The sequence below is a fragment of the Rhodanobacter koreensis genome, assembly GCF_054782855.1.
Genome location: NZ_BAAGRR010000002.1, coordinates 1023726 through 1138078 on the forward strand (window position 1 = coordinate 1023726; position 114353 = coordinate 1138078).

A 114353-nucleotide genomic window follows, 5' to 3' on the forward strand; every position below is an offset into this window, starting at 1 on the left:
GGCCGCGAAGTCGGCTGCACCACGGTGGCGTCGTCCTCGCCCGCTGCGCCTGCGGTTGCGCCGGCCGGCGGCGGCCGCGAGGCAGGCTTCATCACGGTCGCATCCTCGGCGTCGGCATCGAGCGGCACCGTCGGTGCCTGCAGGATCGTGAGCTTGGTGATCAGCGCACGGGCCAGCATGGGATCGAGGTCGCCTTCGTCGCGTCGGCGTTCGAGCAGCGCCAGCTCGGCGCGATGTTCGGCCTCGGGCAGTGCGCCACGCGCGGTCAGCGCGTCGAACAACGCCGGCAGCTTCAGCCGGCCGGCCTGGAACGCGTCAATCAGTTCAACGATGGGTGTCATGTCGAGGCGGTCTTCTTCAATCCTGGAGCCGCACGATGACGGCGGAAACGTTGTCGCGCGCGGCGCGGCCGAGCGAGGTGTCGAACAAATCCGCCAGCAGTTCCTGCGGCGGCAGGTTGCGGCGGCAGGCGAGGTCAAGCTCCTCGTCCGACATCTCCTTGTTGATGCCGTCCGAGCACAGCACGAACTGCATGTCCGGGCGGTTGCCGGCCACCACCCAGTCGACGAACAGCGATGCCTCGGCGCCGATCGCGCGGGTCAGCGCACCGGCGCCGGGCTGCGGTGGCCCGGGTTGCCCGCCGAACTGGGTGACGTCGTCCTTGACGCCGTGCACGTGGTCGCTGGTGATCTGGCGCAGGCGACCGTCCTCGAAGCAGTAGGCGCGGCTGTCGCCGACCCAGCCGCACAGCATGAAGTCCTTGTCGTGCACGAGCACCACCACGGTCGAGCCGATGATGTCGACACCGCGCTCGGCGGCGGTGTGCAGCAGGTCGGCGTTGACCTGCACCAGCGCGTCCTCGATCGACTCGATGAAGTCGAACACGCTGCCGGATCGCGGCAGGGCCGCCAGCCGCTCGACGATCATGTTGCTGGCGTAGTCGCCCGCCGCATGGCCGCCCAGACCATCGGCCACCACCCACAGGCCGGCATCCTCGCGCACCAGGATGGCGTCCTCGTTGTGGCGGCGAACCTTGCCCGTGTCCGTGCGGCCGGCAGAGAGAAAGCGTGTCGTCATGACCTGATCTCGATGACGGCCAGCGGCCACCGGGCCGGATCGGACCCGAGGCTGGCGGCGGTGGCGATTCGCGCGCGCGCGTCGTCGCAGGACGGCATCGCGAGCGCACGGGAAAACACGTCGGGACTCAGCTGCACCAGCACGCGGGTTGCGACCAGCAGCAGCCGGTCGCCCTCCTCCACCGCGCAGACGACCTCGTCGCACAGCGGCTGCGTCGCCGCGCCGAGGCCGGGCGCGAGTGGCGAGCTGCGGCTGAACAGCAGATCGTCGAAGTCGCCGGGGCGTGCCGTGTCGTCGTCCGCGCGCACCGCTCCGCCGGTGGCGAACAGCGGTTGCAGCTGGCCGCGTCGCCAGTGCCACGCGGCGGCAGTGCCGATGCGCAACAGGTCGGCCCAGCGCTCGGTGATGCGCACGGCGATCAACGCGCCGTCCTCGGGCACCGGATCGATCAGATCCTCGCCACGCAGACGCAAGCGTGGATGCAACGCCAGCAATCGCGTGCGCAATGGCTGCATGCCGGCGGCGAGTTCGCCTGCGTCCAGTGCCGCGACCGTCGCGCCGCTCAGCGCCGCCGCCTGCCGGCGCGGATCGGGTGCACCCTCGTCGGCGGCCACCACGGTCAAGGCGACGTCATCGCGCTGCAGCACCACCACGCCACTGGAAGGCGCGCCGGCATGTATTTCGCCGACGGCTTCGTCGCCTGCCGGTGTAACCGATGCCGACGGCATCAGATCGGCGAACACATCGGACAGGTCGTCGGGCAGCCGCGCCGGCGGCGCGGCGATCGTTGTCACCGATGGCGCGACCGTCTCGTGCGACGCCGGCGCGTTCGCCGTCAAGCGCCCGAACACACCCAGCGACTGCCACGACGCACCCGTCTGCGCGGCATCCAGAAAGCCCGCATATGCCGACGGCTGCGGCAGGCCGCGCGTGGCCACCACGCTCGCCGGTACCTGCCCGGCTCCGCGCGTCCACCACAGACACCACGCCTCGCGGGTGGCGGCGAGACGCGCCCACAACTCGGTCAGCTGCGCACCGACGGAAGCCGGCGCGAGCGGCAGTCGCCACTGCGCCGCCACAGACCAGTCCACCGGCGGCAGCTCCGTTGGCGTCGCCACCATCGCATCGAGTGGCCCGGGCAAGCGCGTCACCTGCGCGTCGAACGCGTCTGCATGCATCGAGACGTCCGCCTGCGCGACGGTGTGCACGCGTTCCAGCGCATCGAACCAGTCGTCGCCGCGCAGCGCCTGCGTCACCGATGCCGGGTCGGCCAGCGGCGCGGCCAGCACCATCGGGAAGCAACGGCCCACGCGATCGGCCGCCGGGCCCGTCACACCGGCCCACGCCGATTCGCCGCATACGCCCTGCGCCAGCACGAAACGCCACACCGGACTGCTGCGATACGCCGCATGCCAGCCCTCGCCGAGCGCGCCGCGGCTGGCGTCCACTGCCTGTTCGAAGCTGCGGTCCCAGATTTCCACGAAACGTGCCGGCAGCCGGCGCTGCACGAAATCCCCTGCACCGGGAAGCTTGCCGAAGAATCCCACCCCTGTCGGATTCGGCATGCGTTTATCCCCCGCACCTGAAGCGTTGCACCGTGGTGTCGAGGAATGGATTCTTGAGGTTGCCGGCCTGGAGCGTCACCTTCGCGACGTGGCCGCCGAAGTCGAAACTGGCGACATAGCGCAGATCCGACTGCTTCTGCAGGTGCGCCGCCTGCAGCGCGTGGAAGAACGCCCAGTCGCCCTGGTAATCGAACGTGCTCAGCAGCGTGCCGGTGGTGTCGTACGCCGAGATCGCGACGTGGCCCGGCTGCGGCCCCGGCCACTTCATCGCCATGCTGGTGGTGCCGCCGGGCTGGTACTCGTACTTCTGCCCGCCCACGTCGATCGCCAGCTTGCCGATGCCCGCGTCGAGCTGCGGCGCCACGAGGGTGAAATCCACCTCGGGCGTGCTGCCGTTGTTGCGGAAGTACATCTGCTTGATGGTGTCGGCCAGCTGCATCTGCGCCAGCATGCCGGGCGAACCGCTGACCGCGCCCGGCCCGCTCTTCCACACCCAGCTGCGGCCACTGGCGTCGACCAGTTTCTCCAGCGTCTGCTTGTAGAACGTGTCGAAGCGGCCACCGTAGCCGAACAGCTCGGCGAAGTTCTGCAGCGGAATGTCATTGCGGCTGGCGGGCGCGAACGGATAGCGGTCGCGGGTGAAGTCGGCGCAGTCCTTGCCCACCGTCTGCTGGAACTGGTCGCCCAGCGCGCCCTTGGTGCCGCTGGCCACCAGCGCCTGGCTCTTGCCGGTAAGCGCGGCGACCCAGCCTGACACCGGCGGCGGCAGTTGCGCGGCCTCCTGCTGCGCCAGCAGCAATTGCGGATTGGGCTGGCCGGCGGCGCCGCTGAAGTCGGTCATCGTCAGCAACGTCTTGCTGAGCTGGTCGAGCACGCTCACGGTGTGATCGATCGGCGTGGCACCCGGCGCGCCCTCGCTGAGCTTGTCGAGTGTGTCGAAGTGCGCGCTGATCGCCGCACCCGGCTTCGCGTCGCTGTCGGCGGCAGGCGCGCCGCCGGCATTGGCCAGCGCACGGCTCAGCGCATTCTGCGTGGCCTTCTGTGCGGCTTTCTTTTCCGCCGCTTTCTCCGCTTCGGCCAACGCCTTGTCACCACCCGATTCCGGCGGCGCGCGCAGCAGGTCGCTGGTGTTGTCGTGTACCAGCTTCAGCAGCGCCTTCAGCGGTGAGCTGGGACCGGACAGCTTGGCCGCGATCGCACTGGCGTCCTGGATGTTGCCGATCGGCTGCAGTTGCAGATCAGCGAGCAGGTCGTCCCACGCCTTGATGTAGTCCGTCTGGTACAGCGCCAGCACTTGCTGGCTCAGGCGCGCCTGCGCAATGGCATCGATCTTGTTCGCGCCGAACACCCAGTCGTCCTGGGCGAACTGCTTCACCGCCTGCGCGATGCCCTTGTCCGCCTCGTGCGCGAACATCGGCTGGGTGTACAGCGCGGGCAGCGGCTGCGACAGCGACGCACCGCTCTGGCGGCGGAACACGTTGCCGAGCAGGCCCAGTTCCTTGTCCAACTGCAGCGGCGGATAGTCCGTGCTGCTGTCGGCGCCGAGCTTGAGGCTGCCGTAGATCAACGTGGACAGGTCGGCCGTGCGCAGCGTGCTGCGCGCCTGCTCCACCAGTGCGTCGTCCAGCGTCAGCGCGCGCAGCTGGCCGGGCTGATCCACCAGCGCGTGGAAGTGCTTCGCCAGCGCCTGCTGCAGCACCGGGTCATTCGGGAACACCTTGCGCCACTCGATGTTGGTCAGCGCCACCAGCTCGTCGGCGTTCTGGTGCTTCGGCTCGCCCAGCATCAGATAACCCTTGAGGTAGTAGTACAGCGCCTGAGGATCGCCCGCGCTGCTGGTGAGCCCGCTGCGGAACTGCGAAGCCACGCCCGGCAGCAGCAGGCCGTTGAGCTCGCGGACATACGCATCGTGCACCTCGTCACCCACTGCGTGGCCCTGGTACAGGCCGAAGCGCATCAGCAGGGGCACGTGCCCCTGGTACTGCTGCGCCACGTCCTGCACCGCCGACATCGATTCGAGCCGCTGCAGCACCTGCGCGAAGTATTCCTTCTGCGTGGTGGCGCCGCTGAGATCGGCCTTCACCGGCACGTTCTGCAATGCACCCTGCACCTGGGCCAGGTAATCGCGGTTGTGGCCGTAGCTGCTGGCGAAGCCGGCCAGCAGCAGCACCGTCACCAGCAGCACGCCGGCATACGACGACGCCTGCAGCAGGATCTTCTGCCGCTCCAGCGCGGGATTGGTGCCGGCGAAACCGGACTCGCGGAACAGCACATCCTTCAGCAGCCGCTCGACGAAGAATGTGCGCCGCTGCGCACCCGGCGCCTGCACGCGCGAGGGATCGAGGCCGAATGTACGCGCCACCGCGCTCATCATGCGGTCGATCGGCGTGCCTTCCTGCGTGCCGGAGGTGAGATAGACACCGCGCAACAGCGGTGGCGTGCCGTACTGGTGGCCGCTGAACACGCCCTCCACGAACTGCCGCGCGATCTCGCGCAGCGCGCCCAGCTGCTGCGGGAACGACAGGATCGCCGCGCGCCGGTTGCGGTCACGCTCGGTGTGCAGGCGATCGAGGATGCGCGTGTTGAGCCGATCGAGCAGCAGGCTGAACTCTTCGTCGAAACGCCTTGCCGCGCTGCCGTCCATGGTCTGCCCGACCGGGAACGACACGCCCCAGACCTGGCTGCGCAGCTCCGGGTTGAGATCGTCGAAGAACTCGCCGAAACCGGCGATCAGGTCGCACTTGGTCAGCACCAGGTACACGGGCACGCCGATGCGCAACTGCTCGACCAGCTCGTCGAGCCGGCGCCGGATCGCCGCGACATGTTCCTGCCGGCCGGTCTCGTCCAGCACCAGCAGGTCGGACATGCTCATGGCGATGATCACGCCGTTGATCGGCCGACGCTTGCGGTACTTGCGCAGCAGCGTGAGGAACTCCGTCCACGCCGAGGCATCCGCGGCACGGTCGGAATCCTGCGTGGTGTAGCGGCCGGCGGTGTCGAGGAACACCGCCTCGTCGGTGAACCACCAGTCGCAGTTGCGGGTACCGCCGACGCCGCGCAGCGCTTCCTTGCCGAAGCGCTCGGACAACGGAAAGTTGAGTCCGGAATTCTGCAGCAGCGTGCTCTTGCCCGACCCCGGCGGCCCGATCACCATGTACCACGGCAGCGTGTACAGATTGGCGCCGCCGCGGCGGCTCTTGCGCAGCGTGTCGACCGCTTCCTGGAAGCGACCCTGCAACTGCGCGCGCTCGCTGGCGCTACGCTCGTCGCGGTCGCCGCCCTGCGCATCCTGCCCGGCCAGGTCTCCGGACATCTGCTTCGCCTTGCCGCGCGCGCGAAGTTGGCGGATCTGCAGCCACACCAGCCACACCACCACGATCAGCACGATCAGCAGCAGCCGCGCCAGCGCGCTGGCCAGCGGCTGCGACTCACCGATGCCCAGATAAGGGCCGCCCAGCCAGATCAGCACCGCCAGCAGCACGATGCCGACGAGGGTGATGAACCAGCCGGACTTGAACAGCGTCAGAAGCTTTTTCACGATGCTCAGCCCTCCGGGATGTACATGAGTTCCACGCGCCGGTTGCGCGCGCGGCTGGCCGGAAGGCTGGGTGGCAGCGCGATCGGCTGCGAAGCGCCCGCACCGCTGGATTCGAGCCGCCCGGGATTGTCCAGGCCCTCGCCGAGGATCTGCAGCACGGCGTGCGCACGCGCCGCCGACAGCGCGAAGTTGTCCTTGAACTTCAGCGAATGGATCGGCTGGTCGTCGGTGTGGCCCACCACGATCACCCGCCCCGGCACCTGGTTCAGCGCCGCGGTGATCGCGTGCAGCAGTGGTACTTCGGTGGCGCTGACGTCGACGCCGCCGGAGGCGAACATGTCCGCTGCGCTCAGTCGCACCAGTTCCTTGCCGTCACCCTGCTCGACGATCGCGAGCCGGCCACCCTGCTCCTGCGGCGCCAGCAGCTCCTTCAGGGTCTTGTGCACCGGCTTGGGCAATCGCGCGGCGTCCGGCGGCGTGGCGCTCTCCAGCCCGATCTGCGCCACCTGCGCGCTGGCCGGCGCGGACAGCGTGTTGAGCCGCGTGTAGAGGTACAGGAAGGTGCCCAGCAGCACGCAGGCCGCGGCCGCGGCAATCACCCACAGCGGCACGTAGCGGATCAGAGGATTGCGTCGGTCCTCGATGCCGCGCCAGTGCGGTGCCAGTTCCTGCGCCGCCGGCGCACGCTGCGACTTGATGCGCCGGTACAGGTCCTCCTGGATGTCGGCCAGCTTGGCGCGGCCGCCCGCCTCGATCTGGTAGCGCCCGGCGAAACCCAGCGCCAGGCAGATGTACATCAGCTCGATCAGGTCGATATGACGCGAGAAATCCGCGCACAGGCGCTCGAGGATCTGGAAGAACTTCGCGCCGCCGTACGACTCGCCGTGGAACGTCACCAGCAGCGTCTTCTGCGCCCAGCCGCTGTGCTCGCCCCACGGCGCATTGAGCACCGCCTCGTCGAGCATCGCGCACAGTACGTAGCGCGCGGCGGTGGTCGTCTGGGTGGAAATGTTCGCCGCCTGCGCATGGCTCTCGAACTTGCGCACCTGCTCGATCACCTGCTCGCGCAGATGCACGGCATTCGGCGGCGACACGCTGTGGCGCAGCTGCACGCCCAGCAGCAGAAGCGGGCTGGCTGCCTGCACCAGCGGATTGATGCCGCTGCCGAGGAATTCGCTGATCTCCGCCGGCGCGGCGGATGGCCGGTACGGCGCGGGGCCGCGCGCAGCGGCGGGCGGCGGGTTCGGAGCCGCCGGTGCGGGAGCGGATGTCGCGCCACGCGGACGCACCACGGTGGCGTCGCGCAGCGGATCGTCGTCAAAGGGACCTTTCGGAGTGTTCATACGCTCAGCCCCTGATCGCCCACAGTTGCAGGTCGAGTCCGGCGAACTCGTTGCCGAAGTGGAACGCGATGCCGCCGGACGTCTTCAGCTCGCGCCACATCGCCGAGTGCTTGTCGAACTCGAAATACAGATAGCCGGCGTTGTAGGGAATCTGCCGCGGCGCCACCGGCATCGGCGTCACCGAAATGCCCGGCAACTGCAGGTTCACCAGATCGCGGATCTTCTCCACCGAACCGATCTTCGACTGCGCGGGCAGCTGCCGGCGCAGATCCTCGGACTTCATGTCGGCCTTCGCCGCCAGCACGAACGCCGCGGTGTCAAACAAGGTCAGGTCGGGCACCACCGCCACCCACACACCGAATTTGCGTTGTTGCAGCGGGATCGGTGTGGCGGTCTGCTCCATCACCGCGCTGAGGCTGTTGCGCAGCGCCACGATCACCGGCTCGAAGCTCTCGCGCAGCGCTTCGTGACGATAAGGCGGAAACATCGGCGGCCGTTTGCCCGGTGCGGTGAACGTGGCCAGCTCGCCGGCCATCGACACCAGGGTGCGGTAGAACTCCTCCGGATGCAGCACCGGTGCCGCCGACAGGTGCGCGATCAGCGGCTGGCAGCGGTTGACTACTTGCAGCAGCAGGAAGTCGGCGATCTCGGCCGCGCCGCCGCGATCGGTCACCGCGACGCGACTGGCCAGCGCCTCGCCGCGCTGATGCAGCAGGCCCAGCAGTTCGGTGAGGAAGGTGACCAGCCGCGGCACCGCCTGGCAGCTCGACGCGCTGGGCATGAACGCCTCGTCGAGCAGCACGCGACGGTCGGCGCGGCACTCCACGATGCGCGCCAGCGGCATCTGGGTGAGCCCTTCCATCGGTTGCGACTGCGGCAGCAGGCGGCTGCTGAGGCCACCCACCTCCAGCGGGGTCAAACCTTCCACGCTGCCGGAGGCGTCGCGCACCTCGGTCTCGCGCACGCGGAAGCGGAACAGCTTCTCCGCCGGCGCTTCGGGGCGGCCGCTGTCCGGCTGGGTGGGCGAGCGCAGTGGCAGGGTGAGGTACACGGTCTGGTCGCGCCAGTTCGCGTCCACCTCCAGCGCGGGCGGCAGCGGATCGTCGCCCGGCATCGAGAACGGCGTGCCATCGGGGAACACGCCCCGCGCGCGCTTGATGCCGAGCTTGCCGATCGCCAGCAGGTCGGATTCAAGCTCCAGTTCGTGGAAGCCCCAGGTGTACGGACGCAGGCCGCCGGCACGCAGCTCCACGAAGCGCTCCAGGTAGCGTTCCTGCTGCTGCATGTGCTGGGGCCGCAGGAACAGCCCTTCACTCCACACCACCTTGTTGTTCTGCGTCATGCGTCGCGCCTGGTCATCTCGAAAGTTTCCGTGGCCGGCGGGGTCGCCGGTGCTTCATCGTGTCGTATCAGCGCCGCCGCGCCTGCTCCGCGCGGCGCGCCGACTTCAGCCGCGCCAGCTGCTCCTCGTAGGCACGCGCGAACTCGTCGCCGAACAGGCGGCGGAAACACTCGTCGGGGTTCTTCATCAAACCCTCGTAGTGCTCGCGATAGCGCTCCCAGTAGCGCCCCTTGCCGCCGAACGCGGCACGCTTGGCGCCGTCCGCCTCATGCTCGAAGCGATCGGGATTGAAGTGCGTCAGCAGCGCCTCGAAGCCCGCGCGCACACCGGCCAGCATCGCCATCTGGTGACAGCGGATGTCGTCGAACGCGTCCTGGAAGGCGGCCGGGCCGGACAGGAAGGCCGCGTTCGGCGGCGCCATGATCTTCTGCATCGCCTCGTCCACGCCCAGCGCGAACTTCAGCGGATTGTTCTCCGAGCGCTGGATGATCGTCACCGGCAGGCGGAACGTGTTCTTGATCTCGGCGCGCGCGCGCAGCACGTCCATCACGCCGTCCACCACGATGCGGAAGATCGGATCGAGTTCGGACGGCAGCGACGGAGCGCTCGCCGCAGCCGCCATCGGCGCCGCGGGTGGCGCAGGTGCTGGCGCTGCCGCGGGTACCGGCGCAGCGGGCGCCACCGGTTTCGGCGCGAAGTCGCCCGTGGTGAGGTCCCAGTTCTCCGGCAACGTGCTGGCATGGCGCTGCACGTCGGTGGTCGGCGGGCGGAAGTGGTCCTCGGTGCCCGGCGTGTGATTCCAGCTCGACGCAGGCGCTGCAGCGGGCGGCATCGACTCGGTGGATGCGAACGGCGCGTCGAAGAAACTCAACGGATCGAGCTCGGCGCCGGGGCCGGCAGCCTGCGCGTCGGGAATCAGGCTGCCGCCCGCCGGCACGGCGTGGCTCGGCGCACCGCGCGACGGCGCGAGATCAGGCAAGCCGAAGTCGAACGGATCGGCCAGCGGTTCGACAGGCGTCGCACGCGGCTCCGCCCGTGGCGTGACCTGCACGATGGTCTCGCTGTCCTGCTCCAGGCGCACCGATACTTCGAAGGTGTCGATCTGCAGACGGTCGCCGTCCTTCAATGCCGACGGATCGCCCTTTATCAGCGGTGCGCCGTTGAGCAGCATGCCGTTGGTGCTGCGGTCCTCGATGAAGTAGAGACCGTTGAGGTAACGGATCATCGCGTGTACGCGCGACACGCCGGCCGCGCTCAGCACCCAGTCGCAATCCTCGGCGCGGCCGATGCTGCCGTCCTTGCCCGCAAACGCCTTCTGGCTGCGGCTGCCGAACTGCGCGGCCTGGTGGCCGATGACGGCGAGCATCAATGTCTGTGGCGTGGACACGCTCATGCTTTCCTCGTGTGATTGCCAGCACCCGTGCTGGTGTTGAGCAGCTCCATCGCGCGGGCGATGAAGTCGGCGCGGCGCGGTGCGAATCGGTCGGCCACCAACCCCGCCATCAGGTTGATCGACGCCACCGCGGCGCAGGCGGTGAGATGCTCGGCCGGCGGCACCGGCTTCTGCTGCGCAGCCGGGGCCAGGCTGCCGCCGGACCAGCCGGCCGCCGCCGCCAGCCACGCACCGAGCGACTTGTAGCCGCCCGCGTTGGCGAACTCGAGCGCGGCGCGGCGATTGTCCTCGCTCGGTTCGCGCACCCACTTCTCGGCCAGCGATGCGCCGGCCTTGTCCTCCAGCGACAATGGCTGGTCGCGCGCACACTGGCACAACCACGCCACCGCGTAGCGCTTGGGCAGCAGGCGCGCGAGCAGTTTCAGCGCATCCGGCGCCTCGCCCGCGTCGAGCAGCGCCTGCACCGCCGCCTGCGGCGTCATGCCGGGCTGCAGCCGTGCACTGGCCGGTGCGGACAGTTCCATCTGGGTGGACGCTTGCATTACTGCGGACATGGATGCGTCTCCTCAGCCGATCATGATGATGCCGCCGGACAACTGCGCCATGCCGTCGCCCTTGAGCGTCAGCATCGGCCCTTTCACCGTGGTCATCGCGCCGCCCTCCACGCTCATCATCGCGTCGGAGTGCACCTTCACGCTGGCGCCCGCACCGATGTCCATGGTGGCGCCGGCCTTGACGCCAACCTCGGTCTGGCCTTCCACCTTCACCGACATGTCGCCGATGATCTTGACGTTGACGCCGTGGATCTCGATCTCGCCGGAACTCTTCATCACGATGCTGGACGCACCGGTGACCAGTTCGATCTGGTTGCCCGCGCTGAGCTTGAAGTTCTGCCCGATCGTGGTGGTGCCGTTCTGGGTGACGTCGAGCTTGTCGTCGTTGCCCACCGTGTGCTTGCGGTCGTGCTTGATGTCGGCGGTCTGGTCGTTCTTGATGGTGATCGTCTCGTCGTGGTCGATCGCCACCACGTGATCGTTCTCCACTTCCTCGTGCATGTCCTTCTGCGCGTGGATGAAGAAATCCTCGCTGCCGGCCTTGTCCTCGAAGCGCAGCTCGTTGGCATCCGCCGTGCCGCCCAGCAGGCTGCGGCTGACGATGCCGCTCTGCGTCTTGTTGTCGGGCAGCGCGTACGGCACGGTGTTCACCGCGTTGTAGACGCTGCCGATGATCAGCGGCCGATCCGGATCGCCCTCGAGGAAACTCACCACCACTTCCTGGCCCACGCGCGGAATGCTCACCGCGCCCCAGTTCTTGCCCGCCCATGGCGACGCCACCCGCACCGGGCAGGAACTCTGCGCGTTCGGCTTGTCCGGCGTGTTCCAGTGAAACGTCACCTGCACGCGGCCGTACTGGTCGACCGCGATGTCCTCATCGGTATCGCTGCCGGTGACCACCGCCGTCTGCAGGCCCACAATGCTCGGCTTCACCGCCGTGGGCAGGCTGCGGTAGGGCTGCTGGCTCGTGATCGCCTCGAAGCTGCAGCTGAACGGCTCGGCACCCGCGCTGCCGGAAACGTAATCGGACTCCTCCAGCCTGATCAGCGTGCCGACCACCAGGTATTCCTGGTCCAGCGCCTTCTGCGGGAAATCCTTCAGCGTGAACAACGCGCCGGTGGCCACGCCACAGGCATCGGTGCTGCCGGCGTACTTTGCGTGCTGCGCATTCAATGCCTCCACACGCACCCGCGCATAGCGCTGGCCATCGGTGGTCAGGTCGTGCGAACCGGGATAGTCGAACACGTCCAGCCCGGTGACGCCGTGATAGTCGGTACCGTTGTCGATCGACTCGGTGGCCAGCAGCGACGTCTTCGGCTTCAAAGGGTCGTAATCGGTAAGCTGGTACTTCAGCGAATGCACCGAGCGCGCCGCGCTCCATGCGCCGATCGTCGCCGCATTGCGTTTGCCGCCCTGCGTCGGCGGGCAATACGGAATGGTCTCGAACGACTTGACCGCCGCGTGTGCACCCAGGCTATCGGCCAGCACCATCGTGTGTGTGCTGTCCGTGTGGGTGAAGTAGTAGTAGATGCCTTCCTGTTCCATCAGCCGGCTGATGAAGTTGAAGCAGTCCTCGCGGTACTGCACGCAGTAGTCGCGCGTGGGGTAGTTGCCGCTGAGATCGACCTTGACGTCAGCGTAGCCGATGTCGCCAAGCACCTGCTTGACGATGTCAGGCACGCTCATCTTGGTGTAGATGCGACAGTCCATCTTGCGCGTGAGCAGCCAGGGCTTGGGCACCAGGGTCGCGTGATAGGCCGCGTACTGCACGTCCTTGATGCTCTCGAAACCGGTCTGCGCCGCCTCGCTGACGATGCCGTTGAAATAGCGCGTGTAGCCATCCGGTGCCACCAGTTTCACCGTCATCGGCTTGCCGAGCAGCTTGCGCAAGTCCACGCTCGGGTTCGCGCTGAGGAACTGCACCTTGCAGTCGAACAACTTGCCCAGGTGTTCCGACGCAACCATGCTCGCAAAGAGCAGCGCGTCGTCATGCCGGGAACAAATGGTTATCGCGTGAGTCATCCGAACCGCCTCCGCGGACGGGCGATCCGCTTCAATGTCCACATCCCGTCCATCGTCATACCCCTGTCGTCACCGATCCGCCTGCTGCTTACCGCCCGCTCACGCCCTGCACGTCCCGACCCTATCCATCCGTTCGCCGTGCCAGCACCACCCAGCCGTCCACCCACTGGCCGAACTCCTTGCGCAAGGTATCGGCGGTGATGCGCACGTCCTCGAAACCCGCCGACTGCAGCATGCGCTCCACATAACCGCGCGAATGGCGATAGCGGCCACTGGACGTCAGCTCGATCTCGCCCGCATCGCCGGCCATCGCCTCCACCGTAAAAGCCAGCCAGCCAGCGGGCCGCAGTGCCGCCCGCGCCGCAACCAGCACCGGCAGCAACTCGCCGAAATATTCCAGCGTATCGGCGGACAGCACCACGTCGTAGGCCGCCGGATGCGCCCGCAGCCAGGCGGTGAGCTCGGCTACCTCCAGCTCGTCGTAACCACCACGCTGGCGTGCTTTCCCGATCATGCCGCCGGACAGATCCACACCGACCAGGCGGCGTGCGAACGGGCGGATCAACGGCGCGCACAGACCCGTGCCGCAGCCGGCGTCCAGCACGTCCAGCGCAGAGGCCGGCGCGGGCAACACCTCGCCCAACGCATCGATGAGCACCTGCGGCGCACGATAGTTGAGGTTGTGCAGCAGCTGCTCGTCGAAGCTGTCGGCGAAACCGTCGAACAAGTTGCGCACGTAGGCGTCATCCGCGCGTGGCGGAGCATCGGCGCCGCCGCAGGCCGCCAGCATGTGCCGCGGCACCGGATTGTCCGCATCCCGCGCCAGCCAGTCGCGGTACACCTGCACCGCCTCGTCGCGGCGCTGCAATGCGTACAACGACACGCCCAGTTGCTCCAGCGCGCGCAGCAAGCGATCGTCCAGCGCGAAAGCGGTGCGAAAGCACTCGACCGACTGTTCCATATGTTCGATGTTCTGCGCGTAGTTGCGCAGGAACAGGCCCAGCAGGTAATGCCCCGGCGCAAACTGCGGCGCCTGCTGCACCAGCTTCGTGTAGGCATCGAGCGCCTCTTCCCCGCGCTCCTGCGCCTCCAGCACCACCGCGAGATTGCTCAGCGCCTGGTAATGCTGCGGCCCGCACGCCAGCGCGCGTCGGTAGCATGCCTCCGCCTCGGCCAGACGCCCGCGCTCCTTGTGGATATTGCCCAGGTTGTTGTGCGCATCCGGATGCCTAGGCGTGATCTGCAGCGCCGTCTGGATCAACTCCACGCCCTCCTCGCTGCGCCCGCGCTGGTGGCTGAGCACACCCAGGTAATGCAGCGCATCCGGCTGCGCCACGCGCAGTTCCAGCACCTCGCGATACAGCCGCTCGGCCGTGTCCAGGTCGTCTGCCTGATGCGCCTGCATCGCCTGCTTCAGCACGACAGCATGGTTCGGGGCAGCCATGCGCATGGCTGGCTCGCGAACGACGACGTTGGACGAATTGCGGTTCACACCTGCCCCCATCACCCGATCAACACCGTGAAACATCCCAGCACGATCGTGCCGCCGTGCGCGCAGGAATCGCCCATGCGCGCCGCCGGCTGTCCGCCAATCAATACCTTCGGCGAACCCACGATGATGCTGTCCGGTGGCCCCACGCACACCGCCATGTCGCCCACTCGCGCTGCCGGCAGGCCGCCGATCAGTACCGTGGGCGCACCGGGCGCGGAAATCGGGCCGCCGACGTGCGGCACGATGCCGGTCACCATCGGGCAGACATGCATGTCGGTAAGGCGGGCAGCGGGTTGCATGGCTATTTACCTCGGAAAGCAAACAAAAAGTGAACCTGATCCGCTTCGCTCCATCGCCTACGGATTGAAACATTCGATAGCGCGACCACCAGCCGCAGCAGCAGCCCAGTGACCCGCCGCGTTATTAAGAATGGTCTCCTGAGCCTGAGACAGAAAATAATTGACGCTGCCAATCTGATTCGCATTATATAAATAACCACTTGGCGGGTGCCTTCTGGTCACTGCCGTTGCAAGAATTCTACACAATGGATTACCGGGAATCGTATCGTAGATATAACCGAGATACTCCATCCACATATGCGTCGGGGTTACATCGCCTGGATATTCAAACTCCCCATAGATGATGCAATTGTGTGTCGTGGAAGAAGATATCCTGGCAGGCAAGAACTGGGTTACCTTTTGATCATGGGTTCCCGCATAGTTTTCGGTAAACAGCATCGTGCCCAAAGCGACGATGTTGTTGTTGACGTTGGTCGCCTGCCCATCATTCACCCAACCATCGATGGCCCATACCCTGCAGCTGCACCCTAAATTAAAAGCCATTCTCTCTCTCCCATGATATTAACTTTCGACCATCAAACGAAGAAAAGCGCCGGTTTCACTTGTTTGACCAGGCATGCGGATCGGAAAGTTAACCCAGTCATTTTTCCTGCCAACGGCGTTGCCCAGGAAGCGCAACGAGTCGATTTCTCATCCACCCAGCACTGCATGCACGCACATAGCGCAGCGCCCTTGGATTTGACATAGACCACCTCGAACGTCAGCGCGTCGAACCTCATTTATCGGATCTACATCCACCGCGCGGGTGGTTGTCCTTGACCAACCTGCCCGCTCGCCGTGGGCGCCACGACAATGTCTCCGAGATGCCCGAATGTGATATCGACGCTGCTCCAGCTCGTCGTATCGAATTCCTCCAGCTTGTCAAATGCGTCGTTCAACTCGCCGACAAAATCGTAGAGCGGTGCCATTTCTGTCGAACCCCAGACATTCCTCGCCCCGATCAGATAAATCGCGGAAACCGTCCCGATCAGCGCCTGCTTCGAGCGCATGTTCTGGACGACCTGCAGTGGCGCGACACTCGCCATCCCGGTAACTGGCCGCGAAAAATGCCCACCGACGACATATGCGGGATCCTTGTAGACGACCGTCAATGTCATGCAGGTGTTTATTCCCGGGTAGACGACATCCTCGCCACCTGCATGGCAAGCCCCTGTCTGCCCCTCCGTAAGTCTCATGCCTTCTCCTGACTATGTTTGGATAAAACAGAAAACGGGATCGGGTTCACTTCTGGCCCGACGGCTCAGGCAAACGCATACGAAAACCCTGCATCGCCGGTTCCGACCTTCACCCCCGTCACCGGCACGCCTTCGATCATGCGATTGAGGAACTCCCGCGAAACATCCGGCAACATGCTGTTAGTCAGAATCGCATCGATCATCCGGCCACCCGATTCGCTCTCGGTGCAGCGGCTCACCACCAGCCTTACCACTTCGTCGTCGTAATCGAACGGAATGCGGTAGCGCGCTTCGATGCGCTTCTTGATGCGGTTGAGCTGCAGCTTCACGATCTCGCCGAGCATCTTTTCGCTGAGCGGGTAATACGGAATCGGCACCAACCGACCCAGCAAAGCGGGCGGGAAGACCTTCAGCAACGGCTCGCGCAATGCCTTGGCCATGCCGTCGGGATCGGGCATCAGCTCCGGGTCCTTGCACAGGCTGGCGATGAGCTCCGTACCAGCGTTGGTGGTGAGCAGGATCAGGGTGTTCTTGAAGTCGATGGAGCGGCCCTCACCGTCTTCCATCACGCCCTTGTCGAACACCTGGAAAAAGATCTCGTGCACGTCGGGATGGGCCTTCTCCACCTCGTCCAGCAGCACCACGGAGTACGGCTTGCGGCGTACGGCTTCGGTGAGCACGCCGCCTTCGCCGTAGCCGACGTAGCCGGGCGGTGCGCCCTTGAGCGTGGAGACGGTGTGCGCTTCCTGGAACTCGCTCATGTTGATGGTGATGAGGTTCTGCTCTCCGCCGTACAGCGCCTCGGCCAGCGCCAGCGCGGTTTCGGTCTTGCCGACGCCGGAGGTGCCGGCGAGCATGAACACGCCGATCGGCTTGCTGGGGTTGTCCAGGCCCGCGCGCGAAGTCTGGATACGCTTGGCGATCATCTCCATCGCGTGGTCCTGGCCGATGACGCGCTGGCCCATCAGCCTGGCCAGGTTCATCACCGTCTCGAGCTCGCTCTTGACCATGCGGCCGACCGGGATGCCGGTCCAGTCGGCGACCACGGAACCGACGGCAACATAATCCACGGTGGGCAGGATCAATGGATGCTCGCCCTGCAATTCGGCCAGTTGCGCCTGCAGGCCTTTCAGTTGCTCCAGCGCGGCGGCACGCTCGGCATCGCTTAGCGCAGGCTCCGGAACGATGGTCTCGGCTTCGGCGTTCGCGGCCTGTTCCAGCTTGCTGCCGGTGCCTTCCACCGGTGCCGCGTCCCCGCGCAACTTGGCGCGGCTGGCGAGGATCTGTTCGACCAGCACCTTCTCGGCCTGCCAGTCGGCTTCGAGCTTTTCCAGTCGCGTCTTCTGCGTGGCGAGCTTCTCGTTGGCATTGGCCTCGCGCTCGGCCACGTCCACGCCCACGGTCTTCTCGCGGCCGATAATGCCCAACTCGGTTTCCAGCGCCTGGATGCGCTTGCGCGTGTCGTCCACTTCCGGCGGCACCGCGTGCTGGCTGATGGCGACGCGGGCGCAGGCGGTGTCGAGCAGGCTCACCGCCTTGTCCGGCAGCTGCCGCGCGGGGATGTAGCGATGCGACAGCCTGACCGCGGCTTCCAGCGCCTCGTCGAGAATCTGCACGCGATGATGTTTCTCCATCACGCTGGCGACCCCACGCATCATCAGGATGCCCTTCTCCTCGCTGGGCTCGTCGATCTGCACGGTCTGGAAGCGCCGGGTGAGCGCCGGGTCTTTCTCGATGTGCTTCTTGTACTCGGCCCAGGTGGTGGCACCGACCGTGCGCAGGTTCCCGCGTGCCAGCGCGGGCTTGAGCAGGTTGGCGGCGTCGCCGGTGCCGGCCGCACCGCCGGCGCCGACCAGGGTGTGCGCCTCGTCGATGAACAGGATGATCGGCTTCGGCGACGACTGCACTTCCTCGATCACCTGGCGCAGGCGGTTCTCGAACTCGCCCTTCATGCTGGCGCCGGCCTGCAGCAGACCGACATCGAGGGTGCGCAGCTCCACGTCCTTCAGCGGCGGCGGCACGTCGCCGTTGGCGATGCGCAGCGCGAAGCCTTCGACCACGGCGGTCTTGCCCACACCGGCCTCGCCCACCAGCATCGGATTGTTCTGGCGGCGACGCATGAGGATGTCCACCACCTGCCTGATCTCCTCGTCGCGACCGACGATCGGATCGATCTTGCCGTTGCGCGCCTGCTCGGTGAGATCCACGGTGAACTGGCGAAGCGCTTCCTGCTTGCCCATCTGTGCAGGGCCCATCGCGCCGCTGGCCTCGCCCGGCGCGGCGCCACCCATGTGGAAACCGTCGCTGGCGCTCTGGCCATCCTCGGGCGAGCCTGCCACCACTTCGGCGAACTTCTCGGCCAACGCCTCGGGTTTGATCTTGTCGAACTCGGCCGAGATGCCCACCAGCACGTTGCGCAGGTGGCGCGTGCGCACCACACCGACCATGAGGTAGCCGGTGCGCACCTGCGCCTCGCCGAACATCAAGGTGGCGAACACCCAGCCACGCTCGACCGCTTCCTCGACGTTGCTGGACAGGTCGGAGATGGTGGTGGAACCACGCGGCAGGCGGTCCAGCGCGTCGGTGACGTCGCGCACCAGGTTCGACGGATTCAGGTTGAACTGCTTGACGATGCGGTGCAGGTCCGAATCCTGCAACTGCAGGATCTGGTGGATCCAGTGCACCAGTTCCACGTACGGGTTGCCCCGCAACTTGCAGAACACCGTGGCGCTCTCGATGCCGCGATAGGCCAGCTTGTTGAGCTTGCCGAACAGGGCGCTGCGACTAATCTCGGCCATGAATCTATCCTTGCGGTTGCGATGGCGGCACGACAGCGGTCGCCGCGACGATGAAATGGACGAACGGTGGAAAAGCCATGCGCTACCCCACCGGCTTGAGTACGACGTGATCGGCGTCCGCGCTCTGCTGCAAACGACCCAGCCAGGTGGACAGGCCCATGCGGCCGGCCTGCCCCAGCCGCGTGACGGGCACCTCGGCCTGCTTCAGCACGAGCTGCACGTCCCAGGCTTTTTCCTCGCCCACGTAGGTCTTCGCCGCGGCCACCAGCTGGCGCAGCGCCTCGCCACCGGGCAGGAAGTTGTTGAACTGCGCGCGCGTCAGCGGCCCCAGGCGCAGGCGGAAGCGCTGCTGCGAGCCCCACACGTATTCACCCATCACCGCGGTGCGGCCCATGCCGGCCACTTCCGGCGAGGCGCCCAGCCGCAGATGCGCGGCGTTCGGCAGGCGCATCCATTCGGCGACGAACTCCACGATGCGCACCGGGATATGGAAGAAGTGTTCGAGCAGGCTGCGCAGCCCCTCGGCATTGCGTGCCTGGGTCAGCAGGCGACCGGCGAAGAAGCGCTTGTACTGGTCCGGCAGCGCGTCGCGACCGTCGAGGTTCGGTGTCGACAGGCCCACCAGCGCGCCCATGTACAGGCGGAAACGGTCCTCGTCCGGACGATCGAGCTGTACCGTCGGCTGCGAGTCCGCCCAGGCGCGGTAGAGCAGGCTCAGCATGCGGTGATGGAAGATGTTGGCGAACGCGGTGAAGGTGGCGTCCTTCGCGTTGCGCTCTCGATCGAGCGCGTACTCGGTGAGGTGCAGCGGCAGCGGCGCATTCGGCCCGAACAGGCCGAGGAACAGACCATGCAGGCGCGCCGGCTTGCCGTCCGCGGCGGGCTCGTAGCGATCCACGGAACGCGGCGCGAACGCCAGCGTCGGCGTCTGGCACAGGCGCACGGCATCCTCGGCCGGCTTGGTCGATTCGCCCAGCCGCGGCCGCTCGGGATGCGCGCACTCGATCAGGCGGAGCGCCTCGAAGAAATCGAAGGCTTCCGGCTGTTCGCGCAGCGCGCGCTCCAGCGCTACAGGATCTGTCGTTTGCCGAGTCGGGCGGGCCATCGGGCCACCTCGTTGCGTTCCAGGGTGCGCAGCACGGTCTCGGTGAACGAGTTCACCGAGACGTACCGCGCGAAGAAGTGCTGCATCACCGAGCCGAGCAGGAAGGCGCCGGTGCCCTCGAAGGCACCGTCGTCGCAGGTCAGCGTGATCTCCAGCCCGCGGCCGAAGCTGATCGGCCCCGGCACCGGAATGCGCCGCACCACCGGCTCGGCACGCACTGCCTTGATGCCCTCGATCTGGCGCCGCGCACCGGCGTCGAACTCGTCGCAATACAGCGTGAGCATCTCGCGCAGCGCCGCGGCGCCCTCCTCGTTGCTGTCGCCCAGCAAGGACACGTAGTTGAGCTGCAGGTGGCTGACCAGTCGCCATGCCGTCTCGCCGTTCGCCGCCGGCGCGCGCGGCTTGGTGGGGCCAGCCACGCAGCGGATCGAGGTGACCGGCGCGCCGGTGTCGAGCGTGAAATCGGTACGCGACTTGCCCACCGGCATCTGCAGCGGCAGGTCGCGGTTGGTGCACAGCAGGCGCATGCCGATCTGGCGCAGCTGGGTCGCATACGGCGCGTCGCTGGCGTCCACCAGCGCGATGAACACCTCGTTGCCGACGTAGCTGGAGCGCGCGCCCTGCAGCTTCTGCCGCGACGACAGCAGGCGCGGTTCGCGGCGGATCGTGTAGAACGCGGCGCTGCCGCTGTGCCAGGTGCGCTCGTCGCTGCCGTAGAACGGCTGGAAGCGCTGCTCGGGTTCCTGGCGATCGCCGAAGCCCTCCACTTCGGTGACGCTGTGGATCTCGAAATCCATCGGCCGCGTGCGGTCCGGCAGGATGTGGTACTCGGTGCGCCCCTGCTGCAGGTGGATGCGGTCGGCGCGGCGCGGAAACAGGTTGATCGCCGGCGTGCAGAACAGCCGGAAGTTGCCCGCGTCCACCGCGTTGTGCAACCGGCTCACGCTGCGGTCGAACAGCACGACGATCTCGAACTCGCTGCCCTGCGAACGCGCCAGCACCGATTTCAGCCCGGTGAACACCGCGAACAGGAAACGTTCCGGACAGGCGAAATATTCCTGCAGCAACCGGTAGCCGCTGAACGAGCGGTCGGTGTATGGCAGCAGCGCCTCGTCGTCGGCGAAACCCTTGTCGTGGATGGCGCCGGCGTCGAAGCTCTCGCTGATCGTGCCACCCGCGCCCGGCGTGCGCACCACGTAGCCGACCGCATTGCCGAGCAGCTGTTCGTACAGGCGCTTGGGCAGTTCGTCGGCGCCGGCTAGGAACACCGGCAGCTCGTCCAGCGCCAGCATGTTCGCCTGCGCACCGGCGGTGACGGTGAACTTCAGCCGCAGTCCCGCGCGCACCGTCTTGTTCGCCGGCATCGGCACACCGGCGGCGGCGAGCGCGGCGGGTGTCTCGAAATACTTCGCCTCGACCAGCTCCAGCGGCCACAGCGTGACGTCGTGCGCGGTGCGATATTCGCAGGCGGTACGCTCGTCGTGCCCGGTGAGGCCGCGCAGCGCGATGTGCCGCGCCACCGTGTGTCCGGTGGCCAGCGCGCTTTCCTTCGGATCGGGATGCAGTTGCACCACCGCCATCGAGGGCACCGGCGCGAGGTAATGCGGATAGATCATTTCCAGCAGATGCTGGGTGAACACCGGATGCTGCGCGTCGAGTTTCAGCTGGACGCGCGCGGCGAGGAAGGCGAAGCCCTCCAGCAGCCGCTCCACATACGGGTCGGCGCACTCGAAGCCTTCCATGCCCAGGCGCCCGGCAATCTTCGGATACTCGCGCGCGAACTCGCCGCCCATCTCGCGGACGTGCTGCAACTCGCGGTTGTAATAACGGAGCAGGCGCGGGTCCATGGTCAGGCTCTCATCCGAAGCTCTCCGACACGTTGAACTTGCCCGTCTCCAGGTCCACTTCGGTCTTCAGGTACAGGTTCAGCGGAATCGGCTGCGCCCACATTTCGGATGCGATGTTGAACACCAGCGAGCGGCGATCCATGCGCTGGGCATCGGTGTTCAGGGTGACCTGCAGGGTGCCTGGCGTGAGCCGCGGCTCGAACGCAAGGATGGCGTCGCGCACCTGGCGCTGCAGCACGTCGGCCTTGACGCCCGACAACGCGGTGCCGGTGAGATCGGGGATGCCGAAGTTGAGCACCGAGCGCGCCACCTCAGGGTAGTCGGCCAGATCCTCGTCCGTGCTCAGGTTCACGCAGTTGAGCAGCCACGACATGTCGCGCGCCACGCAGTCGCGCAGCCGCGTGGCCGAGATCACGCGCTTCTCGCGGCTCTCGTCGGCCTTGCCCGGCTCGTCGTCGGTGAGGCGATCGAGCAGCGAGGGCTGCAAGCGTTCCTGGGTAGTGAGTTCGGCCATGACGTATCCTGCTCAGGCCGCGTTGAATGAAATGCTGCGGATGTCCAGCAGCGGGTATTCGCCGGCATCGGTGGCCAGCATGCGCTGACCCGAGCCTGCGTAGCACTCGCCGCCGAGATCGGTCCAGTCAGTCCTGCGCGCCAGCACCAGTTCGCTGTCCGCTGCGCGTTCGGAATCGGGGTAACGGCACGGAATGAAACCCACCGCCTGGCCGCCGTTGCTCCACGTCACCTGCACCGGCGCCCACACCTTGTCGCGCAGGTCGACCGGTGGGTCGAACTGCAGTTCCTTCAGGCGCGCGAACGGCACCCAGGCGTAGCCACCGTTGACGATCATCTCCAGGCACGGACCGAAGCGCGGGTCGGCATCGGCGATCCACTCGAACGGCGTGCCGTCGATGCTGCCGCTCACCGCCTCGGCCTGCTCGAACGCCTGCTCGCGCAGCGGCTGCGCCTGCGCATGCCGGCCTTCGGCCAGCAGCTTGAGCGACTGCAGCAGGAGTGCCAGCCATTGCGCGGGTTCGCCGATCACCATCGGCGATCGCATGCCGGTCATCACGTCCCGCCGTTCCAGCTCGCCGAGCAGGGCCCGACTGTACGCGCCCACCATCAGCGCGTTGAGCGGATCGAGCTCGCCGCTCACCTTGAGCTGGTTCTGCGCACGTTCCCACTGCCCCAGCAGCGACAGCAACTGGAACAGGAACACCCGCGCCTTCGCGTCTGCCGGGTTGCCGCGCACTTGCGCGGTCAGGCCTTGCAGCGCCTCGTCCAACCGACCTTCTTTCAGCATGTTTTCGGGAGTCATGTCCGTGCTCAGGCATAGAGGGGTTGGTGGAACGAGGTCACTGCAGGGGCCGGTTCGAACTCAGGCGCTGGCCACCTGCTGGATGTCGTAGGTGAAGTCCTTCGTGCCGCCATCCTTGCCACCCTTGTCGTCCTGCGGCTGGAACGAATACTTGAACTTGCCGAAGTGCAGGGTGACGTTCTCGGTGAGCTTGTCCTCGCCGCCGCTGCCGCCGGTGGACAGCGAAGTCACCAGCACGCCTTCGGAAAGCTCGATGGTGAGGAAGTCGGTCTGCTCGCCGGTGGCGTTGGTGACGTACAGCCACGCCTGATCGACGCGACCGCCGGTGCAGCAGGCATTGAGCAGCGCGTTGGAGCAGCCGTCCACGTACTTGGTGATGGAGATGTCCTGCACGTGCGCCTTGCCGCCGCTGGCCGCGCCGGCGCCAGTGTGCAGGTCACCGGTGTTGCTCACGCCCCATGACCACGCGAGGATCGGCACCTCGCCCTTGTGCTTCTTGTGGTTGGACGCGCCCTCGATCTTGACCTTGCCCGAACCGAACTTGATGTGCATGTCGAATGCCATGAAACCTCTCCTCAGTTGTCTGCTTGATGGTGGATGCCGTCAGGCCAAGGCGTTGCCCTAACCCGACGATCCTTTTTGACAGCGGTACATCACTGAAACGTCGCGACGATACTCAGGCCTTCGCCGCCGACGGCAGGCGCGACACCAGCCGCAGCGACACGGTGAGACCCTCCAGCTGGTAATGCGGCTTGAGGAAGAACTTGGAGGTGTAGTAACCCGGCGCGCCTTCCACTTCCTCCACCACCACCTCGGCCGCCGACAGCGGCTTGCGCGCCTTGGTCTGCTCGCTGGAGTTGGTAGGGTCACCGTCCACGTACTGCATGACCCAGTTGGTCAGCCAGTTCTGCATCTGCTCGCGACTGCTGAACGAGCCGATCTTGTCGCGCACGATGCACTTCAGGTAATGCGCAAAACGGCTGGCTGCGAACAGGTACGGCAGGCGGCAGCTCAGCGCCGCATTGGCGGTGGCGTCGGGGTCGTCGTACTCCTCCGGCTTGGCCAGCGACTGTGCGCTGATGAAAGCGGCCATGTCCGAGTTCTTGCGATGCACCAGCGGCATCAGGCCCATCTTGTCCAGCTCGGCCGAACGGCGATCCGTGATCGCGATCTCGGTGGGGCACTTCATGTCCACGCCGCCGTCGTCGGTGGGGAAGGTGTGCACCGGCAGGCCTTCCACCGCGCCGCCGGACTCGATGCCGCGGATGCGCGAGCACCATCCGTATTCCTTGAAAGAGCGGTTGATGTTCACCGCCATCGCGTAGGCAGCGTTCTGCCACGTGTACTTGGACGAGTCGGCGCCCGAGGTGTCCTCCTCGAAATCGAACTCCTCCACCGGATCGGTCTTGGCGCCGTACGGCAGGCGTGCCAGCGTGCGCGGCATGGCCAGGCCAAGATACTTGGCGTCGTCCGACTCGCGCAGCGAGCGCCAGGAGGCGTATTCGGGCGTGGAGAAGATCTTCGCCAGGTCGCGCGGGTTTGCCAGCTCGTTCCAGTTGTCCATGCCCATCAGGGTGGAATTGGCCGCCGCGAGGAACGGCGCGTGCGCGGCTGCGGCCACCTGCGCGATGCCGCCCAGCAGTTCCACGTCGGGCGGGCTGTGATCGAAGTAGTAGTCGCCGATCAGGCAGCCATACGGCTCACCGCCGAGTTGACCGTACTCTTCCTCGTACATCTTCTTGAAGATCGGGCTCTGGTCCCACGCCGTGCCCTTGTAGCGCTTGAGCGTCTTGCCCAGTTCCTTCTTGGAGATGTTCATCACGCGGATCTTCAGCTGCTGATCCGTCTCGGTGTTGTTGACCAGGTGATGCAGGCCGCGCCACGCGCTTTCCAGCTTCTGGAAGTCCTCGTGGTGCATGACCAGGTTGAGCTGCTCGCTGATCTTGCGGTCCAGCTCGGCCACGTAGGCGTTGATGGTCTGGGTGACGTCGTCGGAGACGATGTCCGCCTTGTTCAAGACCTGCTCGGCGAGCGTGCGGACGGCGGATTCCACCTCCTCCTTCGCGCGCTCGCTCTTGGGCTTGAATTCCTTGCTCAGCAGCGCGGCGAAATCGTCGGGTACCAGGGTCTGTGTTGCGCCGCCCTGTTCGGCCAGTTTCTCGGTTGCCATGGTCGCTTACTCCCCGTCCTTGCCGTCGCCGGGCTTGGGCGCCGACACCAGTGATTGCAGCAGCGCCGGATCGTTGATCGCCTGGGCGATCAGCTTCTCCGCACCGGCCTTGCCGTCCATGTAGGTGCCGAGGTTGGCGAGCTGGGTGCGCGCCTCCAGCAGCTTCGCCACCGCGCCCACCTTGCGGGCCACCGCGGCGGGCGAGAAGTCGTCCATGCTCTCGAAGGTGATGTCCACGTTGAGGTTGCCCTCGCCGGTCAGCGTGTTCGGCACGGCGAAGGAAACGCGCGGCTTCATCGACTGCAGGCGGTTGTCGAAGTTGTCCACGTCGATCTCCAGCGCCTTGCGCTCCTCGATCGCCGGCAACTCGGCGTTGTTGGCACCGGACAGGTCGGACATCACGCCCATCACGAACGGCACCTGCACTTTCTTCTGTGCGCCGTAGACCTCGACGTCGTACTCGATCTGCACCCGCGGCGCACGGTTGCGCGCGATGAACTTCTGACTGCTTTGCTTGGCCATGCTGATATCTCCTTGGAGAGGGTCTGCCGGTACTTGGGTGTCGGATAGGGTTGCGGCGTTCGGTTTTCCGGTGGCACTAAACATGGTGAATGGCGGCGACAGATGTGCGGCAGGCGCCCGGCACGGACGCGTGCAGCTCATCGGATCGTCAATCAATACGTTGCCTTCGCAGGCCTGCGAAGGGTTGCCGCTCGGTGCGTGGCTTCATCCCCCGGGTTGCACTGCGTGGGCGGGCGTACTGCCTTTCCACTTGGTTAATGCGCAGCGCTCCGGCGGAACTGGTCAACCATCGCCAGATGCATTCATGTTTCGTTCATGTTGAAAACATGGCCCGCGCTGGCCATGCACGCCATCGCAGGCGGGAGCGGGGAAAACGTCCCCTTCGGTCCCACCAACGGCGATACCCCCGGGCATCGAGCCGGCGATCGGTTATCCCTGAAGCTCGCGCTGCAGCCACGCCCGCGCGAGACGCCATTCGCGTTGCACGGTGGCGGGCGAGATGCCCAGCGCCACGCCGATCTGGTCGGCGTTGAGGCCCACGAAGAAGCGCATCGAGACGATGCTGGCCTGGCGGGGGTCGAGCTTCTCCAGCGTCACCAGGCATTCCAGCAACGCGGTGTAGTCCACCTCCGGCGTCAGCGAGCCGGAGACCTCGGAAAGTTCGATGCGATCGCTTTCCTGCGGGCGCTTGAGCGCCTGGCGACGACGGGCCGCGTCGACCAATACCTCGCGCATCGCCCGCGCGGCCACGCCGAGCAGATGACCGCGGTTTTCCCACTCCAGCGCGCCTTGTCCGCCGAACACTTTCAGGTATGCCTCGTTGACCAGCGCGGTGGCACTGAGCGTGCGCTCGCTGCGGTTCTGGCGCAGCTGCGCACTGGCCAGCCGGTACAGCGCGGCATACATCTGGCGCAAGGCCTCGTCCATCGCGGCCGCATCGCCGGCCTGCGCCGAATGCAGCAGGCGGGTCACTTCGGCGTCGCGTGCGCTGCTCATCGGTCGCCCTGCATCAATGCATCGCCACGCTGTCGGTGGCAGCGCAATTCGGCAGCAGGGGAGCCACCGTTGTGCTGCCGCGCACCTGCGCAGCGCGCTGGAGTTGATGCAGCGCCACGCTGCGGCGGCTGCACGCACCCCAGCGTCCACTCGCCAGCGGCATGTTCGCCGTCGCCAGCGACGCGGCGGTGGTGTAGTCGCCACGCATGAGAGCCACGCGTCCACGCAGCAGCGCGGCATCCAGCGCCGGCTTGCCACTCGGCGCTGCCTTGCTGCGCTGATTGAATGCCTCCAGCTCGGCCAGCCGCTGCGCGGCGAGCTCGACCTGCCCTCTCTTCAGCGCCGCCTCGCCCTGCCCGGCCACGCTTGCGGCGTAGCTGCCGGGCGACACCTGCTGCTCGCGCGTACCCAGTTGCGCCTGCGCCTGCTGGAAATCGCGCATCGCCGCGGCGGCATCGCCCCGATGCAGCGCCACCGCACCCAGCACGTTCAGCGCATTGGCCCGGTTGATGACGGCCCAGGCGGATCGGCTCGCCACGCGCTGCGCCAGTTGTGACAGTTGCGGCACGAGCAGGGCCTCGGCATCGGCGTCGCGACCGAGTTCGACATACTGCTGTGCCAGCTTGTCGAGCGTGCCCAGGTAGAAATCCGGCGAATCGGCGGCGAAGCCCTGGGCGATATCGAGCGCGCGTTGCAGCGCCGGCAATGCCGCGGCCGGCTGCCCGGCCTGTCCCAGTGCGCCGCCGAAGTAGGACAGCAACCCCGCCAGCCCCGGGCCGGGCGTGCCGATCATGTGGTCATAGTCGGCCAGTGCCTGCCGGTACAGTTGCAGTGCGCCGGCAGGATCGCTGCGTATGGATACCAGCGCCAGCACGAAGCGGTAGTAGACCACGGCGGGATCGTCCTTCACGTAGTAGTGCCCGGCTGCGTCCAGCGCGCGCCGTGCGGCGGCGATCGCTGCCGCATCTTCGCCTGTTGAGGCCTCCGCCATGCTCAGCACCGCCAACGCCTGCATATGCAGTTCGTGGTCGGGCTGCGCGCGCGCGTCCAGCTGCGCCACGATCTGCCGGATCTGCTCGGTGATCTGCGCCAGGGGCAGGTCGAGCACGCCGAGCTGGTTGTAGAGCAGGTTGATGCGCACACGCAGGATCGCGTCCTCGTGGTCGCCCGGCGCCTGCCCCAGCAACACGATCGCCTGCTGGTCGAGCGGGATCGCCGAGGACAGGTCGATCACCGTCGAATACGCGCGGCCCAGCGCCGCCAGCACCTCGCCACGCTCCAGTGCATCGGCGGCATAGGTCTGCTGCAGTGTGCGCGCCTCCCTCAGCAGCGGGATCGCCTTGTCACTCAGGCTCAGCTGGTTGTACGAGCGCCCCATCGACAGCAGCAGGCGAGTGCGCACCGGCGCGGCGATATCCTTGCGCGTCATCAGCTGCGCGGCGCCGCGATCGAGTACCTCGCGCACGGTGACATGGCTGCCGTGCGCGTGGGTGGGGTCGGCGTTCTCGAACAGATCCTGCAGGAAGCCAGCAATCGCCTGCGTCTTGTCACGCTCGATCTCCACCCGCCGCAGCTGCGTCTGACGCACCGCTGCGAAGCCCATCAGCATCGTCAGCAGCAGCGCAGTCACGCCCAACCCCAACCGGTGCCGGCGCATGAACAGCCAGGCGTGATACCAGCGGCGCCCCTGCCGTGCGCGCACCGGCCGCGAGGCGAGGAACCGGCGCAGGTCGTCGGCCAGCTTGCCCACGCTGGCGTAGCGCCGGACAGGATCGCGACGCAGCGCCTTCAGCACGATGGCGTCGATGTCGCTCGGCACCGCGCGCACCGCCTGCCGGGTCTGCGGCGATGCCTTGTGCAGCTGTCGCCCAGGCGATATCAGGTGACCGGTGACGATCGCGTTGGACACATCCATCGCCACGTCCGTTGCGTGATTGCCGAACGGACGCACACCGCACACCAACTGGTACAGCACCACGCCGAGCGACCACACGTCGGCCGCCGTGCTCAGCGGCTGACCACGCACCTGCTCCGGGCTGGCATAGGCCAGCGTCAACGCGCGCTGCGCGGTCAGCGTGCGCGCCGTGGCCACGCCATCGACGTGATCGAGCAGCCGGGCAATGCCAAAATCCAGCAGCTTCGGCTCGCCCTCGGCGGTGACCAGGATGTTCGCCGGCTTGATGTCGCGGTGGATCACCAGATGCTCGTGCGCGTACTGCACCGCTGCGCATACCTTGAGGAACAACGCCACGCGTTCGCGCAGCGACAGCCGCTGCCGTTCGCACCACTGGTCGATGCATTCGCCCTCGACGTACTCCAGCGCCAGAAACGGGCGCCCATCGCGAGTGCTGCCCGCGTCGATCAGATGCGCGATGTTCGGATGACTGAGCGTCGCCAGGATGCGCCGTTCCTCCGCGAAGCGCTGCCGCAGCTCGCCGCTCGGCATGCCCAGCGCGTGCAGGAACTTCAGCGCCACTGGCTGGCGGATCTCGTTCGGGGTGCCCTCGTCCAGCAGGCGCTCGGCCAGATAGACCACGCCCATGCCGCCTTCGCCCAGCCGGCGCAGGATGCGGTACTGGCTGCTGCCGGCCGCGCACACGCTGGAACCGCTGTCGTCGAGCAAATCCACCAGCAGCGGCAGGTCGGTGCCCCCGGTGGTGATCTCGGCCGCTTCCAGCATCCAGCGCACTTCGTCGTACAGCGCCTCGTCGGCGCCACAGGCCGCCGCGACGCAGTCCGCCCGCTCCGCCGCTGCGAGATCCAGCGCGGCCAACGCGATCGGCTTCGCGCGCAGATAACGCTCCCTACGTTCCTCGCCCATGCCGCCCCCTGAAGCGCCTGGATTCCCCGGAGTCCGAAAGTATAGGCGTTGCGACCACGTTCGCACATGTGCATGACGAAATATGGTATGCATCTGCGCATTACACAGCTTCCGTCGCGGCTGAAGCCGCCCCTACAACGCTGCGCGGCTTTCCAGCGCCAGCGCTGTGAGCCGATCGAGCTCTTCCTCGGCAAACCCTGCCTCGCGCCTGGCCGGCAGGTTGAACGGGCCGCGCAGGCTGACACCCATGTAATCGCGCAGCAGTTCGAAGAACGTGTCGACCGGATCGACGCCGTCGCGCTCGCAACAATGGTGATACCAGCGGGTGCCGGCGGCGACGTGGGCGACCTCCTCGCGCAGGATGACCTCGAGGATCGCCGTCGTCCGGGTGTCGCCAAGGTGATTCAGGCGCTCGATCATGCCGGGAGTGACATCCAGCCCGCGTGCTTCCAGCACGCGCGGCACCAGCGCCATGCGGGCCGTGTCGCGGCCAGCGGTTTTCTCGGCCATCGCCCACAGGCCGTCGTGGGCATCGAAGTCGCCGTAGGCATGCCCGAGCTCCGCCAGTCGCCCCGACAGCATCGCAAAGTGGCGCGCTTCGTCGTTGGCGCAGCTGGCCCAGTCGCGGTAATACGCCTCCGGCTTGCCGCGGTAGCGATAGACCGCGTCCCACGCCAGATTGATCGCATTGAACTCGATATGCGCCACAGCGTGCACCAGGGCGGCACGCCCTTCCGCGCTGCCGAGTCCGCGTTGTGGCACCTGGCGGGCATTGACCAGTTGCGGCTTTGCCGGGCGGCCGGGAGCGGTGATCGGTTCGGGGAGCGCCGACGCGGGATCCGCGCGCAGTTCACCGGCCAGCAGGGCCTGCCAGGTTTCATGGGTAAGACGCAGCTTCTCTGCCGGGTCGGTGGCGTCGAGGCAACGCTTGGCGGCGACGTGGAGGTCGTTCATGGCAGTAAAGCTAAGGGCAACGGACAAGCAGCGAGGACGCATGTTCGGACTTCATCGCCCGAAAGCAAAAGAGCCAGCTTTGGCGCCCTCGCTACTCGCCGCTCGTCCCGCTCAAACCACCCGCCGCGCCGCCTTGGCGTCATCCGAGCGCAGCATCTGGATCTGTTCCAGGTAACGCTGATCGAGGCCGGTGACGTATTCGCCGGAGAAGCAGGAGGTATCGAACTGCTTGAGTGCCTCGTTGCCGTCCTGCACGGCCCAGATCAGGTCCTTGAGGTCCTGGTAGATCAGCCAGTCGGCGCCGAGCATCGTTTCCACCTCCTGCTCGGTATGGCCGGCGGCGACCAGTTCCGAGGCGGATGGCATGTCGATGCCGTAGACGTTCGGATAGCGTACCGGCGGCGCGGCAGAGGCGAAGTACACGTTCTTCGCGCCGGCATCGCGGGCCATCTGGATGATCTGTTTCGAGGTGGTACCGCGCACGATCGAGTCGTCCACCAGCAGCACGTTCTTCTTGCGGAATTCCAGGTCGATCGCGTTGAGCTTGCGGCGCACCGACTTCACCCGCTCACCCTGCCCCGGCATGATGAAGGTGCGGCCGATGTAGCGGTTCTTGACGAAGCCCTCGCGGAACGGCACGCCCAGCGCGCCGGCCAATGCGCTGGCCGCGGTGCGCGCGGTGTCGGGAATCGGGATCACTGCGTCGATGCCATGCTCGGGCCGCTCGCGCAGGATCTTCTCGGCCAGCTTCTCGCCCATGCGCAGGCGCGCCTTGTACACCGAGACATCCTCGATCATCGAATCAGGCCGCGCCAGATAGACGTATTCGAAGATGCACGGCGTATGCGCCGCACCTTCGGCGCAGCGGCGGCTGTACAGCTGCCCCTGGTCGGTGATGATCACCGCCTCGCCCGGCATGATGTCGCGGACGCGCTTGAAGCCGAGCACGTCGAACGCGACCGATTCGGAGGCAACCGCATATTCGCGGCCTTCCGCGGTGACCCGCTCGCCCAGCACCAGCGGGCGGATGCCATGTGGATCGCGGAATGCGACCAGGCCGTAGCCGAGCACCAGCGCCACGCAGGCGTAACCGCCGCTGGCGCGCGCATGCACGCCGGCAACCGCCTTGAAGATGTGGTCCGGGGTCAGCTCCATCCGGTCCTGGATTTGCAGCTCATGCGCCAGGACGTTCAGCAGCACCTCGGAATCGGACTCGGTATTGATGTGGCGGCGGTCACCTTCGAACATCTCGCGACGCAGCACGTCGGTGTTCACCAGGTTGCCGTTGTGCGCAAACGCGATGCCGTACGGCGAGTTGACATAGAACGGCTGCGCCTCGGCCGAACCCTCCGAGCCGGCCGTGGGGTAGCGGCAATGGCCGATGCCGATGCGTCCGCGCAGGCCGCTCATCGCGGCCTGCCCGAACACGTCGCGCACCAGTCCGTTGCCCTTGTGCAGGCGCAGCCGCGAACCGTCCACGGTGGCGATGCCGGCGGCGTCCTGGCCTCGATGCTGCAGTACCGTCAGTCCGTCATAAAGCGCCGATGCCACTTCGGTGGTACCGACAATGCCGATGATTCCGCACATGGTGTGTTGCCTGCTTCAGAAATTCTGGGAATGGGTGGCCGCACTGCTTGCAGTCGCCGGAGGTGCCTGGTGCGCCGATGCCGCAGTTGCAGGTGTCGCGCCCGATGTGGGGGCGCGCAGCGAGCTCGGCAAGCCATGCAGCTTGTCGAGCACCTCGGCTGGATGGATCCGATCAAGCACTTCCGACGGATGATGAAGATGCTCGCGTACGCTGGCCGACACGTCGGCAGGCATGTTCTGCCCCAGCCAGGCAGCGGCCTCCTGGAATTGCGGCAGCAACACTGACTGCTGCCACCACGACTCGCGCGTAAGCGCAGTAAGGCCAACCAGAAAAACCAGCAGCGTCACGATCAGGATGCCGCGCACGAAACCGAACACCATGCCGAACACCCGATCGATGCCGGACAGACCGGTACTCCAGATCAACCGCCTTACCGCGAAACGCACCAGCGCTCCGACTATCAGCACGGCGACAAAAACCACACCGTAACCGACGCTGTAGCGCAGGGAAGGTATCGAGATCGTGTGATCCAGATGCGCCGACACCACCGGCCCGAACGCCCATGTCACCCAAAACGCGGCGATCCAGATGACCAGCGACAGCACTTCGGAAATCAAGCCACGGAAAAGCCCGATCAGGACAGAAAGGGCCAGTACGCCGAGGATGATGCAATCGGTCCAGTTCATCCGTTCATCTACCTCGTTGACACCTTGAGCCGATGGCCACGCTCACACGTGCCATTCAGGGTACCGGGACGACGTTGCCATCGGTGCCCAGCTTGGCCTTGATCTGGTCGCGCAGGCGCAGTGCATCGGCGCGTTGTGTCTGCGGACCGGCACGCACGCGCCACAGCTGCTTGCCAGCGGACTGCACGGTATCGACGAAGCCGTCGAACCCATTGGCGCGCAGCTTGTCGCGCAGGGCGTTCGCGTCGGCCTGGTTGCTCATCGCGGCCAGCTGCACTGCCCAGCCACCGGCGCGGGTGGTCGTCTGCGGCGGCGCGGCGCCAGCGGCGGCGGCCGGCGCGGCGGCTTCGTCGTGGCTGGCATCCTGCTCAAGCCGCGCCGGCACGCCGGGGATCGACTGGGTGATCTTCAGGCGCGCCGCTTCGGCGGCCGCACGTGTCTCGAACGGCCCGGCAAGCACCAGGGTGCGCGGCTGGCCAGCCTGGGTGATGGTGCGGCCATTGACCGGATAACCCAGCGCGCGTACGCGATGCTGCAGGTTCGTGGCACCGGCCGCGCTGGCATAGGCGCTGAGATTCAACGTGTAGCTGCCATGCCCGACTGCTGCGGCAGTCACCGCAGCGGCCGTCGGCGATTGGGTCGTCGCGGGTTTCGATGCGACAGCGGCCGGCACGCCGGCCGTCGGCTTGTTCTGCATCGGAATCACCGGCTGGCCCGGTGAGGAGCCCGAGCCGGTGGTTACCGTCGTCGGCGTCGGCGCCTTGCCTGCCAGGGGATCGGTCTCGACGTCGCGCGGACGGGTCGAGCCGATATTCACCGTGGCCAGCTGACCCGCCGCACCTGGCGTAACGGCAGCCGGGCGGATCGACGACGAAGAGGCTGACGGAGTCGCCGCATTGGGCACGGACGTGGGCGCGGATGTGGCCACAGCCGCATCCGGATTCAGACTCATGGTCTTGGTCTGCAGGTCGCGGTCCGGTGCCGGCGGGATCGCCAGACTCACGGCCTGATCACCACCCGGTGTCGGCGATTTGCCGCTGAAGATCATGGGCAGGAACAGAACCGCCAAGGCGATCAGAACGGCAGCTCCCAGCAGGCGTGTTTTCAAGACTTCGCTCCAAGGCGGCAAACGTGGCACGTGACGGCGCGATTATACCTGCCTGCGCCGGATGCCATGGCTGATCGCTCGCGCGGCACAGTCAATACGTTCAGCCGACCGCTTCGGCAATGACCGCACTGGCCACGAAAAACGAGCCAAATGCGAGAATGCGCTCGCCCTGCCGCGCCGCCGCGCGGGCCGCCGCCAGCGCGGTAGCCACATCCGCATGCGCATCGAATACGGCCTGCGGGAGCACCTCCCGGAGTATTCCAGCCAGCGTCGCCACCGCCAATCCGCGCGGCGTAGCGTGATCCAGTCCGGCCAGATGCCAGTGGTCAATACGTGGACCAAGTGCGCCGATCACCCCGGCCACATCCTTGTCCGCCAGCGCGCCATACACTGCATGCACGCAACCGGCCGGCTGCGCATCCAGCCATTCGGCCAGCGCACGCGCGGCCTGCGGGTTGTGCCCCACGTCCACGACCAGGACCGGATCGCCGCCTAGCGACTGCAGTCGCGCCGGCACCCGCACTTCATGCAGCCCGGTGCTGACCGCTGCAAAGACATCCTTCGGCGCGAACGACGCGTCATCCGCCCACAGCGCATGCAGGGCAGCAATCGCCGCAGCCGCGTTGGCAAACTGCACCGGTGCGGCCAGCGCAGGTTCGGGCAGTTCCATTGCGCTGCCATCGCGATGCAGCCAGCGCCAGCCGTCGGCATGGCGTTCAGCGCGAAAATCAATGCCGGCGCGCTCGATCTGCGCACCGCATGCCATCAATGCATCGAGCAGGCCCGCCGGTGGTTCAAGCTCGCCGACGATGACCGGGCGCCCGGCCCGTGCGATGCCGGCCTTCTCGCGGCCAATGCTGTCGCGATCCGACCCAAGCCAGTCCATGTGGTCCAGATCCACCGTGGTGACGATCGCAATATCGGCGTCGACGAGGTTCACCGCGTCCAGCCGCCCGCCCAGCCCCACTTCGAGCACGACCACGTCCAGTCCGGCACGGGCAAACAGGTCCAGCGCGGCCAGCGTGCCGAATTCGAAATAGGTCAATGGGATGGCATCGCCTGAAGTCGCGCAACGCGCCGCCTCGATCCGCTCGAACGCCGCGATCAGCGCTGCATCATCGGCATTTGCGCCATCAATCCGTATACGCTCGTTGTAATCGAGCAGGTGCGGCGAGGTGAACGCGCCAACACGCAGACCGGCTGCCCTCAGCATCGCCTCGAGCAGGGCCACGGTCGAGCCCTTGCCGTTGGTGCCGCCCACCGTGATCACCCGATGCGCCGGAGCCGGCGCACCCATTCGTTGCCATACCTCGCGTACGCGATCGAGCCCCAGCTCGATGCTGCGTACGTTGACGCGTTCCTGGTACGCCAACCATTCGGCAAGATTGCGGGTCATGCAGTGACTTTGTGCGGGTGAGTCGAACGGCATCCGCGCAGCAGCGCGGACAGGCAGGCACAAAGTTTAAAGCATTGCCTCAGCCAAACAGGTGAATACCGCTGTAGTGCAGCGCCATGTACATGCCGAACAAGGTCCAGAACATTTTCTTCAGTGCCTTGCCGGCCAGCAGGGCCACCAGCAGGCCAAGCAACAGCGGCAGGTGTTTTTCCAGCGTGCTGCGGGTGTCGTTGATGACGTTCATGTGTGTTCTCCCGCACCCCCACGGTGCAGGAGAATGATCGTCCGGTGGCACAACCCGTCGCAGAGGCAACCGTCAATCATCGTCGGTGACAATCGTCACTCGATGCCTGCCTCACAACGGCACATGTCGCAGCCGCAGCGCATTGCTCACCACCGACACCGAACTCAGGCTCATCGCGAGCGCGGCGATCATCGGCGACAACGTGATGCCGAACCACGGATACAGCAAGCCGGCCGCAAGCGGCACGCCAACCGCGTTGTAGACGAAGGCAAAGAACAGGTTTTGCCGGATATTGCGCACCGTCGCCTGCGACAGCGTGCGCGCCCGCACGATCGCACCGAGCTCGCCCTTTACCAGGGTCACCTGCGCACTCTCCATCGCCACATCGGTACCGCTACCCATGGCGATGCCGATGTCAGATGCAGCCAGCGCCGGCGCATCGTTGATGCCGTCGCCAGCCATCGCCACGCGGCGACCCTCGATCCGCAGCGCGTTCACCACCGCGGCCTTGTCGGCCGGCGACACGTCGGCATGTACCTCGTCGATGCCCAGCGTGCGCGCCACCGTCTGCGCGGTAGTGGCGTTGTCGCCGGTGAGCATCACGATGCGCAGGCCGGCCGCGTGCAACGCCGCGATCGCCGCCGGCGTGTCCGGCTTGATCCGGTCGGCCACCGCCAGCAGGGCGGTCAATGTGCCGTCGACAGCCAGGAACATTACCGTGGCGCCCTGCCCGCGCAACTGCTCGGCGTGGGCGGTGGTTTCGCCGTCGATCGCGATGTGCAACTCGGCCATCAGCTTCGCATTGCCCAGCGCCGCCTCGTCGCGACCCACCTTCGCGCTGACGCCACGGCCGGTCAGCGACCGGAAGTCCGTCGCCACCAGCATCGCCGCGCCCTCGGCCTCTGCTGCCATCACGATCGCCCGCGCCAGCGGGTGCTCGCTCGGCCGTTCCAGCGCAGCGGCCAGTGCCAGCAAGTGTTCGCGCGCTTGACCACCCAGGGCGGCCAGCTCGGTCAGTGCCGGCTTGCCCATGGTCAGCGTGCCGGTCTTGTCCACCACCAGGGTGTCGATGTCACGCAGCCCCTCGATCGCGCTGGCATCCTTGAACAGCACGCCGTGGTGCGCACCGCGGCCGCTGGCGACCATGATCGAGATCGGCGTGGCCAGCCCAAGCGCGCACGGACAGGCGATGATCAATACCGACACCGCGGCAATCAGCGCATGCGTCAGCCGCGGCTCGGGCCCCAGGATCGCCCACGCCGCAAATGCCAGCAACGCGACCGCGACCACCGCGGGCACGAACCACGCCGCGACCCGATCGGCCACGCGCTGCAGCGGCGCCCGGCTGCGCTGCGCCAGCGCCACCAGCGCCACGATCTGCGCCAGCATCGTCTCGCCACCGACCTTCTGCGTGCGCATGGTCAAGGCGCCATCCTGATTCACCGCGCCACCGGTGAGCGGATCGTCCTTCACCTTGGCCACCGGCATCGGCTCGCCGGTGAGCATCGACTCGTCGACGTGGCTCTCGCCGTCCAGCACCACGCCGTCGACCGGTATCTTTTCGCCTGGGCGCACGCGCAGCACATCGCCGACACGCACTTCGTCCATCGGCACATCCGCTTCATTGCCGTCTGCGTCGATCCGCCACGCGGTCTTCGGCACCAGGCCGAGCAGCGCCTTCAACGCCGCACCGGTACGCCGGCGCGCGCGCAGATCCAGAAAATCACCCAGCGTGACCAGAGTGACGATCACGGCTGCCGATTCGAAATACACCGCGACGTTGCCGTGCATGTCGCGGAAGCCGGCCGGGAAGACCTCGGGCAACAGGAACGCCACCGCGCTGTACAACCATGCCACGCCGGTGCCCAGCGCGATCAGGGTGTACATGTTTGGATGCCACGGCCGCAGCGAACGCCAACCGCGCGCGAAGAACGGTGCGCCGCCCCACAGCACCACGACCGTCGCCAGCAGCGCCTCGACCCAGCCGGCCACGCCACCCCACGACACGGGCAGATGCCAGCCGAACAGATGCGGCCCCATCGCCAGCGCGAACACGGGCAGTGTCAACGCCAGTAGCGTCCAGAAACGCCACGTCATCGACGACAGCTCGCCGTGGTCGCCCTCGTCCAGACTCGGCATCATCGGCTCCAGCGCCATGCCACACTTGGGGCAGTCGCCGGGTCCGATCTGCTGTACTTCCGGGTGCATCGGACAGGTGTAGGTCGTGCCGGGCGCTGCCGGTGGTGGAGTCGCGCGACCTTCCAGACAAGCGGACGGCTCGGCCACGAACTTCTCGCGGCAACGCGCGGAACAGAAGTGGTACGTGTGGCCGTCATACTCCGCGCGATGCTTCGCGGAGTGCGGATCCACCGTCATGCCACAGACCGGATCGGTCGCCATCGCACCCAGCGCTTTGTCACCGCCATGGCAACAGGAAGCGGACTCGCCCATCACGACACCGTCTCATCGCTCAGGGCACGCAGGATCGGGCATTCCTCCGGCTTGCCATGTCCCGGACAGGACTCGACCAGCTGCGCCAACCCGTCGCGCACCCGCTGCAGTTCGCTGATGCGCAGCTCGATCGCCGCCAGCCGCTGCTGTGCCCGCTGCTTCACCGCCTTCACCCCGCGCTGCCGGTCCGCCGACAACGCCAGCAGTTCGCGGATCTCTTCCAGCGTGAAACCCAGATCCTTGGCGCGTCGGATAAAACGCAACTGCGCAATCGTGCCCTCGCCATAACTGCGATAGCCCGAGGCGCGCCGTACCGGTTCAGGCAGCAGGCCCTCGCGCTCGTAGTAACGGATCGTGTCGATCGCCACACCGACGCGCTTGGCGACGGCACCGATGGTGAGTGAGCTGGTTTGTGTGTTCATGCCACAAGTCTAGACCAATGATCTAGGTCCAGAGTCAAGCGTTATATCGCTACGCTGCCAGCAGCCTGCGACTATCAGGATGCCGTCGCTCCCGCCGGAGCCGATAGATCCACCGCCTATCGGGGTGCGCGCAGCATGGACTCACGTAGCGCGGCTTCGTGCTGAACTTCGTCAAGACAGGCCGTCTCTTCAGTGTCCAGGGCGCAGTGTGGTGGACGATGCATGCCCGTCGGTGAAGTCGTGGCTTCCGCAGTGCCGCTCTTGTTGAGCTCGGCATCGGCCGTGGCTTTTGTGCTCATGGTTCAGCCCTTGAGATTTCGAGCATCTTACTAATCGTTGCTGCGATTGAGATTTGTTTTCGTGGCTTGCGTCTGAATATCAGCTATCGGCCAGAAGCCGACATTGGCCGGAGAGGTCGGCCCACCAATCTGTAATGTGACCGCCTCATCTAAGAAATTGCTTTTCGTTTCCACGCACCGTTTTTTGTCCTAAGGGTAAGACTCAGCAGTCACTGGGCCATCAGCTCGCAAATCAGCTCGCGAATCCAGCGCTGGCCCGGATGCCCTTGGGCGCGCTCGTGCCACACCAGCTCGACTTGAAAGCGTTCCGATAGCCACGGAACATCTATCACCTCAAGTTCGGGTAGTCGGCCATAAATCAAGCGTCTCGGCACCAAGGCAACAAGATCACTAGCCGAGACGATTTCCGGGACAACAAGGAAAGACGCTACCGACGCTACCACGGTGCGCTCTCGACCAAGAGTTCCCAAGGTGATGTCGACTGGGGTTGAGAAGCCTCCGCCTGCTGGCGAGACCACCAACTGCTCCAAACTCGCGAACCCTTCAGCTGAAAGTCCCTCTTCGACGTGCGGATGGCCTCGTCGTGCGATAAGAACGTAAGTCTCTTCGAACAGATGCTTGTTGCGCAGGTGCGGCACGCTGTCATCCGGCGTAGCAATGGCCAAATCGACATCGCCATCCGCGAGCTGGCGGCTCAGTCTTCCTGGATCCAAACGATGCACGGCAATCCGCACGGCTGGAGCCTTCTCACGCAACGCCACTATTAGAGGCAAAACGACCGCCACCTCAATGTAATCCGTGCACGCAATCGAGTAAGTCAGCTCGGCAGTCGATGGTGAGAAGTTATCAAGGCTGTGGAGCGTGCTACGTAATTGGTCCAACGCGGTGCGCAACGGGCCGATCAGTTCGAGTGCCTTGGCTGTAGGTGTCATTCCACGATGTGCAGGGATAAGCAGTGGATCGTCGAATAGTTCTCGAAGGCGGTTCAGCTGCGCACTCAGCGCTGGTTGACTCAAGTGAAGTCGCGCAGCCGCTTTCGTGACATTGCACGTGGCCAGAAGAGCTTCAAGGCTGATAAGCAGATTCAGGTCTATGCGCTTGGTATCCACCGGGTGGATTGTAAGCAATAAATCAATCGATTTCACAGATTGCGTGCTGCCTGCCATTTTTGGAAGGCGCGGTGCGATCCCCCATACCGGCCGAGTTCGACGCGCAAAGGAGATAGGCATGTCATCTGAAAGCAAACCCATCGTCGCCATCGCAGGCAGCTTGAGCAAGCAGGGCCGCAGCGTGGCGGAATCACTGTTGCGCAGCGGGCGCTACCACGTTCGGGCCATCACGGGACGGGTCGATTCGCCGGAGGCGCTCAAGTTGGCGGAACAAGGCGCTGAACTGGTCAGCGTCCCGCTCGCGACCGGCCACAAAGAGGGCTTCGTCAAAGCCTTCCAAGGCGCTCACGGTGCATTCCTCATGACACCGGGCGTTGCGCCACCGGCAACCCACGAATTCGACATTGGCAAAGAGCTGGCAGATGCCGCCGTGGAAGCCGGCGTTCAACATGTGGTTTTCAGCACCTTGGAGAATGTTGACAAGATCACGGAAGGGACGAAATTTGCACCACATTTCACTGATAAAAGTCGTGTCGAGGCTTACATTCGCGGGCTACCGATCCTCAGCTCTTTTATCGAGCTTTCTTTTTTCTATACAAACCTGCTCGAATACTACCCACCGCGCATGGATGGGGACACCCTGGTATTTCCTGTTTACTTGCCCGAGCACTTCCGCGCACCGTTCGTTGATCCGCTGAGTGCCACGGGGCCGGCGGTCCTGGAGATCTTTGATCACCCAGATACTTACGCTGGCCAGACGTTACCGGTCATCGGCGATGAAATCTCTCCAGCCGAAATGGTTGAAACGTTCACGCGTGTTACCGGGCAGAAAGCAGCTTACGTCTCGGCATACAAATTGGAGGAATTACTTCACCATTTTCCCGAATTTCGGGACAACCATGAGCTTGCGCGAGAGACCACGGGGATGGCCGAATTTGCCGTGCAGTACGGATATTTCCGCAAGGATCGCGACCTCGAATGGAGCCGGCGTATCGATAAAGGCTGCCTTAGCTGGGAGCAATTTTTGAAAACATCCGGTTGGAATGGGCAGCAAAAAATGTTCGGTTTTTAGCCAACAACGCCGTTAGCATCAGCCTTCCATCATGCGGAGAATATCGGATAAACCGTTTGGCGGTCTTGTGTGTCATCAGTCGGACCCGGTCATCCAAGAGATGCGTTCAAGGAGGCGTTCCGCGTGGTCTATCACGGCACGCTGATTTATGCCGGCAAGTACACGGTCGAACGCGCCGAGGCAGCCTTGCACAATGGCCGGGCCGACCTAGTCGGATTTGGCCGCCCATTTGTCGCGAATCCAGACTTGCCCAAGCGGCTTCGCCTCGGAAAGCCGCTGTGCGAACCCGATGCCAGCCGCTTCTTCGGTGGTGGCGCGGCGGGCTATACCGACTATCCAGTGGACGTATGACAAATCAGTATCGAACACACGCCGGTATCTGGGCGCTAGCTGTCACCGCCTTCGCCATTGGTATAGCCGAATTTATCGTTGTCGGCATACTCCCGGCCATTGCGGATCACCTAGGCATATCGCTTGCGCGCGCCGGCAGTCTGGTCGGGCTGTACGCAATGAGTCTGGCGATTGGAACGCCGTTGCTTGTGCTGGGACTAGCCCGGTTCCCTCGAAAGCCGGTGCTGCTGGTACTGATCAGCGTGTTTCTGGTCGGCAATCTGTTGTCGGCGCTATCCGACAATTACGCGCTGCTGTTGGCCGGACGCATCGTGACGGCGGTGGCACATGGCAGTTTCTTCGCGATCGGCGCCACAGTCGCTGCACGACTGGCCCCGACAGGGCAAGCCAGCCGCGCCATCGCAGTAATGTTCGCGGGCCTCACCTTAGCGATGGTGATCGGGGTGCCGCTGGGCACCCTAATCGGCAACGGTTTCGGCTGGCAATTGCCGTTTTTCGCGGTGGCCTTGCTGGCCGCTTTGGCATGGCTGGCGACCGCGCTATGGATGCCAAGTCTGCCGGCTCAGCCGGCAGGACACGCGGTCACGCAATTAGCGGCGCTGCTACAACCGCCCATTCTGGCGATGTTGAGCATCACCGTGCTGGGCTTTGGCGCCAGTTTTGCAGCCTTCACGTTCATCACACCAATACTCACTGACATCACTGGCTTCTCGATTCGGAACGCCAGTCTGCTCTTGGTAGTGTTCGGCGCAGCGACACTGGTAGGCAATCTCGCTGGCGGGCGCTGGGCGGCAAGCGTTGGCTGGCCGGTCGCGCTGCGACGCATGTTGACGGGGCTGTCGCTTACGTTGGTTGTGCTCGCGTTGTTTATTCCCTATCGGTCTCCGATGGTGGTGCTGTTGTTCGTCTGGGGGCTATTGGCTTTCGGTATGTCGCCAAGCTTCCAGGCAGGCATGCTCGCCACAGCGGAAAGATGGACGCCAGGTGCGCTGGACTTCGCTTCGGCCTTGAATATCTCAGCCTTCAATCTGGGCATCACACTGGGGGAAATGTTGGGTAGCGCCATGGTGGCGCGTGGAAGCATGGCGCTGACTCCTTGGGCTGGTGTCGGGTTGGCACTGGTCGCGCAGTTGCCACTGGCATGGTTGGCACGCCGATCTTTCCGTGCCAAACGAGCGCCTGCCGCTAGTGGGTAGAAAAGGACTAATTTATCGAGGTTTGGGCCTCTTAGACAGCCGCTTTGGCTTGCGCTTGGGAGCTTGCTGGACAATTTTGATCAGAGGTCCACGAACCGGCGATCAATCCGCTTTCGGGCGGCTTTCTGATGCGCGTCATGATCTTTTACTGAAACTCATCGGCTTATGAGGGTTGACACTGATCGCGTTACGACAGCGGCGAAGAGGTGATCGCCACCGGAATATTGATCAGTTTCTGCCGGAACTTGTGGTCAATGTGACCGGAATACGCAGCCGAATCGGGGTCGGGCCGTGTGAAGTGCGTGCGAGCGGCAAATGGCCACGCCATGACTGACTATCCATCGTGGTGAGCGCATTGCTGCGCTCACATACCAAGCGTTGAGGGCCAGGTTTCCCGACACCGGACAGTGGCCACCGGCGGCAGTGGGTCGAAAGCAGGCATAGCGACATCCGCTACCCGATTCCCACGCGACGCAACAACTTGTCCAGCAGTTCCACACATTCCCTGATGCGCATCAGCCAGGTCACTGCGAAATAGGCCACGCCGTAGATGCCAAGCACGTAGACCGCGGTCAGGATCGGGCCGTGGCTAGGCACCAGATACTCGGCTCCACATGCTGCGACGGCCGCCAGGCACGCTGCCGACCAGAGTCTGAACATGATCGGGATCGGAACACCCGTCGGCCCCAGCTTCATGTTCATCTTCCGCCGCAGCAGATAGAACTCGATCCAGCCGGCCACGCCGGCCGAGGCGGTAAGGCCTACCGCGCCCCACTGCGCCGGCAGGCCGAGCATCGAAGGCAGCAGCAAGGCACTGGCGAGGCCAAGGACTGCCGTGACGGCCAGCCGCACCAGTGCAAAACGCAAGGGTGTCCGCGTGTCGCGGATCGCGTAGTAGGTCGACGAATAGAGACGACCGAACGTCGAGGCGAGCAGGCCCACGCCCGAGCCGGCAAGGATCGCCCACACGTAGTAGGAATCCTTGCTGGTGAATTCGCCGGACTGGTAGAGCGCCGCCACGATCACGTTGCCCAGCGCGAAAAATGCCACGACCGAGGGGACGACGAAGAACGCGATGCGCTCCAGCCCGCTGTCCAGTCGCGCGGAAAGACTCGTCGCGGTAGCTTTGTCGAACTCCTGCCCGGCCATCCGCGACAGGGTCGGCAGCTCCGCGGCCGATACCGCCATGCCGAACAGGCTGATCGGCAACATGTTGATCGAGGCCGCCGTGGTCATCGCGGCCATCGCGCCCCGACCGAGCAGGGTCGAGATCGCCTGATCCACGAAGGCACTGATCTGCACCACGCCGCGTCCGACCGCCACGGACATGAAACTGCCGACCACCTGCCGCACATGCAGGCTGCGCAGATCGAGGCGGAACCGCATGTCCGGCACCAGCTTCAGCACCGAAGGAAGCTGGACGAGGAACTGCAGCAGGCAACCCAGCACGGTGCCCCACGCCAGATACACGATCAGCTTGTCGGACGGCAGGTTCCTGAAGATCAGTAGCGTCACGATCATCGACAGGTTCCACACCACCGGCGCGACGTACGACAGGAAGAACCTGTGGTGGCTGTTGAGGATGCCAAGGCACCACGCCGACCAGACCAGGATGCCGGTGCCGGGGAACAGGATGCGCACGATCAGGATCGTCAGCTCGCGCTTTTCACCCGAATAGCCCGGCGCGATAAGCCACAGCAGCCAGGGTGTGGCCACCACGCCGACAGCGACGATGATGGAAATGAGCAAGGCCAGGATGGCCGCTATCGCACCGGCCAGTCGACCGGCCTCCTCACGCTTGTCCTGGCCAAGCAACCCGGCATAGACCGGAATGAAGGATGCCGAGAGGACGCCTTCGCCAAACAGGTTCTGCAGGAAGTTGGGAACGCGAAGCGCCGAACTGAAGATGTCGGCGGCGTCCGACAGGCCGAAGAAGTGCGAGAACACGCGCTGGCGCACCAGGCCGAAGATGCGGCTGCAGAGGATGCCCGCTCCGACCAGTACGGCGTGCTTTCGACCAGCCTCCTTCGCCATGCTCACACGCCCGCTCAAAACATCGAGCCTATCATTTACGCGACTGGCGCCTCTACGTCCATCTACAGCAGCTTGCGATAGACAATGAAGCCGGATTTCTCGGCAACCCTGTCGTAGAGCTGCATTGCGGTGGCATTCGTTTCGTGGGTTTGCCAGTAGACGCGCTGGCAGCCGGCATCACCGGCCCGCCGGTAGACATCTTCGATCAGCGCACGGCCCACTCCCTTGCCCCTGGCTGCCTCAATCGTGAACAGGTCCTGCATGTAGCAGCTCGGGCCCAGCTGGATCGTGCTGCGGTGATAAAGGAAGTGCGCCAGGCCGAGCATCACCCCTGCACTTTCGGCAACCAGCGCATGCACGGGTTCATAGGCATCGAAGAAACGCGACCAGGTCGTCTGCGTGATCCCGATCGGCAACGCGGCTGGACCGCTACGGCCGTAAAAGGCGTTGTAACCGTCCCAGAGGACTTTCCAGGCTGGATAGTCCTCTTCCACCACTGGCCGTATCACGATTTTGTGATTCACACAGATGCCCTCAGATTTCCCTGGGTTATCGGCTACCAGGATTCAACACATCAACAAGCCCGGTCATGGCGCAGCACTCTCACGCCACGGCATCCTCCGCCGCCACGAACCCACCCGTCTGCCGCCGCCACAACCGCGCATACAAGCCTTCGTGCGCAATCAGCTCGGCGTGCGTGCCGGTCTCGACGACATGCCCCTTGTCCAGTACCACCAGCCGATCCATCCGGGCAATGGTGGAAAGGCGATGTGCGATCGCGATCACCGTCTTGCCCTGCATCAGGATGTCGAGGCTGTCCTGGATCGCGGCCTCTGCTTCGGAATCGAGTGCGGAGGTGGCTTCATCCAGCACCAGGATCGGTGCGTCCTTCAGCAGCACGCGCGCGATCGCGATGCGCTGGCGCTGGCCGCCACTGAGCTTTACACCCCGTTCGCCCACCAGCGCCTCGTAGCCGACTCGGCCTTCCCCATCGATCAGCTGCGGAATGAATTCGTCCGCGCGCGCCTTGCGCACGGCGTCGAGGATCTGCGCTTCGCCGGCATCCGGACGTCCGTACAGCAGGTTGTCGCGGATCGAGCGGTGCAGCAGCGAGGTGTCCTGGGTCACCACGCCGATCTGCGAGCGCAGGCTTTCCTGGGTGACGTTCGCGATGTCCTGGCCATCGATCAGGATGCGGCCGCCTTCGAGGTCGTACAGCCGCAGCAGCACGTTGACCAGGGTGGACTTGCCGGCGCCGGATGGCCCGACCACGCCGATCTTCTCGCCGGCACGCACGGCCAGGTCGAGTCCGGCGATCACGCCGCCCTTTTTCCCGTAGTGGAAATGGATCTGCTCGAAATGCACCGCGCCATTGACCACCTCCAGCGGCATCGCGCCTTCGCGGTCCTGCACCGCACGTGGCTGCGAAATCGTGGTGATGCCGTCCTGCACCGTGCCCACGTTCTCGAAGATGCCGTTGACCACCCACATGATCCAGCCGGACATGTTGTTGATGCGGATCACCAGCCCGGTCGACAGCGCGATCGCGCCCACCGTCACCTTGCCCTGGCTCCACAGCCAGATCGCCAGCGCCGAGGTGCCGACGATCAGGAAGCCGTTGAGCGTGGTGATGCTGGCGTCCATCGCGGTGGTGAGCCGGGTCATCCGGCGCAGCTTGCCGGTCTGCTCGGCCATCGCCTCGGCCACGTAGCTTTCCTCGCGCCGCGTATGCGCGAACAGCTTCAGCGTCAGCACATTGCTGTAGCCGTCGACGATGCGGCCCATCAGCTTCGAGCGCGCCTCCGAGGCCAGCCACGAGCGCTGCTTGGTGCGCGGGATGAAGAACGCCAGCGTGCCGACATACGCAAACAGCCACAGCACCAGCGGCGCGGCCAGCCAGAAGTCCGCCTGCGCGAACAGCACGATCGCGCTACCGGTATAGATGGTGACGTACCAGATGGCATCGACGATCTGCACCGCCGACTCGCGCAGCGAGGCGCCGGTCTGCATGATGCGGTTGGCGATGCGACCGGCGTAGTCGTTCTGGAAGAAGCCCAGGCTCTGCCGGATCACGTAGCGATGGTTCTGCCAGCGGATGCGGTTGGTCAGGCTGGGGGCGATCGACTGGTTCACCAGCAGGTCGTGCGCGCCGATCATCAGCGGCCGTGCAATCAAGGCCACGAAACCCATCCACAGCAGCTCACGGCCATGCTGGTGAAAGAAATCCGCCGCCGGCACACCCTTGGTCATGTCGACGATGCTGCCGATGAAACCGAACAGCGACACCTCGATGATCGCCACGCCGAAGCCGACCACGATCGCCGCGGCGAACACCGGCCATACCTGGCGCAGGTAGAAGATATAGAACCGGCCTACCGGCGACGGCGGCATGTCGTCGACCGGTTCCTTGAACGGGTCGATCAGGGATTCGAACCAGCGGAAGATCATGGGGCGTTCCAGTCATTCCTGCGGGCATGGTGCTTGAAGCACACCAGCGGAACGGTGAGCATGCCATGCCCGAGAGCGGAGCAGCCTAGTTGCCGCCAAAATCCAGATCAAGACTTTGTAACTTCTGCCCATCACGCCGCGACGCGAGCCGATCCGCCAGCCGTGTCGGTTCAGGTAGCCTGTAGCGCGTGCAGCAGGCCAGTACGAGCCGTGGCGCGCTGACCATACTTACCCGATGTCCGGGCGAAACGATCAGCGGCTTGATGCGATCCTTGCTGCGCAGCACGGTACCGATGGTCTTGCCCCGATAACGGAGATCGGCACGATCGCCGCGCCATGGCCCCACTTCGTCGTGATGGCCTACCAGGATCGATTTCGCCACGCCGATGGTCGGCAGGTTGCTGATCACGCCAAGGTGCGCGGCGATGCCGAGTCCACGTGGATGGGCAATGCCCTGCCCGTCGACGAAGATCAGGTCGGGCACCTGCGGCAGTTGGGCCAAGGCCTGCAGCACCGCCGGCAACTCGCGAAACGAGAGCAGTCCGGGAATGTACGGCATGCGGGTGGGCAGTCGCGCGACCACCTCCGCCAGCACTTGCAGGGTCTTCGCATCCAGCAACACTGCCGCAGCGCGAGTGACCGCACCTTCGGCTTCGAAGCCCACGTCAACACCGGCCAGTATGCGCAGTGGCGGATAGTCGTCCTGCAGTCGCGCTCGCCGGGCCAGTTCCGTCTGCAGCGCCCGGGCGCGGGCCACGTCACCGTCCCACGCCAGCCGCTCGTCGTTGCCTGTATCCAGGGGTTCCATCACTTCAGCGTGGATCGCGCAGCCTGAACGCCGCGTCAAAGCCCGCGCTCCGGAGAGGTCATTTCGATTGACCCGTCCGGACAAGGCCGTGATCATCCACGGATGCCTACCCTGTTCCGCTATTTCCTCGCCATGCTGCTGGCCGTGTCCAGCGGCAACCTGTTGGCGCAAGACACGCCCGATGCCACTGCAGCCGCTGCGACGCCAGCACCGACTCCGGCGCAAACGCTCACCCAGCTGCGCTCCCAGCTGGACGGCATCAAGGCCACGGTGGAATCCAAGAAAGACGATGTGCCGCTGTCCGACCTGCGCACCAGCGCGCTCGCGGTACAGCAGCAGGCGGAGCAGCTGGGCTCCACGCTGTCGCCGCAATCCGCCAGCCTGCAGGCCCGACTGGACGTACTCGGCCCTCCGCCCGCCAAGGGAGCGCCTGCCGAATCCGCCGAACTCAGTTCACAACGACGGCAGCTGAGCAAGGCCAAGAGCGACCTGGACGGCCAGATCAAGCAGGCCAATTCGCTCAGCACGGAGGCCACCCAACTCGCGGCACACGTCGCCGAATTGCGTGCAGACCAGTTCCAGACCCAGCTCGCTTCACGCACCGCGACACCATTCAGCCGTGCGTTCTGGGCCGACCCGGTCAAGGCATTCCCCGGAGACGCAACCCACGCCGCGCGACTGGGCAGCGATGTGGCGGCAGCCGTCGAACAAGCCTGGCAGCCACCCAACCGTACGCCGTTCGTACTGTGCCTGATCGTCGCCGTGCTGCTGCTCACCGCGGGGCGCCGGTTGGTCGAACGTGTACTCGTGAGCGTGACCGCCAACCGCATGCCGGCCGGCCGGCTGCGACGCAGCGCTCTGGCGGTCGCGGTGACACTGGCCTATACGCTGGCGATCGGGCTGGCAGCGCACTTCGCCTATCTCGCGCTGAATTGGAACGAGCTGCTGGACGAAGACCTGGACGACCTGACGCGCAAGATGGTGCGGCTGGTCACGTTCGCTGCCTTCATGACCGGCCTCGGTCGCGCCATGTTGTCCAACAAACGTCCGTCATGGCGATTGCCTGCCCTCTCCGATGACGCGGCGCAGCGGTTGCGCGCGTTTCCCTGGCTGCTGGGTGCTGCTGCCCTGCTGCTTGGCGTCATCGAAAGCATCAACAACGCGATCGGTGCCAGCCTCGCGACCACGGTGACGACGCGCGGGCTGCTCTCCTTGTTGATCGGGCTGCTGGTGGGCAGTGCCCTGCTGCGCCTGGGTCAGTCACGCCGCGCCATACTGGCCGCCGGCGAACTGCCCGAACGGCGTCCGCTGTGGGTCGGTCTGGTGGTGGGGGCAGCCTTCGTCTGTGTGGGCATCACCCTGCTCGGCGTGACCACGGGTTACATCGCCTTCGCGTTCTTCATCGCACGGCAGATGCTTTGGGTCGGGGTGATCCTTACTTCGCTGTACCTTCTGATGCACCTGGTCGACGACATCTTCGACACCGTGTTCGCACCCAAGGGGCGCACCGGCATGCGCATGCAGAGCAGCTTCGGGCTGCCCCCCAGCGCGCTGGAGCAGACCGGTACGCTGTTGTCCGGCATCACTCGGGCGGCCCTGCTGATCCTGGCCGTGGCGTTCGTGCTTGCACCGTTCGGTGCCGGCCCGCAGGAACTGGCAGGCCGCGTGGGCGGCTTGCTGTCGGGTGCTTCGCTGGGCAAGCTCAAGATCGTGCCGGGAGCCATTTTCGGCGCCGCGCTGCTGTTCGCGCTCGGCATGATCGTGCTGCACGTGATCAAGAACTGGCTGAGCGAGCAACTGCTGCCGAAGACCTCGCTCGATCCCGGCATGCAGAACTCGATGGTCACCCTGCTCGGCTACGTCGGCGGCGTGCTGGTGTTCGGACTGGCCCTGGCCGATCTGGGTGTGGACCTGCAAAGCATCGCCTGGATGGCCAGCGCGCTGTCGGTAGGTATCGGCTTCGGTCTGCAGGCAATCGTGCAGAACTTTATCTCCGGCCTGATCCTGCTCGCCGAACGTCCGGTGAAGGTGGGCGACTGGGTCAGCATCGGCGGCGTCGAGGGTGATATCCGCCGCATCAACGTACGCGCCACCGAGATCCAGATGAGCGACCGCTCGACCATGATCGTGCCGAACTCGCAGTTCATCACCTCGAACGTGCGCAACGTGACCCTGGCCAACGCGCAGGGTCGCGTGCAGATCAAGCTGCCGATGCCGCTGGATACCGACGCGGGCAAGGCGCGCGAGCTGATCCTGGAGGTGCTGCGCGTGCACCCCGGCACGCTGGGCATGCCGGCGCCCAGCGTGCAACTGGAGAACCTCGATGGCGGCACGATGCTGTTCAGTTGCACCGCCTACGTCAACAGCCCACGCGAGGTCAGCGGCGTGAAGAGCGACCTGCTGTTTGAAGTGCTCGAACGCCTGCGCGAAGCAAAGCTGCCGATGACGAGCCCGCAGAGCATGATCGTGCGCAACTTGCCACCGCTTCCCGACAGCCACGACGAACAGGATTGAGCGACCTGGCGAAGGAGCTGCGCGCAAGCCGGCAATGGCGCTAGCCTTGCAGTTCCGTTCCCACCGGAGTCTTCATCATGGGTCCTTCGCCACAGCAAGGCAGCACGATCATCCCGTGTCTGCGCTACCGCGATGCACACGCCGCGATCGAATGGCTATGCAAGGCATTCGGATTCACCAGGCACGCCGTCTACGAAAACGACCAGGGCGGCGTGGAACATGCGCAACTGACTCTGGGCAACGGCATGATCATGCTCGGTGAAGTGCGAGACAACGATTTCGGCCGGCATATCGCCCAGCCCGACGAGATCGGCGGCCGTGAAACGCAATGTGCCTGCGTGATCGTGGCCAACTGCAAGTCGCATTACCTGCAGGCCAAGGCAGCCGGAGCGGTGATCGTAGACGACTATGCCGAGAAGGATTATGGCGGCGCCGGCTACAGCTGCCACGATCCGGAAGGCCACCTGTGGTACTTCGGCAGCTACGACCCGTGGCAGGAAACCTGAGCAACGGGCAGCCGCCGCGACGCACTCGCAACTGATGCGATTCTCGCCAAGCTGGACGACGTGCCGGGCTCGCGTTGTGCCGTGGACGAGCAACTATCGAGGAAGCAGCTGAGCTGCAACTCCGCTGACGCATCGGTCCGAACGCCGTCTATCCGCTGCGGAATCATCCGATATCCTCGCCCGACCACAAGGGAATACTCGACGCCCAGATCGCACAAGGGCTCTTCGTGCACACACACGCAACGCACCAAACGGTGCGTTGACGCACGCCAAGTGCTGCCCTTTACTGCCATCCCATTCGGCAGGAGGCAGTCCGTGAAGATAATCGCCTTTGACAACTTCAAGCCTGGAGTGACGATCGAAGACCTGAAGCCCTATCTGCGAGACGAAGTGTCGAATGTGTGGAGGCTGTGGAAAGCCGGGATCGTCCGCGAGAACTACGCCCGCGCAGATGTCGGTGGCGTGATCATCGTCTTCGAGCTCGACAGTGTTGAAGACGCGAAGCGTTACACCGAAGATTTCCCGCTATCGAAGGCGGGGCTGCTGGAATGGCATTTCCTGGCGTTCGACGCACCGTTGCCTCTCGAATACCTCTTCGACTCTTCAGTCGACGTCGCGACGCCCTGGGATCGGACCGTAACGAAATGATTCGGTCCGGATGCGGCATCGATATTCCGACAACCTTGGCGGAATGGTGCGACCCGCAACGCATGGCGCTGGTCATCTACGACATGCAGGCGGGGATCTGCTGCCAGGTTGCCGGCGCCGAAACAATCATCGAACGAACGGCAAACGCTCTCGACGCCGCGCGAACGGCAGGCATGCGGGTAGCGTTCACCCGGCATCTCTCGCTGCCGCGCCGTTGGATGGGAATGACCCAGCTACGTACCGCCATGGCATGGCAACAGCACGAAGATCCCGACGCCATCGAATCGTGGTTCCCGCCCGACGCCGAGGCCACCGGAATCGTTCCGGCATTGGCGCCACTGCCCGACGAGGCGGTGTTCGACAAGCTCACCATGTCGGCGTTCGATTCCACTGCCCTGGCCTTTGCCCTGCATGACTGCGGAATCCGCGCGATCGCCATTGCCGGAATCGCGATGGAGATCGGCATCGAACCCACCGTTCGTCAAGCCACCGACAACGGCTTTACGGCCGTGCTGATCAATGACGCATGCGGGTTCGGCGATGCCGCTGCACGCGACCGTTCAATCGCGACTCTGGAATTCATCGGCGAAGCGGTCGTCACGGATACGGCGAGCTTCTGCCGCGCCGTGAGTTCTGCGGGAGCGACAGCATGACGGTCGCATCAAGCCGGGCGCGCCGGATCGGGGCGATACCTCACACCCATCGCTCGCCCGCGCGCATCACCCCAATCGTAGAGAGCCTGAAGCGTGCTCGCGAGATCGCGGCCAACACTGGTCAGCGCGTAACGCTCCTTTCCATCGTCATCGACTTCCAGGCTGACGAAGCCAATCTCGACCAGGTCGCCGAGCCGCTGGGACAACATTTTTTCAGACAGCGATGGAATCACCCGGCGCAGCTCGGAATATCGCATCGGTCCCTCCTTGATCCGCGCGAGGATCACCGTCTTCCACTTGCCGCCGAGCATGTCGAGCGCGAACTCGACCGGGCAACCGTACAGTCTTCTGCTCTTTGTCATGGCTAAAGCTTCGTACCTTCTGACGATACGTGATCCGATGAGCTTAGGCGCAACGGATTCGCAAGGAAAGGCATCGAAATGTCCAGACGGAATTTCTTTACTGCTCGTGTGCTGCCGGGCCCGCGACTACGGGCTTCAAAACTGAAGCAGAGTGTTGAACGTCAACCACTCACCATCAGTGTCCAAAGAAGAGGTTCGCAATGAGACCAATCACCTTGAGGTGCCGGTGTGGCAGTGTCCAGCTTCAAATCAGCGGTGCACCTGTAGCCCAGTTCTACTGCCATTGCGACGACTGCCAAGCTGTAACGGGCGGAGCATATGTACCCATTGCGCTCTATCCAGCAGAAGCAATCACGGTTACTGGAGATGGCCACACAACGTGGACATACAAAACCCTTCCACGTACTCGCTGCTCCACCTGCGGGACACTGCTTTTCGGGGAACCTTCGGGGCTTGGAATGCGCGGACTGAGCGGTAACTTGCTTCCAGAGGGCGCATTCAAGCCGGAGTTTCATAATCACTGCCAGTATGCGCGGCTTCCGGTCATGGACAAGCTACCTCACTTCAAAGGCGTTCCTGCCATCTTCGGAGGTACTGACGAAGTGGTCGGCTGGTAGCACCTGACAATTCATCCAAGCCGACGCCGCGGTGCGACTTAGTTCAAGCGAAAACCGGAATCCGCCGTGTTCAAACTCGAGGAACACGGTATGACCAAATACAGTATCGGATCGGAGCTGGAAGGTTCGTTCGCGCAAAGAGGTGATCGATCATGTCGTGAAGACCACGGACATGACGCACGAAGTACCACGGCTAGAGTTGATAGCCTTCGTGGATGGTGATGCCGCGTCCGCGCATTCGATCATGCATACGACGGACACTTGTGGCTGGGGCAGTGGTAGACCTTGCTCTTGTCGTTGACCCAGACCATGACCGGAGCACCCTGGCATGCGTCATGAGGCAAAACAAAGGGCCGGTGTGAACCGGCCCTTTGTTGATACCTAGCGGTCGAAACCGCGGGTTACGAACACTTCTCGCCTTTGGCTGCGTGATAACCCGCTGCCTGCGCGTCCGATGCGCTCATGTACTTGCCCTGCTTGGTGGTGCCGTACCACTTGCTGCCTTGGCAGTGATACGCCTTGCCCTTGCTACCGGTATTGACCCACACCTGGCCCGCACCACCACCCGCGGCAGGCGTTGCCGCTGGTGCCGGCATCGCGTGGGACGACTTCATGGCGGTGTTCGCGGCCGGTGCCGCAGCGGCGGCAGGTGCGGCGGCGGCAGCGGGTGCAGCTGCGGCTGCCGGTGTGCTCGCGGCGGCATACCACTCCTTCACACCCTTGTGGCCCTTGCACGCACCTTTCTTGGTGGCCTGACTGGAGTAGCTGCCATCCTTGCACTGGCCGGTGGAACCAGCAGGTGCGGAAGCCTGCTGCGCATAAACGGCGGAACCGGCGAACAGACAGGCCAGTGCCACGGCAAACAAAGCTGACGATTTCATCTTCGGACTCCCTCCAACGTGAATTCGCATAGCGAAATGGGTAACGCCGATCTGCTTGTGACGGGCCACCCCTTCCGCCTTGTCGGTCCCATGCCTGTTGCCTTCCGCGTGATGCGGTATGCGACTGCCTGCGACGACACCCAGGCACCCGCAACGGCAATGCCTGCCGCACGACTATGCCGCAAAAGCGTGACGGTGAGGTGTAGGTCTGTTCACGCGTTCATTTGGCGGAAGGCTGCGTCGCATAAACTTGCGAACAATGATCCACCGACATCGGGATCAGGGTGCCACGCTTGCCGGCGCCTTCAGCGTGGAATCCGGTCGCGCGGTCGCGTACATCGCCCAGCTGATCTGCTTGAGCAGGGCCTGACGATCCTTGCCCTGCATATACAGGTCGAAGTGCGTACGGTTCGGCAGGAAGTGGAATTCGGACTTCGCATGCAGGCCGTCCAGCACCGCCTGCAACCGGTGCGCGGCACCATCCAGATAAAAGGTGTCGGCCGTGCCGACGTACAGATGGATCTTGCCGTCCAGGTCCGCCTTGAGCTGCGGCCAGTCGCGCTGCAACCGATACGCGATGTCGTAGTGGTCGCGCCACCATGCCACTACTGCCGGATCGACGGCACCGGTGTCGCGGTTGAACATCGGCACCGGCTGACCGTCGCTGCCGCGCGGCGAGAACACCCACTCGAACGAGGCCAGCTGGCCGCCATAGGAACCGAGCACACGCTCGAGTTTCGCGAACTGCTCGAACGTGCCGAGTACCTTGGCGTGATCGCGCACCAGCGGATACGCCGAGCCGTCAGGCCGGTGGTAAGCGTTGGCGTTCGGCGCATACAGGTCGATGCCGGTGAAATCGTGGAAATCGCTGGGGTCGGGTGAGGTCGACCAGGTACCGCCGAAGATCTTCGGGTAGCGTGTCTGCAGCCACAGCGTGGCCCAGCCGCCGGAGGAGTGGCCGTTGAGGAAGCGTCCGTTCGCACGGCCATCCATCCGGTACTGCGATTCCAGTTGGGGGATCAGCTCCTCGGTAAGCGCGTGGCCCCACGGGCCGTTGTTCACCGAGTCGGCGAACTCGTGCGTGCCGGTCGGGCTCGATTCGTCGAGGAACACCCAGATCATCGGCGGCATCTCGCCCTTCGCCATCGCCGCATCGACATAGGACAGCGGTCCCAGCACGCGATCGTTGTTGCCGCCGAATCCCTGCGTGTAATACACCGTGGGATAGCGCGTGGCGGCCTTGCCATCGTAGCCCGGCGGCGTCAGCACCCAGCCGTGCATATGGATCGGACGACCCCAGAACGCACTCAGCGACGGGCTGACGAAATCCACCAGGGTCGCGTGCCGGCGCGCCGCGGCCAGCGCTTCATGCATGGCCGCCGGCGCTGAGGCTGAAGCCGTCCACGGATCGCGTGCCGGCAACGCCCGGGCCAAGGTCAGCGTGGGAATGCCGGCGCTCGGCAGATGGATTTTCACCACCTCGCTGACAAGGTCACCGGCACCACGTCCGGTGTAGTTGTAGCTGTGATCGACATCGAGCACGGCCTGGACGTAGTAATCGCCCGGCGGCAGCTGCGAATAGACCGCCGGAAATGCCAGCCGGTCGGCATCGAGATCGATGCTCTGCCCCGGTACCCAGTGGCTTACCTCACGCGCGGCCACGCTGGTTTCAGTGGCACGGAACGGGTTGGCATCCACCTCCTCGACCATGCTGCTCTTGCCGTCGGATTCAGTCTTCGCTTCGGCCTCTGCGGTCTTCGCGTCGATCGCGAACAACAGCAGTCGGCCCGAGGTCGGCTGTGTCGACGCTGCACCAAGCTGCACATGGAAGAAGCGATGGGTGGGAACGGCGGATGTGTCCTGCCGCGCGAGGGCAACGCCGGACAGCAAGCCAAGACCCAGCAACGCAGCAACAGCGTGACGGCAGTAGTTCATCAAGAATTCCCCTGGTGACCGAATGTTCGAAATGACTGCGCCGTGGCCGATGCCGCAGCGCACGTCCCACCCTGCAACTCAACTTGCCCGCTTCAACACCAGTGCATCTTGGCCGTCACGCCGGCTGATGATACCGATGACCTTGCCATCTGCATCGCGTTGGACGATTTTGCGCAACCGCGGCTGGCCCGGCGTGAACAACACATCGCGAACCTCCGCCTTCACGGCGTACGGCTTGCCGCCATTCAACGCGCCGACGAGCTCGTTGCCATGTCGGCTGATCACCAAGGTGAGGTCTGGGCCAGCCTTGTACGTACCCGCATATTCGTCCAGCACCGTAACCGGCAACGCGATGCCCGGTGGATCCTGCGGCACCGCGATCGTCTGGCTCGAGATCATGCGCCAGCCAGCGGCCTCTTTCAGCCACACCTCGGTCGAGCGGTAGTTCGCATGCGATACCTGCCCGGCCATGCTCACGGTGGACTGGTCGGTGAAGCGGGTCACCGCCACCGTGCCGTAGACCTCGACGTTGAAGTCGGTTTGCACGAGGTGATTGGACATGCCCTTCAAGGCCGGCCCGGCGCTGGCCAGGATGTCGTGTTTCGACACCACGCTGCCATCCTCGATCATGAAGGTCACACGGTCATCGAGATAACGATCGAGCACGGCAGCGTTGCCGCTGGCCGAGGCATCGGAGAACTCCTGCGATTGACGCTTGATCAGCGCAGCGACATCTTCCGAGGCAAATGCGGGCAGACACCCCGCCAGCAGCACGAACAGGGTGACGCTGGACAGGACACGACGACGGCACGACATGCACACCCCCTGGCACTGGTTATGGAACACGGTATCGAACAGAGGATGCGCCCGCGAATGAGTACGCGGGACGCCCCTTCATCATCACTCTTCCTCGGCAACCGGTTTGAGCGGAGCCAGCCGCAGATCCTGGAAATCGAAGCTGAAATCGGTCAGTGGCGACATCGGCTGCATGCGCACCTCGCGGATATGGCCGTCCACATCCATGCTGAAGTTGACGAACGCATCGGCGTTGAGCGCGCGATCGTCCCAGCGCACGATGAAAGTGTCGTGTTGCCACGGCGTCATCGTGCCGATCAGTTGCGCAGTCTTCGAGAACCGCAGGCGCAGCTTGCCATTCTCGTGACTGATGATGACGTCGCCGTACCACGGATCGCGGTAGATACCGGCGTACTGCGCCAATGGCAGCGAGGGCTTGCTGCTCTTGTCGCGAGCGGCTTCATGCTTGGCCAGGCTGTCGTCGGCCTTGGCTTCGCCGAGCTTCACCGCCTTGTCGTACACCGCCACCCAATCCGTCAATGAAGCCGCCGTCTTCTGGTCCGGATTCAGGTAGGCGTCGAGCACGCGGTAAGTCACTGCATTGAATGCAGCGCCGGATTCCTGGTTGGTCAGCACCACCACGCCCAGATGCAACTCGGGAACCAGCGTCACGCGTGAAACCATGCCCGGCCAACCGCCGGTATGCCAGACCAGCCGCTGGCCACGATAGTCCGACAGGAACCAGCTCTCGCCGTAGCCGTAGAAATGCGGCATCACGGGTGCCAGCTCGGGAATCGGCGGCTTGCCGATGGTGATCGGCGTCAGCATCGACCACATCTGTCGCTGGCTGTCCGCGGAGAACAGCCGCGCCGGCTTGCCATCCGGACCAGCGGTCGGCAATACGCCGCCGGCCAGCTGCACGTTCATCCACTTGGCCAGGTCATGCACGCTGGCATAGATGCCACCGGCGCCGGGATCGTTGAGCCAGGCCATCGGCGGCACCGGTTCGAGATCCTTGAAATTGGCCTTGGCATGGCCGATCGCCACATCCATGCCGGGTTTGAGGTAGGTCTTGTCGATCAGCGATTCATCCATGCCGACCGGTTGGAAGATGTGCTCGCGCACATAGTCGGCATAGCTCTGGCCCGAGGCCTGCTCGATGACCAGGGTGGCCACCGCGAACAGGATGTTGTCGTAGGCATAGCCGCTGCGGAAGCCATTCTTGATGGGCACGTTGCGCAGCCGCTCGACCACTTCCTTCGTCGTATACGAAGTCGGCGGCCAGTACAGCAGGTCGCCTGCACCGAGCGAGAGGCCGCTACGATGCGCCAGCAGGTCGCGGATGCGCATCTCGTGCGTGACGTACGGGTCGGACATGCGGAACCACGGCAGGTGGTCGATCACCCGGTCGTCCATCTTCAGCTTGCCGGCCTCGGCCAGCTGCTGCAGCGACGCGGCGGTGAACGCCTTGGTGTTGGAGGCGATCGCGAACAGCGTGTGTGCGTCGACCTTGTCCGGCTTGCCGATCTCGCGCAGGCCAAAGCCCTGCTCCATCACCACCTTGCCGTCCTTGACGATCGCCACCGCGATACCCGGCACGTCGAAAGTCTTGCGTGCGCTGTCGACGTAGGCAGCAAAATCCTGCAGCTGGGCCGGCAGCAGTGGCCGCACGATGTCGTGCGTACTGAACGGCAATGAAGAGGATTTCGCTGCCGGCGCCTGCGCCCCCGCGCTGCCGGCAAACACGAGCAGCGCGCAACAACCCACGAGGCGCAAGGAAAGGGATCGCTGGGACATCGAAGGCTCCGCTGATATGGCAACCGCGCCACTATCGCGACAAACCACGCACGACACCAGCGCTGGAAGTCACGCAAGCTTGAACGAGCATGCGGCCCGTCCCGCCACGCCATTCCGGCCAACAGCCTGCAGGCGGCTAAGATGAGGCACCGCCCACGTCATGCACGACCTACCCGATGCCAGCCGACCTGTTTGCCAACCAGCCAGCCCCTGACTGCCAGCGCATCCGCGTCGGCATCGGCGGCTGGAACTATGCGCCGTGGCGCAACAACTTCTACCCCGCCGGGCTGGTGCAGCGGCGTGAACTGGAATACGCCAGCCGCCAGCTGCGCGCGATCGAGATCAACGGCACCTACTACGGCGCGCAGAAGCCGGCGACCTACGCGAAATGGGCCGCGGAGACGCCTGCAGGTTTCGTGTTCTCGCTGAAGGCTCCGCGCTACATCACCGAAGGCAGGCGGCTGGCTGAAACCGGCAAGGGCATCGGCGGTTTCGTGCACGGCGGCCTTGCCGAAATGGGCGACCGGCTGGGCCCGATCCTGTGGCAACTGCCACCGTCGCGACCGTTCGACGCCGACGATCTGGCCGCCTTTCTGGACGCGTTGCCACGCGAACTGGATGGGCAGCCGCTGCGCCACGTGCTGGAAGTGCGCCACCCCAGCTTCCTGGGCGAGCGCTATGTAACGTTGGCACGAGCGCATGGCGTGCCGACGGTGTTCACCGATTCGCCCGATTACCCCTCACTGGCCGACCTCACCGGAGACTTCACCTACGCACGCCTGATGCGCAGCGCCGACGACATGCCCGCCGGCTATGCTCCCGCAGCCCTCGATCGCTGGGCCGAACACGCGCAAGGCTGGGCCGCAGGCGCCGACATCGCCGAATTGCCCCATGCAGCCGCATTGCAACCGGCGGTGCAACCCCGCGATGTCTTCGTGTTCTTCATCAGCAGCGCCAAGCATCGCAATCCGGCTGCTGCGATGGCACTGCAGTCGCGCATCGACGGCAACCACTGAATCCCGCGAACCGTCCGCTGCCGGCCCAGCCGATGGCGAAAAGAGCCGGTAACGCGACCATCCTGCACTCGTGCCCGCTGCTGCTCCCGGACTTACCCGTGGGCATGGCCTGCACTAAGCTCTGCCCTGCACCCTCACGCCAGCCATCCGCATGCGCCGACTTCCCCATCTGATCCTGCTTGCCGTGCTGGTGCTCGTCATGATGTGGTGGCACCGGCATGTGCCATCGCAACTCGGACCGACCAATCCGGTTGCAACCTCGCCGGCCGGCAATGGCACCGCATCCGCACTGCCGGCATACCTGCCGCCCGAAGCGCGCGACACGCTGGCCCTGATAGCCCATGGCGGACCCTTTCCGCACAGCCAGGACGGCGTAGTGTTCGGCAACTACGAACACCTGCTGCCGGAACAGCCGCGTGGCTATTACCACGAATACACGGTGGAGACGCCCGGCGCAGGCAATCGCGGCGCACGGCGCATCATCACCGGCGGCACGCCGCCCGACATCTACTACTACACCGACGACCACTACCACAGCTTCCGCAGCTTCAAGGTCAGCCCGTGAGCACACACGGCCTCGATCCGGACCTGACCCGACCAACCCAGAACGGCGTGTATTTCGTCGGCGCCGGCGATCTCGATCGTCTGGCCAGGACCGCGCTTCGCGACGATCTGCATGTCAGCCGCACGGATCTGACCGGCTGCCACGACAAGGATGAATTGCTGCAACGCCTTGCGGTATCGCTGCGGCTGCCTGCCACGTTCGGCTACAACTGGGACGCACTGGCCGACTGCCTGCGCGATCTGCACTGGATACCGGCCTGGGGGCATGTGCTGCTGTTCGATCATGTCGACGAACTGCGCCGGGCCGCCGAGGCCGACTATGACATCCTGCTGGGCATCCTCGACGATGCTGCGACATTCGGCAGCGAGCACGAGACACCTTGGTTTGCGTTTCTCGCGCTACCCGACGATGCGCTCGACAGCAGCCACGCCGCCTCCTGAAACCAGGCCACCTCAGCCACCCCGGAACATCATGCAAACCATCGAATTCGAACTGGAAGGCGACTACGTCGAGCTCAACATGCTGCTCAAGCTGGTCGGCCTGTGCGACAGCGGCGGTGCCGGCAAGGCGATCGTCGCCACCGGTGCGGTCAAGGTCGATGGCGTCACCGAACTGCGCAAGACCTGCAAGATCCACGCAGGCCAGGTCGCCACCCTCGACGACGTGGAAATCCACGTGTTGCCCGATTCGCGCTGAGCAGGCCGACTGCTCAGACGGATCATTGCGGCAGGCTGTCCAGCCGCTGATCGAAGCCGGCGAAATCCGGCACCCGCAGCAGGAATTCCTGCTCCAGCACGCGACGTATCTCTGCACTGTCGCGCAAGGCATGCCGCTCGGGCTCACGATCCAGCCGACGCACGGTGAACTCGCGGTTGAGCAGGCTCAGGCGCCGGTCGGCGGTGGTGCGGGCCGCGATCAGGTTGCCCACGAAGCGCGATGCCGGATGCGTGGACACATAGTGGTTGGCCACCACGTAATCGACCGGCTGGCTGGGCCGCAGGTCAAAGCGGTACAGCGACAGCCACTGCCCATGCATCAAGGCCTGCATGCGCCAGTCGCCATCCACCATGACCAGCCGGAACGGCTCATGTCCGGTGTCCTGCTCGATGTCGGCCTGCAGACGCAAGGCACCGGTAAGCACCTGGCCGCCAAAGCCGACATCGGCCAGCCAGCTCTCGCCGCCCAGCTCGATACGCAGCAGCATATGGGTCTGCGCGGTCACTGCATCCTCCGGCTGCCGCCACAGCACGCGGGCGATCAATCCCGACACCTCGAAACCGATCGTCCGCAGCACCGCGGCGAACAACAGGTTCTGCTCGAAGCAGTAACCGCCGCGGCCGTCGTGCACCAGCTTCCTCTCCAGCGCCGCCAGCTCCAGCTCGACCGACAGGCCGAACAGCGGGTTGAGATTCTCGAACGGAATGCTGGCCACGTGGGCCGCGACCAGTGCACGCAACGTCGGCAGGTCGGGTGCAACGTGGCCATTCAGGCCGATGCGCCGAAAGTAAGCATCCAGATCGATGGAACCGTGCATCTCGTGCTCCGCTTGAGTCGTATATGACGATGGTACCGGCGCGGCTGACGGTATGCAGGTAACCCGCAACAGGCAGCCAGCGAAGAACAGGTAACCGGGCGCAGCCCGCAGCCACCGTCAGCGAGGCACACCATGATTCGCCGCATCCGTTTCCAGATCCTTCCGCTTGTCGCCCTGTCGGTACTTGCCGTGAGCGCATGCCAGCCGGTGGCTGCCCGTGACGCGATGGTGTTGCCAGCACCAAGGATGGACGCTCCGAAGGCCACTGCACACGGCGACCAGGTTGCCGTGTTCGCCGGCGGCTGCTTCTGGGGCATCGAGGCAGTGTTCGAACATATCAAGGGTGTGCATCAGGCGACTGCCGGTTATTCGGGCGGCAACGCCGACACGGCGCATTACGACGAGGTCAGCGATGGCAACACCGGCCATGCCGAATCGGTAAAGGTACGGTTTGATCCGCAACAGGTCAGCTACGGCACCTTGCTGCAGGTGTTCTTCTCGGTCGCGCTCGACCCCACCGAACTCAACCGGCAAGGCCCGGACAGCGGCACGCAATACCGTTCGGTGATCTTCTACGGCAACGACGAGCAGAAGCAGATCGCCACCGACTACATCGCGCAACTGACAGCAGCGAAATCCTTCCCGGCACCGATCGTGACCCAGGTCGTGCCGCTCAAGGGGTTCTATCCCGCCGAGGCTTATCACCAGCATTATTTCAGCCAGCATCCGGACAATCCGTACATCGTGATCAACGACGCGCCGAAGGTGGCACACCTGCAGCAGCTGTTTCCGGCGCTGTACCAGCCGGATCGACAAATCGTGGATGTCCAGTTGCACTGATCATGGACTCAGCCCGCAAAGGATGGTCTGAATAACCCGTCATCCCAGCGAACCCCAAACAGGGGGCAAGAGCTGGGATCCAGTGCCGTTGCCAGTCACTTAAGACGCTGGATTGATCAGCTTCGCTGTTCCAGCTCCGACTTGCCACCTTGCATGGGGCGGCACGACCCCCATCTGGGGAGTTCTGCGCCTTTGACGCTGCTGGCCTGACGATCTCCCCACGTGCCGCCCCACGCTCATTCACCGCCGACTGAATCCACCGAACTCACCCGCAGCTTCCTGGGTGTGTTCCGCTACAGCGGGCGCGCGCTGGAACTGGTGTGGAGCACCAGCCGCCCGTTGACCGTCGCGCTGGCGTTGCTGACGCTGATTGCCGGTCTGTTGCCCGCCGGCGTGGCCTATGTCGGCGCGCATATCGTCGACGCGGTGGTCAGCGCAAGCCGCCAGTGGGCAAACAACGGCCATGCGCCGCTGATATCGGTGTTCCAGTGGGTGGCGCTGGAAGGCATCCTGGTGGCAGCCCTCGCCGGAGCGCAGCGCGGCCTGTCGATGTGCCAGTCGCTGCTGCGCGCGCAGCTGGGACAACGCGTCAACGTGATGATCCTGGAGAAGGCGCTGACGCTGGAACTGGCGCATTTCGAGGACTCCGAGTTCTACGACAAGCTCACTCGCGCCCGCCGCGAGGCGTCGACCCGACCACTGTCGCTGGTCACCCGCACGTTCGGCCTGGGCCAGAACGCGATCTCGCTGATCAGCTACGGCACCTTGCTGTTCCATTTCTCGCCATGGGCGGTGGCGGTGCTGCTGCTGGCCGGATTGCCCTCGTTCCTGTCCGAAACCAAGTTTTCCGGCGACGCATTCCGGCTGTTCCGCTGGCGTTCGCCAGAAACGCGCATGCAGCTGTATCTGGAAACCGTGCTCGCGCGCGAGGACCACGCCAAGGAGGTCAAGCTGTACGAGCTTGGCCCGCTGCTGCTGGATCGCTATCGCGACATCTTCGACAAGCTCTACGGCGAGGATCGCGACCTGACCGTCCGCCGCGAAAGCTGGGGCTTCGGACTCGGCCTGCTGGGCACGATCACGCTGTACGGTGCCTATGCGTGGATCGCCATGACCACGGTGATCGGGCGCATCACGCTGGGTCAGATGACGATGTACCTGTCGCTGTTCCGGCAAGGCCAGTCGGCGGTCTCGGCGATGCTGTCGGCGATCGGCGGCATGTACGAGGACAACCTGTATCTGTCGACCCTGTACGAGTATCTGGAAACGCCGGTACCACCGTCGCAGGGCACGGCCCAGCGCGGCGCAAAGCCAGACGACGGCATCCGCTTCGAACAGGTCAGCTTCACTTATCCCGGCGCCAGTGAGCCGGCACTGCACGACATCAACCTGCATATCCGTCCCGGCGAATCGCTGGCCCTGGTCGGCCAGAACGGCTCCGGCAAGACCACCCTGATCAAGCTGCTGACGCGGCTGTACTCGCCCGACAGCGGCCGCATCCTGCTCGACGGCACCGACCTGCGCGACTGGGACGAAAGCACCCTGCTGCAGCGTATCGGCGTGATCTTCCAGGATTTCGCGCGCTACCAGATGCGCGTCGGCGAGAACGTCGGCGCCGGCGACGTCAGCCATTTCGAGGACGAGGCGCGCTGGCGCGAGGCCAGCGACAAGGGCATGGCCAGCGAATTCATCGATGGCCTGCCGTCCGGCTTCAACACCCAGCTCGGCAAGTGGTTCCGCGAAGGGCGTGAACTGTCGGGCGGACAGTGGCAGAAGATCGCGCTGGCGCGTGCCTTCATGCGCTCGCGCGCGGACATCCTGGTGCTGGACGAACCCACCGCGGCGATGGACGCCCAGGCCGAGGCGAACATCTTCGAACACTTCCGCGACCTGGCCGGCAACCGCATCGCGATCCTGATCTCGCACCGCTTCTCCACCGTACGCATGGCCGACCAGATCATCGTGATCCAGGACGGTCGGATCGTCGAGCACGGCAGCCATGAACAGTTGATGGCGCAGGACGGCCACTATGCGCACCTGTTCTCGCTGCAGGCGCAGGGTTATCGCTGATCGGCTTGACCCTGCCTGCCCGCGCACCCCATGCTTTGCCGTCTTGTCTGGATCGAAACACACGCATGAGCAGTCGCTACAACGCCGCCGATATCGAAGTCCTCTCCGGCCTGGATCCGGTCAAACGCCGCCCCGGCATGTACACCGACACCACCCGCCCGAACCATCTGGTGCAGGAGGTGGTCGACAACTCGGTGGACGAGGCGCTGGCCGGCCACGCCAGCTCGATCGAGGTCATGCTGCACGACGACGGCTCGGTGGAAGTGAGCGACGACGGCCGCGGTATGCCGGTGGACATCCACCCCGAGGAAGGCGTCTCGGGCGTCGAGCTGATCATGACCCGGCTGCACGCCGGCGGTAAGTTCAGCGGCAAGAACTACAACTTCTCCGGCGGCCTGCATGGCGTCGGCGTCTCGGTGGTCAATGCGTTGTCCGACCGGGTCGAAGTGACGATCCGCCGCGATGGCTCCGAATACCAGATGGTGTTCGCGCACGGCGACAAGATCAGCCCGCTGGAAGTGATCGGCACGGTACCGAAGAAGCGCAGCGGCACCACCTTGCGCTTCTGGCCGGAGGCGAAGTATTTCGACTCGCCTAAGATCTCGCTGCCGAAACTCAAGCATCTGTTGCGTGCCAAGGCCGTGCTGTGCGCCGGCCTCAACGTGAAGCTCACCGACGCAGCCAGTGGCGAAACGACCGAGTGGCATTACGAGGATGGTCTGCGCGATTACCTGCGTGGTGAACTCGACGGCAGCGAGGCGTTGCCGAACGAGCTGTTCGTGCATCACATGGCGCGCGACGTGGAAGGTCTGGAAGTAGCACTCGCCTGGTTGCCGGAAGGCGAACTGGTGCAGGAGAGCTACGTCAACCTGATCCCCACCGCGCAGGGTGGCACCCACGTCAACGGTTTGCGCACTGGCCTGACCACCGCGATCCGCGAGTTCTGCGAGATCCGTAACCTGCTGCCGCGCAGCGTCAAACTGGCACCGGAAGATGTGTGGGAACGGCTCGCCTTCGTGCTGTCGGCCAAGCTGCAGGACCCGCAGTTCGCCGGCCAGACCAAGGAGCGACTGTCTTCGCGGCAGACCGCCGGCATGGTCGAGAACGTCATCCACGACGCCTTCAGCCTGTGGCTCAACCAGCATGTGGACATGGGCGAGCGGATTGCCCAACTGGCGATCGAGCGCGCCAGCGCACGGCTGAAGGCGGCCAAGCAGATCGTGCGCAAGAAGATCACCCAGGGCCCGCAACTGCCCGGCAAGCTGGCCGACTGCACCGCGACCGATCTCACCCGCACGGAACTGTTCCTGGTCGAGGGCGACTCCGCCGGTGGCAGCGCCAAGCAGGCACGCGACAAGGAGTTCCAGGCGATCCTGCCGCTGCGCGGCAAGATCCTCAACACCTGGGAAGTCGAGTCGACCTCGGTGCTGGCGTCGGAAGAAGTGCACAACCTCGCCGTGGCGATCGGTTGCGACCCCGGCAAGGACGATCTGTCCGGTCTTCGCTACGGCAAGGTGATCATCCTCGCCGATGCCGATTCCGATGGCTTGCACATCGCCACCTTGCTGAGCGCGCTATTCCTGAGACATTTCCCGACCCTGGTCAGCGAAGGCCACGTGTTCGTGGCGATGCCGCCGCTGTTCCGCGTCGATGTCGGCAAGCAGGTGTTCTACTGCCTCGACGAGAGCGAGAAGGAAGCGATGCTGCAGCGGATCGAGCGCGAGAAGATCAAGGGCGCGGTCAGCACCACCCGTTTCAAGGGCCTGGGCGAGATGAACCCGCCGCAGTTGCGCGAATCGACCATCCACCCGGATACGCGTCGGCTGGTGCAACTGACCATCGGCGACGACGACGGTACTGCGAAACTGATGGACATGCTGCTGGCCAAGAAGCGCGCCGGTGACCGCAAGGCATGGCTGGAAGAGAAAGGCGATCTGGCGACGCTCGAGGTCTGAATCGCGGCAGCAGTCGCGACCGTTAACATTCCACCCCTCATATGGTCATCCCGGCGAAGGCCGGGATCGCTTTTCCAACACGGCCGCGTCGAAGCGATCCCGGCCTTCGCCGGGATGACGACCTGGGAGAGGGTCTATCCGCAGGGACGACGAGGTGGGCAGGATCTCTGTCGCCACCATTCGTGCATCCGGATCTGTCCTTACGCCGTATCTCCACATGCTTCCAATCCGGTAAGCGGAAAAGACCTGGAGAAACACATGATGAAGATGAACCATTCCCTGCGAACCCTCGCCGTCAGCCTTTGCATCGCGCTGTCCACCGCTGCCGTCGTACCGATGGCCTTCGCCCAGGCGGATGCCATGGGTTCGATGAGCATGCACAAGGACCCAATGGTCGGCGGTGCAGCGATGTATCCGTCGAAGAACATCATCCAGAACGCGGTGAACTCGAAGGACCACACCACCCTGGTCGCCGCCGTGAAGGCTGCCGGCCTGGTCGATACCCTTTCCGGCGCGGGTCCGTTCACTGTATTCGCACCGACCAACGAGGCGTTTGCGGCATTGCCCGCAGGCACGGTCGATAACCTGCTGAAACCCGAGAACAAGGCTACGCTGACAAAAGTCCTCACCTATCACGTGGTTCCTGGTCGACTGACTTCGCATGATCTGGCCGAGGCAGTCAAGGCGGGTGGCGGCAAGGCGGTACTCAAAACCGTCGAAGGCGATTCGATCACCGTTGGCAAGGACGGCAGCAAATGGACGGTCACTGACGACAAGGGGAATGTCGCCGACATCACCATTCCCGACGTGATCCAGTCCAATGGCGTGATCTTCGTGATCGACAAGGTGCTGATGCCGTAATCCGCTGCAACACAACGTTTGAATCTCTCCGCCGCTCCGATGACCTCGTCGGGGCGGTTTTTCGTTGTGACGGCAGCGCCGCAATGTTGGATACACTCATATGGGTAGCATCCGCAGCAGACTTCCGCTGCTTCCGATCCATGCAACGGACAAGAGACGGGAAATGGCTGTGAACATCGCGCGACTCCTGCAAGCATGCGCCATCGGCCTTTCGCTGGCGGTGGCTGTGGTGCCCCTGGTGGCGGCCGGCAAGACCGGCAAGACCCATACGGTGAAAAGCACCGCGCCGAAAGCCGCGCCGCCCAGCGAGCCCACCATGTCGCCGTCGAACGACATCGTCCGCAACGTCGATGGCGCGAAGGACCTCACCGCCCTGGCCGCCGCGATGAAGGCCGCGAACCTGGCCGGCACGCTCGCGGGCCACGGCCCCTACACCCTGTTCGCGCCGAATGACCAGGCATTTGCCGCGCTGCCTGCGGGCACGCGCGATCGCCTGCTGAAACCCGGCAACGAAGCCGCGCTGACCCGCGACATCAGCTATCACGTCGTACCCGGACGCCTGACCACCAGGGATCTGGCCAAGGCGGTCGAAGCAGGCGGCGGCACCGCTGCGCTGAAGACCATCGAAGGCGACTCGATCACCATCAGCAAGGATGCCGACCGCTGGGCGATCAGCGACGACAAGGGCAATGTCGCCCATGTCACCATCGCCGATCTGGCGCAGTCCAATGGCATGATCCTGGTGATCGACCAGGTGCTGATACCGTGACCCGCCGCGGGGACTGAAACCGCCAGCCATGCTCCAGCGGCTTTTTTTGCGCTGGCGGCGGCGCTAAGGTGTCGCCACCTTTCCAGGAACCGCCGCAATGGCCCTGCTGCCGCCGCTCGATCTGCATCGCTGGATCGAAGAACACCGCCACCTGCTCAAGCCGCCGGTCGGCAACAAGTGCATCGTCGACGGCGACTTCATCATCATGATCGTGGGCGGCCCGAATGCGCGCACCGATTATCATCACGACGAAGGCCCCGAGTTCTTCTACCAGCTCGAGGGCGAAATGGTGCTGAAGGTTCAGGACGATGGCCACGCCCGGGATATTCCGATCCGCGCCGGCGAAATCTTCTACCTGCCGCCGTGCGTGCCGCATTCGCCACAACGGATGCCGGCATCGATCGGACTGGTGATCGAGCGCCGCCGCATCAACGGCGAGAAGGATGGCTTGCTGTGGTTCTGCGAACGCTGCAACCACAAGCTGTACGAGGAGTACTTCGTGCTCGACAGCATCGAGCACGATTTCCCGCCGGTGTTCGACCGCTTCTACGGTTCACACGAGGCGCGTACCTGCGACGCCTGCGGACACCTGAACCCCGCACCCGCGAAATACGGCTAGAAGCCAGCTTTGTCCCTGGCCAACCATTTGCGCGCCATCCGCTGCAGCGAGCTGTCGAAACTGGCGTCATGCGCCACCTCGACCACCGGCCGCCATGCGAGCGCCCGCGATTCCTCGTTGATCACGAAGCGATCGTCCGCACCGGCGCGCACCACGTAACGCACGTCGTAATGCCAGTGCTCCGGTTCGCTTCCACGTGCGAGTATGCGATGTCGATCGATGTCGAAGATGCCGCCCTCAACACGCAGGCAGGCCACGCCGGTTTCCTCCTGCGCCTCGCGCAACGCCACGCGCGCCAGCACCGCATCGCCATCGGCGTGGCCGCCCGGCTGCAACCACCGATCCAGCTTGCGATGGTGCATCAGCAGTACCCGCGCACCGTCGGCACTCACCAGCCATGCCGAACCCGTGAAGTGGCCTGGCGGGTGGCTGCGCTCGAATATCGACGGGTCGGATTGCAGGAACTTGCAGAAACGCAAAGCCCCTTCGGCTTCATCCGGCCAGTGTTCCGCGTATTCGCGGAACTCGACCAGCATCCTCGGAATATCTGATGGCATGACGTGCGGCAGGGTATGGCTTGGCAATGCCCATCATAGCTGCGTCGCAGCTTGTCCCCCTTCCCTCACTCCGTTATGGTTGCGCGTCACATCGGCTGGTCGCGTCATGCCCGTCGCGGTTGCGGACGTATGTGGTATTTGTTTTCACGGGGAATCACCAAATGCTTTTCCAGCGCGTCAAGTCGCTCGACCAGATTCTCGCCACCGCCGAGAAGAAAAGCCTCACACGGCAGCTCGGCCCCTTCCAGCTCACCATGCTCGGTATTGGAGCGATCATCGGCACCGGCATTTTCGTGCTGACCGCCGAAGCGGGCCAGAAGGCCGGCCCCGGCATGATGATCGCCTTCGTGATCGCCGCAGTAGTCTGCGGCCTGGCCGCACTGGCCTATGCCGAGCTGGCCTCGATGATACCGGTGGCAGGTTCCGCCTATACCTACACCTACGGCGTGCTCGGCGAAGGCATCGCCTGGGTTGTCGGCTGGGCGCTGGTGCTGGAATACACGATCGCCGCCAGTACGGTCTGCGTCGGCTGGTCGGGATACGTGAATGGCCTGCTTGCCAACCGAGGATTCGGGCTGCCGGAATTCCTGCGCACCGGCCCGATGGATGGTGGCACGTTCAACCTGCTCGCCTTCCTGATCGGGCTGGCCGTCACCTTCCTGCTTGTCGTGGGCACCTCCAAGTCGGCCAAGGTCAATGCTTTCCTGGTGCTGATCAAGGTGGCGGCGCTGACCCTGTTCATCTTCGTGGCGCTGCCCGCCGTGAAGGATCCGAACTTCCATCCGTTCGTGCCCAATGGCTGGGGCAGCCCGATGGGAGGCATCGGCGTGCTTGGCGCCGCCGCCTCGATCTTCTTCGCCTACGTCGGCTTCGATGCCGTGTCGACGGCAGCCGAGGAGACCAAGAATCCGAACCGCAACATTCCGATCGGCCTGATCGGCTCGCTGGGTGTCTGCACCATCTATTACCTGCTGGTGAGCTACGGCGCCGTCGGTTCGGTGGGCGCCCAGCCGATGCTCGGCCCGGACGGTCTTGCACTGCAGCCGGGCACGCCTGCCATGGCCGCTGCGTGCCATGCCTCGCAGGCACTCGTCTGCAGCAAGGAAGCGCTGGCACACGTCGTGCGCCTGCTCAACCACAACACGCTTGGCAACCTGATCGGCTTCGCGGCCAGCATCGCGCTGCCGTCGGTCATCCTGACCATGACCTACGGACAGACCCGCATCTTCTTCACCATGGCCCGTGACGGCCTGCTGCCGAGCTCGCTGGCGAAGATCCATCCGCGCTTCCACACGCCGCACGTGATCACGCTCATCACCGGCATCTTCGTGTCCCTGTTCGGCGCCATGTTTCCCGTGGGCGCACTGGCGGATGTCACCAATTCAGGCACCCTCTTCGCCTTCATGATGGTATCGATCGGCGTGCTGATCCTTCGCAAGAAGCAGCCTGACCGGCCGCGCCCGTTCCGCACACCGATGGCATGGCTGGTTTGCCCGCTCGCCGTGATCGGTTGCCTGCTGCTGTTCTTCAACCTCTCGCTCAAGACCATCATCATCTTCTTCAGCTGGGCAGCAGTCGGTCTGGTGATCTACTACCTCTACGGTTACCGCAAGAGCCATCTGGCCAACGGTACCGAGCCGGACTGATCCGGCGCCCCACCCCGACTGCTGCATTGCCGGCACGGTGCCTACCGTGCCGGCGTCATATCCGGAATGCCCATGCTCAAGCAGCTGCTCGCTCGCAAGACCGATTTCTCGAACGTCGACATATGTGACGGCCCCGGCCTGAAGCGGACGCTGGGCCCCTGGGGGCTCACGGCGCTCGGCATCGGCGCCGTGATCGGCGGCGGCATCTTCGTGATCACCGGTCAGGCCGCGGCCGAGCATGCAGGCCCGGCAATCATCCTCGCGTTCGTGATCGCGGCCATCTGCTGCAGTTTCACCGCGCTGTGCTACGCCGAGTTCGCGACCCTGATCCCGATGTCGGGCAGTTCGTATTCCTACGCCTATGCCACCCTGGGCGAACTGATGGCCTGGTTCATCGGCTGGAACATGGTGCTCGAATACGGCGTCTCCGCATCGGCGGTCGCGGTCAGCTGGACCGGCTATTTCGTCAGCCTGCTCGATCACGTCGGCATCCATCTGCCTACCGTGCTGACGAATGCGCCACTTGCGTACATGAACGGTCATCTCGTGACGACCGGCGCGCTGTTCAACCTGCCCGCAGTGGGCATCGTGCTGGCATTGACGTGGCTGTGCTACGTCGGCATCCGGGAGTCCAGTGGTGCGAATCTCGCCATGGTCATCCTCAAGGTCGGCCTGATCGTCATCGTGATCGCCGCCGGCTGGCATTACGTGAACACGGACTACTGGCACCCGTTCATCCCGGCGAGCCAGGGCCCCGAGAAATACGGCTGGCCGGGGATCATGCGTGCCGCCACGCTGGTGTTCTTCGCCTATATCGGATTCGAGGCGACCTCGACTGCGGCACAGGAAGCCAAAAACCCCCAGCGCGACCTGCCGATCGCAACGCTGGCCTCGCTGGCCATCTGCACCATTCTGTACATCGGCGTCGCCGCGGTGATCACCGGGCTGCTGCCGTTCAACCAGCTCGGCACCAGCGAACCGGTCGTCACCGCTGTCAGGGCACATGCCGAACTCGGCTGGCTGCGCTGGCTGGTCGAAATCGGCGCCTTGATCGGATTGTCGTCGGTGGTGCTGGTCATGATCATCGCGCAACCGCGCATCTTCATGATCATGGGACGTGACGGCCTGCTGCCGCCGGTGTTTGCGAAGATCCACCCGCGCTATCACACACCGCACATCAATACCGTCATCACCGGCGTCGGCATCGCGGCACTCGCGGCGGTATTTCCGCTCGACGTGCTCGGCGACCTCGTCTCGATGGGCACCTTGATCGCCTTCGTTGCCGTCTGTGCCGGCGTGCTGATCCTGCGTCACACGCGGCCCGACCTGCCCCGCACGTTCCGCGTGCCATGGGCCCCGGTCACCTGCGTACTCGGCGTGCTCAGCTGCCTCACACTGCTGTACTGGGAGAACTGGTACCAGTGGCTGCTGCTCGGCATCTGGACGGTGCTCGGCATGGCGATCTATTTCGGCTATGGCCGCCGGCACAGTCGCCTGCGCCAGCAAGACACTGGGGCCACCGAATCCTGAGTTTGCCTATCTTCGTGAAATGGCGGAAAAATCCTGCCATTTTCGTCGAATGTCTCGAAATCCGCTTTATTGGAAAAAGCAGGTCAACTTCTCAAAAATTATTGCGAATTGAAGCATAACTCATTGTTTTCAATTGTTTTAACGAGAATTTTTCAAGACAATTTGAGAGCCTGATCGCCCATTCGCCGATCGCGGGAGTATCATCGCCAGTCCGCGGGTTGATCACTTGGCAGTGGGCCCCGGATCGCCGCCCGGCGCGTCAGGTAGGTCAGCTCCTCAGCCTGACGCGTCGGGCAGCACTTTTCTCCGGACAGTCCGTCCCGCATCCCCCTCTCTCGGTTTCACGTGATCGCCATGCGCGATCCGTGTCCATGACAAGCATCCAAAGAAAAGGCCGGCAACGGGCCGGCCATTCGATGATCCGCATGCGTGGCCGAACACCACGCCTCGATCAGATCAGGCTTTCTTTGGTGTGTGCGACACGCACCAGCCTTTCGCATTCACCGACTTGCCCGGGAACAATTGACACGGTCCGCGACCGGTGGCGCCGCCGGAATAGAACTGGCAATTGGAGCATTCGTCGCCGGCCTTGTGCTTCGCATTGGCGGACTTGCTGGCGTCTTCCACGTAACCCAGAGCCTTGGCCGTCGGATCGGCCTCGGTCACCGGCGGCAGGTCGGCAGCGCGCGCAAAACGCGGCAGGCCGCCGATGACCACGGCAGCCACCGTGGTGCCAGCGGCGACCTTGAGGAATCGGCGACGCGATTCGATATCTTGTTCGTTCGACATGGACAAGCCTCCGTCGGGATCTATCCGGTGCACCCTGCGCCGGATTCTCAAGGAATGGTACGCCTGCTGCCGCAATCTGTCCTGACTTGCGAGAATGGCTCTCATTCCAGCAAAGCGCCCATTCCACGCGTGTTATAGTTGCCACTCATTTGGACGTCCAAACAGCATGAGTCAAGACCTTCCTGCAACGATATCCGCCAGCCTGTTCGATGCGCGCGCAGACGCCATTGCGGACACCGCGCGCGAGCTGTCGGCGATGGGCTGGACCCCGGCCACCAGCAGCAATTTCTCGATGAGGGTGGATGCGGAGCATGCCGCCATCACGATCTCCGGCCGGCACAAGGGACGGCTCGGTCGCAACGACATCATGCTGATCGACCTGCATGGCGACGCCGTCGGCACCGACGCCCGCCCCAGCGCCGAAACCGCATTGCACACGCAGATCTACCGGCGCTTGCCGGAAATGCATGCAGTGCTGCATACCCACTCGCGCACGCAAAGCGTCGCCTCGCGGCTGTTCGCCGGCGACGGCGCGATCCGCCTGCAGGGCTGGGAATTGCAGAAGGCGATCACCAGCTACCGCACGCACGAGAGCGTGCTGGAGATTCCGGTGTTCCCGAATACCCAGCACATGCCCGAACTGGTCGCCCAGGTCGATGCCTGGCTGGATGCCGGCAAGCCGTTGCATGCCTATCTGATCGACGGCCACGGCATCTACACCTGGGGCCGCGACATGGCCGAGGCCCAGCGTCATCTGGAAGCGCTGGAGTTCCTGCTCGGCTGCGAACTCGACCTGAAAAAACTGAGGGCATCATGAGCCGCCTGCGCATCTTCGACGAATCCCGGCCGCAATCGCCGCTGGCGGAACATCACGAACACGCCGCGATTGCCCATGAACTGGGCAAGGTCGGTGTCCGCTTCGAGCAATGGGAGGCCAATCAGCCGATCGTGCCTGGTGCCAGCCAGGACGAGGTGATTGCCGCCTATCGCGGCGACATCGACCGGCTGATGGCCGAGAAGGGCTACCAGGCCGTCGACGTGATCAGCCTCGCGCCCGATCACCCCGAGCGTGCAGCGCTACGGCAGAAGTTCCTCAGCGAACACACGCATAGCGAGGACGAAGTGCGCTTCTTCGTCGCCGGCTCCGGCCAGTTCACCCTGCACATCACCGGCAAGGTCTACGACATCCTGTGCGAACAGGGCGACCTGATCGGCGTGCCGGACGGCACCCGCCACTGGTTCGACATGAGCGAGGCGCCCTGTTTCGTGGCGATCCGGTTGTTCACCAACAAGGAAGGCTGGGTGGCGAACTTTACCGGCGACGACATCGCCCAGCGTTTTCCACGGATGCAACCGCGCCAAGCCGTAGCTGGCTGATAGCCGGCCGCCGAAACGGTGACCGCCCACGGCGCAATGCGGCAGCCATTCGTTTATGCTGATCGTCCTTTACCAGCATCACCGCCATGATCGAAATCCGCGCCATCGTCACCGACATCGAGGGCACCACCAGCTCGATCAGCTTCGTTCGCGATGTGCTGTTTCCGTATGCGCGCAAGCGGCTACCGGCCTTCGTCGAAACCCATGGCGACAAACCCGAGGTGCTGCACTGGCTACACGAAGCGGCGCGGGAGGCTGGCCTGGTCGAGGCCAGCCGTCAGGACATGGTCGAACTGCTGCTGCAATGGATCGACCAGGATCGCAAATCCACTGCGCTTAAAGCGCTGCAGGGCATGATCTGGAAGGACGGCTACGCCGCCGGCGACTATCGCGCCCACCTCTATCCCGAAGTCGCCGCCCGCCTGCGCGACTGGCGTGCCGACGGACTGCGCCTGTACGTCTACTCTTCCGGTTCGGTACCGGCGCAGCAGCTGTTTTTCCGTTACAGCGAGGCAGGTGACCTCACCCCATTGTTTGCCGGTTATTTCGACACCGAAACCGGCCCGAAGCGCGAGACCGAATCCTACCGGCGCATCGCTGCGGCGATCGATGAAGAGCCCCGGCACATCCTGTTCCTGTCCGATATCGCGGAAGAACTCGACGCGGCACAGGCTGTCGGCTTCACTACCGGCTGGCTGATCCGCGAACCGTTGACGTGGCCGGCCGAACCGCGTCATCCCGCCTATCGCGATTTCAACGCGATCACTCCCTGAGCCCCGGCGCGAACCCTGCCATGCGCACCATCCTGACTGTCCTGCTTGCCTTCGCCGCCGGGGTGCTGCTGATGCTGTTGCTTCCCGGCCATGCCGGGCTGCCGCCGAGTGCCAACCCGTCCATGCCTGCCGCTGCCGTCTCCACAACGGTCATCTCCAGCAGCAGCGCGCCAGACGAGGTTTCATCAAGCGGGACCGCACCCGACAGCGGCGATAACTGGCCGAACTCCGCCCCGACCCCGGAACAGGTGATCTACGCGCAGCCGCAAATGGTCCGCGAGGCGCTGGCAAAACTCACCCCGCGCGTGCCCGGCAAGCCGAACCTGTACCTGCTGGCCTTCGCCGGCGACGGTGGCGAGGACGTGTTCCGCAACGAGGCCGAATACGCCGCGCAAATGTTCGCCCAACGCTTTGGCGCCACCGCCCATAGCCTTGTGCTGGAAAACAACCCGGCCACCCTGGCCACGCATCCGCTGGCCAGCTGGAGCAACCTGGAAGCCGCGCTCGATGGCCTGGACAAGGCGATGCAGCCGGATCAGGACATCCTGCTGCTCTACGTCACCAGTCACGGTGGCGAGGATCACAACCTGCTGGTCGACATGGACCCGCTGCCGCTGGACCAGATCGGCGCAGCGGATCTGGCCGACATCCTCGCCAAGCGGCACTTCAAGTGGAAGGTGGTCGTGGTCAACGCCTGCTACTCCGGCGGTTTCGTGCCACCGCTGCACAGTCCCGGCACCCTGGTGCTCACCGCCGCCCGCACCGATCGCAGCTCGTTCGGCTGCGGCAGCGATTCGGACATCACCTATTTCGGCAGGGCCTGGCTGGTCGATGCACTGAACCGCACCGACAACTTCGTCGATGCGTTCAAGCAGGCCAGCAGCGAAATCAGCCAATGGGAGACGAAGGACGAGTTGACTCCGTCGGAACCACAGATCGATATCGGCAGTGGCATCGAGGATCAGCTTGCGTTGTGGCGCAAGGGATTCACGCCCGGACCAGCGGTTGTATTCAAGCCCGCCGCGCCGGCGCCTGCCAGCACGACGGGAACAGCGCAGTAATCCACCCTTGCATCCCGCAGCTGCAAGATACGCATGCTGACTGACCTGCCCTTACTGCCCACTGCGCGGAGCAGCATGCCGCCCGGCAAGCAACGCCACAGCGTCGGTCAGGGATAACCCCCGCGCACGCAACACCACGGTGAGGTGAAAGATCAGGTCGGCAGCCTCGCCGAGCAATTCTTCGTCATTCTGTGCCACAGCGGCCAGTGCCGTCTCGACACCTTCCTCACCCACCTTTTGCGCCATCCGGCGGATGCCGCCATCAAACAGCTTGGTGGTGTAACTCCCCTCGGGACGTTCGGCATGGCGCTGCGCGACCAGCGCGTCGAGCTCGGCGAGGAACCCGAGTGGCGGCTGCACGGCATCGCCGAAGCAGCTGGACGTACCCAGATGGCAGGTCGGTCCATGCGGCTCGGCCTGCACCAGCAAGGTGTCGGCGTCGCAGTCGATGCGGATACCCTTCAGTACAAGGACGTGGCCGGAGCTTTCGCCCTTGGTCCACAGGCGTCGTTTGCTGCGGCTGTAGAACGTCACCTTGCCGCTGGCCTGCGTCTGCGCCAGCGCCTCGGCATTCATGTAGCCGAGCATCAGCACCTCGCCGTTCAACCAGTGCTGCACGATCGCCGGCAGCAGGCCATTGCCCTTGGCCCAATCGAGGTGACTGAAGTCGGTGGCTGGAGTGTTGGTCATGCGCATGAGCGTGGCAGAGGAGTGAGTGGAGAGGAGTAAGAAGTGAGCAAGAGCGGCGCGAGGCGCAGCCATTGGAATGGGGTTAGCTTTTCTCTCACTTCTCACTCCTCGCTTCTTTACTCACTTCTCGCACCGCTACGCCCTGCCCATGCAGATAGTGCTTGAGTCCGGGGATCGCGATCGCGCCGGAGTGGAACACACTGGCGGCCAGCGCACCGTCCACATCGGCCTCGATGAACGCATCACGGAAATGTTCCAAGGCACCGGCACCACCGGAGGCGATCAGCGGCACTTGGCAGATCGCGCGGGCCATCGACAGCTGTTCCAGGTCGTAACCCTGGCGCACGCCGTCGCTGCCCATGCAGTTGAGCACGATCTCGCCGGCGCCGCGCTGCTGCACCTCGACCATCCAGTCCAGCGTCTTGCGTGGCAGCGCCTGCGTTTTCGTGGGGTCGCCGGTGTACTGACGCACGCGCCATACACCGTCCGCATCGCGCAGCGAGTCGATGCCGACCACCACGCACTGTACGCCGAAGGCGGCGGCCAGTTCATCGATCAGCTCGGGGCGCTCCAAAGCCGGCGAGTTGACCGAGATCTTGTCAGCGCCGGCATGCAGCACGGAACGCGCCTCGTCCACCGAGCGAATGCCGCCGGCAACGCAGAACGGGATGTCGATCACTCGTGCTACCCGCTCGACCCAGCCGCGATGCACGCTGCGCCCTTCCGGGCTGGCGGTGATGTCGTAGAACACCAGTTCGTCGGCGCCCTCGTCGCGATAGCGCAAGGCGAGCTCGACGATCTCGCCCATCACCACGTGATCGCGGAAACGCACGCCCTTGACCACCTTGCCGTCGCGCACGTCCAGGCAGGGAATGATGCGGCGGCTCAGCATCGTATCTCTCCTGTGCCCACCTGCGAGGTGCGCAGGAGCGATGCCGAAATCACATTCCCTCCCCTGCTTGCAGGGGAGGGCTGGGGAGGGGTTGCTCTTGATCTCAAAGTCAAAAGCTTTACTCCCTCCTCCCAAAAAGGGGATTCCCTTCGGTCACAACCTCCCCCTGCGACCGAAGGAAGTCCCTTTGGGGCAAGCAGGGGCAGGAGCAGAGCTGGCAAGCACGCGCTGATACTCATGCAACCAAGGCCTCCTGCACGGTGAAGCGTCCTTCCAGCAAGGCACGGCCGAGGATCACGCCTTGCGCGCCGGCCTCGCGTGCCGCACGGATATCTTCCAGCGAACGCACGCCACCAGAGGCCTGCACAACCAGCTGCGGCACGCGGTCGGCGAGGTGGCGGTACAGCTCCAGGTTGAAACCGGCCAGCATGCCGTCGCGATCGATATCGGTACACAGCAGATGACGCGCACCACGCGCGGCGTACCACGGCGCGAGCTCGTCCAGCGTGCGCGCCTCGACTTCGGTCCAGCCGGCACTGGGCAACGCCCAGCGGCCATCGATAAGGCGCGTATCGAGCGCGATGGTCAGCCGCTCCGCGCCGTACTTTTCCAGCCAGCCGGCGACCAGCTCTGGATCGCGGATCGCCACGCTGCCCAGTACCACGCGGCGCACACCCGCCTCGAACAGACGCTGGAGATCGGCCTCCTCGCGCACGCCACCACCGGCCTGAATCTGCATGCCGTCAGCCACGATGGTCTGGATGACGGCCAGATTGTCTAGGGCGCCGGAACGGGCACCGTCCAGGTCGACCAGATGCAGCCAGCGCGCACCGGCAGCCGCATAGCGCTGCGCCAGTTCGCGCGGGTCGGCCGCGTAGGTAGTCTGCTGCGCGTAGTCGCCCTGCTTCAGGCGCACTACCTGGCCGCCACGCAGATCGATCGCAGGGATCACTTCACAGTTCATAGCTTGAGAAAATTCTGCAGGAGCTTCGCGCCGACGGCGGCGGAACGCTCGGGGTGGAATTGCATGCCATGGAAGTTGTCGCGGGCGATCACAGCCGAGAACGCCTCGCCGTAGTCGCTGGTGGCAAGACTCCAGTCGCCCACCGGCACCGCATAGCTGTGCACGAAGTAGGCCTGATCGTCATCGCCCAGCCCGGCCAGCAACCGGTGCGGTTGTTTCGCACGCAGTTGATTCCAGCCCATGTGCGGCACGCGCAGGCCGGGAGCTTCGATGAAGCGGCGCACCGGCGCCGGGATCAGGCCGAGGCATGCGGTATCGCCCTCTTCCGAATGCGCGCACAACAGCTGCATGCCCAGGCAGACACCCAGCACCGGCTGGGTCAGCGTACGCATCAGTTCGACCAGCCCCAGCTCACGCAACCGTGCCATGCCGGGGCCGGCCGCACCGACGCCGGGCAGGACCACCTTGTCGGCGGCGCGGATCGTTGCGGCATCCGCGGTCAGCGCGGCATCCACGCCCAGCCGCTGCAGCGCATAGCGCACCGAGCCGATATTGGTGCCGCCCGCATCGACGAGGACCACGCTCATGACAGCGTGCCCTTGGTGCTGGGCAGCTCACTGCCCTCGCGACGGATCGCCTGGCGCAAGGTGCGCGCGACCACCTTGAAACAGGCCTCGACCATGTGATGCGCGTTGTCGCCCCGCACGGCCAGGTGCAGGTTCGCACCCAGCGTCTCGCACAGCGAACGGAAGAAGTGCGGCACCAGCTCGGTCGGCACCTCGCCCACGCGCTCGCGCGGGAAGCTGCCTTCGAACACGAAGTACGGGCGTCCGGACAGATCCAGTGCCGCGCTGGCCTGCGACTCGTCCATCGGCAAGGTGAAGCCGTAACGGCCGATGCCGCGCTTGTCGCCCAGTGCCTGCTTCAACGCCTGCCCCAGCGCCAGTGCGCAGTCCTCGATGGTGTGGTGCTCGTCGATGTGGGTGTCACCGTCGCAGTTCAGCTCCAGCGCGAAACCGCCGTGCTTGCCGATCTGTTCCAGCATGTGGTCGAAGAAACCCAGCCCGGTGCGTGCCTTCGGCTCGGCCACCTTGTCCAGATCCACGTTGACCGTGATGCGGGTTTCCCTGGTGTTGCGCACCACCGTCGCCGTGCGCGGTGCATCCAGCAACTGATGTGCCAGTTCGTCCCAGCTCACACCGAGCGGGCCAACGCGGAGGCCGCGCACACCGATGTTCGCGGCGAACTGCAGATCCGTCTCGCGATCACCGACCATCGCCGAGGCCGCCCGGCTCCAGCCATCATCAGCGAGGTAGTGGCGCAGCATGCCGATACCCGGCTTGCGGGTGTCCTTGCCCTCGTGCGGGAAACTGCGGTCGATCAGCACCTCACGGAAACGCACACCCTGCGAGGCGAGGATACGCATCAGCAATTCGTGCGGCCCGGTGAAATGCGGCTCGGGGAAACTGTCTGTACCGAGGCCATCCTGGTTTGTCACCATCACCAGCTCGTAGCCTGCGGCTACGAAGCGTTGCAGCGCAGCGATCACGCCCGGCAACAAGGTCAGCTTCTCGTAGCTGTCGATCTGCTGGTCGGCCGGCTCCTCGATCAGGCAGCCGTCGCGATCGACGAAAAGAATCTTGCGGCTCACCGGAATCTCCCCGCAGCAATGTAGGAGCGCACCCTGTGCGCGATTGGGGTGGCGGCGTCGCAACCTGGTTTTCGCGCACAGGGTGCGCTCCTACGGTTCACGCGCATGTCGCAACCTTCTGCAGGATGGCAAGCACGCGATCGTTTTCATCAGGCGTGCCGATGGTGATGCGTAGCGCGTCGCCAAGATTCGGATAACGGCGTACATCGCGCACCACGATGCCGGCGGCGAGCAGCTGTTGATATACCGCAGCCGCATCCTCGAAACGCACGGCCAGGAAATTGGCCTGCGACGGCAGCACCTCATGCACACCGGGCAGTTGGCGCAACGCTTCCTGCATCCGCGCCCGTTGATTGCGCACGATGGCGACGTGATTACGCGCATTTACCTGACCCCAGCCGGACAATGCGATCAGCGCAGCTTCCACGCATGGCAACGGCAGCGGATACGGCGGCATGATCCGCTTGAGCAGCGTGATCACCTCGGCATTCGCCAGCAAGGTTCCTATGCGCGCGCCCGCCAGGGCCCAGGCCTTCGACAAGGTGCGCAATACGGCGAGGTTGTCGTAGCGGTCGAGCAGGTCGGCCACGCTGGCGTCGCCAGCATCGGTGAATTCCACATAGGCTTCGTCCACCACCAGCAAGGCACTGCCGGCCAGCGCCTGCGCCAGTCGTTCGACACTCGCACGCGGTACCAGCTGGCCGGTGGGGTTGTTCGGGGTACAGATGAAGACCAGTTTTACCGCCGGTGTCATAGCGGCGAGTATCGCGTCCACATCCAGGGTGAAATCGGCCTTCAGCGCCACCTCGATCACGCCGGCATTCTGGATCCGTGCGCATACCGCATACATGCCGAAGGTCGGCGGCTGGATCAGGATCGCGTCTTCGCCGGCACGGCAGAACGCGCGCACCAGAAGATCGATCGCCTCGTCGCTGCCGCGGCCCACCAGCAGCTGCTCGCGGCGCACGCCGTAGAGCGCAGCCAGTGCTTCGATCAAGGCGGCTGGCTGCGGTTCGGGATAGCGGTTGCAGCCAAGGCCGTCGTCGCCGACCGGCGGCCACGCCGATTCATTCGCATTGAGGAACACCTGGCCACCGCTGGCCTCCATGCGCGCCGAGGAATACGGCTGCATCGCGCGGATTTCCGGTCGCGCCAGATCGAGCACGCTCATGACCGCGCCTCCAGTGCGGCCAACCGCAGGGTCACGGCACGACGGTGTGCTTCCAGTTGCTCGGCTGCCGCCAATGTCGCCGTGCACGGACCGATGTTGCGCAAGCCTTCTTCACTCACTTCCTGCACCGTGATCTGTTTCTGATAACTCGCCACCGATACGCCGCTGTAGCTGCGCGCGTAACCGTAGGTCGGCAACACGTGATTGCTGCCGCTGCAGTAGTCGCCTACCGATTCGGGAGTCCATGCACCCAGGAAGATCGAACCGGCACTGTCGATGCCATCCAGCAAGGCGCGTGGCTCGGCCACCTGCAGGATCAGATGCTCGGGCGCGTAGCGGTTGCTCACCGCGACTGCCTGCGCCAGCGAATCGACGGCGATCGAGCGACTCTGTGCCAGCGCCTTCTCCGCGATGTCGCCACGCGGGAGTTCGGCACATTGCCGATCGACCTCGCTCGCCACCTGGTCCAGCAGTGCCGTGGAAGGACTCAGCAGGATCACCTGCGAATCCGGCCCATGCTCGGCCTGTGACAGCAGATCGGCGGCGACGAAGGCCGGATTGGCCTGCGCATCGGCAATCACCAGCACCTCGGACGGACCGGCCGGCATGTCGATCGCCGCACCCTCCGGATCGGTGGATACCTGCAGCTTCGCCTCGGTGACCCAGGAGTTGCCCGGGCCGAACAGCTTGTCGCAACGGGGTACGCTCGCCGTGCCATAAGTCATCGCCGCGATCGCCTGGGCACCACCGAGCTTGAATACCTTGTGCACGCCGGTGACGCGCGCGGCATACAGTACCGCTTCGTCGCAGGATCCGTCGGCGCGTGCCGGCGAACACAGCACCACCTGACGGCAACCGGCGATCTGCGCCGGGATACCGAGCATCAGCGCGGTCGACGGCAGCGGCGCCGTGCCAGCCGGCACGTACAGGCCGACACGACTGATCGGACGCAGGATCCGTTCCACCCGCACGCCGGGAGCGGTATCCACACCCACGGGCTGCGGCGCGGCGGCACGGTGGAACAGTTCGATGCGCGCGGCCGCTTCGTGGATCGCGGCTTTCAGGACCGGATCGAGCGAGGCTTCGGCCGCAGCGAATTCGGCCTCGTCCACTTCAATCGCGTCCAGTGTGCAGCGATCGTATTTCGCACTGAGTTCCCGCAGTGCGGCATCGCCACGCTCGCGCACGGCAGCGATGATCTGCTCCACGCCACGACGCAGCTCATCCGCACGCGATTGTGCGGGCCGTGCCAATGCCTCGCGTCGCGCGGTCTCGTCCAACGCATTCCAGTCGATACGGTTCATGCCAGCCTGCTCTTCATGCCAACCTGCTTCATGCCAGCATCTTCTCCACCGGCAGCACGTACATCTCGCGCGCACCGGCCTTCTTGATCTCTTCCAGCTGCCGCCAGCTCACCTCGCCGGCGCACAGCGCCTGCAGCATCAGCTGATCCGGCTGACCGGCGACCGACAGCAGGGTTGGTTGTGGCCCGCCCGGCAGCAGCCGGGTGACCGCCTCCAGCGTGTGGCGCGAGGTCTGCAGCAGCAGCAGGCGCGACTCGCGCACCTGGATCACGCCATCCAGCCGCTTCAGCAGCAGCTCCAGCATGTCGCCGCGCTCGTCAACCGGCAGCGTCAACGGACCCGCCAGTACCGCCTCACTTTCCAGCAGCACTTCGGCCTCGCGCAGCTGGTTCGCGACCAGGGTGCCGCCGCTCTGCACCAGGTCGCAGATCGCGTCCGCAGTGCCCAGCTTCGGCGCGATCTCGACCGAGCCGGCCAGTGTCACCACACCGGCATTCACGGCATGCGTGCGCAGCCATTCGCCGAGCAGGCCGGGATACGAGGTGGCGATACGCCGGCCTTCCAGTTGCTGCGGCCCGTGGTAATCCAGCTCCTGCGGTACCGCGATGGACAACCGGCAGCGACCAAAGCCGAGCGGACGCAGCTCGCTGAGTGGTGCCAGTTCGCGTCCCGCGGTGAGCTGGAATTCGCTCAGCACATTGCGCCCGACGATGCCGAGGTCACATACGCCTTGTGCGATCAGCCCGGGGATGTCGTCATCACGCACCAGCAACAGATCAACCGGCTCGCCTTCGCCGAAACAAAACAGCTTGTCGCGACTCTGCCGGAAAGTGAGTCCACAACGGTTGAGCAGTTCCAGCGCCGGCTCGGTGAGCCGGCCGGATTTCTGCATCGCAATGCGCAAACGGTCGCGCGTCTTCATGCCTTCGCCTTCTTCGCCGCCAGCGATTGCCGCCGCGCTGCACGTGCTGCCGCGGCGAGATAGCCGCCATTGCCCTGGTTGAGATAGCGCGCCACCCGTCCGATGGTGGTGATGCTGACCGCGGTGCGCTCGTGGATCTCCCGGTAGGCAATGCCCTCAAGCAGGTACGGCACCACCCGCCAGCGGTCCACCAGCACCTCCAGCTCGGCCGGTGTGCACAGGTCGCCCAGGAAGGCCCTCATCTCGTCGGCGTTCTTCATCGACAGCAGCGCCTCGCAGAGGCTCCGCTTGGCCGACTCGTCGGTGGTTTCAGGATCAAGTGATCGACGCTTCATAATGTACTAATGCATTAACACAATAGATCGCATGATACACGGCATGCGGCAGCGCGGCAAACCTGCCATCGCTGAGTGTCGATCGGCGTTCAGATTGCGGTGTCTGGAGCGTACTGGACGACCATACCAGGCGATTCGTAGCGAATCCGCAGTGTTACGAACACAGGCATGGCTCGCGATAGCCGGCATCACGGGCACGCCGCGGCAATCCAGGGATATCCGACCAGGTTGTCCAAACATCCGGCCCTTGATTCCAGTAAGCAAAAACCCCCGCCGAGGCGGGGGTCTTCATCAGTCCGGTGCGGGCTGGCTCAGGCCGATTTCTTCTTCGGCGCAGCCTTCTTCGCGGCGGCCGGCTTGGTCACCGTCGGCTTGGCGCCAACGACGGCCGGCAGCGCGCCGTGCGCACGGGTATTGCCGTAGCTGCCGCGGTAGGTCTTGCCGCGACGGGTCTTGCGATCGCCCTTACCCATGGGAACTCCTTGATTTATTGGATGAACGGCCGTCAATGATAGCAGTGCGCGACCCATGCAGCCAGCATCAGGGATGGCCGTGCCCGGCGCAGTCGATCTGGTCAGGGCACTCGCCCGGATCGATCTGGACGGTGACATGCTGGATGCCGAAATGATCCAGCAGCATATGCTTGATAGCGCGCAGGGCCTGCGCGCTATCGGCAGACTCGTACAGCTCGGCATGCAGGGTGGCCATGCGCGAGCCCGATGCCAGCTGCCACACATGCAGGTGGTGCACGTTGCGGATCGACGGATCGGCACTCCGCAGCGAGGCTTCGACCGCCGCACTGTCCATGCCGTCGGGCACACCTTCCAGCAGGATGTGCGCGGACAGCCTCAACAACCGCCAGGCGCTATTGAGGATCAGCAACGACACCAGCAGCGACAGCACCGGATCGGCCCACAGCCAGCCGAACCAGCGGATCGCCAGCGCAGCCAGCACGGCGGCAACAGAACCAAGCAGGTCGCCCAGCACGTGCAGGCTCGCGCCGGCGAGATTGACGTTGTCATGCGCATGCCCGTGCAGCATGCGCAGCACCAGCAGGTTCACCAGCAGGCCGATGACTGCTACCACCAGCATCGTCCCGGACAGGATCTCCCCCGGATGCAGCAGCCGGGTGATCGCCTCGTAGATGATCCAGCCGACCAGCACGAACTGGCTCAGCGCATTGACGAAACCAACCAGCACTTCCATCCGGCCATAGCCGTAGCTGCGTCGCGCATCGGCCGGTCGGGTCGCCATCCACGCACCGACCAGGGCCAGCAGCAGCGCCAGGGCATCGACCATCATGTGGCCCGCATCGGCCAGCAACGCGAGCGAACCGGACAACGTACCGCCGACCACCTCCGCTACCAGCATCAAGGTGGTAAGGACGAACGCAGTCAGCAGCTTGCGACTCGGACGCTCGTCCGGCGTGGCATGTTCGTGCACATGCGGGTGGTCGTGGGAATGGATATGCGACATGCTCATCCGCACATGCTAGGAACGGCAGCCGCCGTTACACAATCACCCCACACCAGCCACACGCGGTTCAATGCGCGCATTGCGGGCCATGTACATGGTCATGGCCGTAACGACGGTCGCTGCGCAGATTGACGAAATGTGCACTGGCCACCAGCAGACCGCCGCATGTCACCAGCACGCTGTGCAGGATGATTGAATAGTGCTCGGCATAGGTGACGCCGAGCAGCAGCAGAATCAGACCGGGCGCCGCCAGCAGCAGCGGCAGAGCGATCTGGTGGCGACGGTAACCGCGGACCATGGCAAGCAGCGCCAGCGTGCAGGCAAACAATACGAAGCCACGCTCGAAACGTTGATCGGCCAGAAACTCCAGACCAATGAAGGGCAACAGCGCCAGCACGAACGGCAGCAGCGCGCAGTGGATCGCGCACAGGAACGAAGCCGTCGCGCCGATGCGATCAGCGACACGCCACCAGCGGGATTTGTTCGCCTGCTCGGAGTCCATCGACCTATTCTGGCACCGCCAAATGTGGCGGCTCATTAACGCCAGTCCGCGACATGTTACTTTATAACATTGTGGAATGCCACCGCAGCCAGCCGGCCACCATCCTGCGAAATCCGCCTGTACGGCATGACCAGCCTTCCGGACATCAACGGTCCGCTTCGGGCGCGCCATACAACACCGTTGTCAACCACGTGCAGCCTGGATCCAGGCAACCGGATCAGGCCTTGCGGCAGTTCTTGCAGGTGCCGTGTACTTCCAGCGTCTGCGCCTGCGGCCGGAAACCGAATGCCTTGGCTTGCGCCTCGATCAGCTCGGCCACTCGTTCATCGCAGACCTCCTGCGCGCTGGCGCAGGTATCGCAGATCAGGAACGGCACCTGATGCGCCTCGGCCGGATGATGACAGGAGACGAACGCGTTGATCGATTCCAGCTTGTGGATGAAGCCATTGTCCAGCAGGAAATCGAGTGCGCGGTAAACCGTGGGTGGCGCTGCATTGCCGTGCTTCTCGCGCAACAGATCGAGCAGGTCGTAGGCCTTGATCGGCTTGTGCGCGGCGGCAATCAGTTCAAGCACTTCCTTGCGCAACGGGGTGAGACGCAGACCGCGTTCCTCGCTGGCATGCTCCACCGCGCGCACGAAACCCTTCGCATCGTGATGATGCGGGTGGTGCGGATGCGCATGGTGGGCAGCGTCGTGGCTCAAAGGTTTCACCTCTGTGATGAATCATACACTTCCGTCTGCAGTGCACCGTGACGAAGTCACCGCCTCAGCGGCGGCGGTCTTGCAGGTGGCTGGTGCAGGGGTCTTGCAAGTATCACCACCCAGCCGATCGGACCCAGCACCAGGGCCCATACGATGCCTTCCGCCAGGCGACCACGCCACCAGCCAAGCAACGCGCCCACCACGATGAACAGCAGGTTCCACCAGAACATGGCGGCCCACGGCAGCAGATTCAACAGATTGATGAAAACATGCCAGAACGCGCCTGGTGCATCGAGGTCGACGCCCTGGGTAGCCTTGGCGAGCAATTCGTCCATGCCGTGCTAGTACGTCATCGACATGGCAGCGGGATCAGCTTCGGGCCAGTTCGACGGCAGCATCGATGCGCTTTAGCGCCTCGCCACGACCGGCCAGATAGATCGTGTGATCGATCGACGGCGATACCTGCGTGCCGGTCATCGCCACGCGCAGCGGCTGGGCGATCTTGCCCATGCCGAGCGCCAGTTTTGCCGCTACCTGCTCGATCACCTGATGGATCGGCTCGGGCTTCCATTCGCAATCGGCCAGCAGCGTCTTCGTCTCGGCGAGCACGGCCACGGCACTGTCGTTCTTCAGATGCTTGGCCACCGCCTTGTCGTCCCATTCGGCAATCGGCGCGTACCAGATCTTCGCGCGCTCGGCCATTTCCTTCAGCGTATGCACCCGATCGCGCAGTGCCACGATCACGTCGACCGGAGCCGGGCCGTGCGCGATGTCGATGCCGGCACGCGCCAGATGCCAGGAGAACTCCGTCGCCAGCGTCTGCGGATCATCGGTCTTCAGGTAATGCTGGTTGAGCCACGCCAGCTTCTCGGTATCGAAGCGCGAAGCCGCCTTGTTGACGTCGGCAATGTCGAACAACGCGATCATCTCCTCGCGCGAGAAAATCTCCTGGTCGCCATGCGACCAGCCCAGCCGCACCAGATAGTTCAGCAGCGCATGCGGAACGAAGCCGTCGGCACGGTAATCCATCACGCTGACCGCGCTGGTGCGCTTGGACAGCTTCTTGCCTTCCTTGTCGAGGATCATCGGCAGGTGCGCGAACTCTGGTACCTTCGCGCCCAGTGCGTGATAGATGTTGATCTGGCGCGGGGTGTTGTTGACGTGGTCGTCGCCGCGGATCACCTCGGTGATGCCCATGTCGATGTCGTCGACCACCACGGCGAAGTTGTAGGTCGGCCAGCCGTCGGAGCGGAAGATCACCAGATCGTCCAGCTCGCTGTTCGCCCACTCGACCCGACCCTTCACCTTGTCGTCGAACACCACCGAACCCTCGGTCGGGTTGCGGAAGCGGATTACGCGATTGGGATCTTCACGGAAAGGTTCGTTGCGATCGCGGTAATAGCCGTTGTAGCGCGGCTTCTCGCCCTTCGCCATCGCGGCCTCGCGCATCGCCTCGATCTCGTCCTTGCTCTCGTAGGCGTAATACGCCTTGCCGGCGGCCACCAGCTCATCGGCGACCTGCCTGTAACGCTGCAGCCGCTGGGTCTGGTAGAACGGACCCTCGTCATGGTTCAGTCCCAGCCAATGCATCGCATCGAGAATCGCCTGCACGGCGGCATCCGTCGAACGCTCGCGATCGGTATCCTCGATGCGCAGGATGAATTCGCCGCCGCGCCGACGCGACTCCAGCCAGCAGTACAGCGCAGTGCGCGCACCGCCGATATGCAGAAAACCGGTGGGGCTGGGGGCGAAACGGGTACGGACGGTCATGGGATCTTTTCGAAAGGTCTGATTTTGGAAAGGTTATGAAGCGAAGTGATGGATTTTAGCCGATACCAGGGGCGGAACCGACGCATGACGCAGCGGGCACACCGTGTTTTGTACTTCGCACCACTTGTTGCGCTGCTGGGCTGGCTCGGCATCGCCCTGCCCGCGCTGGCCGACAATCCCGGCTACGACCGTCCCGGCTATGGTTTCACGCCGGTCGTGCTGGGTGCCGGCGACATCACCGTCGAGCAGGGCCTGCCGGACTGGAACCGCGGGCAGCAGGATGGCATCACCAGCTCGCAGTTCAGCGCCGACAGCCTGTTCCGTATCGGCATCGGCGGCCCGCTGGAGCTGCAACTGGGCAGCTCGGTGTGGAACTCGCTACGGCAGACCGGTGTCGGTACTGACTACCGCAGCCAGGGGCATGGCGACACCGTGCTGGGCCTGAAGCTGGCGCTGCCCTCCCCGGACCAGGCCTTCAGCTGGGGCCTGCTGGGCAGCGTGGAATTCACCGATGGCGCGAAAGCGTTTCGTAGCGACCGGCGCCAGTATCTGCTGGGTGCGCAGTTCAACCTGCAGGTGGACGATCGCAATTCGCTGGGCCTGTATCTGCAGAACGTGCGCAGCGGTGGCGCAGACAGCACAACCATGGCATTCAGCGACAACTACACGCTGGGCAAGACGCTGACGCTGTATGCCGAAACCGCCCTGCTGCACACGCCAGGTCAAGGCAGCGGTGCGGTTGCCGGAGCGGGACTGGCATGGATGCTCACGCCGCGCGTGCAGTTCGACATGGGTTTCGATCGCCGGCTGGATGGGATCGCTCCCGCCTGGCAAACCAATCTCGGTGTCTCGGTCTACTTCGGCCGCTGATCGTCAAGCTCATTTGACGTGGACGGTGATTTTCTTCGACACCAGTGGTGGATCGAACGGCACATGGCTGGCGTCACCCAGTTCCAGCTGCAACGTATGCGTGCCGGGTTTCAGTTTCAGCGTGGCCTCGGTCTGGCCACCACCGAAATGGAGGTGGTTGGAGTCCTTGGGAATCGGCTGGCCGGCAGGCGGCAGCTCCTGCACGTCGACCAGCAGGTGGTGATGGCCGGTGTTTTCCTTGGCGACGCCAGCCGGCGCCACGCCCATGCCCTTGAGGCCGAAACGCACGGTGAATTCCTGGCCGACGGTGGCGCCGTCGCGAGGCGTGATGATGTAGACCTCGGCGCCAGCGGGAGCCTTGGTAACCGGCAGCCCGGGAGCATCGGCGGCCATCACGACAGCAGTCAGCCCGGTCAGGGCTAGAGCAAGCAGGATGCGTTTCATCAGCGATCTCCATGTTGAACGGGCCCGGCCCATGCAGGCGCCCTTATCTTCCTGAAACACCACTGTCATGTCGACCGCGCCATCGCGGGCGTCACTGGGGCGTCATCCACCCGCCACACCGCAGCAACGCCATCCGATCAAGCTGTGCCAAGCCAGCACAGGTATCGTCATGCGCATCGGCATTGTCAGTGAAACCTATCCACCGGAAATCAACGGCGTCGCACTGACCGTGCACAGCCTCGCCGCCGGTCTTGCCGCGCGTGGCCATAGCGTGGACCTGATCCGCCCGCGCCAGCCACAGGCACACCGCGACGAACCCGGCATCGAGGTACTCGATGTACGCGGCGGCGCCCTGCCGCGCTATCCGGGACTGCGCTTCGGCCTGCCTGCCGGCCGCGTGCTGCGCCGGCATTGGAGTCTGCGGCGCCCCGATGCGGTCTATGTCGCCACCGAGGGCCCGCTGGGCTGGTCGGCCATTCGCACAGCCGCGCGGCTGGGCATCCCCATCAGCAGCGGCTTCCATACCCGCTTCGACAGTTACGCCGACCATTACGGCCTGGGCCTGCTCACGTCCGTGGTACGCGGCTATCTGCGCCGCTTTCACCAGCGCGCTGCCGCCACCCTGGTGCCGACCGATGCCCTTGCACAGGAGTTGCACGCCATGGGCATAACCAACGCCCGGCTGCTGCGCCGCGCGGTGGACACGAAACTGTTCCATCCGAACCGGCGCGATGATGCCTTGCGCGACAGTTGGAGCGTCGATGCCGGCACGCCGGTGGTCCTTTACGTCGGGCGCATCGCGCCGGAAAAAAATCTGGAACTGGCGGTGCAGGCCTTTCGTGCGATCCAGCAACGGATACCGCGGGCACGTTATGTCTGGGTCGGCGATGGCCCGGCACGCGCCGCTCTGGAAGCGGCACATCCGGACTTCATCTTTGCCGGCGTGCAGCGCGGCGAAGCGCTGGCGAAGCATGTCGCCAGCGCAGACCTGTTCCCGTTCCCCAGTCTCAGCGAAACCTTCGGCAACGTGATCCTCGAAGCACTGGCTGCCGGCCTGCCGGTGGTGGCCTATGCCGAGGGCGCGGCACGCGAGCATCTGATCGATGGCGTCAACGGCTACTGCATTCCGTCAGGCGATACATCCGCTTTCATCGACGCGACCACGCGACTCGCCAGCAACCCGGGCCTGATCCGGCACATGGGCCGCGCTGCTCATGCCGGCGTGGCCGGGCTTTCGCCGGATGCCGTGATCCGCGACTTCGAAATCCTGCTGCGCGAGATGGCCGAGGAGAACCAACATGAGCACATTGCCGCCGTTGCACACGCCTGAGCTTTCGTCGAGCTTGCCGCGCCTGGCACTGGATCGACGAGTTTGTGTGGCAGCCAACCGCTGGGGTGCGCGACACGCGGTCGGATGGTTCTTCGGCGGCATCAGCCGGCTTGGCGATGGCATGTTCTGGTATGCGTTGATGGCGGCGCTGGCCATGGTCGGCGGTCAACGCGGACTCATCGCCGCCGTGCACATGGCCGCCACCGGGCTTGCCGCGCTGCTGCTTTATCGCCTGCTGAAGCGCTGGACGCAGCGGCCACGTCCCTATCGTGTCTGTCCCGGCGTGATCGCTCACGTGCCGCCACTGGACGAGTTCAGCTTTCCGTCGGGACATACCTTGCAAGCGGTAGGCTTCACTATTGTGGCGTTGGGCTGGTATCCGCAACTGGCACCGCTGCTGATCGGTTTCACCACGCTGGTCGCCGCCTCGCGGGTGATCCTCGGCCTGCACTATCCCAGCGATGTGCTTGCGGCGATCCTCATCGGCAGCGGTCTGGGCAGCTTGTCGCTGATGCTGCTGCCCTTGCTGCCGCGATGATTCGCAGCGACCGTGCTGCTCAGCATTTGCGCACACTGTCGCAAGCACCTTTGGCGTCAGGCAGATAGCCTACTTGTCCACAGGCTTTACCGGTGGCGTTCCACAATCGCTGTGGATTACTACGCCCGGAACTGACAAACGCTGCTCAGAATTTCAGCACGCCGTGCCAACTGTCTGTCGGCAAAGGGACTGAGCGATGTTGTCCACAAGCTTTCACGGACGAAGTACACAGATGCTGTGGAAAACCTTGTCGCCGAACACGACGATAGGCAGCTGCCATGCGTCGTATTCGAATGGCACGCTTGCGCAATTTCTGATCAGCGCGTAGCAAGTGCCTGATCGACAAGCGGTGGACGCGGCTTGTCCACAGGCTTTACCAGCCAGCGTCCACATCGATTGTGGAAAACCCGCACGCAAAAATCCGCCGGCGAAAACGACGATGCCGCCCGAGGGCGGCATCGCTTCCTGCACCGGTGCAGCATCAGGCTGCGCGCGATGCCCTGGTCAATATGCCGAGCAGGTCGGCCAGCTTGTCGCGCATCTCGCGACGATCGACGATCAGGTCGAGTGCGCCATGCTCGACCAGGAACTCGGAACGCTGGAAGCCTTCGGGCAGGGTCTCTCGCACGGTCTGCTCGATCACGCGTGGACCGGCAAACCCGATCAACGCCTTCGGCTCGCCGATGTTGATGTCACCGAGCATCGCCAGGCTGGCCGATACGCCGCCGGTGGTCGGGTTGGTCAGCACGCTGATGTACGGCACACCGGCATCGCGCAGGCGTGCCAGCGCGGCCGAGGTCTTGGCCATCTGCATCAGCGAGAACAATGCCTCCTGCATGCGCGCGCCGCCGGTGGCGGAGAAGCACACCAGTGCGCTCTTGTCGGCCAGCGCGCGCTCGGCGGCCCGCGCGAATTTCTCGCCAACCACCGAACCCATCGAACCGCCCATGTAGGCAAACTCGAACGCCACCGCCATCAGCGGACGGCCCTTGAGCCTGCCGCTCATCGCGACCATCGCATCCTTCTCGCCGATCTTTTTCTGGGTGGAGACAATGCGATCGCGATACTTCTTGGAGTCGCGGAATTTCAGCGGATCGGTGGGTTCCAGACTGGCCCACAATTCCTGCGTGGAACCTCCATCGAGCAAGGTGTCCAGGCGCATGCGCGCACTGATGTAGTGATGATGGCCGCACTTGGGACACACCATCAGATTGCGCTCCAGCTCCGGCTTGTACAGCACGGTGCCGCAACCGGCGCACTTCTCCCACACGCCCTCGGGCACCGAACCCTTGCCGCCGTTCGTGTTCTGCGGGCGGGTGCGCGGGTTCATGATTTTCTGCAGCCAATTCATCGCATCACCTGGTTCTTCGTGAGCGTGCAGCCTACGGGCGGCACGTGTTCTCAATGCGCATCGAGCGCGGCGCGGATCGGCGCAAGGAACGCACGCGCCCGCACGGTCATCTCTTCGGCATCCACTGCCCCGGCCAGTCGTTCGACCAGCGCACTGCCAATCACCACCGCATCGGCAAAGTCCGCGATCGCCCTGGCACTCGCCGCATCGCGAATGCCGAAGCCCACTGCCACCGGCGCCTTCGCATGCGTGCGGACATCCGCCACACGTGCCGCTATGTCGCTGGTACTCAAGTGTGCCGCACCGGTAATGCCGGCGAACGAGACATAGTACAGGAAACCTTCGGCCGAACCGCACAGCTGCGCCATACGCGAGGGTTCGGTGGTCGGCGCGGCGAGCAGGATCTGCTGCAGTCCGGCGTCGCGCAACGGCCGCAGCACGGCCGACTCCTCCAGCGGACAGTCGACCAGCAACACACCGTCGACACCAGCCTGCACGGCCTCATGGGCGAAGCGCGCATAGCCGTGGATCTCGACCGGATTCAGGTACCCCATCAGCACGATCGGCGTCTCCGCATCGCGCTGGCGAAACGCAGCAACCCACCCCAATACGTCGGACAGCCCCACACCCTTCGCAATCGCCCGCTCGCTGGCATGCTGGATCACCGGGCCGTCCGCCATCGGGTCGGAGAATGGCACGCCCAGCTCGACCAGATCGGCGCCGGCATCGACCAGTGCATGCATCAATGTCACCGCATGTTCCGGCGAAGGATCACCCGCAGTGACGAACGGAATCAGCCCGGTGCGACCGGCAGCCTTCAACGCGGCGAAACGGCGATCGATGCGGCTCATACTTCCACTCCTTCACGCGCGGCGATCGTATGCACGTCCTTGTCGCCACGGCCGGACAGGTTGCACAGCACGATGCCGTCCTTCGGATACTCGCGCGCCAGCTTGATCGCCTGCGCTACAGCGTGGCTGGACTCCAGCGCGGCGAGGATGCCCTCCGTGCGTGCCAGCAGATGGAACGCTTCCATCGCCTCGTCGTCGGTCACCCCGACGTAGTCGGCACGGCCTGCATCCTTGAGGAACGCATGTTCAGGTCCGACACCCGGATAATCGAGCCCGGCCGAGATCGAATGCGTCTCGGTGATCTGACCGTTGTCGTCGCACAGCACGTAAGTGCGGTTGCCATGCAGCACGCCGGGCCGGCCAGCCGCCAGCGAAGCCGCGTGGTGCCCGGTCGCGATACCCTCGCCCGCCGCCTCGGCGCCGACGATGCGCACCGCGCGATCGTTCAGGAACGCGTGGAACAGCCCGATCGCGTTGGAACCGCCGCCGACGCAAGCGGTGAGCACGTCCGGCAGCCGGCCGTACTGTTCCAGCATCTGCGCACGCGCCTCGCGCCCGACGATCGCATTGAAATCGCGCACCATCAGCGGATACGGATGCGGACCGGCGACGGTGCCGATGATGTAGAACGTGTCGGCGACATTGGTCACCCAGTCGCGCATCGCCTCGTTCAGCGCATCCTTCAACGTCTTCGAACCGGAGGTCACCGGCACGACTTCGGCACCGAGCAGCTTCATGCGGTAGACGTTGATCTTCTGCCGCTCGATATCCACCGCGCCCATGTAGACCACGCATTTCAGACCCAGCCGCGCGGCCACCGTGGCGCTGGCCACGCCGTGCTGACCGGCGCCGGTCTCGGCGATGATGCGGGTCTTGCCCATGTTGCGCGCGACCAGGGCCTGGCCGACCGTATTGTTGATCTTGTGCGCGCCGGTGTGATTCAGGTCCTCGCGCTTGAGCAGGATGCGCGCACCGCCGACATGCTGCGACAACCGCTCGGCGTGATAGATCGGACTGGGTCGGCCGACGTAGTGTTTCAGGTCGCGATCGAGTTCGGCGATGAAGGCAGGATCATCGCGCAGGCGCAGGTATGCCTCGGTCAGTTCGGCCAGCGGTGCCATCAGCGTCTCGGCCACATAGCTGCCGCCGTAGTCGCCGAAGCGACCGTGCGCATCGGGCCAGGCGTGGAAATCGTCGATTGTGGGCATGGCCGTCACTCGTATTTGGAAACCATTGCGGCGCGCGCCGCGACAAGGCGCTCACCCTAGCGCAGCGGCACGTCCGGCAAAAGCGATAAGATTGCCGCCACCTGTCAGGAAAACTCACAGATGCCATGACCCGCGAACTGCCCTCGCTGAATGCCCTGCGGGCCTTCGAAGCGGCGGCACGCCTGGAAAGCGTGAGCCGCGCCGCCGTCGAGTTGCACGTGACCCACGGTGCGGTGAGCCGGCAGATCCGTGCGCTGGAGGCCGAGCTGGGCGTGCCGCTGTTCGGCCGCGAGGGTCGCGGGCTGATGCTGACTCCGGCAGGCCGCCAGTTGCGCGACGGCGCCGCCAGTGCCTTCGCGCAACTGCGCCAGACCTGCGACAAGCTGCGCCAGGAGTCGAGCCAGGCTCCGCTCGTGCTCGGCTGCACAGGCAGTGTGCTGGCGCGCTGGGTGATTCCGCGACTGGAACGGATGGGCCGCGACCTGCCCGACCTGAAACTGCACCTGTCCGCCATCGGGGAACTGCCCGCGCCAGCCCTGCCCGGCCTGGACGCCGCCCTGCTGCTGGCCGAGCCTCCATGGCCGACGGAATGGCAGGTACACGCACTTTCCCCGGAGCGGATCGGCCCGGTGCTCAGTCCGCGCCATCCGCGCTACACGGCCCTGCGCAAGGCCAGCATCGATGCGCTGTGCAAGGAAGCGTTGCTGCACACCGCCTCGCGACCGCAGGCCTGGCCGGCATGGGCGCGTGCGCAGCGCATCGCCACCGGCCGACTGCACTACGGGCAGTCGTTCGAGCATCTCTACTATCTGCTGGAAGCGGCGGTGGCCGGCCTCGGCGTGGCGATCGCACCGCAGCCGCTGGTGGCCGATGACCTCGCCGCCGGGCGGCTGGTGGCGCCGTGGGGCTTCAGCACCACGCCAGCGAGCTGGGTGCTGTGTGCGCCGAAGCGCGCCGGCGATGCGCGCCTGGCCGCACTGATGAGCTGGCTGCAGCGGGAGCTGGCAGAAGCCTGAAGCCGAACCGCGTCAGAGATTCAGGCGCGCGCCTTGCTTCAATTGCTCCACCGTTTCGGGCGTGAGCGGGCCGAGCACGCCACGACGGTGTTCGGGGATGTGCGCAATGGCCTCTTCGTCGCCAAACACGTAGTGGTCCAGCAGGTTCTTCCAATTGGCCCGCTCGGCAGGCGGCAGCGCGCGGAAGGCGAGCAGGCAGTGGTACAACGCGGCCCGCGCATGGCCGGTGTGGTAGCCGGGAACGTCGACCGGACTCCACCAGTAGTTCACCAGCGCGTTGAGCAGCTCCAGCGACTCGACGTTGTGCCACCACAGGGGCGGCATATAGATCGCATCGCCCGGATGCAGCTCGGCCACCTGTGCGGCCGCCAGCGCCAGTTTCAGGCGTGGGTAACGCGGATCGTCCGGCTGGTCCAGCCGAGCCATGCTGATCGCCGCGCCGGTGGGCGCGAAATCCAGCGGGCCGATGTAGAGATTGGGCAACTGTTCCGGCGGGAACAGCGTGAAGCGACGCGTGCCGCACACCACGCAGGCGATGTTGTGCTGCGAATCGAAATGCGTGGGTGTGGTGACCCGGTTGCCCATCCACAGGCGCGGCTCCACGCTTGGGTCGAGGAAAGGCAGCGCATGCTCGGCGAGGAATCCGGGCAGGCAATCGCGGATCGGCGCGCTCTGGATCACCAGTCCGGGGGCGTTCTCGCGCCGGCTGTAGCTCGCCAGCCGCTGCAGGCCGAGGGTGACCGGCACCTTGAAGTGCTGGTAGCTGAGGTCGCTCATGTCCGCCGCGTAGCCGATGATGCCGTCGGCTTCCGGCGCGACCATCAGGGTGCTCACGTCGGCACCGTTGTCCAGCTCCGCCAGCCGCTGTGCGAACGCGGTGTCCGACTGCCGGGCCAGCTTCACGATGGGCCAGTCGCGCACCAGGCCGCGGATCACCAGTGGGCGCTCGCGGCCCAGCACGTCGTCGAGGCCAAACGGACGATCGCCGTCGGCGTGATATTCCTCGATGGCGGCTGGCGCGGGAATCGCGCCGGAAAGTTCGCTCATGACTGCCCTTCCGTCTTGTCCGCGGCGCGCACGGCCGCCATGAAATCCACCAGCCTGGTCGCATCCTTGATGCCCGGCGCCGACTCCACCCCGCTCGCCACGTCCACGGCCCACGGACGCGCGGCGCGGATCGCCGCACCCACGTTGCCGGCATGCAGGCCACCGGCAAGCAACAGCGGCTGCACGGAATCGTGCGGCATCAACGACCAGTCGAACGACTTGCCGCTGCCACCCGCCTCGCCTGCCGCATGGCCATCCAGCAGCAGGCCGGCGGCATGCGGATAATCGTGCAGGCGCGGCAGCCCGACCGCTCCGCCACCCAACGCGATCGCCTTCAGGAACGGATGGCCAAACTGCGCGCACCAGTCGTCGGACTCGCTGCCGTGGAACTGCAGCAGCGTGGGCCGAACTTCATCGAGCACCCTATGCACCTGATCCGCATCATCGTCCATGAACAAGGCTATGGTAGCGACGAACGGCGGCATTGCAGCCACGATCTTTCGCGCCTGTTCCAGTGTCACCTGCCGCTTGCTGTGCGCGGTCAGCACCACGCCGATCGCATCGGCACCGAGCCGGGCAGCCAGCCGTGCGTCCTCGACGCGGGTCATGCCGCAGCATTTGATCCGTGTCCGCGTCATGGGCCAGCTCCAGGCAGGCAGACTTCCGGCGGCAGGCCCCAGTAGGTCTCGTAACGTGGGCCGACAAAAGTCAGCCCCGTGGCCGGTGCAGTCGGCCCGGCTACCTGGCGATCGCAGCCGGCCAGCAGTCCACCCAGCCATTCGACCGGTTGTTCGCCGCGACCGATCGGCAGCAGCGAGCCCACGATGTTGCGCACCATGTGATGCAGGAACGCATTGGCCTCGATGTCGACGAAGACTTGCTCGCCATCGCGCCGCACGTTCGCGGCCAGTACCGTGCGACGCGGATGCACCGCCTGGCAGGACAGCGCGCGAAACGCGCTGAAATCATGCTCGCCCAGCAGGGCCTGCGCCGCCCGGTGCATGCGCTCGGCATCCAGCGGTAGCCGTTCCCAGGTGACACGACGAGCATCCAGTGCCGCGCGTACTGGACGATTGAGGATGTGATAACGGTAACGCCGGCTGCGCGCGGCATAGCGCGCGTGGAAGCTGTCCAGCACCGGCTGCGCCCAGAGCACGGCCACACTGGCAGGCAGGTTGGAACAGGCGCCAAGCACCCAGCCACGCATGTCGCGCACCGCTTCGGTATCGAAATGCACGACCTGGCAGCGGCCATGCACGCCCGCGTCGGTACGCCCGGCACAGCTGACCTCGACCTGGTGCGCGGCTACCTTCGACAGTGCCTGTTCCACCGCTCCCTGTACGCTGGCATCGGCTTTCAGGCGCTGCCAGCCGGAAAAATCGGTGCCGTCGTACTCGATGCCGAGCGCAATACGCATGAGGTTGTGCAAAGGGCCGTTGAAAGACAGCGAAGATTAGCAGCCCGCCAATGAAATCGGGCCGGCAAGGCCGGCCCGATTTCATTGCGCGTACGGTGCCTGAGCCGGCTCAGTGCAGCGTATCCAGCAGGCGTTTGGCGACGTCCCGCTGCATCTGGCTGCCCTCCTTCATCACTTCGCTCAACATGGCACGTGCGCCGTCGGCGTCTCCCATATCCACGTAGGCGCGGGCCAGATCGAGCTTGGTATCGACCGGATCGTCGTTGAACTCGCCCAGGTCGCCGCCATGGTCGTCCATGTGATGCGTGTTGGCTGCGTCGTCGAAATGCCAGTCCGACGTTATCTTGGCAGCCGGAGCCTCGTGCATTTCCGGCGCATGCGTATCCGACACCAGCGGCGCCATCACCGTGGCATCGTCCGCGGCTGCAGGCTTGTGTGCTGCGGTATCCGCGACAGCGGTCGGATGGGTCAGGTCGAAATTGAAGCTGTATTCACTGACCTTCTTCGGTGCCTGTGGTGGCAACGGTGGCGGCATTGACGGCGTTGCCGCCGGCGCGCCGTCGTCGGCCGCATAGTCGTCAATATCGAACGCGCGGCGGGCCTCGGCTTCCTCATGGCCCGGCAATTCGGGGTGATGGTCGAACAACGGATGACCCGGCACCAGATCCTCACCCATGTGCACCACGTCCTGCCACTCGTCCTGCTGCGGGTCGGTGATATGGGCATGCATCGCTTCGGCCGCTGCCTCGAAATGCTCGACGTCGCGCCGCGAGTAGTACAGGGTGACCAGTTCCAGATGCAGGCCGATGTCGTCCGGATGCTCGGCCAGCTGGTCGAGCAACTCCTCCTGATCGACGTCGTCGCCACCGACGAGACCTTGCCCGGCTGCAGGCGCGGTGCCGAAACGGTCGGCCAGCGACGCGGCGGATTTCGCCCCCGCCGCCGCCGCGGGCTTGCGTCGGCGACCGAGCAGAGCCAGCAGGAGCAGCACCACGATCGCGCCAGCGCCGGCCGCCCAGGCCCATGTCTGCATGTACCAGGGTTGCTCGACCACCGGCGCTGGCCTCGGCGAGGCAACGTGCTTGACTGCCGGCTTGGCCACGGGTGCGGCAGCGCCGGCCGTGGATGCGCTGGCTGACGCGCTGGAAGCGGCGACCGCCGGGGCCGCCGTCACCGCGGTAGAGCCCGTGGCGGCAGGCGCCACGCTCGTGCCAGCGGTCGAGCCAGCTGGCGCGGCTTCCGGTTTGGCCTGCGACGAAGCAGCTGCCACGCTGGCACTCGTTGTGGGTTTGGCTGTCGTTGCAGCGGCGCCTGCCAGTGCCGCCGCAGGCAAGCCGGCCGCCTTGCGCGCGGCTGCCAGCTTGTTCTGCAGTTCGGCAATCTCGCTGTCCTTGAGCGACAGCAAATGCTCGTTCTTGCTGTTGATGTCCGTCAGATCCTTCAGACGGGTCTTCAGATCAGCTCCCTGCTGCTGCAGGCTGGCCAGGCTTTCCTGGGTGCGCAACAGATCCTGGCGCAGGCTGGCGGCGGACTTGTCCCCCTTGCCCTCGGCATTACCACCACCTTGGGTTCCGCCCTCCTTGACGTCCTTCGCGGGTACCAGCGCAAGGCGGTCCCCGCCGCCGGCAGAGGTGTTGCCAGGTGCGCTGGAAGCGGATGCGCGGGTCGCGGTATCGGCCACGATGGCCGGCTTGGCCGGGGTGCCGGCACGCCAGTCGCTGTTCTGACGACGCACTTCGGCGACGGCCGCGGCGATCGTCATGGCCTGTGCTTCCGCGGAGGTCGGCACGCGCAGCACGGCGCCGCTCTTCAACGCATTGATGTTGTCGTGGTAGAACGCATCCGGGTTGGCCTGCTTGAGCGCCAGCATCATCTGCTGCACGTCGACACCGCTCGGCGCGGTGCTGCGGGCGATCGAGGACAGGGTCTGGCCATGCTCGACCGGGCCATACTGGCCATTGCCGGCGGTGGCTGCAGCTGGCCCAGGCGAAGCTGCATGCGCCGGCTTCGGCGCAGCGGCGGGGGCAGCAGTAGCGGACCGCCTCGACGCCACGGGCTCGCTCCTGCGCTCGACACGGGTCTGTGCAGCTGCGGTGGCGGCCACGCTGGACGTCCCTGGCGGATCCAGCAGGATGGCGAACTCACGTACGCTCTTGCCGGCGGCACGGCTGTTCACCTCGATCAACAGATCGAGATAGGGATCGTCCACCGCCACGCTGCTGGTGATGCGGATGACCGGATGATCGCTGCCGGCATTGGCGACACTGAAATGCAGCGGGATCGCGGTACGTCCGCCAGTGATGCCTGCCCGGGCGAAATCCTCGCTGGATGCCAGCTGGACTGTGAGATTCTGCAGCTCCGCCGGGCTGGCCGGATGCAGCGGAATTTCCGCCAGCAGCGGCTGCCCCAGCGCCGACTTGACCTGGATCTGGCCAAGATCGAGCGCCAGCACCTGGCTGCTGCCCAGTGCCAATGCCATCAACATCGACAACTTCAACGAACGATTCATCGCGTGCTCCCCCGAACGATCCCTGGCGCCATTCTTGGTGTTGCCGCCGTGACGGCTGCTGCCCAAACGAGCTGCCACTTTAGTTATATGCAGGCCAATCAACAATAGCCGGGACGAATACTTGCAGCGCATTGCTGCAGCGCGTTCTCACTGCAGCGCCACCTTCAGTGCTGGCTGGCCGGCGGCCTGGCATGAAGCGCCTCCAGCTGCTTCTGCAGCTCGGCGATCGCCTGATCCTGCTGCTGGAGGCGCTCGCTGGCCTGTTTGCTGTCCGATTCCTGACGGGCGACATCCTGCTCCAGCCGCTTCACTTCAGCCTGGTGCTGCGCTACACGCTGCCGGGCCTGGCGCACCGAGACCTGTGCCGGATTCCGTGTATCGGCCTGATGCGACGGCGGCTGCTCGTCAACCGCCCGTGCTGTCGTGACGACCATGAACCCCGCCAGACCCATGAGTAACCAGTAACGCATCTCAGAGATAATCCTCGATCAACAATTCGGCGATCTGCACCGCGTTCAGCGCTGCACCCTTGCGGATATTGTCCGACACGATCCACAGGTCCAGCCCGCGCTCGTGCGAGATGTCCTCGCGGATGCGCCCGACATACACCGCATCGTTACCGGCCGCCTCGCCCACCGGGGTGGGGTAGCCGCCCGGCTTGCGCTCGTCCACCAGCACCACGCCCGGCGCCTGCCGCAGCAACTCGCGAGCCTGTTCGGCGGTGATCTTTTCGCTGGTTTCGATGTGCACCGCTTCGGAATGGCCATAGAACACCGGCACGCGCACGGCGGTCGGATTCACCTGGATCGACTCGTCCTCCAGGATCTTGCGGGTCTCCCACACCAGCTTCATTTCTTCCTTGGTGTAGCCGTTCGGCTGGAAGTCGTCGATCTGCGGGATCACATTGAACGCGATCTGCGCGGGGAATTTCTTGCCCGGCTCCACGCTTTGGAAGTTCAACAGCGCCGCCGTCTGCTTGCCCAGCTCCTCCATGCCGGTGCGGCCTGCTCCGGATACCGACTGGTAGGTGGCCACGTTGATCCGCTCGATCTGCACCGCGCGATGAATCGGTGCCAGCGCCACCAGCATCTGCATGGTCGAGCAGTTCGGATTGGCGATGATGCCGCGGCGGGTGTAGTCGGCGATCGCGTGCGGATTGACCTCGCTGATCACCAGCGGGATGTCGTCCTGGTAGCGGAACTCCGAAGTGTTGTCGATCACCACCGCGCCGGCCGCCGCTGCACGGGGCGCATGCACCTTGCTGACCGAGCCACCGGCCGAGAAGAACGCGATGTCGACACCTTCGAAATCGTAGGTATCCAGCAGCTGCACGGTGATGTCCTTGCCACCGAAGCTGACCTTGCCGCCAGCCGAACGTTCGCTGGCCAGCGGCACCAGTTCGCTGACCGGGAAATCGCGCTCGGCGAGAATCGCCAGCACCGTCTCGCCGACGGCGCCCGTCGCACCGACCATTGCCACCTTGTAACTGCTCTTTTTGCTCATGATCCGCTTTCGATGGGGAGGGATGGCACACGCCTACATCGCGTGCAGAAAATCCAAGTATACGTCTGGACGGCTAGGCGGCCATATGTCTTGTCAATGACCCAGCACTTCCGGGTTGATCGGCGTCGGCGGATGCCCGGCCTGCGGCCCGCAGCCCAGCGCAGCGATCAGATTGTCGGCCGCAAGAGTGGCCATGGCGCGACGCGTATCTTCGGTGGCGCTGGCAATATGCGGACTCAGCACGACATTCTCGAGCGCGAGCAGGTCCGCATGCACCGCCGGCTCACCCTCGAACACATCCAGCCCGGCCGCGCCGAGCCGCCCTTCGCGCAGCGCTGCTGCCAGCGCGGCATCATCGACGATGCCGCCACGGGCGATGTTCACCAGCACGGCGCGGCGCTTCATCAGCGCCAGTTCGGCGGCACCGATCGCGTGGCGGTTTTCCGGCGTGAACGGCAGCACCAGCACCAGGTGGTCGGACTCGTGCAGCAGGGTCGACTTGTCGACATAGCGGGCGCCACAGGATTGTTCCAGCGGCTCCGGCAGGCGATGCCGGTTGTGGTACAGCACCGGCATGCCGAAGCCCTGCGCACGCCGCGCGATCGCCTGGCCGATCCGGCCCATGCCGAGGATGCCCAGTGTCTTGCCGTGCACGTCGACACCGAGCCAGTCGTCGAACCGCATGCCATGCCACTGCCCTGCGCGCAGCCAGCGCTCAGCCGCTCCCATGCGACGCGCGGCAGCCAGCAGCAAGGCCCAGGCGTAATCGGCCACGCTCTCATTGAGTACCTCGGGCGTGTTGCTGGCAATGATGCTTGCACGAGTAATCGCGGGGATGTCGAGATTGTTGTAGCCGACACCGAGGTTGGCGATCGCCTTCAGCCGGTTGTTGTCCTCGAGCACGGCGGCATCGACGCGGTCATTCAGGCCCAACAAGGCACCGTCGAATCCGGCCAGGATCTTTTTCAGTTGCTCGGTGGTGCGTTTCTGGTCGGTGCTCTCCGCCACCACCTCGAAATGCTGATCGAGCTTCGTCACGATCTCGGGGAAAAGTGGCCGTGACACCCATACCCGCTGCTGCTTGCTCACCTTGCTGTCACCTCGTCGATGGGGGATGGATCGCGTGCAGCCACAGTACGTGGCGGACGCGATCAGGGGATTCTCGGCGCCACCGCACCCACGTCGCCGCACTGCGCGCGATGGCGCAGCGCGTGATCGATCAGCACCAGCGCCATCATCGCCTCGGCGATCGGCGTGGCACGGATGCCGACACACGGATCATGCCGCCCCTTGGTCACCACTTCAGTCGGCTCGCCCGCCAGGTTCACGCTGTGGCCCGGAATCAGGATGCTCGAGGTAGGCTTGAGCACGATCGAGGCCGTCACTGGCTGACCGCTGCTGATCCCGCCGAGGATGCCGCCGGCATGATTGGAGGCAAAACCGCTCATGCTCATCTCGTCGCGATGCTGGCTGCCACGCTGGGTGACCGCGGCGAAGCCGTCGCCGATCTCCACACCCTTCACCGCATTGATCGACATCAGCGCGCTGGCCAGGTCGCCGTCCAGCTTGCCGTAGATCGGCTCGCCCCAGCCCGGCGGCACGCCTTCGGCCACCACGTTGACGCGTGCACCGACCGAGTCGCCTGATTTGCGCAGCGCATTGATATAGCTTTCCAGCGCAGGCACCTGTTCCGCATCCGGCCAGAAGAACGGGTTCTGCTCCACCGCCGCCCAGTCGAACGCATCCGGTGTGACCTCGCCAATCTGTGCCAGGTAACCACGTATACGCACACCGTAACGCTCGGCCAGCCATTTCTTCGCAATGACGGCGGCAGCCACCCGCATGGTGGTTTCGCGCGCGGAGGAACGGCCGCCGCCACGCGGGTCGCGGATACCGTACTTCTGCCAGTAGGTGTAATCGGCGTGCCCGGGACGGAACGTCGACACGATGTCGCCGTAGTCCTTGCTGCGCTGGTCGGTGTTGCGGATCAGCAGCGCGATCGGCGTGCCTGTGGTCCTGCCTTCGTAGACGCCGGAGAGGATTTCCACATCATCCGCCTCGTGCCGCTGCGAGGTGTAGCGGCTCCGACCGGTGGCACGGCGCTCCAGATCCTGGCGGAATTCTCCGGTGCTGATCGTGAGCCCCGGCGGGCAGCCGTCGATTACGCAGCCGATCGCCGGGCCGTGGCTTTCGCCGAAAGTGGTGACAGTGAAAAGCTTGCCGAACGAATTGCTGGACACAGGCTTGGAGGTCCGAGGGAAACTCCCACAGCTTAACGCGATGATGCGCCGATCGGGTCAGTCGGCTGACCGGGTGGCACGCCACTCGCTGGCCAGCAGTGCAAACACCACATCATCGACCCACTCGCCCTGCAGCCACAGGCTTTCACGGTGATGCGCCTCCTGCCGCATGCCCAGCCCGCGCAGCATCGCCATGCTGGCGAGGTTGCGCGGATCGACCGAGGCGTGGATGCGATGCCGGTCGAGCCGGGCGAAAACCAGTTCGAACAGCGCACGCACAGCCTCGCTGGCATATCCGTGCCCCTGATGAGCCGGTGCGATGCTGATCCCGAACTCGACCGAAGCCTCGGCCTGTTCGGGCAGGTGCACACCCAGGTCGCCGATCAGCCTGCCGTCATCGCGCAGGCGGATGGCGCGCTGGAACCAGCCACCCGAGACGCCCGGCGCCACATCCCGCTGCTCGTCGATGAAGCCACGCGCAGCGGCAAGATCCGCCGGACGCCAACCCTGGAAGCGCGCCACCGCCGGGTCGGCACGATAGGCAAACAGCGCCTCGGCATCCTCCGGGCGCAAGGCATCGAGCCGCAGTCGGGTGGTGCCGAGCTCCATCCGGCCAGGCTCAGCCCGGACGACGTGCGGCAGCCACCGCACGAATAGCCGCGGCGTGCTCGACCAGATCGCGCCGTTCCAGCGCGAAGATACCCATCTGGCCCACCTTGAACTCGATCCAGATAAACGGGACTTCCGGCAGCAGCGCGGCCAGCGCGTGCTCGCTCTCGCCGACCTCGACGATCAACAGGCCATCGTCGGTCAGGTAGTCGGCAGCCTCGTCAAGCATGCGCAGGCACAAGTCCAGGCCGTCGATGCCCGAGGTGAGACCCAGCTTCGGCTCATGCGCGTACTCACCCGGCAGCGCGGTGTACTCGTCCTCGGTGACGTACGGCGGATTGGAGACGATCAGGTCGTAGCGACGCCCCTTCACGCCGGCGAACAGGTCGGACTGGATCGCCTCGACCCGGCCCTCGACGTGCTGGAACACGATGTTCTCGCGCGCCAGCGACAACGCCTCGTCGCTGATGTCGACGATGTCGACCTGCCATTCCGGGTTGTACTCGGCCATCGCGATACCGATGCAGCCCGAACCGGTGCACAGATCGAGTGCGCGTTCGATGTGGCGCTCGTCCAGCCATGGCGCAAAACCCGACTCGATCAGCTCGGCGATCGGCGAGCGCGGCACCAGGGCACGGCGGTCGCTCTTGAACTTCAACCCGGCGAACCAGGTTTCGCCGACCAGATAGGCCACCGGCAGACGTTCGGTCACGCGGCGCTCGATCAGCGCCAGCACGTTCGTGCGCTCGGCCGCGGTGAGCCTGCCCGCGCCATACGCCGGCGGAATGTCCGGCGGCAGGTGCAGGCTGGCCAGCACCAGGTGGGTGGCCTCGTCGATCGGGTTGTCGTGGCTGTGCCCGAAGGTCAGCCCGGCGGCCGAGAAGCGACTGGCGCCGTAACGGATGAAATCGATGATGGAGGCAAGTTCGGAAGTCACGGCAATCCCGGTCGGACAAGGCGTAAGGCCGGCCATTATAGGGCCAGCAACCTGACCGACCCCGTATACTGGGCGGATGACTTTCAACGTATTCCTGCAGTACATCCTGCCGCATCGCGCCCTGTCGAGGGTGGTCTACTGGGCCACGCGCTGGACCTTCGCGCCATGGAAGAACTGGCTGATCGGCACCATCGTGCGCAATTACCAGGTGAACATGGCCGAGGCGGCACAGCCCGATCCGCTGGCCTACCAGCACTTCAATGCGTTCTTCACACGCAAGCTGCGCCCGGATGCGCGTCGTGCAGCCCCTGATCCGACGGCCCTGCTCTCGCCCGCCGATGGCCGCATCAGCCAGGCTGGTCCGATCGTCGACGGCCGCATCTTCCAGGCCAAGGGTCAGGACTACACCGCCACCGAACTGCTGGGTGGCGACGAGGTCGCCGCCGTACCGTACCGCAATGGCCGTTTCGTCACGGTCTACCTGTCGCCGCGCGACTACCACCGCGTGCACATGCCATTGAAAGGCACGCTGAAGGAAACCGTGCACGTGCCCGGCCGCATCTTCAGCGTGGCGCCGTTCGCGGTGGCGGCGATCCCGCGCCTGTTCGCACGCAATGAGCGGCTGGTCTGCCACTTCGAGGGCGAACATGGCCCGTTCGTGGTGGTGATGGTGGGCGCGATCCTGGTCTCGTCGGTGGCCACGGTGTGGGACGGGCTGGTGATTCCGCCCTATGCCTCGTCGATCCGGCGCAAGTCGTTCGCCGGCCAGAACATCACGCTGGAGCGTTTCGCCGAAATGGCACGCTTCAACATGGGCTCCACGGTGATCCTGCTGTTGCCCGAGGGTATGGTCACCCTGGATGCCCTGCAGCCGCAGCAGGCAGTACTGGTGGGGCAGCGGCTCGGCCATAGCTGACCCGGACGGCCACCGCCACGCGTCCCCGGCCGTCGGCCACCGGAAAACTGACGTCACGCGTCATTTTGTGACGCTTTACGCGCTACCACAGCGCCCGCCCCGCTACGCTCGCGTCTTCGCCGCGCGTCAGCGCTGCCGACTTCAGCGACGAGGGGACCCATGCAACTACTCACTCCATTCTTCGTGATGATGCGTGCGCGCCAGCTTGGCCGTCAGTTCCGCGATATCGAGCGCAGCATCCGCGCGTTACCCAAGCGCAACCGCACACGCTTGAGCACACTGACCCTGCGCGAGATCGGCCAGGCCTCGCGCAGCGACTTTCCGCATTTGTACGGCACCCCGCCCGAGGCGCGTTACCAGCCCTGGGGCCAGGGCACCGAAGCCGGTTACGAGCGCGCCTGCTCGACCAATCCCGAGGTGGCACTGCGCGGCATCGCGCTGTGGCTGGCCGTGGCCTACCACGAGACCAAGAACTCCCCGCATGCCAGCCTGCAGCCGCAACATCGGCAGCTGATGCAGTTGCTGCGCGAACTGAAGGAAGTTCACGGCAGCACCAGCACCACCGAAAGCTGGATGCAGAACAGCGCGGTCGCCTGAAGCCAGGCAACCGCAGCACACCTCTACTGACAGACCGGCAACTTCAGCACCTGCCCGATCCCGATGTGGTGATGCTTGAGTCCGTTCATCTCGGCGATTTCCTGCACGCTCGAGCAATGCAGGTTGCGCACGATGCTGACCAGCGTATCGCCGCGCCGGACCTTGTAGTTTCGGTCCCTGCGCACCACGGGCGCTGGCGGTGGCGGTGCCTCGACCACCGGCACCACGGCACTGTGCAGATCGTGCGCGAGGATCGGCCACGGGCCATCGACACAGCGCGACGCGTAGGCTCTTTCCAGCGGCTTCGGCACCTGCAGCTGGGCACCGGTCGGTTGAGTCACCTGCGGATCCAGGCGCGGATTGAGGTTGCGCAGCGTGCGGAACCAGCCGTCGCTCATGCCATCGGCCGAGCCCAGACATACGGTCAGCTCCGACAATGACGCCGGCCGTTGCAGGGTGATCGAACCGGGCACGCCATCGACCCGCGGGAAGCGCAGGTTGTAGCTGTCCGGGTGCAGGAACAGCCACGCGGCGGCGAGCACCGCAGGCACATAGTCGCGGGTTTCCTGCGACAGCTGGTTGTAGATGCGCGGGTCGTAGAAACTCACCGAGGTGTCATCGCCGACCAGCCGGCGCATGCGGCCCTCGCCACCGTTGTAGGCACCGATCGTGAGTTCAAGATTGTTGTTGAAGATCCCCAGCTGCTCATTGAGGTATTCGGCATTGGCCCGCGCCGACGCCGCCGGGTCGAAGCGCGTGTCGAAACCGTTGTCCATCCCCAGACCGAAACGCATCCCGGTGGCATACATGAACTGCAACGGGCCAGCCGCGCCCGAACGCGACACCGCATGCACCTTGCCGCCCGATTCCTTGGCCATGATGCCGAACAGCAGCGCCTCGGGCAGATCGGCCTTCTGGTATTGCGGCCACATCTCGTGACGCAGGTACTGATAGTTCACATAGGCGTCCATCAGCTGGGGCCGCCACTGGGTCAGCCACATTTCCAGCGCCGCTTTCACCGGACCGTTCATCGCGATCAGCTCGGACAGTTTCTGCCCGTGCAGCAGAGTCACGCTGCGCTGCGCCTCGGGCAGGCTGGCCGCGCCGGTCTTGCCCGCAGCAAGTGCTGCCTGTGACGGATCCACATCGCTGTTCAGGTCCGTGCCATCGTCGAAATCACCGTCCTTCAGGCGCAGCAGGCGATCAAACACCGAGAAGAACCGTTGCGGATCGCAACCCGGCGTATTGCCGCAGCGCGCCGATGCCTCCTTCAGCTGGTCCAGCGACCGCGTGAGCGTCAGCTGGGAAGCCGCCATGTCACCGGCACGCGACTGTTGCAGGGCGGTCTCGTAACCCTTGCTTGCCTGGTCGAGCTCGGCATAGAGCGCATTGACCGGTGCGGAAGGCTTGCCAGCACCCGCACTTGCGCAGGCAGTCAGCAATCCAAGCGCCGCTGCAAACGGCAGCAGGCGCAGGAGAAAAACATGGGGACGCAACACCATCACGGACTTCACTCGCGTAAAACCGACACCATAGCCGGCACGGCACGCCGACTCAACGCAGCGGCACGGCAATGCGATGGTGTTGGCTACAATCCCGGCATCACCCAGGGAACGGAATGCCATGACTGACATCCTGATCGGCCGCAACGACAGCACCAGCGTCGGCCTCGACCCTCACTACGGCGACCGCCGTGGCAAGATCGAGACAATAGGCAAACAGGTCGCGCACACGACGGGCAGCCAGCCCGGCGGCATGTTCGGCGGCAAGCGCTGAGAGCGCCATCCCATGCCACGCATCGAAGTCAGTGCCGTCGACACACCCTTCGGCGAACGCCTGCGGTCCGGTTTCGGTTATCCGCTGCGCGGCGCCGGACTGGCCACCTGCGTGGTGCTGGCGCTGGTCCACTACGTCGGATTGCTGCCCTCCTACATCGGTGTCCTGGCCAGCGCACTGGTGTGGGCCGCCACCTGGCGCTACGCCGCCGACTGCCTGCTGCACACCGCCAACGGCTACGCCGATCCGCCCGATGTCGGCAGCGACAGCAACAGCGCGAGTGGCTGGGGCCTCACCGCGATCCATCTGCTGGTGGTCGCACTTTGCGTACTCGCCATCGTGTTCTTCCCGCGCTCACTATGGCCAGTGCTCATCGTGTCCGCGCTGGCACTGCCGGCGATCGACATGTCGCTGGCGTTCGACGGCAACATGGCACTGGCGATCAACCCGTTGAACTGGGCGCGCGTCATCGCTGCCTTCGGTACGGCATACCTGGCACCGGTGGCGATCAACCTGCTGCTTGGCCTGTTGATCGTGCTCGCATCGATCACGGCCGCCCTGCTGCCGCGGTTGCTGGCACTGCCGCTGTTCGCCTTTGCCTACACCTACCTGATCGTGCTTGCCTTTCACCTGATGGGCGTGATGATCCATCAGCGCCACGAGCGCTTCGGGATGGAACCGGAAGCGCCGAAGCTCGCCAGGGCGGGCGGCCAGGATGCCGATGAGGCCCTGCTGGCCGAGGTCGATACAGTGGCGAAGAGCGATCTTTCCGCCGCTACCGCGCTGCTGGTCGCCCGGCTGCAGGATCGCGCCGCGCCGGCATCCGTACACATGGCCTATCGCCGGCTGTTGCAACAGCAGCACCTGCGCGACGGCCTGCTGGTACATGGCCAGATCTGGATGGCTGCGCTGATCGCGCAGGGCGAATCACGCCGCGCGCTGGGCGTGCTGCAGGAGTGCTGCGGCATCGATGCCGATTTCATCCCGGATGATCCGCGTACCTGCGGCGAGCTGGCCGATCTGTCGGCACGACTGGGCATGCACCGGCTCGCCCTGCACCTCTGCCGCGGCTACCTCACGCACTGGCCGCGCGATCCGCAGGTACCACAGTACGGCCTGCTGGCGGCACGCCTGCTTGGCGAGCAGCCCGAGCGGCACCCCGAAGCGGCACAGCTGCTGGATCAGCTGGCAACGGCATGGCCCGATCATCCCTTGCGCGCCGATATCGACATTCAGCGGCGTCGACTGGCAAACCCCGCATGAGCCGCTGGCGACCACCCGCGCCCGGCTCCACCGCGATCATCACCCGCGACGGTTTCGAGCGGCTGAAGGCCGAGCTCGACCATCTGTGGCATGTCTTGCGTCCGGAAGTGGTCAAGGCACTCGCCGCCGCCGCCGCCGAAGGCGATCGCTCGGAAAATGCCGAGTACATCTATCGCAAGAAGCAGCTTGGCGAGATCGACCGCCGTGCGCGCTATCTGACCAAACGGATTCCCTCGCTGAAGGTCGCCGAAGGCGCACCCGGCGATCGTGGACAGGTGTTCTTCGGCGCACGCATCGAACTGGAAAACGTCGACACCGGCGAGACCTTGCATTACCGCATCGTCGGTCCCGACGAAACCGACGCGAAGCTGGGCTGGATCAGCATCGACTCGCCACTGGCGCGGGCGGCGCTCAGGAAGCGCGTGGATGACGAGTTTGCTGCGGAGCTGCCGGGCGGCCCGGCGCAGTTCGCGCTGATTGCAGTGGATTACGACTAGAAGCCGCGGGCGGATATCGGAGCCAGACACTTTGGAGGGCACGCCGATTGGTGGGACGTACCTGTATCAGGATGGCGCGAGGCCCGATGAAGCGCGAGGCCCTCTGCTAGCATTTCACCCATGAACAACCCCATCCCCACCCGTCTTGCCGCCCTGCGCGCGGCCATGCAGCAGCATGGCGTCTCCGCCGTGCTGGTCCCTACTGCCGACCCGCACCTGTCCGAGTACCTGCCCGAACATTGGCAGGCGCGTGTGTGGCTGTCCGGCTTCACCGGCTCGGCCGGCACCCTGATCGTCACTCGCGATCATGCCGGGCTGTGGACCGATTCGCGCTACTTCGCGCAGGCCGAGCAGCAACTGGCCAACAGCGGCGTCAGTCTGATGAAGCTGCGTGTGCCGCACGCAGCCGAACACCTGGAATGGCTGCAGCAGCATCTGCACGAGAACGACGTGCTGGCGGTAGCCGGCGACAGCGTGGCGCTGACCACCCAGCGGCAGATCGAGCGCCGACTGGCAGAAATCGGCGCCACACTGCGCACCGACCTGGATCTGCCGGGTGCCATCTGGCCCGACCGCCCCGGCTTGCCGCAGGCGCCGGTGGTCGCACATGACCCAAGCTACGCCAGCATCCCGCGCGCCGACAAACTCGGCCGCCTGCGCAACGCGATGCGCAAGCTCGGCGCCACCCATCACCTGCTCTCCAGCCTCGACGACATTGCGTGGCTGACCAACCTGCGTGGCAGCGACGTCGAATGCAATCCGGTGTTCCTCTCGCACCTGCTGGTGCAGCCCGGCGGCCGGGCCACGCTGTTCGTCAACCGCGCCAAGCTCGGCGACACCCTGGTTGTCGCGCTGGCCGCCGACGGCATCGGCATCGCCGACTACACCGCAGTCACCTCGGCCCTCGGCGAACTGGGCACCCCCGACAACCTGCTGCTGGACAGCGGTCGGGTAGTCAGTGCGATCGCCGCGGCGATCGCACCAACCGTCACGCGAATCGAGGCAGCCAACCCGAGCACCGCATTCAAGGCGGTCAAGAGTGCTGCCGAGCTCGAGCACATTCGTGGCGTGATGCGTCGCGACGGTGCCGCCCTGGTGCGCGGCTTCCGTCGACTGGAACAGCGTCTCGCCGCCGGCATGACGGTGACCGAGCTGGATGTCGATACCTTGCTGCACGAGGAACGCTCGGCTCAGCCTGGCTGGGTCGGCGAAAGCTTCGCCACGATTGCCGGCTATCAGGCCAACGGCGCGCTGCCGCATTACCGCGCCACGCCGGAGTCGCATAGCACACTGCAGGCCGAGGGCCTGCTGCTGATCGATTCGGGCGGTCAATATCTTGGTGGCACCACCGATATCACCCGCGTGCTGGCGCTGGGCGAAACCACGCCGGAACAACGGCGCGATGCCACCCTGGTGATGAAGGGCATGATTGCACTGTCCCGCGCACGCTTCCCGAAAGGGGCCAGCGGCCCGCAACTCGACGCCCTCGCACGTGCCCCGCTATGGGCCTGTGGCATGGATTACGGTCACGGCACCGGCCACGGCGTGGGCTATTTCCTCAACGTGCACGAAGGCCCGCACGGCATCCGCCCCCCCGTCGCCGGCGGCGCCCTGGTGGCACTGGAGCCAGGCATGATCAGTTCGATCGAGCCGGGACTGTACAAGCCCGGCCGCCACGGGATCCGCCACGAGAACCTTGCGGTGGTGGTCGAGGCCGATCGCACCGAGTTCGGTGAATTCAACGCCTTCGAGACGTTGACACTGTGCCCGTTCGACCGCCGCGCCCTGGAGCCGAGCATGCTCAACCCGGAGGAACGCGCATGGCTCGACGACTACCACGCCGCCGTGCGCGCTGCGCTCAGTCCGTTGCTGGAGGACGCCGACCTGGAATGGCTGCACCGGCACTGCGCACCGCTGTAAGCGGCAGCAACCATGACAACGCTCAGGTGCGCTTGGGCGGTACCAGCCTGAGTTTGCTGACCGGGGCCGGCTGCTGGTTCGGGCACAGCAGGTGCAGTATCTCGTCAGCTTTCAACGGGTATGAATACAGATAGCCCTGCCCTTCGGCGCAACCGGCGCGCAGCAGGAAATCATGCTGTGCCTCGGTCTCGATACCTTCCGCGATCGTGCCCAGGCCGAGACTCCTGGACATCGCCAGCATGGCCTCGGCAATCGCGGCATCATTCGTATTGCCCGGCAGGCCGGTAACGAAGGAGCGGTCGATCTTCAGATAGGCCACGGCCGGCAGCTTGAGGTAGGCCATCGAGGAATAGCCCGTACCGAAATCGTCGACCGCCACATCGATACCCAGCGCATGCAGGGTACGCATGGTGCGCTCGGTGTCGTCACCCAGCCGCAGCATCGCGCTCTCGGTGATCTCCAGCAGCAGGCGCTTCGGCGACAGCTGCCGCGACTGCAGGGTGCGGCTGACACCATCCACAAACGCCGGATGACCAAACCAGCGCGCGGAGACGTTCACCGCCACACGGATCGGCGGCATGCCGGCCAGATCCCAGACCTGGATCTGCGCGCACACGGCCTGCATCACCCATTCGTCGATGCGGCGAATCATGCCCAGGCTTTCCGCCACCGGGATGAACTCTCCCGGCAACACCTCGCCACGATCCGGATGCTGCCAGCGCAGCAGCGCCTCTGCCGCCACGATGCGTCCGGTGCGCAGCTCGACGCTGGGCTGGTAGAGCAGATTGAATTCGTTGCGCGCCAGCGCCTGACGCAACTCACTGGCCAGTTGCAGGCGCCGGCGGGTATCGGCATGCATCA

109 protein-coding genes and 1 pseudogene (2 of these 110 cut by a window edge) are annotated in these 114353 nt (G+C 65.0%); 34 read left to right on the forward strand and 76 right to left on the reverse strand.

Annotated elements, in window-relative coordinates; genetic code table 11:
- The 32 genes from ACYVKM_RS10415 to ACYVKM_RS10570 form a co-directional block, all read right to left on the reverse strand.
- A protein-coding gene (locus ACYVKM_RS10415; protein WP_460877511.1) for a bifunctional serine/threonine-protein kinase/formylglycine-generating enzyme family protein crosses the window boundary here: on the reverse strand, positions 1–341 show its start. Its footprint begins 3355 nt before the window's first position; 341 of the gene's 3696 nt are visible here — the first part of the coding sequence; the start codon lies at positions 339–341; the stop codon falls past the left edge of the window.
- Between the two features lie 16 nt (positions 342–357).
- Positions 358–1077: a PP2C family protein-serine/threonine phosphatase gene (locus tag ACYVKM_RS10420; protein ID WP_460877512.1), complete on the reverse strand. Its 720-nt coding sequence runs from the start codon at positions 1075–1077 to the stop codon at positions 358–360.
- Positions 1074–2642: a type VI secretion system-associated protein TagF gene (gene tagF / locus ACYVKM_RS10425; protein WP_460877513.1), complete on the reverse strand. Its 1569-nt coding sequence runs from the start codon at positions 2640–2642 to the stop codon at positions 1074–1076. Before tagF ends, ACYVKM_RS10420 begins: the two co-directional genes overlap by 4 nt.
- A gap of 4 nt (positions 2643–2646) precedes the next feature.
- Positions 2647–6180 (reverse strand): type VI secretion system membrane subunit TssM, encoded by a 3534-nt coding sequence (tssM, locus tag ACYVKM_RS10430; RefSeq protein WP_460877514.1) that lies wholly within the window; start codon positions 6178–6180, stop codon positions 2647–2649.
- Between the two features lie 5 nt (positions 6181–6185).
- Positions 6186–7523 carry a type IVB secretion system protein IcmH/DotU gene (icmH, locus tag ACYVKM_RS10435; RefSeq protein WP_460877515.1) on the reverse strand — a complete coding sequence of 446 codons (1338 nt, stop codon included), beginning with the start codon at positions 7521–7523 and terminating at the stop codon, positions 6186–6188.
- A gap of 4 nt (positions 7524–7527) precedes the next feature.
- Positions 7528–8865, reverse strand: coding sequence for a type VI secretion system baseplate subunit TssK (gene tssK / locus ACYVKM_RS10440; protein WP_460877516.1), 1338 nt, complete (start codon positions 8863–8865; stop codon positions 7528–7530).
- A 67-nt stretch (positions 8866–8932) separates the two neighbouring features.
- Entirely contained in the window at positions 8933–10258 is a 1326-nt protein-coding gene (gene tagH, locus ACYVKM_RS10445; protein ID WP_460877517.1) for a type VI secretion system-associated FHA domain protein TagH, read from the reverse strand.
- Positions 10255–10812 carry a DUF6931 family protein gene (locus ACYVKM_RS10450; RefSeq protein ID WP_460877518.1) on the reverse strand — a complete coding sequence of 186 codons (558 nt, stop codon included), beginning with the start codon at positions 10810–10812 and terminating at the stop codon, positions 10255–10257. The genes tagH and ACYVKM_RS10450 overlap by 4 nt, the downstream gene beginning before the upstream one ends.
- A 12-nt stretch (positions 10813–10824) precedes the next feature.
- Positions 10825–12834 carry a type VI secretion system Vgr family protein gene (locus ACYVKM_RS10455; RefSeq protein WP_460877519.1) on the reverse strand — a complete coding sequence of 670 codons (2010 nt, stop codon included), beginning with the start codon at positions 12832–12834 and terminating at the stop codon, positions 10825–10827.
- A gap of 121 nt (positions 12835–12955) precedes the next feature.
- Positions 12956–14284: a tetratricopeptide repeat protein gene (locus tag ACYVKM_RS10460; protein ID WP_460877520.1), complete on the reverse strand. Its 1329-nt coding sequence runs from the start codon at positions 14282–14284 to the stop codon at positions 12956–12958.
- 53 nt (positions 14285–14337) lie between these two features.
- The gene (locus ACYVKM_RS10465; protein ID WP_460877521.1) at positions 14338–14625 is read right to left on the reverse strand and encodes a PAAR domain-containing protein; all 288 of its coding nucleotides are present in this window, start codon (positions 14623–14625) and stop codon (positions 14338–14340) included.
- A 57-nt stretch (positions 14626–14682) separates the two neighbouring features.
- Entirely contained in the window at positions 14683–15168 is a 486-nt protein-coding gene (locus ACYVKM_RS10470) for a hypothetical protein (RefSeq protein WP_460877522.1), read from the reverse strand.
- 245 nt (positions 15169–15413) lie between these two features.
- Entirely contained in the window at positions 15414–15782 is a 369-nt protein-coding gene (locus ACYVKM_RS10475) for a hypothetical protein (RefSeq protein ID WP_460877523.1), read from the reverse strand.
- 143 nt (positions 15783–15925) lie between these two features.
- On the reverse strand, positions 15926–18658 hold the full coding sequence (tssH, locus tag ACYVKM_RS10480; RefSeq protein WP_460877524.1) for a type VI secretion system ATPase TssH: 2733 nt from the start codon (positions 18656–18658) through the stop codon (positions 15926–15928).
- Between the two features lie 82 nt (positions 18659–18740).
- Positions 18741–19763 (reverse strand): type VI secretion system baseplate subunit TssG, encoded by a 1023-nt coding sequence (gene tssG, locus ACYVKM_RS10485; RefSeq protein ID WP_460877525.1) that lies wholly within the window; start codon positions 19761–19763, stop codon positions 18741–18743.
- The gene (tssF, locus tag ACYVKM_RS10490; RefSeq protein ID WP_460877526.1) at positions 19727–21610 is read right to left on the reverse strand and encodes a type VI secretion system baseplate subunit TssF; all 1884 of its coding nucleotides are present in this window, start codon (positions 21608–21610) and stop codon (positions 19727–19729) included. The genes tssG and tssF overlap by 37 nt, the downstream gene beginning before the upstream one ends.
- Positions 21611–21620: 10 nt before the next feature.
- Positions 21621–22124, reverse strand: coding sequence for a type VI secretion system baseplate subunit TssE (gene tssE, locus ACYVKM_RS10495; RefSeq protein ID WP_460877527.1), 504 nt, complete (start codon positions 22122–22124; stop codon positions 21621–21623).
- 12 nt (positions 22125–22136) lie between these two features.
- Positions 22137–22928 carry a type VI secretion system accessory protein TagJ gene (locus ACYVKM_RS10500; protein ID WP_460877528.1) on the reverse strand — a complete coding sequence of 264 codons (792 nt, stop codon included), beginning with the start codon at positions 22926–22928 and terminating at the stop codon, positions 22137–22139.
- A 60-nt stretch (positions 22929–22988) separates the two neighbouring features.
- Positions 22989–23492, reverse strand: a complete 504-nt coding sequence (locus ACYVKM_RS10505; RefSeq protein WP_460877529.1) for an Hcp family type VI secretion system effector — start codon at positions 23490–23492, stop codon at positions 22989–22991.
- 112 nt (positions 23493–23604) lie between these two features.
- Positions 23605–25098 carry a type VI secretion system contractile sheath large subunit gene (gene tssC / locus ACYVKM_RS10510; RefSeq protein ID WP_460877530.1) on the reverse strand — a complete coding sequence of 498 codons (1494 nt, stop codon included), beginning with the start codon at positions 25096–25098 and terminating at the stop codon, positions 23605–23607.
- A gap of 6 nt (positions 25099–25104) precedes the next feature.
- Positions 25105–25620 carry a type VI secretion system contractile sheath small subunit gene (tssB, locus tag ACYVKM_RS10515; protein ID WP_460877531.1) on the reverse strand — a complete coding sequence of 172 codons (516 nt, stop codon included), beginning with the start codon at positions 25618–25620 and terminating at the stop codon, positions 25105–25107.
- Positions 25621–26049: 429 nt separating this feature from the next.
- Positions 26050–26616, reverse strand: a complete 567-nt coding sequence (locus ACYVKM_RS10520) for an ECF-type sigma factor (RefSeq protein WP_460877532.1) — start codon at positions 26614–26616, stop codon at positions 26050–26052.
- A gap of 13 nt (positions 26617–26629) precedes the next feature.
- A complete protein-coding gene (locus ACYVKM_RS10525) occupies positions 26630–29437 on the reverse strand; it encodes a serine/threonine-protein kinase (protein ID WP_460877533.1) in 2808 nt (935 codons plus the stop codon).
- Between the two features lie 132 nt (positions 29438–29569).
- On the reverse strand, positions 29570–30391 hold the full coding sequence (locus ACYVKM_RS10530; RefSeq protein WP_460877534.1) for a ferritin-like domain-containing protein: 822 nt from the start codon (positions 30389–30391) through the stop codon (positions 29570–29572).
- Between the two features lie 111 nt (positions 30392–30502).
- Positions 30503–31978 (reverse strand): amidophosphoribosyltransferase, encoded by a 1476-nt coding sequence (gene purF / locus ACYVKM_RS10535; protein WP_460877535.1) that lies wholly within the window; start codon positions 31976–31978, stop codon positions 30503–30505.
- A gap of 15 nt (positions 31979–31993) precedes the next feature.
- Positions 31994–32665 (reverse strand): CvpA family protein, encoded by a 672-nt coding sequence (locus ACYVKM_RS10540; protein WP_460877536.1) that lies wholly within the window; start codon positions 32663–32665, stop codon positions 31994–31996.
- Between the two features lie 55 nt (positions 32666–32720).
- Positions 32721–33773, reverse strand: a complete 1053-nt coding sequence (locus ACYVKM_RS10545) for an SPOR domain-containing protein (protein ID WP_460877537.1) — start codon at positions 33771–33773, stop codon at positions 32721–32723.
- Positions 33774–33873: 100 nt separating this feature from the next.
- Positions 33874–35169, reverse strand: coding sequence for a bifunctional tetrahydrofolate synthase/dihydrofolate synthase (gene folC, locus ACYVKM_RS10550; protein ID WP_460877538.1), 1296 nt, complete (start codon positions 35167–35169; stop codon positions 33874–33876).
- Between the two features lie 79 nt (positions 35170–35248).
- Entirely contained in the window at positions 35249–35413 is a 165-nt protein-coding gene (locus tag ACYVKM_RS10555) for a hypothetical protein (RefSeq protein WP_460877539.1), read from the reverse strand.
- Between the two features lie 111 nt (positions 35414–35524).
- Positions 35525–37864, reverse strand: a complete 2340-nt coding sequence (locus ACYVKM_RS10560; RefSeq protein WP_460877540.1) for a heavy metal translocating P-type ATPase — start codon at positions 37862–37864, stop codon at positions 35525–35527.
- Positions 37864–38286 (reverse strand): MerR family transcriptional regulator, encoded by a 423-nt coding sequence (locus ACYVKM_RS10565; RefSeq protein ID WP_460877541.1) that lies wholly within the window; start codon positions 38284–38286, stop codon positions 37864–37866. The genes ACYVKM_RS10560 and ACYVKM_RS10565 overlap by 1 nt, the downstream gene beginning before the upstream one ends.
- 508 nt (positions 38287–38794) lie before the next feature.
- On the reverse strand, positions 38795–39835 hold the full coding sequence (locus ACYVKM_RS10570) for a LysR family transcriptional regulator (RefSeq protein ID WP_460877542.1): 1041 nt from the start codon (positions 39833–39835) through the stop codon (positions 38795–38797).
- On the opposite strand from ACYVKM_RS10570, the gene ACYVKM_RS10575 reads away from it, so the two are divergent.
- From ACYVKM_RS10575 to ACYVKM_RS10585, 3 genes and pseudogenes are all read left to right on the forward strand, one after another.
- Positions 39813–40766, forward strand: coding sequence for an NmrA/HSCARG family protein (locus ACYVKM_RS10575; RefSeq protein ID WP_460877543.1), 954 nt, complete (start codon positions 39813–39815; stop codon positions 40764–40766). The genes ACYVKM_RS10570 and ACYVKM_RS10575 overlap by 23 nt on opposite strands.
- Before the next feature lie 102 nt (positions 40767–40868).
- A pseudogene (locus ACYVKM_RS10580) lies at positions 40869–41117 on the forward strand (oxidoreductase); the annotation flags it as partial.
- Positions 41114–42313, forward strand: coding sequence for an MFS transporter (locus tag ACYVKM_RS10585; protein ID WP_460877544.1), 1200 nt, complete (start codon positions 41114–41116; stop codon positions 42311–42313). The pseudogene ACYVKM_RS10580 and the gene ACYVKM_RS10585, both read left to right, overlap by 4 nt.
- 187 nt (positions 42314–42500) lie before the next feature.
- Here ACYVKM_RS10585 and ACYVKM_RS10590 read toward each other — a convergent pair whose 3' ends face one another.
- The 5 genes from ACYVKM_RS10590 to nfi all read right to left on the reverse strand — a co-directional run bounded on the left by ACYVKM_RS10590 (position 42501) and on the right by nfi (position 47603).
- The gene (locus ACYVKM_RS10590) at positions 42501–42641 is read right to left on the reverse strand and encodes a hypothetical protein (RefSeq protein ID WP_460877545.1); all 141 of its coding nucleotides are present in this window, start codon (positions 42639–42641) and stop codon (positions 42501–42503) included.
- 125 nt (positions 42642–42766) lie between these two features.
- Positions 42767–44347, reverse strand: a complete 1581-nt coding sequence (gene murJ, locus ACYVKM_RS10595; RefSeq protein ID WP_460877546.1) for a murein biosynthesis integral membrane protein MurJ — start codon at positions 44345–44347, stop codon at positions 42767–42769.
- A 62-nt stretch (positions 44348–44409) separates the two neighbouring features.
- Entirely contained in the window at positions 44410–44871 is a 462-nt protein-coding gene (locus ACYVKM_RS10600) for a GNAT family N-acetyltransferase (protein ID WP_460877547.1), read from the reverse strand.
- A gap of 79 nt (positions 44872–44950) precedes the next feature.
- Positions 44951–46792 carry an ABC transporter ATP-binding protein gene (locus tag ACYVKM_RS10605; RefSeq protein WP_460877822.1) on the reverse strand — a complete coding sequence of 614 codons (1842 nt, stop codon included), beginning with the start codon at positions 46790–46792 and terminating at the stop codon, positions 44951–44953.
- An 88-nt stretch (positions 46793–46880) separates the two neighbouring features.
- Positions 46881–47603 (reverse strand): deoxyribonuclease V, encoded by a 723-nt coding sequence (nfi, locus tag ACYVKM_RS10610; RefSeq protein ID WP_460877548.1) that lies wholly within the window; start codon positions 47601–47603, stop codon positions 46881–46883.
- 102 nt (positions 47604–47705) lie between these two features.
- Between nfi and ACYVKM_RS10615 the strand changes: the two genes are divergently transcribed.
- The 4 genes from ACYVKM_RS10615 (at position 47706) to ACYVKM_RS10630 (ending at position 51924) form a co-directional block, all read left to right on the forward strand.
- Positions 47706–50117, forward strand: a complete 2412-nt coding sequence (locus ACYVKM_RS10615) for a DUF3772 domain-containing protein (RefSeq protein ID WP_460877549.1) — start codon at positions 47706–47708, stop codon at positions 50115–50117.
- A gap of 77 nt (positions 50118–50194) precedes the next feature.
- Entirely contained in the window at positions 50195–50623 is a 429-nt protein-coding gene (locus ACYVKM_RS10620) for a VOC family protein (protein WP_460877550.1), read from the forward strand.
- Positions 50624–50938: 315 nt separating this feature from the next.
- Positions 50939–51271, forward strand: a complete 333-nt coding sequence (locus ACYVKM_RS10625; RefSeq protein ID WP_460877551.1) for a superoxide dismutase — start codon at positions 50939–50941, stop codon at positions 51269–51271.
- Positions 51272–51333: 62 nt separating this feature from the next.
- Positions 51334–51924, forward strand: a complete 591-nt coding sequence (locus tag ACYVKM_RS10630; RefSeq protein WP_460877552.1) for a cysteine hydrolase family protein — start codon at positions 51334–51336, stop codon at positions 51922–51924.
- Between the two features lie 8 nt (positions 51925–51932).
- Here the strand turns inward: ACYVKM_RS10630 and ACYVKM_RS10635 are convergent, their stop codons facing one another.
- Positions 51933–52286: a winged helix-turn-helix transcriptional regulator gene (locus ACYVKM_RS10635; RefSeq protein WP_460877553.1), complete on the reverse strand. Its 354-nt coding sequence runs from the start codon at positions 52284–52286 to the stop codon at positions 51933–51935.
- Positions 52287–52486: 200 nt separating this feature from the next.
- Here ACYVKM_RS10635 and ACYVKM_RS10640 point away from each other — a divergent pair, with 200 nt between their 5' ends.
- Entirely contained in the window at positions 52487–52903 is a 417-nt protein-coding gene (locus ACYVKM_RS10640) for a GFA family protein (RefSeq protein WP_460877554.1), read from the forward strand.
- A 401-nt stretch (positions 52904–53304) separates the two neighbouring features.
- On the opposite strand, the gene ACYVKM_RS10645 is transcribed toward ACYVKM_RS10640, so the two are convergent.
- The 4 genes from ACYVKM_RS10645 to ACYVKM_RS10660 all read right to left on the reverse strand — a co-directional run bounded on the left by ACYVKM_RS10645 (position 53305) and on the right by ACYVKM_RS10660 (position 58311).
- Complete coding sequence (locus ACYVKM_RS10645) at positions 53305–53784, reverse strand: DUF3761 domain-containing protein (protein WP_460877555.1); 480 nt, start codon at positions 53782–53784, stop codon at positions 53305–53307.
- Between the two features lie 279 nt (positions 53785–54063).
- Positions 54064–55719 (reverse strand): alpha/beta hydrolase, encoded by a 1656-nt coding sequence (locus tag ACYVKM_RS10650; protein WP_460877556.1) that lies wholly within the window; start codon positions 55717–55719, stop codon positions 54064–54066.
- Between the two features lie 78 nt (positions 55720–55797).
- Positions 55798–56535 (reverse strand): nuclear transport factor 2 family protein, encoded by a 738-nt coding sequence (locus ACYVKM_RS10655; RefSeq protein WP_460877557.1) that lies wholly within the window; start codon positions 56533–56535, stop codon positions 55798–55800.
- An 84-nt stretch (positions 56536–56619) separates the two neighbouring features.
- Positions 56620–58311: a serine hydrolase gene (locus ACYVKM_RS10660; protein WP_460877558.1), complete on the reverse strand. Its 1692-nt coding sequence runs from the start codon at positions 58309–58311 to the stop codon at positions 56620–56622.
- 176 nt (positions 58312–58487) lie between these two features.
- Between ACYVKM_RS10660 and ACYVKM_RS10665 the strand changes: the two genes are divergently transcribed.
- The 4 genes from ACYVKM_RS10665 (at position 58488) to ACYVKM_RS10680 (ending at position 60588) form a co-directional block, all read left to right on the forward strand.
- The gene (locus ACYVKM_RS10665; RefSeq protein ID WP_460877559.1) at positions 58488–59327 is read left to right on the forward strand and encodes a DUF72 domain-containing protein; all 840 of its coding nucleotides are present in this window, start codon (positions 58488–58490) and stop codon (positions 59325–59327) included.
- A 151-nt stretch (positions 59328–59478) separates the two neighbouring features.
- Positions 59479–59892, forward strand: coding sequence for a guanyl-specific ribonuclease (locus ACYVKM_RS10670; RefSeq protein ID WP_460877560.1), 414 nt, complete (start codon positions 59479–59481; stop codon positions 59890–59892).
- Complete coding sequence (locus ACYVKM_RS10675) at positions 59889–60332, forward strand: barstar family protein (protein ID WP_460877561.1); 444 nt, start codon at positions 59889–59891, stop codon at positions 60330–60332. The genes ACYVKM_RS10670 and ACYVKM_RS10675 overlap by 4 nt, the downstream gene beginning before the upstream one ends.
- 31 nt (positions 60333–60363) lie before the next feature.
- Complete coding sequence (locus ACYVKM_RS10680) at positions 60364–60588, forward strand: RNA-binding S4 domain-containing protein (protein WP_460877562.1); 225 nt, start codon at positions 60364–60366, stop codon at positions 60586–60588.
- A gap of 22 nt (positions 60589–60610) precedes the next feature.
- Here the strand turns inward: ACYVKM_RS10680 and ACYVKM_RS10685 are convergent, their stop codons facing one another.
- The gene (locus tag ACYVKM_RS10685) at positions 60611–61426 is read right to left on the reverse strand and encodes an arylamine N-acetyltransferase family protein (protein ID WP_460877563.1); all 816 of its coding nucleotides are present in this window, start codon (positions 61424–61426) and stop codon (positions 60611–60613) included.
- Between the two features lie 132 nt (positions 61427–61558).
- On the opposite strand from ACYVKM_RS10685, the gene msrA reads away from it, so the two are divergent.
- From msrA to ACYVKM_RS10715, 6 genes are all read left to right on the forward strand, one after another.
- Positions 61559–62266 (forward strand): peptide-methionine (S)-S-oxide reductase MsrA, encoded by a 708-nt coding sequence (gene msrA / locus ACYVKM_RS10690; RefSeq protein WP_460877564.1) that lies wholly within the window; start codon positions 61559–61561, stop codon positions 62264–62266.
- A gap of 222 nt (positions 62267–62488) precedes the next feature.
- Positions 62489–64336 (forward strand): ABC transporter ATP-binding protein, encoded by a 1848-nt coding sequence (locus tag ACYVKM_RS10695; RefSeq protein WP_460877565.1) that lies wholly within the window; start codon positions 62489–62491, stop codon positions 64334–64336.
- A 65-nt stretch (positions 64337–64401) separates the two neighbouring features.
- On the forward strand, positions 64402–66291 hold the full coding sequence (gene parE / locus ACYVKM_RS10700; RefSeq protein WP_460877566.1) for a DNA topoisomerase IV subunit B: 1890 nt from the start codon (positions 64402–64404) through the stop codon (positions 66289–66291).
- Between the two features lie 267 nt (positions 66292–66558).
- Positions 66559–67152, forward strand: coding sequence for a fasciclin domain-containing protein (locus tag ACYVKM_RS10705; RefSeq protein WP_460877823.1), 594 nt, complete (start codon positions 66559–66561; stop codon positions 67150–67152).
- A 163-nt stretch (positions 67153–67315) separates the two neighbouring features.
- Positions 67316–67921, forward strand: coding sequence for a fasciclin domain-containing protein (locus tag ACYVKM_RS10710; protein WP_460877567.1), 606 nt, complete (start codon positions 67316–67318; stop codon positions 67919–67921).
- Between the two features lie 97 nt (positions 67922–68018).
- A complete protein-coding gene (locus ACYVKM_RS10715) occupies positions 68019–68540 on the forward strand; it encodes a 3-hydroxyanthranilate 3,4-dioxygenase (RefSeq protein WP_460877568.1) in 522 nt (173 codons plus the stop codon).
- On the opposite strand, the gene ACYVKM_RS10720 is transcribed toward ACYVKM_RS10715, so the two are convergent.
- Positions 68537–69097 (reverse strand): NUDIX hydrolase, encoded by a 561-nt coding sequence (locus tag ACYVKM_RS10720; protein WP_460877569.1) that lies wholly within the window; start codon positions 69095–69097, stop codon positions 68537–68539. The two genes, ACYVKM_RS10715 and ACYVKM_RS10720, sit on opposite strands and share 4 nt — an antisense overlap.
- A gap of 161 nt (positions 69098–69258) precedes the next feature.
- On the opposite strand from ACYVKM_RS10720, the gene ACYVKM_RS10725 reads away from it, so the two are divergent.
- On the forward strand, positions 69259–70743 hold the full coding sequence (locus ACYVKM_RS10725) for an amino acid permease (RefSeq protein ID WP_460877570.1): 1485 nt from the start codon (positions 69259–69261) through the stop codon (positions 70741–70743).
- 72 nt (positions 70744–70815) lie between these two features.
- Complete coding sequence (locus tag ACYVKM_RS10730; protein ID WP_460877571.1) at positions 70816–72273, forward strand: amino acid permease; 1458 nt, start codon at positions 70816–70818, stop codon at positions 72271–72273.
- A gap of 456 nt (positions 72274–72729) precedes the next feature.
- Here the strand turns inward: ACYVKM_RS10730 and ACYVKM_RS10735 are convergent, their stop codons facing one another.
- Positions 72730–73062 carry a high-potential iron-sulfur protein gene (locus ACYVKM_RS10735; protein ID WP_460877572.1) on the reverse strand — a complete coding sequence of 111 codons (333 nt, stop codon included), beginning with the start codon at positions 73060–73062 and terminating at the stop codon, positions 72730–72732.
- Between the two features lie 166 nt (positions 73063–73228).
- Between ACYVKM_RS10735 and ACYVKM_RS10740 the strand changes: the two genes are divergently transcribed.
- From ACYVKM_RS10740 to ACYVKM_RS10755, 4 genes are all read left to right on the forward strand, one after another.
- Positions 73229–73879: a methylthioribulose 1-phosphate dehydratase gene (locus ACYVKM_RS10740; protein WP_460877573.1), complete on the forward strand. Its 651-nt coding sequence runs from the start codon at positions 73229–73231 to the stop codon at positions 73877–73879.
- Complete coding sequence (locus ACYVKM_RS10745; RefSeq protein ID WP_460877574.1) at positions 73876–74439, forward strand: 1,2-dihydroxy-3-keto-5-methylthiopentene dioxygenase; 564 nt, start codon at positions 73876–73878, stop codon at positions 74437–74439. Before ACYVKM_RS10740 ends, ACYVKM_RS10745 begins: the two co-directional genes overlap by 4 nt.
- 86 nt (positions 74440–74525) lie before the next feature.
- Positions 74526–75212, forward strand: a complete 687-nt coding sequence (gene mtnC, locus ACYVKM_RS10750) for an acireductone synthase (RefSeq protein ID WP_460877575.1) — start codon at positions 74526–74528, stop codon at positions 75210–75212.
- A 20-nt stretch (positions 75213–75232) separates the two neighbouring features.
- Positions 75233–76273, forward strand: coding sequence for a C13 family peptidase (locus ACYVKM_RS10755; RefSeq protein WP_460877576.1), 1041 nt, complete (start codon positions 75233–75235; stop codon positions 76271–76273).
- Positions 76274–76324: 51 nt separating this feature from the next.
- On the opposite strand, the gene hisIE is transcribed toward ACYVKM_RS10755, so the two are convergent.
- From hisIE to gltX, 15 genes are all read right to left on the reverse strand, one after another.
- Positions 76325–76963, reverse strand: a complete 639-nt coding sequence (gene hisIE, locus ACYVKM_RS10760) for a bifunctional phosphoribosyl-AMP cyclohydrolase/phosphoribosyl-ATP diphosphatase HisIE (protein WP_460877577.1) — start codon at positions 76961–76963, stop codon at positions 76325–76327.
- Between the two features lie 94 nt (positions 76964–77057).
- Entirely contained in the window at positions 77058–77855 is a 798-nt protein-coding gene (hisF, locus tag ACYVKM_RS10765; RefSeq protein ID WP_460877578.1) for an imidazole glycerol phosphate synthase subunit HisF, read from the reverse strand.
- A gap of 235 nt (positions 77856–78090) precedes the next feature.
- On the reverse strand, positions 78091–78819 hold the full coding sequence (gene hisA / locus ACYVKM_RS10770) for a 1-(5-phosphoribosyl)-5-[(5-phosphoribosylamino)methylideneamino]imidazole-4-carboxamide isomerase (protein ID WP_460877579.1): 729 nt from the start codon (positions 78817–78819) through the stop codon (positions 78091–78093).
- The gene (gene hisH / locus ACYVKM_RS10775; protein WP_460877580.1) at positions 78816–79406 is read right to left on the reverse strand and encodes an imidazole glycerol phosphate synthase subunit HisH; all 591 of its coding nucleotides are present in this window, start codon (positions 79404–79406) and stop codon (positions 78816–78818) included. Before hisH ends, hisA begins: the two co-directional genes overlap by 4 nt.
- The gene (gene hisB / locus ACYVKM_RS10780; RefSeq protein ID WP_460877581.1) at positions 79403–80470 is read right to left on the reverse strand and encodes a bifunctional histidinol-phosphatase/imidazoleglycerol-phosphate dehydratase HisB; all 1068 of its coding nucleotides are present in this window, start codon (positions 80468–80470) and stop codon (positions 79403–79405) included. The genes hisH and hisB overlap by 4 nt, the downstream gene beginning before the upstream one ends.
- Before the next feature lie 97 nt (positions 80471–80567).
- The gene (gene hisC / locus ACYVKM_RS10785; RefSeq protein ID WP_460877582.1) at positions 80568–81641 is read right to left on the reverse strand and encodes a histidinol-phosphate transaminase; all 1074 of its coding nucleotides are present in this window, start codon (positions 81639–81641) and stop codon (positions 80568–80570) included.
- Positions 81638–82945, reverse strand: coding sequence for a histidinol dehydrogenase (gene hisD / locus ACYVKM_RS10790; RefSeq protein ID WP_460877583.1), 1308 nt, complete (start codon positions 82943–82945; stop codon positions 81638–81640). Before hisD ends, hisC begins: the two co-directional genes overlap by 4 nt.
- Before the next feature lie 28 nt (positions 82946–82973).
- Positions 82974–83867 carry an ATP phosphoribosyltransferase gene (hisG, locus tag ACYVKM_RS10795; protein ID WP_460877584.1) on the reverse strand — a complete coding sequence of 298 codons (894 nt, stop codon included), beginning with the start codon at positions 83865–83867 and terminating at the stop codon, positions 82974–82976.
- Entirely contained in the window at positions 83864–84202 is a 339-nt protein-coding gene (locus tag ACYVKM_RS10800; RefSeq protein ID WP_460877585.1) for a YerC/YecD family TrpR-related protein, read from the reverse strand. Before ACYVKM_RS10800 ends, hisG begins: the two co-directional genes overlap by 4 nt.
- Before the next feature lie 311 nt (positions 84203–84513).
- Positions 84514–84675, reverse strand: a complete 162-nt coding sequence (locus ACYVKM_RS10805) for a 30S ribosomal protein THX (RefSeq protein ID WP_007805033.1) — start codon at positions 84673–84675, stop codon at positions 84514–84516.
- A 67-nt stretch (positions 84676–84742) separates the two neighbouring features.
- Positions 84743–85678 (reverse strand): cation diffusion facilitator family transporter, encoded by a 936-nt coding sequence (locus tag ACYVKM_RS10810; protein ID WP_460877586.1) that lies wholly within the window; start codon positions 85676–85678, stop codon positions 84743–84745.
- A gap of 67 nt (positions 85679–85745) precedes the next feature.
- Positions 85746–86180 carry a MerC domain-containing protein gene (locus ACYVKM_RS10815; RefSeq protein WP_460877587.1) on the reverse strand — a complete coding sequence of 145 codons (435 nt, stop codon included), beginning with the start codon at positions 86178–86180 and terminating at the stop codon, positions 85746–85748.
- Positions 86181–86397: 217 nt separating this feature from the next.
- Positions 86398–86883 (reverse strand): transcriptional repressor, encoded by a 486-nt coding sequence (locus ACYVKM_RS10820; RefSeq protein ID WP_460877588.1) that lies wholly within the window; start codon positions 86881–86883, stop codon positions 86398–86400.
- A 56-nt stretch (positions 86884–86939) separates the two neighbouring features.
- Entirely contained in the window at positions 86940–87218 is a 279-nt protein-coding gene (locus ACYVKM_RS10825; RefSeq protein ID WP_460877589.1) for a hypothetical protein, read from the reverse strand.
- A 34-nt stretch (positions 87219–87252) separates the two neighbouring features.
- Positions 87253–88653 (reverse strand): glutamate--tRNA ligase, encoded by a 1401-nt coding sequence (gene gltX / locus ACYVKM_RS10830; RefSeq protein WP_460877590.1) that lies wholly within the window; start codon positions 88651–88653, stop codon positions 87253–87255.
- Between the two features lie 84 nt (positions 88654–88737).
- Here gltX and ACYVKM_RS10835 point away from each other — a divergent pair, with 84 nt between their 5' ends.
- Entirely contained in the window at positions 88738–89523 is a 786-nt protein-coding gene (locus ACYVKM_RS10835) for a transporter (protein WP_460877591.1), read from the forward strand.
- A 9-nt stretch (positions 89524–89532) separates the two neighbouring features.
- Here ACYVKM_RS10835 and ACYVKM_RS10840 read toward each other — a convergent pair whose 3' ends face one another.
- Entirely contained in the window at positions 89533–89967 is a 435-nt protein-coding gene (locus ACYVKM_RS10840; RefSeq protein WP_460877592.1) for a DUF4399 domain-containing protein, read from the reverse strand.
- A 169-nt stretch (positions 89968–90136) separates the two neighbouring features.
- Here ACYVKM_RS10840 and ACYVKM_RS10845 point away from each other — a divergent pair, with 169 nt between their 5' ends.
- Both ACYVKM_RS10845 and ACYVKM_RS10850 read left to right on the forward strand, forming a co-directional pair.
- Complete coding sequence (locus ACYVKM_RS10845) at positions 90137–91297, forward strand: glycosyltransferase family 4 protein (RefSeq protein ID WP_460877593.1); 1161 nt, start codon at positions 90137–90139, stop codon at positions 91295–91297.
- Positions 91266–91835 (forward strand): phosphatase PAP2 family protein, encoded by a 570-nt coding sequence (locus tag ACYVKM_RS10850; protein WP_460877594.1) that lies wholly within the window; start codon positions 91266–91268, stop codon positions 91833–91835. The genes ACYVKM_RS10845 and ACYVKM_RS10850 overlap by 32 nt, the downstream gene beginning before the upstream one ends.
- Positions 91836–92316: 481 nt before the next feature.
- Here ACYVKM_RS10850 and accD read toward each other — a convergent pair whose 3' ends face one another.
- The 3 genes from accD to trpB are packed head-to-tail and all read right to left on the reverse strand — an operon-like array spanning position 92317 to position 95245.
- Positions 92317–93186, reverse strand: coding sequence for an acetyl-CoA carboxylase, carboxyltransferase subunit beta (accD, locus tag ACYVKM_RS10855; protein WP_460877595.1), 870 nt, complete (start codon positions 93184–93186; stop codon positions 92317–92319).
- A gap of 50 nt (positions 93187–93236) precedes the next feature.
- A complete protein-coding gene (gene trpA / locus ACYVKM_RS10860) occupies positions 93237–94037 on the reverse strand; it encodes a tryptophan synthase subunit alpha (protein ID WP_460877596.1) in 801 nt (266 codons plus the stop codon).
- Entirely contained in the window at positions 94034–95245 is a 1212-nt protein-coding gene (gene trpB, locus ACYVKM_RS10865; protein ID WP_460877597.1) for a tryptophan synthase subunit beta, read from the reverse strand. Before trpB ends, trpA begins: the two co-directional genes overlap by 4 nt.
- A 125-nt stretch (positions 95246–95370) precedes the next feature.
- Here trpB and ACYVKM_RS10870 point away from each other — a divergent pair, with 125 nt between their 5' ends.
- Positions 95371–96261 (forward strand): LysR family transcriptional regulator, encoded by an 891-nt coding sequence (locus ACYVKM_RS10870; protein ID WP_460877598.1) that lies wholly within the window; start codon positions 95371–95373, stop codon positions 96259–96261.
- A gap of 12 nt (positions 96262–96273) precedes the next feature.
- Here the strand turns inward: ACYVKM_RS10870 and ACYVKM_RS10875 are convergent, their stop codons facing one another.
- From ACYVKM_RS10875 to prmB, 10 genes are all read right to left on the reverse strand, one after another.
- Positions 96274–97308 (reverse strand): cupin-like domain-containing protein, encoded by a 1035-nt coding sequence (locus tag ACYVKM_RS10875; protein WP_460877599.1) that lies wholly within the window; start codon positions 97306–97308, stop codon positions 96274–96276.
- Positions 97305–97946 carry a phosphoribosylanthranilate isomerase gene (locus tag ACYVKM_RS10880; protein WP_460877600.1) on the reverse strand — a complete coding sequence of 214 codons (642 nt, stop codon included), beginning with the start codon at positions 97944–97946 and terminating at the stop codon, positions 97305–97307. The genes ACYVKM_RS10875 and ACYVKM_RS10880 overlap by 4 nt, the downstream gene beginning before the upstream one ends.
- On the reverse strand, positions 97943–98725 hold the full coding sequence (gene truA / locus ACYVKM_RS10885; protein ID WP_460877601.1) for a tRNA pseudouridine(38-40) synthase TruA: 783 nt from the start codon (positions 98723–98725) through the stop codon (positions 97943–97945). Before truA ends, ACYVKM_RS10880 begins: the two co-directional genes overlap by 4 nt.
- A 109-nt stretch (positions 98726–98834) precedes the next feature.
- A complete protein-coding gene (locus tag ACYVKM_RS10890; protein ID WP_460877602.1) occupies positions 98835–101234 on the reverse strand; it encodes a FimV/HubP family polar landmark protein in 2400 nt (799 codons plus the stop codon).
- A 164-nt stretch (positions 101235–101398) separates the two neighbouring features.
- The gene (locus ACYVKM_RS10895; RefSeq protein WP_460877603.1) at positions 101399–101704 is read right to left on the reverse strand and encodes a hypothetical protein; all 306 of its coding nucleotides are present in this window, start codon (positions 101702–101704) and stop codon (positions 101399–101401) included.
- Position 101705: 1 nt separating this feature from the next.
- Positions 101706–102737, reverse strand: coding sequence for an aspartate-semialdehyde dehydrogenase (locus tag ACYVKM_RS10900; RefSeq protein WP_460877604.1), 1032 nt, complete (start codon positions 102735–102737; stop codon positions 101706–101708).
- A gap of 93 nt (positions 102738–102830) precedes the next feature.
- Positions 102831–103826: a 2-hydroxyacid dehydrogenase gene (locus tag ACYVKM_RS10905; protein ID WP_460877605.1), complete on the reverse strand. Its 996-nt coding sequence runs from the start codon at positions 103824–103826 to the stop codon at positions 102831–102833.
- Between the two features lie 62 nt (positions 103827–103888).
- Positions 103889–104977, reverse strand: coding sequence for a chorismate synthase (gene aroC, locus ACYVKM_RS10910; protein WP_460877606.1), 1089 nt, complete (start codon positions 104975–104977; stop codon positions 103889–103891).
- Between the two features lie 57 nt (positions 104978–105034).
- Positions 105035–105586 (reverse strand): GNAT family N-acetyltransferase, encoded by a 552-nt coding sequence (locus ACYVKM_RS10915; RefSeq protein ID WP_460877607.1) that lies wholly within the window; start codon positions 105584–105586, stop codon positions 105035–105037.
- Positions 105587–105596: 10 nt separating this feature from the next.
- Positions 105597–106523 carry a 50S ribosomal protein L3 N(5)-glutamine methyltransferase gene (prmB, locus tag ACYVKM_RS10920; protein WP_460877608.1) on the reverse strand — a complete coding sequence of 309 codons (927 nt, stop codon included), beginning with the start codon at positions 106521–106523 and terminating at the stop codon, positions 105597–105599.
- A gap of 76 nt (positions 106524–106599) precedes the next feature.
- Between prmB and asd the strand changes: the two genes are divergently transcribed.
- Together asd and ACYVKM_RS10930 are read left to right on the forward strand one after the other, a co-directional pair.
- Complete coding sequence (gene asd / locus ACYVKM_RS10925) at positions 106600–107439, forward strand: archaetidylserine decarboxylase (protein WP_460877609.1); 840 nt, start codon at positions 106600–106602, stop codon at positions 107437–107439.
- A gap of 159 nt (positions 107440–107598) precedes the next feature.
- Positions 107599–108036: a hypothetical protein gene (locus ACYVKM_RS10930; RefSeq protein WP_460877610.1), complete on the forward strand. Its 438-nt coding sequence runs from the start codon at positions 107599–107601 to the stop codon at positions 108034–108036.
- A gap of 23 nt (positions 108037–108059) precedes the next feature.
- On the opposite strand, the gene ACYVKM_RS10935 is transcribed toward ACYVKM_RS10930, so the two are convergent.
- On the reverse strand, positions 108060–109538 hold the full coding sequence (locus ACYVKM_RS10935) for a transglycosylase SLT domain-containing protein (protein ID WP_460877824.1): 1479 nt from the start codon (positions 109536–109538) through the stop codon (positions 108060–108062).
- A 121-nt stretch (positions 109539–109659) separates the two neighbouring features.
- On the opposite strand from ACYVKM_RS10935, the gene ACYVKM_RS10940 reads away from it, so the two are divergent.
- The 4 genes from ACYVKM_RS10940 (at position 109660) to ACYVKM_RS10955 (ending at position 113492) form a co-directional block, all read left to right on the forward strand.
- Positions 109660–109812: a hypothetical protein gene (locus tag ACYVKM_RS10940; protein WP_460877611.1), complete on the forward strand. Its 153-nt coding sequence runs from the start codon at positions 109660–109662 to the stop codon at positions 109810–109812.
- A gap of 12 nt (positions 109813–109824) precedes the next feature.
- Positions 109825–111075 carry a hypothetical protein gene (locus ACYVKM_RS10945; RefSeq protein ID WP_460877612.1) on the forward strand — a complete coding sequence of 417 codons (1251 nt, stop codon included), beginning with the start codon at positions 109825–109827 and terminating at the stop codon, positions 111073–111075.
- The gene (gene greB / locus ACYVKM_RS10950) at positions 111072–111572 is read left to right on the forward strand and encodes a transcription elongation factor GreB (protein WP_460877613.1); all 501 of its coding nucleotides are present in this window, start codon (positions 111072–111074) and stop codon (positions 111570–111572) included. Before ACYVKM_RS10945 ends, greB begins: the two co-directional genes overlap by 4 nt.
- Before the next feature lie 120 nt (positions 111573–111692).
- Positions 111693–113492, forward strand: coding sequence for an aminopeptidase P family protein (locus ACYVKM_RS10955; protein WP_460877614.1), 1800 nt, complete (start codon positions 111693–111695; stop codon positions 113490–113492).
- Between the two features lie 22 nt (positions 113493–113514).
- On the opposite strand, the gene ACYVKM_RS10960 is transcribed toward ACYVKM_RS10955, so the two are convergent.
- A protein-coding gene (locus ACYVKM_RS10960; protein ID WP_460877615.1) for a putative bifunctional diguanylate cyclase/phosphodiesterase crosses the window boundary here: on the reverse strand, positions 113515–114353 show its 3' end. The gene runs 1873 nt beyond the window's last position; 839 of the gene's 2712 nt are visible here — the last part of the coding sequence; its start codon lies beyond the right edge, outside the window; its stop codon occupies positions 113515–113517.

Coding starts and splice junctions, on each gene's coding strand:
- ACYVKM_RS10840 (WP_460877592.1), bottom strand. CDS start 89,967: ATGAAACGCATCCTGCTTGCTCTAGCCCTGACCGGGCTGACTGCTGTC.
- ACYVKM_RS10930 (WP_460877610.1), top strand. CDS start 107,599: ATGCAACTACTCACTCCATTCTTCGTGATGATGCGTGCGCGCCAGCTT.
- ACYVKM_RS10735 (WP_460877572.1), bottom strand. CDS start 73,062: ATGTCGAACGAACAAGATATCGAATCGCGTCGCCGATTCCTCAAGGTC.
- ACYVKM_RS10645 (WP_460877555.1), bottom strand. CDS start 53,784: ATGAAATCGTCAGCTTTGTTTGCCGTGGCACTGGCCTGTCTGTTCGCC.
- ACYVKM_RS10630 (WP_460877552.1), top strand. CDS start 51,334: ATGGCGCTGGTCATCTACGACATGCAGGCGGGGATCTGCTGCCAGGTT.
- ACYVKM_RS10465 (WP_460877521.1), bottom strand. CDS start 14,625: ATGCAACCCGCTGCCCGCCTTACCGACATGCATGTCTGCCCGATGGTG.
- hisA (WP_460877579.1), bottom strand. CDS start 78,819: ATGAACTGTGAAGTGATCCCTGCGATCGATCTGCGTGGCGGCCAGGTA.
- hisF (WP_460877578.1), bottom strand. CDS start 77,855: ATGCTGAGCCGCCGCATCATTCCCTGCCTGGACGTGCGCGACGGCAAG.
- tssB (WP_460877531.1), bottom strand. CDS start 25,620: ATGGCCAAGCAAAGCAGTCAGAAGTTCATCGCGCGCAACCGTGCGCCG.
- asd (WP_460877609.1), top strand. CDS start 106,600: ATGACTTTCAACGTATTCCTGCAGTACATCCTGCCGCATCGCGCCCTG.
- ACYVKM_RS10525 (WP_460877533.1), bottom strand. CDS start 29,437: ATGGGCGAGGAACGTAGGGAGCGTTATCTGCGCGCGAAGCCGATCGCG.
- murJ (WP_460877546.1), bottom strand. CDS start 44,347: ATGGCGAAGGAGGCTGGTCGAAAGCACGCCGTACTGGTCGGAGCGGGC.
- ACYVKM_RS10710 (WP_460877567.1), top strand. CDS start 67,316: ATGGCTGTGAACATCGCGCGACTCCTGCAAGCATGCGCCATCGGCCTT.
- ACYVKM_RS10560 (WP_460877540.1), bottom strand. CDS start 37,864: ATGGGCGAGTCCGCTTCCTGTTGCCATGGCGGTGACAAAGCGCTGGGT.
- ACYVKM_RS10870 (WP_460877598.1), top strand. CDS start 95,371: ATGACCCGCGAACTGCCCTCGCTGAATGCCCTGCGGGCCTTCGAAGCG.
- gltX (WP_460877590.1), bottom strand. CDS start 88,653: ATGACCGTCCGTACCCGTTTCGCCCCCAGCCCCACCGGTTTTCTGCAT.
- hisG (WP_460877584.1), bottom strand. CDS start 83,867: ATGAAGACGCGCGACCGTTTGCGCATTGCGATGCAGAAATCCGGCCGG.
- ACYVKM_RS10720 (WP_460877569.1), bottom strand. CDS start 69,097: ATGCCATCAGATATTCCGAGGATGCTGGTCGAGTTCCGCGAATACGCG.
- ACYVKM_RS10755 (WP_460877576.1), top strand. CDS start 75,233: ATGCGCACCATCCTGACTGTCCTGCTTGCCTTCGCCGCCGGGGTGCTG.
- tssH (WP_460877524.1), bottom strand. CDS start 18,658: ATGGCCGAGATTAGTCGCAGCGCCCTGTTCGGCAAGCTCAACAAGCTG.
- ACYVKM_RS10585 (WP_460877544.1), top strand. CDS start 41,114: ATGACAAATCAGTATCGAACACACGCCGGTATCTGGGCGCTAGCTGTC.
- trpB (WP_460877597.1), bottom strand. CDS start 95,245: ATGCCCACAATCGACGATTTCCACGCCTGGCCCGATGCGCACGGTCGC.
- ACYVKM_RS10890 (WP_460877602.1), bottom strand. CDS start 101,234: ATGAATCGTTCGTTGAAGTTGTCGATGTTGATGGCATTGGCACTGGGC.
- ACYVKM_RS10800 (WP_460877585.1), bottom strand. CDS start 84,202: ATGAAGCGTCGATCACTTGATCCTGAAACCACCGACGAGTCGGCCAAG.
- ACYVKM_RS10530 (WP_460877534.1), bottom strand. CDS start 30,391: ATGAACGACCTCCACGTCGCCGCCAAGCGTTGCCTCGACGCCACCGAC.
- ACYVKM_RS10685 (WP_460877563.1), bottom strand. CDS start 61,426: ATGCACGGTTCCATCGATCTGGATGCTTACTTTCGGCGCATCGGCCTG.
- ACYVKM_RS10575 (WP_460877543.1), top strand. CDS start 39,813: ATGTCATCTGAAAGCAAACCCATCGTCGCCATCGCAGGCAGCTTGAGC.
- ACYVKM_RS10810 (WP_460877586.1), bottom strand. CDS start 85,678: ATGTCGCATATCCATTCCCACGACCACCCGCATGTGCACGAACATGCC.
- hisH (WP_460877580.1), bottom strand. CDS start 79,406: ATGAGCGTGGTCCTCGTCGATGCGGGCGGCACCAATATCGGCTCGGTG.
- ACYVKM_RS10670 (WP_460877560.1), top strand. CDS start 59,479: ATGCGCCGACTTCCCCATCTGATCCTGCTTGCCGTGCTGGTGCTCGTC.
- tssK (WP_460877516.1), bottom strand. CDS start 8,865: ATGACGCAGAACAACAAGGTGGTGTGGAGTGAAGGGCTGTTCCTGCGG.
- ACYVKM_RS10455 (WP_460877519.1), bottom strand. CDS start 12,834: ATGACTCACGCGATAACCATTTGTTCCCGGCATGACGACGCGCTGCTC.
- parE (WP_460877566.1), top strand. CDS start 64,402: ATGAGCAGTCGCTACAACGCCGCCGATATCGAAGTCCTCTCCGGCCTG.
- hisD (WP_460877583.1), bottom strand. CDS start 82,945: ATGAACCGTATCGACTGGAATGCGTTGGACGAGACCGCGCGACGCGAG.
- ACYVKM_RS10705 (WP_460877823.1), top strand. CDS start 66,559: ATGAACCATTCCCTGCGAACCCTCGCCGTCAGCCTTTGCATCGCGCTG.
- ACYVKM_RS10460 (WP_460877520.1), bottom strand. CDS start 14,284: ATGCGCATGGCTGCCCCGAACCATGCTGTCGTGCTGAAGCAGGCGATG.
- ACYVKM_RS10470 (WP_460877522.1), bottom strand. CDS start 15,168: ATGGCTTTTAATTTAGGGTGCAGCTGCAGGGTATGGGCCATCGATGGT.
- accD (WP_460877595.1), bottom strand. CDS start 93,186: ATGAATTGGCTGCAGAAAATCATGAACCCGCGCACCCGCCCGCAGAAC.
- ACYVKM_RS10590 (WP_460877545.1), bottom strand. CDS start 42,641: ATGGCGTGGCCATTTGCCGCTCGCACGCACTTCACACGGCCCGACCCC.
- ACYVKM_RS10555 (WP_460877539.1), bottom strand. CDS start 35,413: ATGAACGTCATCAACGACACCCGCAGCACGCTGGAAAAACACCTGCCG.
- ACYVKM_RS10655 (WP_460877557.1), bottom strand. CDS start 56,535: ATGTCGTGCCGTCGTCGTGTCCTGTCCAGCGTCACCCTGTTCGTGCTG.
- hisIE (WP_460877577.1), bottom strand. CDS start 76,963: ATGACCAACACTCCAGCCACCGACTTCAGTCACCTCGATTGGGCCAAG.
- ACYVKM_RS10880 (WP_460877600.1), bottom strand. CDS start 97,946: ATGACGCGGACACGGATCAAATGCTGCGGCATGACCCGCGTCGAGGAC.
- ACYVKM_RS10895 (WP_460877603.1), bottom strand. CDS start 101,704: ATGCGTTACTGGTTACTCATGGGTCTGGCGGGGTTCATGGTCGTCACG.
- ACYVKM_RS10900 (WP_460877604.1), bottom strand. CDS start 102,737: ATGAGCAAAAAGAGCAGTTACAAGGTGGCAATGGTCGGTGCGACGGGC.
- ACYVKM_RS10805 (WP_007805033.1), bottom strand. CDS start 84,675: ATGGGTAAGGGCGATCGCAAGACCCGTCGCGGCAAGACCTACCGCGGC.
- tssF (WP_460877526.1), bottom strand. CDS start 21,610: ATGGACCCGCGCCTGCTCCGTTATTACAACCGCGAGTTGCAGCACGTC.
- folC (WP_460877538.1), bottom strand. CDS start 35,169: ATGACCCGCAATCTTGCCGAATGGTTGGCGTACCAGGAACGCGTCAAC.
- ACYVKM_RS10640 (WP_460877554.1), top strand. CDS start 52,487: ATGAGACCAATCACCTTGAGGTGCCGGTGTGGCAGTGTCCAGCTTCAA.
- ACYVKM_RS10955 (WP_460877614.1), top strand. CDS start 111,693: ATGAACAACCCCATCCCCACCCGTCTTGCCGCCCTGCGCGCGGCCATG.
- ACYVKM_RS10725 (WP_460877570.1), top strand. CDS start 69,259: ATGCTTTTCCAGCGCGTCAAGTCGCTCGACCAGATTCTCGCCACCGCC.
- ACYVKM_RS10565 (WP_460877541.1), bottom strand. CDS start 38,286: ATGAACACACAAACCAGCTCACTCACCATCGGTGCCGTCGCCAAGCGC.
- icmH (WP_460877515.1), bottom strand. CDS start 7,523: ATGAACACTCCGAAAGGTCCCTTTGACGACGATCCGCTGCGCGACGCC.
- ACYVKM_RS10745 (WP_460877574.1), top strand. CDS start 73,876: ATGAGCCGCCTGCGCATCTTCGACGAATCCCGGCCGCAATCGCCGCTG.
- ACYVKM_RS10875 (WP_460877599.1), bottom strand. CDS start 97,308: ATGAGCGAACTTTCCGGCGCGATTCCCGCGCCAGCCGCCATCGAGGAA.
- greB (WP_460877613.1), top strand. CDS start 111,072: ATGAGCCGCTGGCGACCACCCGCGCCCGGCTCCACCGCGATCATCACC.
- ACYVKM_RS10660 (WP_460877558.1), bottom strand. CDS start 58,311: ATGTCCCAGCGATCCCTTTCCTTGCGCCTCGTGGGTTGTTGCGCGCTG.
- ACYVKM_RS10635 (WP_460877553.1), bottom strand. CDS start 52,286: ATGACAAAGAGCAGAAGACTGTACGGTTGCCCGGTCGAGTTCGCGCTC.
- ACYVKM_RS10815 (WP_460877587.1), bottom strand. CDS start 86,180: ATGGACTCCGAGCAGGCGAACAAATCCCGCTGGTGGCGTGTCGCTGAT.
- ACYVKM_RS10740 (WP_460877573.1), top strand. CDS start 73,229: ATGAGTCAAGACCTTCCTGCAACGATATCCGCCAGCCTGTTCGATGCG.
- tagF (WP_460877513.1), bottom strand. CDS start 2,642: ATGCCGAATCCGACAGGGGTGGGATTCTTCGGCAAGCTTCCCGGTGCA.
- tagH (WP_460877517.1), bottom strand. CDS start 10,258: ATGAGCGTGTCCACGCCACAGACATTGATGCTCGCCGTCATCGGCCAC.
- ACYVKM_RS10570 (WP_460877542.1), bottom strand. CDS start 39,835: ATGGGTTTGCTTTCAGATGACATGCCTATCTCCTTTGCGCGTCGAACT.
- nfi (WP_460877548.1), bottom strand. CDS start 47,603: ATGGAACCCCTGGATACAGGCAACGACGAGCGGCTGGCGTGGGACGGT.
- ACYVKM_RS10915 (WP_460877607.1), bottom strand. CDS start 105,586: ATGGAGCTCGGCACCACCCGACTGCGGCTCGATGCCTTGCGCCCGGAG.
- ACYVKM_RS10935 (WP_460877824.1), bottom strand. CDS start 109,538: ATGGTGTTGCGTCCCCATGTTTTTCTCCTGCGCCTGCTGCCGTTTGCA.
- tssG (WP_460877525.1), bottom strand. CDS start 19,763: ATGGCCCGCCCGACTCGGCAAACGACAGATCCTGTAGCGCTGGAGCGC.
- ACYVKM_RS10475 (WP_460877523.1), bottom strand. CDS start 15,782: ATGACATTGACGGTCGTCTACAAGGATCCCGCATATGTCGTCGGTGGG.
- ACYVKM_RS10850 (WP_460877594.1), top strand. CDS start 91,266: ATGAGCACATTGCCGCCGTTGCACACGCCTGAGCTTTCGTCGAGCTTG.
- trpA (WP_460877596.1), bottom strand. CDS start 94,037: ATGAGCCGCATCGATCGCCGTTTCGCCGCGTTGAAGGCTGCCGGTCGC.
- purF (WP_460877535.1), bottom strand. CDS start 31,978: ATGTGCGGAATCATCGGCATTGTCGGTACCACCGAAGTGGCATCGGCG.
- msrA (WP_460877564.1), top strand. CDS start 61,559: ATGATTCGCCGCATCCGTTTCCAGATCCTTCCGCTTGTCGCCCTGTCG.
- ACYVKM_RS10835 (WP_460877591.1), top strand. CDS start 88,738: ATGACGCAGCGGGCACACCGTGTTTTGTACTTCGCACCACTTGTTGCG.
- tssE (WP_460877527.1), bottom strand. CDS start 22,124: ATGGCCGAACTCACTACCCAGGAACGCTTGCAGCCCTCGCTGCTCGAT.
- ACYVKM_RS10420 (WP_460877512.1), bottom strand. CDS start 1,077: ATGACGACACGCTTTCTCTCTGCCGGCCGCACGGACACGGGCAAGGTT.
- ACYVKM_RS10665 (WP_460877559.1), top strand. CDS start 58,488: ATGCCAGCCGACCTGTTTGCCAACCAGCCAGCCCCTGACTGCCAGCGC.
- ACYVKM_RS10505 (WP_460877529.1), bottom strand. CDS start 23,492: ATGGCATTCGACATGCACATCAAGTTCGGTTCGGGCAAGGTCAAGATC.
- ACYVKM_RS10845 (WP_460877593.1), top strand. CDS start 90,137: ATGCGCATCGGCATTGTCAGTGAAACCTATCCACCGGAAATCAACGGC.
- hisC (WP_460877582.1), bottom strand. CDS start 81,641: ATGAGCGTGCTCGATCTGGCGCGACCGGAAATCCGCGCGATGCAGCCG.
- ACYVKM_RS10945 (WP_460877612.1), top strand. CDS start 109,825: ATGCCACGCATCGAAGTCAGTGCCGTCGACACACCCTTCGGCGAACGC.
- ACYVKM_RS10615 (WP_460877549.1), top strand. CDS start 47,706: ATGCCTACCCTGTTCCGCTATTTCCTCGCCATGCTGCTGGCCGTGTCC.
- ACYVKM_RS10520 (WP_460877532.1), bottom strand. CDS start 26,616: ATGAGCAGCGCACGCGACGCCGAAGTGACCCGCCTGCTGCATTCGGCG.
- ACYVKM_RS10450 (WP_460877518.1), bottom strand. CDS start 10,812: ATGTCCGCAGTAATGCAAGCGTCCACCCAGATGGAACTGTCCGCACCG.
- mtnC (WP_460877575.1), top strand. CDS start 74,526: ATGATCGAAATCCGCGCCATCGTCACCGACATCGAGGGCACCACCAGC.
- ACYVKM_RS10825 (WP_460877589.1), bottom strand. CDS start 87,218: ATGGACGAATTGCTCGCCAAGGCTACCCAGGGCGTCGACCTCGATGCA.
- ACYVKM_RS10650 (WP_460877556.1), bottom strand. CDS start 55,719: ATGAACTACTGCCGTCACGCTGTTGCTGCGTTGCTGGGTCTTGGCTTG.
- ACYVKM_RS10500 (WP_460877528.1), bottom strand. CDS start 22,928: ATGACTCCCGAAAACATGCTGAAAGAAGGTCGGTTGGACGAGGCGCTG.
- tssC (WP_460877530.1), bottom strand. CDS start 25,098: ATGGCAACCGAGAAACTGGCCGAACAGGGCGGCGCAACACAGACCCTG.
- ACYVKM_RS10540 (WP_460877536.1), bottom strand. CDS start 32,665: ATGAACTGGACCGATTGCATCATCCTCGGCGTACTGGCCCTTTCTGTC.
- ACYVKM_RS10715 (WP_460877568.1), top strand. CDS start 68,019: ATGGCCCTGCTGCCGCCGCTCGATCTGCATCGCTGGATCGAAGAACAC.
- ACYVKM_RS10620 (WP_460877550.1), top strand. CDS start 50,195: ATGGGTCCTTCGCCACAGCAAGGCAGCACGATCATCCCGTGTCTGCGC.
- ACYVKM_RS10680 (WP_460877562.1), top strand. CDS start 60,364: ATGCAAACCATCGAATTCGAACTGGAAGGCGACTACGTCGAGCTCAAC.
- ACYVKM_RS10940 (WP_460877611.1), top strand. CDS start 109,660: ATGACTGACATCCTGATCGGCCGCAACGACAGCACCAGCGTCGGCCTC.
- ACYVKM_RS10730 (WP_460877571.1), top strand. CDS start 70,816: ATGCTCAAGCAGCTGCTCGCTCGCAAGACCGATTTCTCGAACGTCGAC.
- truA (WP_460877601.1), bottom strand. CDS start 98,725: ATGCGTATTGCGCTCGGCATCGAGTACGACGGCACCGATTTTTCCGGC.